The sequence below is a fragment of the Bradyrhizobium sp. USDA 4472 genome, assembly GCF_054058595.1.
On the sequence record NZ_JBSSAM010000001.1, the window covers coordinates 4,705,789 to 4,817,851 of the forward strand.

Annotated in this window: 108 protein-coding genes and 3 pseudogenes (2 of these 111 running past the window's edge); 58 read left to right on the plus strand and 53 right to left on the minus strand. The window is 62.7% G+C overall.

Going from position 1 to position 112,063, the window contains the following annotated elements; genetic code table 11:
• Both ACVWZ4_RS21845 and ACVWZ4_RS21850 read right to left on the minus strand, forming a co-directional pair.
• Window positions 1-614, minus strand: partial view of an NHLP family bacteriocin export ABC transporter peptidase/permease/ATPase subunit gene (locus ACVWZ4_RS21845; protein WP_456704935.1) — the start only. 1,609 nt of this gene lie to the left of the window's left edge; 614 of the gene's 2,223 nt are visible here — the first part of the coding sequence; the start codon lies at window positions 612-614; its stop codon lies beyond the left edge, outside the window.
• Window positions 607-1,875 (minus strand): NHLP bacteriocin system secretion protein, encoded by a 1,269-nt coding sequence (locus ACVWZ4_RS21850; RefSeq protein WP_456735932.1) that lies wholly within the window; start codon window positions 1,873-1,875, stop codon window positions 607-609. Before ACVWZ4_RS21850 ends, ACVWZ4_RS21845 begins: the two co-directional genes overlap by 8 nt.
• A gap of 142 nt (window positions 1,876-2,017) precedes the next feature.
• On the opposite strand from ACVWZ4_RS21850, the gene ACVWZ4_RS21855 reads away from it, so the two are divergent.
• The 3 genes from ACVWZ4_RS21855 (at window position 2,018) to ACVWZ4_RS21865 (ending at window position 4,090) form a co-directional block, all read left to right on the plus strand.
• The gene (locus tag ACVWZ4_RS21855) at window positions 2,018-2,545 is read left to right on the plus strand and encodes a hypothetical protein (protein ID WP_456704933.1); all 528 of its coding nucleotides are present in this window, start codon (window positions 2,018-2,020) and stop codon (window positions 2,543-2,545) included.
• Window positions 2,546-2,916: 371 nt separating this feature from the next.
• The gene (locus ACVWZ4_RS21860; protein WP_456705348.1) at window positions 2,917-3,396 is read left to right on the plus strand and encodes a Crp/Fnr family transcriptional regulator; all 480 of its coding nucleotides are present in this window, start codon (window positions 2,917-2,919) and stop codon (window positions 3,394-3,396) included.
• Window positions 3,397-3,928: 532 nt separating this feature from the next.
• Entirely contained in the window at window positions 3,929-4,090 is a 162-nt protein-coding gene (locus ACVWZ4_RS21865; RefSeq protein WP_456704932.1) for a hypothetical protein, read from the plus strand.
• 320 nt (window positions 4,091-4,410) lie between these two features.
• Here the strand turns inward: ACVWZ4_RS21865 and ACVWZ4_RS21870 are convergent, their stop codons facing one another.
• The 10 genes and pseudogenes from ACVWZ4_RS21870 to ACVWZ4_RS21915 form a co-directional block, all read right to left on the minus strand.
• A complete protein-coding gene (locus tag ACVWZ4_RS21870; RefSeq protein WP_456741159.1) occupies window positions 4,411-4,608 on the minus strand; it encodes a hypothetical protein in 198 nt (65 codons plus the stop codon).
• A gap of 323 nt (window positions 4,609-4,931) precedes the next feature.
• Window positions 4,932-5,540, minus strand: coding sequence for a sll1863 family stress response protein (locus ACVWZ4_RS21875; protein WP_456741160.1), 609 nt, complete (start codon window positions 5,538-5,540; stop codon window positions 4,932-4,934).
• Between the two features lie 100 nt (window positions 5,541-5,640).
• Entirely contained in the window at window positions 5,641-5,892 is a 252-nt protein-coding gene (locus ACVWZ4_RS21880) for a hypothetical protein (protein WP_456741161.1), read from the minus strand.
• A gap of 28 nt (window positions 5,893-5,920) precedes the next feature.
• Window positions 5,921-6,118 (minus strand): annotated as a pseudogene (locus ACVWZ4_RS21885) (SDR family oxidoreductase); the annotation flags it as partial.
• A 130-nt stretch (window positions 6,119-6,248) separates the two neighbouring features.
• Window positions 6,249-7,040, minus strand: coding sequence for an acetoacetate decarboxylase (locus ACVWZ4_RS21890; RefSeq protein WP_456741162.1), 792 nt, complete (start codon window positions 7,038-7,040; stop codon window positions 6,249-6,251).
• A gap of 28 nt (window positions 7,041-7,068) precedes the next feature.
• Window positions 7,069-8,235 (minus strand): DUF3734 domain-containing protein, encoded by a 1,167-nt coding sequence (locus ACVWZ4_RS21895; RefSeq protein WP_456741163.1) that lies wholly within the window; start codon window positions 8,233-8,235, stop codon window positions 7,069-7,071.
• Window positions 8,236-8,277: 42 nt separating this feature from the next.
• Entirely contained in the window at window positions 8,278-8,877 is a 600-nt protein-coding gene (locus ACVWZ4_RS21900; protein ID WP_456741164.1) for a PepSY domain-containing protein, read from the minus strand.
• Between the two features lie 14 nt (window positions 8,878-8,891).
• Window positions 8,892-9,188 carry a hypothetical protein gene (locus tag ACVWZ4_RS21905; RefSeq protein WP_456741165.1) on the minus strand — a complete coding sequence of 99 codons (297 nt, stop codon included), beginning with the start codon at window positions 9,186-9,188 and terminating at the stop codon, window positions 8,892-8,894.
• A 40-nt stretch (window positions 9,189-9,228) separates the two neighbouring features.
• A complete protein-coding gene (locus tag ACVWZ4_RS21910; RefSeq protein ID WP_456741166.1) occupies window positions 9,229-9,534 on the minus strand; it encodes a hypothetical protein in 306 nt (101 codons plus the stop codon).
• On the minus strand, window positions 9,531-9,731 hold the full coding sequence (locus ACVWZ4_RS21915) for a hypothetical protein (protein ID WP_456741167.1): 201 nt from the start codon (window positions 9,729-9,731) through the stop codon (window positions 9,531-9,533). The genes ACVWZ4_RS21910 and ACVWZ4_RS21915 overlap by 4 nt, the downstream gene beginning before the upstream one ends.
• Before the next feature lie 148 nt (window positions 9,732-9,879).
• On the opposite strand from ACVWZ4_RS21915, the gene ACVWZ4_RS21920 reads away from it, so the two are divergent.
• From ACVWZ4_RS21920 to ACVWZ4_RS21930, 3 genes are all read left to right on the plus strand, one after another.
• On the plus strand, window positions 9,880-10,134 hold the full coding sequence (locus ACVWZ4_RS21920) for a hypothetical protein (protein ID WP_456741168.1): 255 nt from the start codon (window positions 9,880-9,882) through the stop codon (window positions 10,132-10,134).
• Between the two features lie 76 nt (window positions 10,135-10,210).
• Window positions 10,211-10,648, plus strand: coding sequence for a hypothetical protein (locus ACVWZ4_RS21925; RefSeq protein ID WP_456704921.1), 438 nt, complete (start codon window positions 10,211-10,213; stop codon window positions 10,646-10,648).
• A gap of 4 nt (window positions 10,649-10,652) precedes the next feature.
• Entirely contained in the window at window positions 10,653-10,865 is a 213-nt protein-coding gene (locus ACVWZ4_RS21930) for a TetR/AcrR family transcriptional regulator (RefSeq protein ID WP_456741169.1), read from the plus strand.
• A 47-nt stretch (window positions 10,866-10,912) separates the two neighbouring features.
• Here ACVWZ4_RS21930 and ACVWZ4_RS21935 read toward each other — a convergent pair whose 3' ends face one another.
• Window positions 10,913-11,563, minus strand: coding sequence for a TetR/AcrR family transcriptional regulator (locus tag ACVWZ4_RS21935; RefSeq protein ID WP_456704919.1), 651 nt, complete (start codon window positions 11,561-11,563; stop codon window positions 10,913-10,915).
• A 103-nt stretch (window positions 11,564-11,666) separates the two neighbouring features.
• Between ACVWZ4_RS21935 and ACVWZ4_RS21940 the strand changes: the two genes are divergently transcribed.
• The 4 genes and pseudogenes from ACVWZ4_RS21940 to ACVWZ4_RS21955 all read left to right on the plus strand — a co-directional run bounded on the left by ACVWZ4_RS21940 (window position 11,667) and on the right by ACVWZ4_RS21955 (window position 17,895).
• The gene (locus tag ACVWZ4_RS21940) at window positions 11,667-12,554 is read left to right on the plus strand and encodes a histidine kinase dimerization/phosphoacceptor domain -containing protein (RefSeq protein WP_456741170.1); all 888 of its coding nucleotides are present in this window, start codon (window positions 11,667-11,669) and stop codon (window positions 12,552-12,554) included.
• Window positions 12,551-13,675, plus strand: a complete 1,125-nt coding sequence (locus tag ACVWZ4_RS21945) for an efflux RND transporter periplasmic adaptor subunit (RefSeq protein ID WP_456741171.1) — start codon at window positions 12,551-12,553, stop codon at window positions 13,673-13,675. Before ACVWZ4_RS21940 ends, ACVWZ4_RS21945 begins: the two co-directional genes overlap by 4 nt.
• Entirely contained in the window at window positions 13,672-14,748 is a 1,077-nt protein-coding gene (locus ACVWZ4_RS21950) for an efflux RND transporter periplasmic adaptor subunit (protein WP_456741172.1), read from the plus strand. The genes ACVWZ4_RS21945 and ACVWZ4_RS21950 overlap by 4 nt, the downstream gene beginning before the upstream one ends.
• Window positions 14,745-17,895, plus strand: a pseudogene (locus ACVWZ4_RS21955) (efflux RND transporter permease subunit). Before ACVWZ4_RS21950 ends, ACVWZ4_RS21955 begins: the two are co-directional and overlap by 4 nt.
• A gap of 192 nt (window positions 17,896-18,087) precedes the next feature.
• Here the strand turns inward: ACVWZ4_RS21955 and hemN are convergent.
• Window positions 18,088-19,440 (minus strand): oxygen-independent coproporphyrinogen III oxidase, encoded by a 1,353-nt coding sequence (hemN, locus tag ACVWZ4_RS21960; RefSeq protein WP_456741174.1) that lies wholly within the window; start codon window positions 19,438-19,440, stop codon window positions 18,088-18,090.
• Between the two features lie 310 nt (window positions 19,441-19,750).
• Between hemN and ACVWZ4_RS21965 the strand changes: the two genes are divergently transcribed.
• Window positions 19,751-20,023, plus strand: coding sequence for a helix-turn-helix domain-containing protein (locus tag ACVWZ4_RS21965; protein ID WP_456704912.1), 273 nt, complete (start codon window positions 19,751-19,753; stop codon window positions 20,021-20,023).
• 128 nt (window positions 20,024-20,151) lie between these two features.
• Here the strand turns inward: ACVWZ4_RS21965 and ACVWZ4_RS21970 are convergent, their stop codons facing one another.
• The 5 genes from ACVWZ4_RS21970 to fixL all read right to left on the minus strand — a co-directional run bounded on the left by ACVWZ4_RS21970 (window position 20,152) and on the right by fixL (window position 24,919).
• Window positions 20,152-21,357 (minus strand): cyclic nucleotide-gated ion channel, encoded by a 1,206-nt coding sequence (locus tag ACVWZ4_RS21970; protein ID WP_456741175.1) that lies wholly within the window; start codon window positions 21,355-21,357, stop codon window positions 20,152-20,154.
• Between the two features lie 141 nt (window positions 21,358-21,498).
• Complete coding sequence (locus tag ACVWZ4_RS21975) at window positions 21,499-22,197, minus strand: helix-turn-helix domain-containing protein (RefSeq protein ID WP_456790330.1); 699 nt, start codon at window positions 22,195-22,197, stop codon at window positions 21,499-21,501.
• A gap of 102 nt (window positions 22,198-22,299) precedes the next feature.
• Window positions 22,300-22,722, minus strand: coding sequence for a response regulator (locus ACVWZ4_RS21980; protein ID WP_456735920.1), 423 nt, complete (start codon window positions 22,720-22,722; stop codon window positions 22,300-22,302).
• A gap of 58 nt (window positions 22,723-22,780) precedes the next feature.
• Window positions 22,781-23,398, minus strand: a complete 618-nt coding sequence (gene fixJ / locus ACVWZ4_RS21985) for a response regulator FixJ (RefSeq protein WP_456704909.1) — start codon at window positions 23,396-23,398, stop codon at window positions 22,781-22,783.
• Between the two features lie 3 nt (window positions 23,399-23,401).
• A complete protein-coding gene (gene fixL, locus ACVWZ4_RS21990) occupies window positions 23,402-24,919 on the minus strand; it encodes a sensor protein FixL (protein ID WP_456704908.1) in 1,518 nt (505 codons plus the stop codon).
• 207 nt (window positions 24,920-25,126) lie between these two features.
• Here fixL and ACVWZ4_RS21995 point away from each other — a divergent pair, with 207 nt between their 5' ends.
• The 15 genes from ACVWZ4_RS21995 to ACVWZ4_RS22065 all read left to right on the plus strand — a co-directional run bounded on the left by ACVWZ4_RS21995 (window position 25,127) and on the right by ACVWZ4_RS22065 (window position 39,199).
• A complete protein-coding gene (locus tag ACVWZ4_RS21995) occupies window positions 25,127-25,957 on the plus strand; it encodes a universal stress protein (protein ID WP_456704907.1) in 831 nt (276 codons plus the stop codon).
• 36 nt (window positions 25,958-25,993) lie between these two features.
• Window positions 25,994-26,419: a CBS domain-containing protein gene (locus ACVWZ4_RS22000; RefSeq protein WP_456704906.1), complete on the plus strand. Its 426-nt coding sequence runs from the start codon at window positions 25,994-25,996 to the stop codon at window positions 26,417-26,419.
• A gap of 210 nt (window positions 26,420-26,629) precedes the next feature.
• On the plus strand, window positions 26,630-28,279 hold the full coding sequence (gene ccoN / locus ACVWZ4_RS22005) for a cytochrome-c oxidase, cbb3-type subunit I (protein ID WP_456735916.1): 1,650 nt from the start codon (window positions 26,630-26,632) through the stop codon (window positions 28,277-28,279).
• A 10-nt stretch (window positions 28,280-28,289) separates the two neighbouring features.
• The gene (gene ccoO / locus ACVWZ4_RS22010) at window positions 28,290-29,024 is read left to right on the plus strand and encodes a cytochrome-c oxidase, cbb3-type subunit II (protein ID WP_456704904.1); all 735 of its coding nucleotides are present in this window, start codon (window positions 28,290-28,292) and stop codon (window positions 29,022-29,024) included.
• A gap of 13 nt (window positions 29,025-29,037) precedes the next feature.
• A complete protein-coding gene (locus ACVWZ4_RS22015; RefSeq protein ID WP_014497064.1) occupies window positions 29,038-29,202 on the plus strand; it encodes a CcoQ/FixQ family Cbb3-type cytochrome c oxidase assembly chaperone in 165 nt (54 codons plus the stop codon).
• A 2-nt stretch (window positions 29,203-29,204) separates the two neighbouring features.
• Entirely contained in the window at window positions 29,205-30,080 is an 876-nt protein-coding gene (gene ccoP / locus ACVWZ4_RS22020; protein WP_456741177.1) for a cytochrome-c oxidase, cbb3-type subunit III, read from the plus strand.
• Between the two features lie 111 nt (window positions 30,081-30,191).
• Complete coding sequence (ccoG, locus tag ACVWZ4_RS22025) at window positions 30,192-31,658, plus strand: cytochrome c oxidase accessory protein CcoG (protein ID WP_456741178.1); 1,467 nt, start codon at window positions 30,192-30,194, stop codon at window positions 31,656-31,658.
• Window positions 31,659-31,673: 15 nt separating this feature from the next.
• On the plus strand, window positions 31,674-32,159 hold the full coding sequence (locus tag ACVWZ4_RS22030; protein WP_456704901.1) for a FixH family protein: 486 nt from the start codon (window positions 31,674-31,676) through the stop codon (window positions 32,157-32,159).
• Window positions 32,160-32,168: 9 nt separating this feature from the next.
• Complete coding sequence (locus tag ACVWZ4_RS22035) at window positions 32,169-34,358, plus strand: cation-translocating P-type ATPase (protein ID WP_456741179.1); 2,190 nt, start codon at window positions 32,169-32,171, stop codon at window positions 34,356-34,358.
• Entirely contained in the window at window positions 34,358-34,570 is a 213-nt protein-coding gene (ccoS, locus tag ACVWZ4_RS22040) for a cbb3-type cytochrome oxidase assembly protein CcoS (protein ID WP_456704899.1), read from the plus strand. Before ACVWZ4_RS22035 ends, ccoS begins: the two co-directional genes overlap by 1 nt.
• Before the next feature lie 25 nt (window positions 34,571-34,595).
• On the plus strand, window positions 34,596-35,384 hold the full coding sequence (locus tag ACVWZ4_RS22045; RefSeq protein WP_456741180.1) for a DUF2189 domain-containing protein: 789 nt from the start codon (window positions 34,596-34,598) through the stop codon (window positions 35,382-35,384).
• A gap of 112 nt (window positions 35,385-35,496) precedes the next feature.
• Window positions 35,497-35,949, plus strand: coding sequence for a DUF6455 family protein (locus ACVWZ4_RS22050; RefSeq protein ID WP_456741181.1), 453 nt, complete (start codon window positions 35,497-35,499; stop codon window positions 35,947-35,949).
• A gap of 240 nt (window positions 35,950-36,189) precedes the next feature.
• A complete protein-coding gene (locus ACVWZ4_RS22055) occupies window positions 36,190-37,158 on the plus strand; it encodes a GAF domain-containing protein (RefSeq protein ID WP_456704896.1) in 969 nt (322 codons plus the stop codon).
• Window positions 37,159-37,334: 176 nt separating this feature from the next.
• Window positions 37,335-38,852, plus strand: coding sequence for an aldehyde dehydrogenase (gene adh / locus ACVWZ4_RS22060; RefSeq protein WP_456741182.1), 1,518 nt, complete (start codon window positions 37,335-37,337; stop codon window positions 38,850-38,852).
• A gap of 128 nt (window positions 38,853-38,980) precedes the next feature.
• Window positions 38,981-39,199, plus strand: a complete 219-nt coding sequence (locus ACVWZ4_RS22065; protein WP_456741183.1) for a hypothetical protein — start codon at window positions 38,981-38,983, stop codon at window positions 39,197-39,199.
• A 199-nt stretch (window positions 39,200-39,398) separates the two neighbouring features.
• Here ACVWZ4_RS22065 and ACVWZ4_RS22070 read toward each other — a convergent pair whose 3' ends face one another.
• From ACVWZ4_RS22070 to ACVWZ4_RS22125, 12 genes are all read right to left on the minus strand, one after another.
• The gene (locus ACVWZ4_RS22070; RefSeq protein ID WP_456705346.1) at window positions 39,399-40,259 is read right to left on the minus strand and encodes a carbohydrate ABC transporter permease; all 861 of its coding nucleotides are present in this window, start codon (window positions 40,257-40,259) and stop codon (window positions 39,399-39,401) included.
• A gap of 73 nt (window positions 40,260-40,332) precedes the next feature.
• Window positions 40,333-41,451: a carbohydrate ABC transporter permease gene (locus ACVWZ4_RS22075; RefSeq protein WP_456741184.1), complete on the minus strand. Its 1,119-nt coding sequence runs from the start codon at window positions 41,449-41,451 to the stop codon at window positions 40,333-40,335.
• A gap of 240 nt (window positions 41,452-41,691) precedes the next feature.
• Window positions 41,692-43,350: a sugar ABC transporter substrate-binding protein gene (locus ACVWZ4_RS22080; protein ID WP_456705345.1), complete on the minus strand. Its 1,659-nt coding sequence runs from the start codon at window positions 43,348-43,350 to the stop codon at window positions 41,692-41,694.
• A gap of 516 nt (window positions 43,351-43,866) precedes the next feature.
• On the minus strand, window positions 43,867-44,577 hold the full coding sequence (locus tag ACVWZ4_RS22085) for an SDR family NAD(P)-dependent oxidoreductase (protein WP_456742252.1): 711 nt from the start codon (window positions 44,575-44,577) through the stop codon (window positions 43,867-43,869).
• A gap of 55 nt (window positions 44,578-44,632) precedes the next feature.
• Window positions 44,633-45,415 (minus strand): 3-hydroxybutyrate dehydrogenase, encoded by a 783-nt coding sequence (locus ACVWZ4_RS22090; protein WP_456735909.1) that lies wholly within the window; start codon window positions 45,413-45,415, stop codon window positions 44,633-44,635.
• 25 nt (window positions 45,416-45,440) lie between these two features.
• Complete coding sequence (locus ACVWZ4_RS22095) at window positions 45,441-47,048, minus strand: MDR family MFS transporter (protein WP_456741185.1); 1,608 nt, start codon at window positions 47,046-47,048, stop codon at window positions 45,441-45,443.
• Between the two features lie 35 nt (window positions 47,049-47,083).
• On the minus strand, window positions 47,084-48,232 hold the full coding sequence (locus ACVWZ4_RS22100) for an HlyD family secretion protein (protein WP_456741186.1): 1,149 nt from the start codon (window positions 48,230-48,232) through the stop codon (window positions 47,084-47,086).
• Window positions 48,233-48,266: 34 nt separating this feature from the next.
• On the minus strand, window positions 48,267-49,442 hold the full coding sequence (locus tag ACVWZ4_RS22105; protein ID WP_456763325.1) for a patatin-like phospholipase family protein: 1,176 nt from the start codon (window positions 49,440-49,442) through the stop codon (window positions 48,267-48,269).
• Between the two features lie 32 nt (window positions 49,443-49,474).
• The gene (locus ACVWZ4_RS22110; RefSeq protein WP_456741188.1) at window positions 49,475-50,269 is read right to left on the minus strand and encodes an acetoacetate decarboxylase; all 795 of its coding nucleotides are present in this window, start codon (window positions 50,267-50,269) and stop codon (window positions 49,475-49,477) included.
• A gap of 70 nt (window positions 50,270-50,339) precedes the next feature.
• Window positions 50,340-51,545, minus strand: coding sequence for an NAD(P)/FAD-dependent oxidoreductase (locus tag ACVWZ4_RS22115; protein WP_456704888.1), 1,206 nt, complete (start codon window positions 51,543-51,545; stop codon window positions 50,340-50,342).
• A gap of 529 nt (window positions 51,546-52,074) precedes the next feature.
• A complete protein-coding gene (locus tag ACVWZ4_RS22120; RefSeq protein WP_456741189.1) occupies window positions 52,075-53,025 on the minus strand; it encodes a helix-turn-helix domain-containing protein in 951 nt (316 codons plus the stop codon).
• A 50-nt stretch (window positions 53,026-53,075) separates the two neighbouring features.
• The gene (locus ACVWZ4_RS22125) at window positions 53,076-54,029 is read right to left on the minus strand and encodes a helix-turn-helix transcriptional regulator (RefSeq protein WP_456741190.1); all 954 of its coding nucleotides are present in this window, start codon (window positions 54,027-54,029) and stop codon (window positions 53,076-53,078) included.
• Between the two features lie 452 nt (window positions 54,030-54,481).
• Between ACVWZ4_RS22125 and ACVWZ4_RS22130 the strand changes: the two genes are divergently transcribed.
• Window positions 54,482-55,411 (plus strand): helix-turn-helix domain-containing protein, encoded by a 930-nt coding sequence (locus ACVWZ4_RS22130; RefSeq protein ID WP_456741191.1) that lies wholly within the window; start codon window positions 54,482-54,484, stop codon window positions 55,409-55,411.
• A gap of 8 nt (window positions 55,412-55,419) precedes the next feature.
• Here the strand turns inward: ACVWZ4_RS22130 and ACVWZ4_RS22135 are convergent, their stop codons facing one another.
• A complete protein-coding gene (locus ACVWZ4_RS22135) occupies window positions 55,420-56,334 on the minus strand; it encodes a catalase (protein WP_456741192.1) in 915 nt (304 codons plus the stop codon).
• Here ACVWZ4_RS22135 and ACVWZ4_RS22140 point away from each other — a divergent pair.
• Complete coding sequence (locus ACVWZ4_RS22140; protein WP_456742324.1) at window positions 56,279-56,551, plus strand: hypothetical protein; 273 nt, start codon at window positions 56,279-56,281, stop codon at window positions 56,549-56,551. The genes ACVWZ4_RS22135 and ACVWZ4_RS22140 overlap by 56 nt on opposite strands.
• A gap of 429 nt (window positions 56,552-56,980) precedes the next feature.
• Here the strand turns inward: ACVWZ4_RS22140 and ACVWZ4_RS22145 are convergent, their stop codons facing one another.
• From ACVWZ4_RS22145 to ACVWZ4_RS22155, 3 genes are all read right to left on the minus strand, one after another.
• A complete protein-coding gene (locus ACVWZ4_RS22145; protein ID WP_456738778.1) occupies window positions 56,981-57,334 on the minus strand; it encodes a hypothetical protein in 354 nt (117 codons plus the stop codon).
• Window positions 57,335-57,547: 213 nt separating this feature from the next.
• The gene (locus tag ACVWZ4_RS22150; protein ID WP_456741193.1) at window positions 57,548-58,486 is read right to left on the minus strand and encodes a response regulator; all 939 of its coding nucleotides are present in this window, start codon (window positions 58,484-58,486) and stop codon (window positions 57,548-57,550) included.
• The gene (locus ACVWZ4_RS22155; RefSeq protein WP_456735901.1) at window positions 58,476-61,844 is read right to left on the minus strand and encodes a hybrid sensor histidine kinase/response regulator; all 3,369 of its coding nucleotides are present in this window, start codon (window positions 61,842-61,844) and stop codon (window positions 58,476-58,478) included. Before ACVWZ4_RS22155 ends, ACVWZ4_RS22150 begins: the two co-directional genes overlap by 11 nt.
• 174 nt (window positions 61,845-62,018) lie before the next feature.
• On the opposite strand from ACVWZ4_RS22155, the gene urtA reads away from it, so the two are divergent.
• The 8 genes from urtA to ACVWZ4_RS22195 all read left to right on the plus strand — a co-directional run bounded on the left by urtA (window position 62,019) and on the right by ACVWZ4_RS22195 (window position 69,723).
• Entirely contained in the window at window positions 62,019-63,278 is a 1,260-nt protein-coding gene (gene urtA / locus ACVWZ4_RS22160; protein ID WP_456704881.1) for an urea ABC transporter substrate-binding protein, read from the plus strand.
• A gap of 120 nt (window positions 63,279-63,398) precedes the next feature.
• Window positions 63,399-64,325 carry an urea ABC transporter permease subunit UrtB gene (urtB, locus tag ACVWZ4_RS22165; protein ID WP_092239710.1) on the plus strand — a complete coding sequence of 309 codons (927 nt, stop codon included), beginning with the start codon at window positions 63,399-63,401 and terminating at the stop codon, window positions 64,323-64,325.
• A gap of 23 nt (window positions 64,326-64,348) precedes the next feature.
• Entirely contained in the window at window positions 64,349-65,488 is a 1,140-nt protein-coding gene (urtC, locus tag ACVWZ4_RS22170; RefSeq protein ID WP_456704880.1) for an urea ABC transporter permease subunit UrtC, read from the plus strand.
• 10 nt (window positions 65,489-65,498) lie between these two features.
• A complete protein-coding gene (gene urtD / locus ACVWZ4_RS22175; protein WP_209961954.1) occupies window positions 65,499-66,254 on the plus strand; it encodes an urea ABC transporter ATP-binding protein UrtD in 756 nt (251 codons plus the stop codon).
• Window positions 66,255-66,266: 12 nt separating this feature from the next.
• Window positions 66,267-66,956 (plus strand): urea ABC transporter ATP-binding subunit UrtE, encoded by a 690-nt coding sequence (gene urtE, locus ACVWZ4_RS22180; protein WP_456741194.1) that lies wholly within the window; start codon window positions 66,267-66,269, stop codon window positions 66,954-66,956.
• Between the two features lie 26 nt (window positions 66,957-66,982).
• Window positions 66,983-68,212 (plus strand): formamidase, encoded by a 1,230-nt coding sequence (gene fmdA / locus ACVWZ4_RS22185; protein WP_456735898.1) that lies wholly within the window; start codon window positions 66,983-66,985, stop codon window positions 68,210-68,212.
• 67 nt (window positions 68,213-68,279) lie between these two features.
• Window positions 68,280-68,630 (plus strand): FmdB family zinc ribbon protein, encoded by a 351-nt coding sequence (locus ACVWZ4_RS22190; protein ID WP_456741195.1) that lies wholly within the window; start codon window positions 68,280-68,282, stop codon window positions 68,628-68,630.
• Between the two features lie 52 nt (window positions 68,631-68,682).
• Window positions 68,683-69,723, plus strand: a complete 1,041-nt coding sequence (locus ACVWZ4_RS22195) for an aliphatic amidase (protein ID WP_456704876.1) — start codon at window positions 68,683-68,685, stop codon at window positions 69,721-69,723.
• Window positions 69,724-69,814: 91 nt separating this feature from the next.
• Here the strand turns inward: ACVWZ4_RS22195 and ACVWZ4_RS22200 are convergent, their stop codons facing one another.
• Window positions 69,815-70,795, minus strand: a complete 981-nt coding sequence (locus tag ACVWZ4_RS22200) for a LysR family transcriptional regulator (protein WP_456741196.1) — start codon at window positions 70,793-70,795, stop codon at window positions 69,815-69,817.
• 102 nt (window positions 70,796-70,897) lie between these two features.
• On the opposite strand from ACVWZ4_RS22200, the gene ACVWZ4_RS22205 reads away from it, so the two are divergent.
• The 13 genes from ACVWZ4_RS22205 (at window position 70,898) to ACVWZ4_RS22265 (ending at window position 82,301) form a co-directional block, all read left to right on the plus strand.
• Window positions 70,898-71,842, plus strand: coding sequence for a ketopantoate reductase family protein (locus tag ACVWZ4_RS22205; RefSeq protein WP_456741197.1), 945 nt, complete (start codon window positions 70,898-70,900; stop codon window positions 71,840-71,842).
• 4 nt (window positions 71,843-71,846) lie between these two features.
• The gene (locus ACVWZ4_RS22210) at window positions 71,847-72,233 is read left to right on the plus strand and encodes a VOC family protein (RefSeq protein ID WP_456741198.1); all 387 of its coding nucleotides are present in this window, start codon (window positions 71,847-71,849) and stop codon (window positions 72,231-72,233) included.
• Between the two features lie 12 nt (window positions 72,234-72,245).
• On the plus strand, window positions 72,246-72,716 hold the full coding sequence (locus tag ACVWZ4_RS22215; protein WP_456704872.1) for a MaoC family dehydratase: 471 nt from the start codon (window positions 72,246-72,248) through the stop codon (window positions 72,714-72,716).
• Entirely contained in the window at window positions 72,713-73,939 is a 1,227-nt protein-coding gene (locus tag ACVWZ4_RS22220) for a CaiB/BaiF CoA transferase family protein (protein WP_456704871.1), read from the plus strand. Before ACVWZ4_RS22215 ends, ACVWZ4_RS22220 begins: the two co-directional genes overlap by 4 nt.
• A 3-nt stretch (window positions 73,940-73,942) precedes the next feature.
• On the plus strand, window positions 73,943-74,770 hold the full coding sequence (gene aroE, locus ACVWZ4_RS22225) for a shikimate dehydrogenase (protein WP_456735895.1): 828 nt from the start codon (window positions 73,943-73,945) through the stop codon (window positions 74,768-74,770).
• Window positions 74,771-74,785: 15 nt separating this feature from the next.
• On the plus strand, window positions 74,786-75,640 hold the full coding sequence (locus ACVWZ4_RS22230; protein WP_456741199.1) for a shikimate dehydrogenase: 855 nt from the start codon (window positions 74,786-74,788) through the stop codon (window positions 75,638-75,640).
• A 51-nt stretch (window positions 75,641-75,691) separates the two neighbouring features.
• Window positions 75,692-76,360, plus strand: coding sequence for an amino acid ABC transporter permease (locus tag ACVWZ4_RS22235; RefSeq protein WP_456704868.1), 669 nt, complete (start codon window positions 75,692-75,694; stop codon window positions 76,358-76,360).
• 10 nt (window positions 76,361-76,370) lie between these two features.
• Window positions 76,371-77,027 carry an amino acid ABC transporter permease gene (locus ACVWZ4_RS22240; RefSeq protein WP_456704867.1) on the plus strand — a complete coding sequence of 219 codons (657 nt, stop codon included), beginning with the start codon at window positions 76,371-76,373 and terminating at the stop codon, window positions 77,025-77,027.
• Between the two features lie 52 nt (window positions 77,028-77,079).
• On the plus strand, window positions 77,080-77,907 hold the full coding sequence (locus tag ACVWZ4_RS22245) for a transporter substrate-binding domain-containing protein (protein ID WP_456704866.1): 828 nt from the start codon (window positions 77,080-77,082) through the stop codon (window positions 77,905-77,907).
• 62 nt (window positions 77,908-77,969) lie between these two features.
• Entirely contained in the window at window positions 77,970-78,716 is a 747-nt protein-coding gene (locus ACVWZ4_RS22250; protein WP_456741200.1) for an amino acid ABC transporter ATP-binding protein, read from the plus strand.
• 13 nt (window positions 78,717-78,729) lie between these two features.
• The gene (aroQ, locus tag ACVWZ4_RS22255) at window positions 78,730-79,179 is read left to right on the plus strand and encodes a type II 3-dehydroquinate dehydratase (RefSeq protein ID WP_092239695.1); all 450 of its coding nucleotides are present in this window, start codon (window positions 78,730-78,732) and stop codon (window positions 79,177-79,179) included.
• An 869-nt stretch (window positions 79,180-80,048) separates the two neighbouring features.
• On the plus strand, window positions 80,049-81,554 hold the full coding sequence (locus ACVWZ4_RS22260) for a porin (protein WP_456790331.1): 1,506 nt from the start codon (window positions 80,049-80,051) through the stop codon (window positions 81,552-81,554).
• A 201-nt stretch (window positions 81,555-81,755) separates the two neighbouring features.
• The gene (locus ACVWZ4_RS22265) at window positions 81,756-82,301 is read left to right on the plus strand and encodes a recombinase family protein (RefSeq protein ID WP_456741565.1); all 546 of its coding nucleotides are present in this window, start codon (window positions 81,756-81,758) and stop codon (window positions 82,299-82,301) included.
• A 532-nt stretch (window positions 82,302-82,833) separates the two neighbouring features.
• On the opposite strand, the gene ACVWZ4_RS22270 is transcribed toward ACVWZ4_RS22265, so the two are convergent.
• Together ACVWZ4_RS22270 and ACVWZ4_RS22275 are read right to left on the minus strand one after the other, a co-directional pair.
• The gene (locus ACVWZ4_RS22270) at window positions 82,834-84,243 is read right to left on the minus strand and encodes a hypothetical protein (RefSeq protein WP_456790332.1); all 1,410 of its coding nucleotides are present in this window, start codon (window positions 84,241-84,243) and stop codon (window positions 82,834-82,836) included.
• 271 nt (window positions 84,244-84,514) lie between these two features.
• On the minus strand, window positions 84,515-86,125 hold the full coding sequence (locus tag ACVWZ4_RS22275; protein ID WP_456790333.1) for a tyrosine-type recombinase/integrase: 1,611 nt from the start codon (window positions 86,123-86,125) through the stop codon (window positions 84,515-84,517).
• Window positions 86,126-86,351: 226 nt separating this feature from the next.
• Between ACVWZ4_RS22275 and ACVWZ4_RS22280 the strand changes: the two genes are divergently transcribed.
• The 3 genes from ACVWZ4_RS22280 (at window position 86,352) to ACVWZ4_RS22290 (ending at window position 90,427) form a co-directional block, all read left to right on the plus strand.
• Window positions 86,352-87,905, plus strand: a complete 1,554-nt coding sequence (locus ACVWZ4_RS22280) for a porin (protein ID WP_456741207.1) — start codon at window positions 86,352-86,354, stop codon at window positions 87,903-87,905.
• 276 nt (window positions 87,906-88,181) lie between these two features.
• Window positions 88,182-89,237, plus strand: a complete 1,056-nt coding sequence (locus ACVWZ4_RS22285) for a sugar phosphate isomerase/epimerase family protein (RefSeq protein ID WP_456741208.1) — start codon at window positions 88,182-88,184, stop codon at window positions 89,235-89,237.
• 14 nt (window positions 89,238-89,251) lie between these two features.
• The gene (locus tag ACVWZ4_RS22290) at window positions 89,252-90,427 is read left to right on the plus strand and encodes a Gfo/Idh/MocA family protein (protein ID WP_456741209.1); all 1,176 of its coding nucleotides are present in this window, start codon (window positions 89,252-89,254) and stop codon (window positions 90,425-90,427) included.
• A 59-nt stretch (window positions 90,428-90,486) separates the two neighbouring features.
• On the opposite strand, the gene ACVWZ4_RS22295 is transcribed toward ACVWZ4_RS22290, so the two are convergent.
• From ACVWZ4_RS22295 to ACVWZ4_RS22320, 6 genes are all read right to left on the minus strand, one after another.
• Complete coding sequence (locus ACVWZ4_RS22295; RefSeq protein ID WP_456763728.1) at window positions 90,487-91,851, minus strand: FGGY-family carbohydrate kinase; 1,365 nt, start codon at window positions 91,849-91,851, stop codon at window positions 90,487-90,489.
• Window positions 91,852-91,970: 119 nt separating this feature from the next.
• Window positions 91,971-93,086: an autoinducer 2 ABC transporter substrate-binding protein gene (locus ACVWZ4_RS22300; protein WP_456735888.1), complete on the minus strand. Its 1,116-nt coding sequence runs from the start codon at window positions 93,084-93,086 to the stop codon at window positions 91,971-91,973.
• 50 nt (window positions 93,087-93,136) lie between these two features.
• Window positions 93,137-94,129, minus strand: coding sequence for an ABC transporter permease (locus tag ACVWZ4_RS22305; protein ID WP_456704860.1), 993 nt, complete (start codon window positions 94,127-94,129; stop codon window positions 93,137-93,139).
• The gene (locus ACVWZ4_RS22310) at window positions 94,126-95,112 is read right to left on the minus strand and encodes an ABC transporter permease (protein ID WP_456741210.1); all 987 of its coding nucleotides are present in this window, start codon (window positions 95,110-95,112) and stop codon (window positions 94,126-94,128) included. The genes ACVWZ4_RS22305 and ACVWZ4_RS22310 overlap by 4 nt, the downstream gene beginning before the upstream one ends.
• A complete protein-coding gene (locus ACVWZ4_RS22315; protein ID WP_456704858.1) occupies window positions 95,109-96,650 on the minus strand; it encodes a sugar ABC transporter ATP-binding protein in 1,542 nt (513 codons plus the stop codon). Before ACVWZ4_RS22315 ends, ACVWZ4_RS22310 begins: the two co-directional genes overlap by 4 nt.
• Before the next feature lie 2 nt (window positions 96,651-96,652).
• Window positions 96,653-97,465, minus strand: a complete 813-nt coding sequence (locus tag ACVWZ4_RS22320; RefSeq protein WP_456704857.1) for a DeoR/GlpR family DNA-binding transcription regulator — start codon at window positions 97,463-97,465, stop codon at window positions 96,653-96,655.
• A gap of 182 nt (window positions 97,466-97,647) precedes the next feature.
• Between ACVWZ4_RS22320 and ACVWZ4_RS22325 the strand changes: the two genes are divergently transcribed.
• Together ACVWZ4_RS22325 and rhaI are read left to right on the plus strand one after the other, a co-directional pair.
• A complete protein-coding gene (locus tag ACVWZ4_RS22325) occupies window positions 97,648-99,744 on the plus strand; it encodes a bifunctional rhamnulose-1-phosphate aldolase/short-chain dehydrogenase (protein WP_456790334.1) in 2,097 nt (698 codons plus the stop codon).
• Window positions 99,741-101,040: pseudogene (gene rhaI, locus ACVWZ4_RS22330) on the plus strand (L-rhamnose catabolism isomerase). Before ACVWZ4_RS22325 ends, rhaI begins: the two are co-directional and overlap by 4 nt.
• Window positions 101,041-101,060: 20 nt before the next feature.
• Here rhaI and ACVWZ4_RS22335 read toward each other — a convergent pair.
• Entirely contained in the window at window positions 101,061-101,621 is a 561-nt protein-coding gene (locus tag ACVWZ4_RS22335) for an MFS transporter (RefSeq protein ID WP_456741212.1), read from the minus strand.
• A 10-nt stretch (window positions 101,622-101,631) separates the two neighbouring features.
• On the minus strand, window positions 101,632-101,814 hold the full coding sequence (locus tag ACVWZ4_RS22340) for a hypothetical protein (protein WP_456741213.1): 183 nt from the start codon (window positions 101,812-101,814) through the stop codon (window positions 101,632-101,634).
• Between the two features lie 166 nt (window positions 101,815-101,980).
• On the opposite strand from ACVWZ4_RS22340, the gene ACVWZ4_RS22345 reads away from it, so the two are divergent.
• Together ACVWZ4_RS22345 and ACVWZ4_RS22350 are read left to right on the plus strand one after the other, a co-directional pair.
• Window positions 101,981-102,289, plus strand: coding sequence for a hypothetical protein (locus ACVWZ4_RS22345; protein WP_456704852.1), 309 nt, complete (start codon window positions 101,981-101,983; stop codon window positions 102,287-102,289).
• A gap of 20 nt (window positions 102,290-102,309) precedes the next feature.
• Window positions 102,310-103,200 carry an RNA polymerase sigma factor gene (locus ACVWZ4_RS22350; protein WP_456741214.1) on the plus strand — a complete coding sequence of 297 codons (891 nt, stop codon included), beginning with the start codon at window positions 102,310-102,312 and terminating at the stop codon, window positions 103,198-103,200.
• A 49-nt stretch (window positions 103,201-103,249) separates the two neighbouring features.
• On the opposite strand, the gene ACVWZ4_RS22355 is transcribed toward ACVWZ4_RS22350, so the two are convergent.
• A complete protein-coding gene (locus ACVWZ4_RS22355; protein ID WP_456741215.1) occupies window positions 103,250-104,032 on the minus strand; it encodes an inositol monophosphatase family protein in 783 nt (260 codons plus the stop codon).
• A gap of 2 nt (window positions 104,033-104,034) precedes the next feature.
• On the minus strand, window positions 104,035-105,027 hold the full coding sequence (gene iolG / locus ACVWZ4_RS22360; protein WP_456704849.1) for an inositol 2-dehydrogenase: 993 nt from the start codon (window positions 105,025-105,027) through the stop codon (window positions 104,035-104,037).
• Between the two features lie 212 nt (window positions 105,028-105,239).
• Here iolG and iolD point away from each other — a divergent pair, with 212 nt between their 5' ends.
• A complete protein-coding gene (iolD, locus tag ACVWZ4_RS22365) occupies window positions 105,240-107,081 on the plus strand; it encodes a 3D-(3,5/4)-trihydroxycyclohexane-1,2-dione acylhydrolase (decyclizing) (RefSeq protein WP_456704848.1) in 1,842 nt (613 codons plus the stop codon).
• A gap of 15 nt (window positions 107,082-107,096) precedes the next feature.
• The gene (gene iolE, locus ACVWZ4_RS22370) at window positions 107,097-107,996 is read left to right on the plus strand and encodes a myo-inosose-2 dehydratase (RefSeq protein ID WP_456704847.1); all 900 of its coding nucleotides are present in this window, start codon (window positions 107,097-107,099) and stop codon (window positions 107,994-107,996) included.
• 9 nt (window positions 107,997-108,005) lie between these two features.
• Here the strand turns inward: iolE and ACVWZ4_RS22375 are convergent, their stop codons facing one another.
• From ACVWZ4_RS22375 to hutC, 5 genes are all read right to left on the minus strand, one after another.
• The gene (locus ACVWZ4_RS22375) at window positions 108,006-109,250 is read right to left on the minus strand and encodes a hydantoinase/carbamoylase family amidase (RefSeq protein ID WP_456763725.1); all 1,245 of its coding nucleotides are present in this window, start codon (window positions 109,248-109,250) and stop codon (window positions 108,006-108,008) included.
• Window positions 109,243-110,028, minus strand: coding sequence for an ABC transporter ATP-binding protein (locus ACVWZ4_RS22380; RefSeq protein WP_456704845.1), 786 nt, complete (start codon window positions 110,026-110,028; stop codon window positions 109,243-109,245). The genes ACVWZ4_RS22375 and ACVWZ4_RS22380 overlap by 8 nt, the downstream gene beginning before the upstream one ends.
• The gene (locus tag ACVWZ4_RS22385) at window positions 110,025-110,798 is read right to left on the minus strand and encodes an ABC transporter permease (RefSeq protein ID WP_092238048.1); all 774 of its coding nucleotides are present in this window, start codon (window positions 110,796-110,798) and stop codon (window positions 110,025-110,027) included. Before ACVWZ4_RS22385 ends, ACVWZ4_RS22380 begins: the two co-directional genes overlap by 4 nt.
• 71 nt (window positions 110,799-110,869) lie before the next feature.
• The gene (locus ACVWZ4_RS22390) at window positions 110,870-111,814 is read right to left on the minus strand and encodes an ABC transporter substrate-binding protein (protein ID WP_456735882.1); all 945 of its coding nucleotides are present in this window, start codon (window positions 111,812-111,814) and stop codon (window positions 110,870-110,872) included.
• Window positions 111,815-111,918: 104 nt separating this feature from the next.
• Window positions 111,919-112,063, minus strand: the end of a protein-coding gene (gene hutC / locus ACVWZ4_RS22395; RefSeq protein ID WP_456741217.1) for a histidine utilization repressor. Its footprint extends 584 nt past the window's final position; only the last 145 of its 729 coding nucleotides appear in the window; its start codon lies off the right edge, out of view; the stop codon is at window positions 111,919-111,921.

Sequence of the window (112,063 nt, forward strand, 5' to 3'; positions counted from 1 at the left end):
ACAATATTGGGCAGGACCGCGGCGATGCTTACCACAACCAGCAGGGCCACCGCCTGCTTCGAGTGGCGCAGCTCCCGTATGAGCAGGCTTATTCCCTTCGGTTTGCTGCCGACTTTCTCGAACCTTTCGTCCCGTTCAAACACCAGAACGACGCCGGTGAAGGCGAGGTCAAGCTCGACCAGATCGATCCGCCGACGTCCGCTCGCGGGGTCGTTTATATAGGCGTGCTTCTTGTCAATTCCTTCCAGGACCACGAAATGGTTGAAATTCCAGTGAATGATGCACGGGGTTGGAATCGCGGCGAGCGCCGGAGGTTCGACGCTGTAGCCCTTCGCCGCCAGCCCGTATCGCCGCGCCGCCCTGATGATGTTGCTCGCCTTGCTGCCGTCGCGCGATACGCCGCATGCGATACGAAGCTGCTCCAACGGGATCCACGCACCGTAATAGCCGAGGATAATGCCAAGCGCTGCCGCTCCGCATTCGACGGCTTCCATCTGCAGTAGGATGGGTGTCCGCCGGATGCGTTGCTGCGGCAACCAGCTCGCCATACGGCTGACGTAGGATTTTGGCCGGCCACGCTCGCTGGTTGGCTGGTTTGGAGAGGACTTATCCATCGATTCCCGTGAGGTGCTTGAGCAGGGGTATCACCAGATCGATCGGGCGCCGCCGGCGTGTTGTGATCTCGGCCCGCGCCAACGTTCCGCTGGTGAGATGGATGTTCGGCCCCTCGCCAACGGCCCATCTATATCCGGTTGCAGTGGAGGTATCTTCATCGAGTGCAACCATCGCGGCGTAAGGCGCACCGTCGCGCGAGAAGCGTGAAACCAGGCTTTCGTTATGCAGCAGCGCACCCATGCCTTGCGGCGTCATCGGGAAATCAGAGATGCTGACCACCTGGCCTAGCATCATGCCAAATTCCTCGCGCTTCACCGTGCTCGGCTCCAGTTGCACCTGCATGCCGGGCTTGATCTGTTTGCCCCGTTCGGCAGAAACATAGACGACGGCTTGGAGCCTGGTGCCTTCGCTTTCGATCGCAATAACCGGTGTACCGACGGCTAGCACCGAACCGGACGAAATCTTCACTTCCAAAACCCGCCCGTCCATCGGGCTGATCACTTGGGTGTTCTGGCTCAGCTGTTCGGCGGCGGCATTCATTTGCCGCCGGGCCTCGTTGAGTGAAAACTCGGACTGCTGAATTTCGCGCCCGCGCTCCGTTTCCAGATCCGTCTTCTGCGACCGCAGCTTTAAGATCTCGTTCTGGGCATCAGTACGGCGCTGTTGCGCATCGGTCAGCTCCTGACGTCGCTCTTCCAGATTGCGGCGCGTCGTGTATCCCTTAGCCAGCAGATCCTCCAGGTTTTTGACGTCGACGGTGAGATACTCGATACGTTGGCTCGTTGCCTTGATCACCTGTTGCAGGGCGATTTCAAGCTTTGCAAAGTTCTGGCTCTTGGCGGCGAGCTCGCTTGCAGCTTTCGATACCCGGTCGGCGTGCTCCCGCTCGCGTTCATGAAAGACCTCGGTAGCTGCGTTGTGCTTTTGCTGGATCTCGGTCTGAACGATCTGAGCGATGGGTTGGTCCTTCTTGACGTGATCGCCGACCGTAACTGCGACCGACTGCAGCCGTCCGGCTGCGGCGGATACGGCGTCGACGACCTTACCGCCACTGCCAATCAGGATACCCTCGCCTGAGACGCGAGTGGGCACGCGCCCGAAGATGCCCCACAGCACGGCCGCCACGAGCGCAATGCAGAGCACGAGGGTCAGAATCCAGTCAGCGGGCCTGGTGATGACAACGAGATGATCGAGCTGCTCGGGAGACGCAGCCCGGTCAAGGGCCGCGGCGCGAAACGCCCGTTGCGGCCGGTCGGTCATGCTCTTATGCTCCGGCTTTGGGAGCGGTTCAGACGCCGACATGTCTGCACGCAAAGCAAGTGTGAACTGAAGTCGACGATCGCTGATCTTTGCACAAGATCGACCGTCCAACAATAAGGGGCGAGCATGGAGAGCAGCTGAAATGCACGGGCTGATGGGCACCATGTTGTTTTCGTTCCCAGCGCGAGCGCACCGAAAGATGCTGGCCGCCGCCTTGGGGCTTGCCTTGGTCTTACCCGGTGTGTGCGGTGCGGGCGTCCTGTCCGAGAGCGATTTCCGGCAGGCGGAGAGCCTTAAGCCACTCTTTGCCAACCTCATGAACGACCTTGTTGCAACCGCAAAGCGCCCCGACGTTTCCAGCGGCGACGCCGAGTGTGTCAACTCGACTGTCCGGGAACTTCTGCAAATCTCCGACGAACTCGCAAGCTACGAGTATCTGATCACCATGGAGAAAGATCTGACCGACTTCGGCGACAAGAATCCGATGCGGGACATTGTCAAGTTTGCCGTCGACAAGAGCAGCACGATCCTGACCGGCGAAAGAAAACGATTAGTTCAGATCTCCGAGCGGTGTACCAAATATCCGTTGGGGCAAGGCAAGATTGAGCAGGCCGTAACCGTCATCGACACGACGACAGGCATATTGGCTTCCATTCGAGCGCGCCTTTGACCGGGCGAAAGGAAGCGCCCGCGCGGTCGGCGATCTCGACGTGCGGAGATGAGAGCGAAGGACAACTTGCAGATCCCAACGGAGAAAAGCGCGCCCAGGTCGACCAGTGAGTAGCCGAGCACCATCGAGAACACCTTGGTGCCACTTTTTGTAAGCTGGGCGGCAAGCTTCCGGCGATGGAGGCCCTGACTGTCTTTCGATCAGCCCGAAGTTGCTGGGCGAGGGGGGGGACCCGACAGACCTTCGCGATGCAAATCCCGGATCATGACAAGTTCCCGAAGCAGGATCACCGCGCTCGTCCTGCGGCCTGCTCCAGCAGCGTCGACGTCTCGGCGGCTTGCCACCGCTGGTCGCGGGAGTATATTTTGTCAATGGCTGTCAGCTCGCCCGATCTGAAAGCATTTTTGCTTGCCACACCGTTCTTCGGTGGTCTCTCAGACGCGAGTTGCGATCTGTTGGTCTCAATGCTGGTCGAGCGCTGCTTCGGCGTTGGTGACACTGTCGTCGCGGAAGGAGAACCAGGCCGCTCGATGTTTGTTGTTCACTCCGGCGAGCTCGTGGTGAGCAAGCTTGCGGGATCGGGGCGCGCAATTCGAATGGCGAGTCTGGGGCCGGGAGACTTTTTCGGCGAAATGACGCTCATCGAAATGCAGAACCGGTCAGCGACCATCGTCGCGCAGAGCCAAACTCTGCTGTACGAGCTCACGGCTCGACAACTTTACGCGTACTACAAGGCCGATATCCACGCGTATGTGATGGTGATGCAGAATGTCAACCGCGAGCTTTGTCGGCGGCTTCGTCGCGCCGACAATCGCTTTGCGGAGTTGCAGATGCTTCACGCGTGTCGGTGACGAAGTGACCGATGCCCGGTTTCAGTGCCCAGACCGTGATTGACCGGGCACAAGAGGTTTACCTAGCACGCTCGAGGTACTGGTAATCGGCTGCTTTGCAGCGTCATTTGCGGGGCACCGCCGTGAGGGCGGGGCCGTAGGCTTTGGTGTATTCGGGTTTGATCACATCGATGCGCCCGATCCAATGCCCGTTCGGCATGTTGCCCGCCTCATCTTTGCATTCTCAAATCAAAAGGGGCCACTGGCGGTTGAATTGCTCTGCGTGCCGATGTTCCGTTGGGTTGACGACACCGTTGGGCTTGAGCGTAGTGGCGCGGCGGGGCCAGGCTGATCGAGCGTCGAGGTCCGTTCAGGGGCAGTCGCGTCATTTTGGCTGAGTCTTTGGCATTTCCGGTCGGGCCTTAAGTGCCGACGTGCCAGAACTCCGAAAGGACCGAAAAGGTGACGGCGATCACAGACCGTGACGCTTCTTTGCCCGACTTATGCGCGACCGGCAACGTATGGCCGTCATCAGCAACAGGAGATAATGACCATGCCTAAAGATAAAGAGTTGGAAACGCGTCCCTTGGGCGACAAAGAGTTGGAGACGGTGAGCGGCGGCTTCACGAGGACGGGAGACTTCTACGGTGAGCCCGTCGTCTACACCGTTAAGGATTACGGTACCGCGTGGAATACGGTTTCTCAGCTAAGGTGAAGTGACGGCCTGCGCGGGAGGGCACTGCGAGGCGCAGTGCCCTCCCAGCCTTGTATGTACTGGAATAACCGGTTCGGGCCAATTGCGATTAAGGCGGCTGGCGCGGCAGGGAGTTGGCGCATCGACTCGGCCCATTGCTTTGGCTTCGGTGTTTTCATGGTGCGGCGCTCAGGCGGCGGCCAGTTAACCAGTGAGCCAAGCAGTCGGCACTGGGGAAATTTACGGGTGGTCCGGCATGCGATGGGCACGCCGTCAGCGGCTCACGACACATCGCCCCGGCGAATGGAAGAGGCCGCCTACCTTGGCGGCCTCTTGGTTTCTCACGGCAGGTTGTTGTTGTTGTCTATTGTGTCCCCAAAGGAACTGTTTCCAGTAAAGACGCTGCCAGGCGCAAAGTTTTTAGCCTTGATCCCCGCAATGATCTGCGCTTCATTCGTGGGTACGGACATTCCGCCGCTGATCTGGTCGAGCTCGGCGATCGACAGTTCGAGAGTTTCGGCTCGCGCAATCTGGGTCATGTTCATTCTCCCTGCTTCATGAGGGGATTGCTCCCCGTTCAATCTCATGTCGCAGGTTTAGACTGAATAATTAATCTGCGCCGTGACGAAGGTCACACACCAGCGATGAACAGCGCACCATTGCCGTGCTGGGAGCCGGGCAAAGACCGCGCAAGCCCCGCGAGCAAGACCGACCGAACGTCGTAAAACGACGCCAGAAGTGACTGAACGATCAGCCCCCCGCTTGATCGCAAGCGCCTCCTCTTCGTCGACAACCTCCAAGAGCTCAGGGGCGAATGCTGGCATATCTCCCCTGAACCGGCGGCTATTGAACACAGCAACCTTCAGCTCTTCGGTCCAGCGTGCCTCAGCGCATTCCAAGCAGCTTGGTTGGCCTGATCGAACGCTTTGCGGGATTCCGCGAGCGCTGCGCTCAGCACTGACCAGGAATCGCCGCCGGCCTGTTTCAGCTTCTGCAGACGAGCTTCTGCCTCGGAGGCGTCGGCCTTCATCTGCTTTAGAGCGGCGTCGACGTCGCCCGTATGCGATGCGGCGACCTTGCCGGCTGCCTCACGGAATTTGTCGGCGGCCTCGCGCCAGGCCTTTACCTGTGCGGCCGCGATGTCCTTGAAGGTCGCTTGCTGCTGCTCGACTTGCTTGCCGGCGCTTTCAACGTAGATCTTCATCTGCGCCTCGAAGCCGTTCCACTGCTTCTCGAGCTCCGCCTTGCTACGTGCCCAGGCCGCTTCGCCGACATCGGCTTGGGTCTTGAGCTGCACCTGGAATTCGTCACGACGCTTCTTCAGATCGGCGATGATCTGCTCGGCCCTGACCTTCGAATCGGCCTTGACATCGCCAGCCTTGATCTCGAACGAGGCCAGAGCGGCATCCATTTCGTCGATGCGCTCCTTGGCCCAATTCAGGTAGAAATGCATGCTGCTGTGCTCTGACATGATCGTCTCCGTTGACCGTTCTGGCTGGATGATCTTCTCCGAGTTCGGCTTTGCGCGTGTTGACTTGGGTCAACCGCACTCTGCGTGGCCGCCTCGCTCCTCAGGCCGCGAGACATGGAAAAAGCCTTGACCTTTCGGCCGTGGCCGTTGTCCGAGTGCGCCGCGGCCCGGAGGCAAGTGCTGCATAGAAGTCGGCTGGAGCCATCAACTCGGCATCGCACGGCAGCACATCCTCACTGAAGGCCGCCTCGGCCAGGCCCAGGGCGCCGGCAAGACCGCCATCGGCCGCAAGATCGAGCTGGAGGCAGTGCTTGCTCTCAATGACGAGGTCGGCAGCTTGGAAAGAAGACATGATCGAATGCTCCCTGCATTGAAAGGCGCTATGCGGCCGTCCAGCCCCCGTGCATCGCGAGGTTGGCGCCGGTGATCTGCGCGGCGTCGTCGCTGCACAGGAAGAGCGCGAGCGAGGCGACCTGCTCGACTGTGACGAACTCCTTGGTCGGCTTGGCGGCGAGCAGGACCTCGTTGATGACCTCATCCCTCCGCATGCGACGGGCCTCCATCGTGTTCGGAATTTGCGAGGCCGATGCCGCTGGTGGAGCCGGTGACGACCGCCGTCTTACCGTTCAGAATTGCCATTTCTTACACTTCCTCGTAACATCAAAACCGGATCGGCGCCGCACCCCGGATCGGGACGCGCAGTTGAAGTCAAAAGACAAGAGCCTTCTCACTGGTGCGAATCGAGCCGCGCGCCGGTTGCTGCAGAAAATCGTGCACCACCGTTCCGAGCCCGAGCGTGAGGTCGGCGCGGATGTGAACGGCGGAGATGATCTCCAAGACCGGCAGTTCGGCCACGGGTGCCAGCGCATGTGGCGTCAACGCGAGGGCCGCAGGCCCGGTCCACGCACCCTTCAGCACGATGTCCTCAAGCCCGAATTGAACGACCTCGCAGATCCGCGGGCTGCCGTCGACGTGCGGGATGATTTTGAGCAGGAAGTTCGGCTCGCCAAGGGCAGCCTTGACCTTCGCCAGATCGGCCTCGCGGTGCTTGTAGCCCATCGTCCCCGTCGCGACCCGCAGCGGCCCGTAGTCCAGCGTGCCGATCAGCGTGTCGATCTCGGTCCTCAGGGTCGGCTGTGCCAGCTTTTTCGGAAAGCCCCACAGCTCGCGTCCGCCCGCAATGGGGCCTTCGTCATTGAGGAACATGCAATGGGTATAGCCGCCCTTGCGGCCGCGGAAGGAGACGGGGATCACTTGCCCGCTTTCCGTATAGTCGCCAAAGCCATTGGAATCGGGCATGCGGATGAACTCGTATTTGACGAGAGCCTCTCCTTCGTCCACCTCCAGCGGCTCCGGCACCACGGCCCGCAGCTTGGCCGGATCGGTACGGTAGGTGATGATCAGGTATTCGCGATCGATGAACCGGTAGGGTCCGGGAGGGTAGGCCGGATTTGTCAGCGGCATCGCGAAGGCTCGCCGTCTCACGTCAGTCTCACGCATAGGAAATCTCCGTCTCATCAGGGCACCGCTACTCGCGGCCGTCATGTTCGAGATCAAAGGTGAAGACCCCGTCGGGGCCAGAAGGGCGGGCGAGCACCTCCGGATGGCGCAGGGTGCGCAATGCGTCGTGGTAGCCGGCCTGCCAGTGCTCCTGCATCGAAAGACGCGAGAACTCGTAGTCCTTGGAGTGCCCCTCGTGATTGCGCGCGCGGTAGATCAGGTGGACGATGTTGTAGACGTTCCGTGAGACCGCTGTGCTGAGCAGTCTCACGTCCTCATCCTGGCTGAGATCGTCGGGCAGCCGGCCAAGCAGATCGGTGAGTGCGCGCCGCAGACGCTGCACGCGCTTGAACTGATCGGTGCTGGCGCGCGTGCGGCTCGAATACTGGATTTCCTTGTGCCGCGTGATCACCTCGGCCATGTTGCGGGGAATTTGGCCGCGCGCGCTCCAGAGATCGACCTGGAACGCCAGCATGTCCTGCGGGGCATCTGATTCGATCACCCATTGCAGCGGCGTGTTGGAGACGAGGCCACCATCCCAATAATGTTCGCCCTCGATCTCAACGGCCGGAAAGCCGGGTGGCAGCGCGCCGCTCGCCATCACGTGCTCCGGCCGGATCGTATGGGTGGTATTGTCGAAATAGACGAAATTTCCGGTTCTGACGTTGACCGCGCCGGCACTGAAGCGCGTCAGCCCGGCGTTGAGACGATCGAAGTCGACCAAGCGCTCCAGCGTGGTCCTGAGCGCGCGCGTGTCATAGATGCTGGTCGCATCGCTGGCTCCGCCGGGCTGCAGCCAGGGCAGGACGGGACGGGCGGAGAAAAAACCGGTTGCGCCACACGTGGCCGCCAGACCGGCGCTCATCTGATTGATGAGGTTGCGCGTGCTGTCGGTCTTCGACCAATCGCTGAAAGCGGACCACTCCCACGCCGCCGTCGACGTGACCTGGGTCCAGAAATCGCGCAAACGGTCCACGCGGCACTCCGGCGGATTGCCGGCGATGATGGCGGCATTGATCGCGCCGATCGAAATGCCGGCGACCCAATCGGGGTGAATGCCGGCTTCGGCCAGGGCTTCATAGACACCGGCTTGATAGGCACCGAGCGCACCCCCGCCCTGTAACAGCAGGGCGATGCAATCGAAGGGCAGGCGCCGTGAGGCGGACGAGATCTGTGATCGAGGCTGGAAGTTCATCGTGAGTGATTTCCTTCATTCTTGCGGGCGTAGTTCGCCGGCCTAGCGATGGATCGGGCCTTGCTTTGCGACCTTGGGCGGCTCGAGCATGACCTCCTTCAAATCATCGCCGGCGGCGACGACCACGACGAAGTTGAGCCTGCCGTCCTGTCTGACCAGCCCACCGGCAAGCGCGCTGCCGGCCGCGGCTCGCTCTGCGACCTGCACGGCGTCAGACAATTCCTGCTTGATCCATTTGAGTGCGATCATGTTGGCGAGGTCTTCGTGGCCGAGCTCCCGCAGCGAAGACGTCACTTCCTTTCCCGCGATGCCGCCGGAGTTTGCGTTGACGGTGTTCTCCCATACCTGTTCATTCCGGATCGTGCGGACGCGGTAGAGGGGGGCGCCGGCAGACTCGAAGCTGATGTCGGCTGTCTTCGAGCCCTCATGCAGACGCTCGGCGATCGCCATGGCGCGGCCGAGCGGGACGCGGACCGTGCGGAACTCCGTGAGTACGCGGCGGATTGTGCCGTCCTCGGCGTCGCCTGGCGCGGTCGTGCTTCTGGGATCGGTATCCGCAGGACTCTGGACGTCCGCGACGGCGCCGCTCGCTGTCAGCATGGCGGTCCAGACGATCAGGGCTAACAGATGTTGCTTCGGCATCGGATCAATCTCGGTCAGGTCGTTCGATGGCGCTCGCGGCTGCGTGGGCGACGACGATCTCCTTCGGGCAGTGACTGGTTGGTGTCGATCACCACGAGCTCCGGTCCCTTCATGGCAGAATGGATGAGGATCGGAGGTGCCGCGGGTCTTGGCTCGGTAAAGCGGCCAGGCGATGGCGCCGGCAGCATGGAGCCCGCCGCCCAAAGCAAGCAGAGCAGCGCGCCGCCGACCGACAGAAAGTAGCCGCGCAAGGGCAGGGCGATTTCAGTCCCTTGGCCCGCGCGCATGGCGATGATGGATTGTCGGCTCACGACACGCGGCTCCCGATGGTCATATCGCTGTGTCGCATCATCAGATTCGCCACGGCCGCGGATGCTTGCGCGCAAGCTCGGCGTCGAGATAGCCGCGCTCGTCGAGCCAATCGGTCGGACAATAGGTCGCGATGTTCGGGTCAATGGTGAATCCGTCACGCCTCAGCGCCGTCCGCGTACCAGTGAGGCCCATCCACACGGCTTTGCCGCTATCGGGGTCCACTTCCATCACGTCGAAGACTTCGATGAAGTTCAGCATTTCCGCTCCAGGCGTCCCTTGCGCCGTGTGCGTGAGTCGGTCAATTTCGTCAGGCGCAACGCCTCTGTGTGCGAGCGCCTGCGTCATGCGACCATCCTCCGCTCCAGCCGGATAGGGCTCGGCCGGCGTTCGCCGAGCGAATGACCCCAGGCGATCATCGCGATCGTGATGCCCAACAGCAGGCTCAACACCACGAGTAACAGGGCGACGACGATATTCAGCGATGCGACGGCAAGCGCGGGGATCGGGTTTGCGCGCATCAACGCGAACAGCAGGCTTGACATTCTGCGCTACCTTAATAAACTATACCGTATAGTTCATATAAATCAGGCGCCGCGCCCGAAGTCAAGACGATGGCTTCACAAGGGCGTGTGCAGACCGGGGTTCACGGCCCGCCAGCAAACCAGAGTCTTACGCAAGAAAGGAACTGACATGACGAGATTGATGCCGGCGCTGTTCGCAGCGGCCGTGGTCGCGCTTGGCAGCGCAGCTGCATCCGGGCAGGAAAACCAGGGCACGGCAGAGCAGAGGGCGGCGTGTACACCCGACGCGTTTCGCCTGTGCAGCAGCTACATTCCAGATCCGTCGGGGGTCGAAGCCTGTTTGCGTCAGCGTAAATCGGACCTGAGCCAGGCGTGCAAGGCGGTGTTTGAGCAGGCAAGCATTGGATCGGTGCGGAGCCGATAAGACGCAACGTCGCGGCGGGCGCCCCTTGAGCACTCCGCAGAGGCGTCTGCACCGCGACCGGCGAGAGGAAAGACCGATGACCACGATGTATATTCCGGCGCTCGCCGCCTTCGGTGGCTCCGCCTTCGGAGCGGTCTCGACCATCATGAGTGGATGGTTCAACCGGCGCCGAAGGCTTCGAGAGCGACATCACGCTCGCTCGTTCGAAAAGCGCGAACGGTTGTACAAGAACTTCATCGAGGAGGCTTCCCGCCTGTATGCCGACGCGCTCGTCAGCGACAGGGCGGAAATTCCGCAGCTCGTCGGTCTCTACACGCTTATCGGTCGCATGCGAATCCTGTCCACCGACGAGGTCGTTCACGCAGCCGAGCGCACCGGTCGCCTGATCATCGAAACCTATTTGTCGCCAAACCGGTCAATCGTCGACCTGCCCGACTTCATCGAGGAAATCGATCCTTTGCGCGCTTTCGGCGAAGCCTGCCGCATCGAGTTGCTGAACCTTCCGTCGCGGTGAGAACATGAAGCGAGAACATGCTCATCATCTCGGCAAGCACCCGGATGCTCGGAACAGAGTCGTCCAGGCGGCGACCGACCTCTCTTGCGAGATCGGTCACAACAAGACGGCTCTCGCGGAGATTGCGCGGCGACTGTCGATGTCTCCGGCCAACATCTATCGCTTCTTCGCATCAAAGCGCGCGATCATCGCAGCTGCATTTGAAGGCCGCTGCTGACGCTGATGCCTCCGGGGTCAGTCCAAAGCGGGCAGATGGCCATGCTCCTATGACCAGTCCGTCTCGCACGCCGCCAGGAAAAAGCCGACACGTTCGCGCACGAAGCCGGGAAGCTCCTTTTTCAAGTCCCTCGGCGTCTCGCCGACGAGCGAGCGGAACAGCATCGGCAGCAGGATCAGGTCGAGGAAAATCTGTGCGGTGGCGCGGCTTCGTTTGGCGCTGAAAGGCCCCCTTGCGGTGCGGGCGAGCTTTTGCGTGGCTTCGTCCAGCAGCTGCGACACCGCATTCAGGGAGCGATCGCGCGCAGCGTCGTGGACGTTCCGGCTCAGTTCGGGAAACCGCTGCGATTCCGCGATGGTGGCGCGCACCATGCCCAGTGACTCCTCGACAACGCGGTCAACGATGGCTGTCCCGAGGCTCATCAACTTGTCCTCGATGGTGCGGCCTTCGGGCGAGAACCCCTCGAAATCCGTCAAGCCGTCGATGGTGCGCGCCACCACTGCCGCGAACAGCGCCTCCTTGCCGGGGAAATGGGCATAGATCGTCGGCTTGCTTGCGGGGGCGAGCTCCGAAATGTCGTCAATGCTGGCGCTGCGGTAGCCCTTTTCCAAAAACAGCTGCTGGGCCGCATCGAGAATGCGTGCCGGCGCGTCTCCGGCCAGATCCTTGGGCGGTCTGCCTCGCTTCGTTTTCTTCATTCTTAAACCTCCGAAATCACGAGTCTGTGCGTTTCGCTTTCCCGCTTGACACGGTCCATGAAGAAAGGCAAGAAAAAGAAAATATACGGTATAGTTTATTATCGTGCCGATCTCGACGCTCTTGCGGGCCAGCCGGGTGGTCCCGAACGATCGGGTCGCAAAGCTGGGGGCGTTCGAGCCCCGATGGTCCGAGCCGAATGAGGAGAATGTCGTGACTGTTTCGTACCCAGACCCGCCCGGCGTGCGCCCAGGCGTGCTGCTGCGCGAGCTGCATCACAGGGTCACCAATGGTGTCGCCTTCGCCATCGAGCTGGTCTCTGCCGCAGCCATCCGGGTCGAGGGGACGGAAGCCAAGGGCGCGCTCAGCAATGTCGTCGAACTGCTGCATGGTTACGCCGACGTGCATCGCGCATTGTCCATGCCGGCGGGAGACACGCTCATCCACGCCGCCACTTCCATTCGCAAGCTGGGGTGTGGCATGCGGCGGGCGGTCCTGGACCGGATGGACATTCAATTGGCCTTCGCGACCCAGTCGCTTGCGCTTCAGCCGGAGCGCTGCTGGCACCTGGGGCTGGTCGTCCATGAACTCGTGATGCACGCGGCAAGGCACGCTTGTTTCGACGGGCGGGCCGGGCAGATCAAGGTCAAGTTGACACGCAACGGCGCGCTGGCGAACTGCGTGATCCTGGACAACGGCACGCGTCCCGCGCGGGACGTCTCCGATCGCGAATTGCGAATTGCCAAGGATATCGCGCGGGGGCTCAGCGGCCGGATCGAACAGGGTTTTGGCGCCGAATTCACCTCGATCGTCTTGTCATTTCCGCTGACCCAGCGCGAGCGGGACGCAAACTGGACCATCGCAACGCGCCAGATCAGGGTCCCGCGCCGCAGGAGAGTCGCGTCTTCAAATGAGGCCGCGCTCGGCGCGCGTCGACCCGCCGATGCGCTTGGCGGGCTGTTGACGCTCTCCCATTCGGCGGACGCGCCATGACAAACCAGTTCTCCAATCCAATCCAAGCGATTCGAACGCCGCGAGCGGCGAAGACTCTCGTCGCAGCGGCCGTGCTTGTCAGCATTGCGCTGACCGGTTGCAACGATCACGCGGCGCAGACGCCCAACCGCGCCGCATTGGTCCGGACCGCGATCGTACAGCCGCGCGAGCGGCAGGCCACCATCACATTGACGGGCGAGGTTCAGGCTCGCTTCCGTGCCGATCTATCGTTCCGCGTTAGCGGACGTGTGGTTGCCCGCGCCGTGGACGTCGGTGCTCACGTCAACAAGGGCGAGGTCCTCGCCCGGCTCGATCCCGCCGAGCAGGCGGCCGACGTGGATGCTGCGACCGCGGCAGTGGCCTCTGCCGAAGCCCAGCTGCGCGTGGCGAAGGCAACGTTCGAGCGACAGAGAGCGCTGATCGCAAGCGGCTTCACCACCCGCACCCTCTATGATCAGGCCCAGGAGGGCTTGCGAACGGCGGAGGGCGTGCTGGAAGCAACCCGGGCGCAGCTCGGCACTTCGCAGGATGCGCTTGGCTATACCGTCCTTCGCGCCGAAGCCGACGGCGTCGTGACCGCGCGAAATCTCGAGGTCGGTCAGGTCGTGCCGGCCGCGCAACCCGTCTTCTCCCTCGCGCAGGATGGAGCGCGCGATGCCGTCTTCGAGGTCTATGAATCCGTTTTCCTCGGCCAGACCGACAGCCGCCGCGTCACGCTGGCGCTCATCTCGGATCCCGACGTGACTGCAACGGGTGAGGTGAGAGAGATTTCACCTGCGATCGACTCGAAGAGCTCCACGATACGCGTCAAGGTGTCCATCGAGAATCCGCCGGCCGCGATGACGCTGGGCAGCGCCGTCGCCGGAACGGTCGACGTGAAGCCCCAGAACGAGATCGTCCTGCCCTGGACCGCGCTGATGGCCGCGGGCAGGAAGCCCGCGGTCTGGACCGTCGATCCGAAAACGCAGACGGCGTCGCTGAAGCCGGTCACGGTCGGCGCTTACGAGGCCGGTCAGGTGCTGATCAAGGCGGGCCTCGAGCCCGGCGAGCGCGTCGTCGTCGATGGCGGAAAGCTCTTGAGCGTTGGCCAGTCGGTCGCTGAAGAAGGAGGCCGGTCATGAAGCGACAGGTCATGATGATCGCTGGCACGCTCGCGGCGGCCTCGTTGCTCACAGGATGTCAGCAGGAGACGAACGCGCCGGAGCCCGTGCGGCCCGTGCTCTCGATGCTGGCCGAGCCGAACAGCGGCAACAGCGCGGCTGCCGTTGGCGTCGTCGAGCCGCGCTACAAAACCAACATCGGCTTTCGCGTACTCGGACGTCTGACATCGCGTCCGATTGACGTCGGCGACATGGTCCGCGAAGGACAAATCATCGGCACGATCGATCCCACCGCACTCGATCTCGCCGTTCGCGCGGCTAAAGCCCAGCTTGCGAAGGCCGAGGCTCAGCTTGCGACGGCCAGGGCCACGGAAGAGCGGCAACGCACGCTCATCAGCAGTGATGCGATCCCCAGGCAGACGCTTGATAATGCCGAGCAGGCCCGCGCCGGCGCTGAAGCAAGCATTGCGCAGGAGCAGGCGAGCCTGACGAAGGCGCTCGAGCAGCTCGGCTATGCCCGGATCAAGGCCGACTTCGGTGGCGTCGTCACCGCTGTCGGCGCGGAAGTCGGGCAGGTGGTCTCTCCCGGCCAAACTGTGGTGACGGTTGCGCGGCCGGACGTCAGGGAGGCCGTCGTCGATATTGGGGAAGACCTCCCCGTGCCGCTCGAGGTAGGTCTGCCGTTCACCGTCAGCCTGCAGCTTCTTCCGACCGTTCAGGTCGAGGGCAGGATCCGCGAAATCGCGCCGCAAGCCGATGCGGTGACACGGCTGCGACGGGTCCGGATTGCGCTCGACAATCCCCCCGAAAGCTTTCGTCTCGGCGCGACCGTCACAGCACAGCTGGCCAAGGATCAAGGCAAAGTCATGCGCCTGCCCCCATCAGCGGTGCTCGCCAAGGATGGCGCCGCTTTCGTCTGGGTGGTCGATCAAGCCACCAGCACGGTCGCGCTGCAGAAGATCGATGGCATCACCGAACCGGCAGGCATTCGCGTCACGGGCGGGCTTGCCGCCGGCACCCGCGTCGTCGCCACCGGAATTCACAGCCTCAAGCCCGGGCAGCACGTCCGCATCGAACAGGATCGAGAGCCATGAAGTCGTTCAACCTTTCCGACTGGGCGCTCGGACATCGTTCGCTCGTCTGGTATTTCATGATCGCCTTCATGGCTGCCGGCCTGTTTGCCTATCTGGAGCTGGGTCGCCAGGAGGACCCTGACTTCACCATCAAGACGATGGTGATCCAGGCGCAGTGGCCCGGCGCCTCGCCCGAGGAGATGACGCGGCAGGTCACGGACCGGATCGAGAAGAAGCTGGAGGAGCTGGAATCGCTCGACTACACCAAGAGCGTCACAGTGGCAGGTCAGACCACCGTCTTCGTCTACTTGCGCGATGCGACCAAGGCGGTCGACGTCAAGCCGACCTGGGTGCGCGTCCGCAACATGATCGCGGACATCAGGGGCGATTTCCCGCAAGGCGTGATCGGACCCGGCTTCAACGACCGCTTCGGTGACGTCTTCGGGAACGTCTATGCCTTCACCAGTGACGGCCTCAGCCAGCGACAGCTCCGCGATCAGGTCGAGGATATAAGGGCCAAGGTGCTGACGGTGCCCGATGTCGGCAAGGTCGACATTCTCGGCGCGCAGGACGAGGTCATCTATCTCGAATTTTCTACCCGCAAGATCGCGGCCCTCGGCCTCGATGTCCACGGCATCATGAATTCGCTTCAGGGCCAGAACGCGGTAGCGCCCTCCGGCGTGTTCCAGGAAGGGCCGGAGCGGATCAGCGTCCGCGTCAACGGTCAGTTCACCTCGGAGGCGAGCCTCAAGGCGGTTAATCTGCGCATCAACGACCGCTTCTTCCCGCTGACCGATGTCGCGACCATCACGCGGGGTTATGCCGATCCGCCGTCAACGCTGTTCCGATACAACGGCCAGCCCGCCATCGCGCTCGCGATCGGCATGAAATCCGGTGCCAATTTGCTCCAGTTCGGCGAGGCGCTGAAAAAGGAGATGACTGCAATCATCGCCGACCTTCCGATCGGCGTCGGCGTGCACCTCGTTGCCGACCAACCCGTCGTGGTCGAGCATGCTGTTTCGGGCTTCACCGAAGCGCTGTTCGAGGCCGTGATCATCGTGCTCGGCATCAGCTTCCTGAGCCTGGGCATGCGGGCAGGGCTCGTCGTGGCCATCGCCATTCCGCTGGTGCTTGCGATCACCTTCGTCGTGATGGCCTATTGCGGCATCTCGCTGCAACGCATTTCGCTGGGCGCCCTGATCATCGCGCTCGGCCTGTTGGTCGACGACGCCATGATCGCGGTCGAAATGATGGTGGCGCGGCTCGAGATCGGCGATCCCCTCGAAAAGGCGGCGACCCATGTCTATACCTCGACCGCGTTCCCGATGCTGACGGGAACGCTGGTCACCGTGGCCGGCTTCATCCCGATCGGACTCAACAGCAGCAGCGCGGGCGAGTTCACTTTCACCCTGTTCGTGGTGATCGCGGTGTCGTTGATCGTCTCGTGGATCGTGGCCGTCTTGTTCACCCCGCTGCTCGGCGTCGGCATTTTGCCGGCCAAAATGAAAGGGCATCACGAACAAAAGGGCCGCGTCGCGCAGATGTTCGCGCGCCTGCTCCTGTTCTGCATGCATCACCGCTGGAGCACCGTCGCCGTGACGGCCGGCGCCTTCCTGCTCGCCCTGTTCGGCTTGCAGTTCGTGCAGCAGCAGTTCTTTCCCTCGTCCGACCGTGCCGAGCTCGTAATCGACTGGAACCTGCCGCAGAACGCTTCGATCACCGAGACCAACACCCAGATGGCAGGCTTCGAGCGCGACCAGTTGCAGGGCAATAATTCTGTCGAACATTGGTCGACCTATGTCGGGACCGGCGCGCCCCGCTTCGTGCTGTCGTTCGACCTGCAGACCGCCAACACCTGGTTCGGCCAGCAGGTGATCGTGACAAAAGGCGGCATCGCTGCGCGCGACAAGCTCAAGTCGCAGTTCGAGGACTATTTGAGGAAGACGTTCCCGGGCACCGACACCTACGTCAAGCTGCTCGAGGTCGGTCCTCCCGTGGGACGTCCGGTACAGTACCGCCTGAGCGGCCCCGATATCGCTGAGGTCCGTAACCTCTCGCAGAAGCTCGCCGGCGCCATTCGCAGCAATCCTGATCTCGGCAATGTGGTGTTCGACTGGATGGAGCCGGCGCGTGTCGTCAAGGTCGATGTGCTCCAGGACAAGGCGCGCCTGCTCGGCGTGACCTCGGAAGACATCGCCACCACCTTGAACTCGGTGCTCCAGGGCACGCCGGTCACGCAGGTGCGCGACAGCATCTATCTCGTCAACGTCACGGGACGGGCGACCGCGCCGGAACGAGCCTCAATCGACACGCTGCGCGACCTGCAGATGACCGGGCTCGGCGGCCAATCGGTGCCGCTCGGGGCCGTCGCCAATCTGCGATACGAGCTGGAGCAGCCCACGATCTGGCGCCGCGCCAGGATTCCAACGATTACTCTGAAAGCCGCCGTCGTCAGCAATGTTCAAGCCGAAGACGATCGTCGACCAGCTTGCACCGAAGGTGGCGGAGTTTGAGAAGCAGCTGCCCGCGGGTTACTCGATCAGGATTGGCGGCTCAGTGGAGGAGAGTGCCAAGAGCCAGGGCCCGATTATCGCAGTGGTGCCGCTGATGCTGTTCGTCATGGCCACGGTTCTGATGGTGCAGCTACAGAGCTTCTCCCGTCTGTTCCTGGTGTTCGCGGTCGCGCCGCTCGCGCTGATCGGCGTCGTCATGGCCATGCTGCCGAGCGGTGCGCCGCTTGGCTTCGTCGCCATTCTCGGCGTGCTTGCCCTGATCGGCATCCTGGTCCGCAACTCCGTCATCCTGATCGTCCAGATCGAGGATCTGAAGAAAGAGGGCAGGCCGGCCTGGGATGCCGTGGTGGAAGCAACCGAGCACCGCATGCGCCCGATCCTGCTGACGGCCGCCGCCGCAAGTCTCGCGCTGATTCCGATCGCCCGCGAGATTTTCTGGGGCCCGATGGCCTATGCCATGATGGGCGGCATCATCGTCGGGACGCTTCTGACGCTGCTATTTCTGCCGGCGCTGTATGTCGCCTGGTTCAGAATTCATCCCGACCATGCGGGTCAATCACCTTCAGATGAGCCCGAATCCGTTTCGAACGAGGCGCCGGCCGAAGACAGGTCGACTCACCACGCTCCAGAGCCTGAGCTCGAGCCCCAGATCTAGAATGGAAATGACGATGCTCTCCAAGACGCTATCAACCGTTGCTTTCGCTGTGACGGTCGCAGCGAGTTCGCTCACCCCGACTACTACAGTTTCCGCCATCGCCACCGCTCGCCGGCGCACCCCCGGTGGCTCCAGCAGGTCCCCGAGCCCTCGCGGGTCCTCCGCAGACAGGCTCTCGCAGTCCGATAGGCTTCAGACCGCCCGGCTGTGAGTGGCCTGCGAGCGTGCAAGGTACGCGTCGAAAGCAGACGCGACACTCCGAACCAGGAACTCTGCGCCCTCGCTGACGGATATCCTGTCGCCGATCATCGTCACCACCCCATCGGCGAGGAGACTGTCGATCCTGGATCGATCAACGATGGCCGACCGTGGATCCCGACCGTGACGATGGGACACCTTGGGCAGATCCACGGACATGTCGCACATGACGCGCTCGATGATGTCGGCGCGGAAGCGGTCATCCTCCGTGAAGGCGTAGCCCTTCGTGGTTGCGAAACGGTGTTCGGCAATATGCGCGAGATAGTCTCTGATGGCGACGACGTTCTGCACGAACCCCTGCGGCATGCGGCCGATCGAACTTGCCCCCAGGCCGATGAGGGTTTCGGCGGCGTCGTCCGTGTAGCCCTGGAAGTTCCTGCGCAGCCTGCCCTCCCGCTTCGCCACGGCGAGCTTGTCGTCAGGCAAAGCGAAGTGATCGAAGCCAATGCGAACGTAGCCGGCATCGACGAGCGCCTCGGCGATCGTCATCGACTGCAGATGGCGCTCGATGCTGTCGGGAAGAGCGCTTTCGTCGATCTTGCGCTGATGCTTCTTGAAGGACGGGACATGGGCATAGCCGAACACGGAGAAGCGGTCCGGACGCAGTTCGATGCACTTAGCCACGGTGTCCAGGCAGGAGTCGACTGTTTGCAGGGGCAGGCCGTATAGCAAGTCGAAATTGAGCTTGCCGACCCCAGATCGCCGGAGTCGCTCGACGCACTGGGCAGTCTGCTCGAAGCTCTGTAGGCGATTGATGCCTCGCTGGACCTGAGGATCGAAGCTCTGCACGCCCAGGCTCGCGCGGTTGACGCCGCTGAAGCCCAAGGCGTCCGTCATCGGCTCGGTCAGGGTGCGCGGATCGATCTCTACGGCAATCTCGGCGTCCGGCAGCACGAAGTACGAATAGCGCAGGCTGTCGAGGAGATCGGCGAAGGTGTCCGGCGTCATGATCGTGGGCGTGCCTCCGCCGAAGTGGATGTGCGAGATCGGGAGTCGATGGCCGATCGTCTCGGCCACCATGTGCGCTTCGGTGCGCAGGCCAGAGGTGTAGACCGCGATCGGATCGTCTTTCTTGGTGGGGGAGGTGTGGCAGCCGCAGTACCAGCACATGGACCGACAGAAGGGGACATGCATGTAGATCGACGCGGACTGTCGGGCGGGCAGCGACTTGAGCCATTTTCGATAGTCGGCTTCACCGATCGCCGCGGAAAAGTGCGGGGCGGTCGGGTAGCTGGTGTATCGGGGTAGCCTGTCCTGTCCGTACGATTGCGCCAAGTCCGATCTCATCTCAAGTCTCTCCTTCGTCTTGCGCCTCGTATACTGGCGCCGCGAAGGGACGACATTGCTCTGGCGCAATCCAGTCGAAAACAGTCGCCAAGGCTGGCGCGACGAGCGCGCCGGCCATCATCGCCGTCTTCACTGCATGGAGTTCATCCGCTGGGACCGCGGGTCTTGGTCGCTTGGCATCGACGTGAAGAAGCTTGACCTCATCTCAGCCCGATCCTGATCGAATGAAAAGCGGCCTCTTTGATCCGCGTCAATGAAGAGACCTGAAAACTAGCCATGATCTTGGTTCGGAGAAGACAAGGACAGATCGATGCTGGAAGAAGTTTTCGAGTTCGCAGGTGCGGCCTTGCCTGGGGGGAATGCCTTGCCGCCATACTCCGAGGCCCAATTCCTGGTCGAGCTCGGTGAGCGCGTGCGCAGCTCGCGAATGCGTTGCTGCATGTCGCGCCGGGAGCTTGCCCGCAGGTCCGGCATTTCGGAGCGCTACATTGCCCAGATCGAGGGCGGCAAGGGCAACGTCTCGATCATCCTCTTGCTCAGACTTGCGTCGGCGATTCACCGCAGCCAGCGAGAGGCGGCCTGACCTCTGCTTCGTGTCCGGAAACCGGTGCCGAGAGGCTGCAAATCTCCGGGCAACGAAGGCGAACCTCTTTTGCCGAGCGAGCGCGGTTCGAAACCTCTGTACCTACTAAGGAGGCCTACGCTGGATATTTAGCGACCCGCTGGCAGGCCACTTGCAACCTCCTCGCGTACGAGGTCGCCGGCGGGCGCTTCCAGTTCGCGCCCGAGCTTCTCGCGAGCAGCCTCTTCGATCCGGGCGGCGAACCCGGGCTCTCGGTCCATAAGACCGTGCAAATCAGCCGCGTCCAGGACGAGTAGGCGGGTGGTTTGGGTAGTAATGACCGTTGCTGAACGGTGAGCACGGCGCAGTACGGCGATTTCGCCGAAGAAGTGGCCGGCACCCAGGCGCACCGGGTTGTGCCGCAGCTTGATCTCAACCTCGCCGTCGGCGATCAAGTACATGGAATGCGCCGGCTCACCCCGCCGCGTTACGACGGACCCTGCATCTAGCTTCTGAGCTCTGAGCATCTTCATAATTTCCCCGATCTGCACTGCGCTCAATTCACTGAACAACGGAATTTTGGCAACCAGACTCCAGGTGATGATGAAATCGCGTCGATGCACCTCGTTGGCAAAGGCCGTGGCAACGATGCCTACAGGCAATGCGACCATGAGCAAGCCAGCGAAGATCGTGCAGCCCGCAATGAGCCGTCCGATCGCCGTGATAGGAACAACGTCGCCATACCCAACCGTGCCAAGCGTCACGATTGCCCACCAGAGTGCGTCCGGTATCGTTCCGAATTTGTCGGGCTGAACCGTGCTCTCGGCAAGATGCATCAGCCCCGCTGCGATCAGCGCGGCGCCAAGAAGGATCACAAAGCATCCCGTGAGTGCGCGCCTTTCAACATAGAGCGCCTCCAACAGCGAATTAATGGCAGGTGAATAGCGCGTCAATTTCAGGAAGCGCACCAAGCGCAACACGAGCAACGTCTTGAGTTCGGGAGCGGCAAAATGAGTCAGCAAAAGCGGCAATATGGCAGCAAGGTCGATAATCCCGGCCAGGCTTCCCATGAAGCGAAGCCGCGACCCGAGGGCTCCAAAGCGCCGCCAAGGTGCGTGCTCCGCCGCGGTCCAGACACGCGCCAGATACTCCGCACAAAAGATCACGGCCACTGAAACTTCGATGGATTGAAAGCCGGACGCATGTCGATGTGCGAGCTCGGGAACGGACTCGCTTATCGTAGCCAGAAGGCTGACGACGATCGCGCATATCAGGCCGGTATTCACGGCCAAGCTCGCAGAGCCACGAACGGAGCCCTGCTCCAAAATGAGGTAGATCTTGCGACGTAGCGTCATAAAACGATCCACGAACGCTACTTGTTATTGCGCGGAGAACGCTCGGACTGAATGCGACGGTTCTTCCCGACACGGATCGCCATGAGACTTTCCGCAAGTCCTTCCCAAGGGGTCTGAGACGATCACCTGCAAGTCATATCATCAGATGTCCAAATCGCGCAGGTGCTGACGCTTGCGGAGCACGATCTGGCGCGCGCTGGCAAAGTCGAGTACGCCCTCATCGTTCAATTGCGAGAGGGCTCGTGAAACCGTTTCCAGCGTGAGGCCGAGATAGTCGCCGATATCGCGACGACACATAGGAAGCGCCATCATGCCGGTGACCGCAAGTCGCCGATCCATCTCGAGGAGGAACGTTGCGACGCGCTCCATAGCGTTCTTGCGCCCGAGAAGCAGCATGTGCTCTTCTGCGTGCCTGAGATCGGCTGCGGTCATGGACCAGAGCTTGTGAGCGACGTGAACGTCGGCGGCTGCGACTTGGTCGAGGCTGCGACGCTTTACCAGGCGCACGGTGGTGTCGATGATGGCTTCGGCTGCCAGGCGGTGGGTGGCGCCGGATTCGAGGCCGAATACGTCGCCGGGGAGGTGGAAGGTGCCGATCTGGCGGCGGCCGTCGGTGAGAAGCTTGTAGGTGCGGACCGCGCCCGAGACGACCTGGTAGACATATTCGGCCGGCTCGTCCTCACCATAGATCTCCTCGTCCTTGCGGTAGGAGAACTCGGTGGCCGCCAGGCCGACATGGCCCGTGATGGCGCCGAACTGGTCCGAGACGGGATGGGCCGGGGCAATGGTGCCGCGAACTTGCGTGTCAATCGCCTGGGTGTTGAGCGTCTGGGCCAGCATCTGCGTCATCTCCGTTGTGATGACGCTTCCTACGCTGTGTCGGGTGCTTCGAAAATTTCGCGAGATATCTTAAGGGGTGGCCCTTACGTAGAATCCCGTAGGTCAATTGCCGTGCCGGTTCTGGATGGCCTGGCGGATGCGTTTGACCAGGTTTTCGTCGAGAAGCGGCTTCAAAATCACGTCTTTCACGCCAGCCGCGGCAGCACGGGCGGAGATATTTCCATCCGGATAGCCGGTGATCAGGATCACCGGAGTGTCCGCGTCGGACTGGCGCAGCCGTCCGGCAAGCTCAATGCCGTTGATTTCGGGCATCTTGTAGTCGATGACGTAGCAGTCCGCGCCGGGCATGCTTGCCGCATGAAGCAGCGCCGTGGCATTCCGGAAGGTCCGCACCGCAAAGCCGTCGGTTTCCAGCAGGAAGCGCAGCGATACCAGCACGGCGTCATCGTCATCAACCACGTAGACGACGGGACGTGCGAGTGATGCCATGGGCAGCCGCTGATGGTGCGAGCCGATTTCGATCATTCTGGTCGAGTAGCACAGCCGACGGAGCCCGTCTTGACCTACCGCAAGCCGGTTTGCCTCAATCCTTCAGCATGCCGGCGCGCATCGCCAGCCGCACCAGCTCCGACAGGCTGCCCGCCTGCATCTTGGTCATGACGTTGGCGCGGTAGACCTCGATGGTGCGCGGGCTGATGTCATAGTCGCGGGCAATCAACTTGTTGGAAAGGCCTGCGACCAGCCCTTCCATGACCTGGCGCTCCCTGGGACTCAAGGAGGCTACGCGGGCGGCGATGTCCTGTAATACAGCCTCGTTCCTGGCGGCAGGCTCGGCCTGACGGATCGCACTCTCGATCATGGCGGTGAGGCGGTCGTCCTCGAACGGCTTTTCCAGGAAGTCGACGGCGCCGAATTTCATGGCCTCGACCGCGAGAGGCACGTCGCCATGGCCGGTCATGATCAGGATCGGAAAGGGCGAGCTCTGCGCCTTCATTCGCTTCAACAGCTCGATCCCGTCGAGGCCAGGCATCCTGATATCGGAGACGACGCAGCCGAAGCCGAGGGCGGGCAGGGAGTCGAGGAAGCTTTGCGCGTTGTCGAACAGGGTGACGCCGAAGCCTGCGGACTCCAGCAGGAAGTTGAGCGAGTCCCGCATCGCCTCGTCGTCGTCGATGACGTAAACATGTCCCTTGGTCGTCATTGCTCAGGCCTCATCGGCTGCCGGCAGGGTGAAGCGGAATGTCGCGCCGCCCGATGCGTTGTTCTCGGCGGCCATGCGGCCGCCGTGAGCCTCGATGATCGAGCGGCTGATCGACAGTCCCACGCCCATGCCGGTCTCTTTGGTAGTGAAGAAGGTCTGAAACAGATTTGGCATGACATCATCCTGGAAGCCGGAGCCGGTGTCGGATACTTCCACCTCGATCATGTCTTCACGGACGCGGGCGTTGGTGACGACGAGCTCGCGCTGCGGCGACTGCGCCATCGCCTCCAGCGCATTTCGGAACAGATTGACCAGAACCTGCTGGATCTGCACGCGGTCGGCGAGCACAAGGTCGGCGCCTGGATCGAGAGTAAAGCGGAGCTGCACGTTCTGCTCGCGCGCGCCGGCGAGCCCCAGCGCGCCGGCTTCCTCGATCAACTTCGACAGGCTCTCGACCCGTTTCTCGGATTCGCCACGGGAAACGAAATCGCGCAGCCGACGGATGATCTGGCCGGCGCGCAGTGCCTGCTCCGACGCACGATCCAGCGCGCCCTCGATCTTCGCAACGTTGGGATCGGAGCTGCCCGCGAGCAACCGCCGCGATCCCTTCATGTAGTTGCTGATCGCCGCCAGGGGCTGGTTGATCTCGTGGGCGAGCGCGGACGCCATCTCGCCCATCGCCGTCAGACGCGAGACATGGACGAGTTCGGACTGCAATTCGTGCAGCCTTGCCTGGGTCTGCTGATGCTCGGTGAGGTCGCGGACGAAGCCGGTGAAATAGGGCTCGCCGCCGGACTGCATCTCGCCGATCGACAGATGCATCGGGAACGTCGTGCCGTCGCGGCGCTTGCCGGTGACGATGCGGCCGATGCCGATAATGTGCGGATCATTGGTCGAGCGATAGCGCGCGATGTAGCCGTCGTGTCGGGTGCGGTCCGGCTCCGGCATCAGGATGCTGACGTTCTGGCCGATTGCCTCCTGCTCGGACCAGCCGAACAGGCGCTCGGCGGCCGTCGAGAACAGCTGCATGATGCCGCGACCGTCGATGACGATCATGGCGTCGGGAATGGTATGCAGGATGGAGCGGAGGTGGTTCTCGCGCGTGCGCAGCGCTTCCTCGACCTGTTTCTCCGGGTCGATGTCGAGGAGGATTCCGCTGAGATGCCGCGCGATGCCGGCGTCATCCCTGATGAGGCCGGCGCGAGCCCTGATCCACTGGCCCCGGTCGGAGTTGGCGGAAATCCTGAACGAGACGTCGAAGCCGCCGCCGCGCTCAATGACCTGGCTGATCGCAGCCTCGACGCGCGCGCGATCCTCGGCTTCGAGGCGCGACATCAGAAGGTCATAGCTCGCCGGCTGACCCCGCTCGACGCCCAGCAGCATCCGCGCGGTCTCCGACCATTCCAGCTCGCGCGTCGTGAGGTCGAGATCCCAGGTACCGACGCCGAATCCCTCGATCCGGACCCGGAAATGCTCGCCGCGATGATCGTCCGGCGGATGCGTCACACGGGTCGGCGACAAGTCGTGGCTCCCATTCTGCAAGCCGCGGGCGAGGTGCTGCTAGCGTGCCGACAATCTCGCCCATGGCCGCGCCGGAGGCAAGTTCCGATGTCTGACCGCATCGGTGGATTTCCCGGCACCGCGCGGGGCAATTTGATCTATCTCATCCTGCCCGGCTGCAGCGGGCTTACAATGTTTGGTCAAAGCTCACCCCACGGGAGGCTCCCGATGACATACGCGACCGTGATGGTCAGCCTGGCGCTGGATCAGCTCAACACTGCGCGCCTTCAGGTCGCGGGCGAGCTGGCGGAACGGTTCGAGGCTGACATCGTCGGGATCGCCGCAGCGCGATTCGCCCCGCCGCTCTATTTCGCCGATGGTGCCGAGGCCCAGCGGCTGGTCGATCAGGAGGAGGGCTCCGTCAAGCGGCGCCTTGCCGATCTGGAGGCGCAATTCCGCGCCGCGACCAGGACGCGCGGCGGGCGCGCGGAATGGCGCAGCGCCGCGGATTTTCCCGCACGATACGTGCTGGCGCAGGCGCGCTGCGCCGACATCATCGTCAGCGGCGGGCAGGGCCCCACCTTCTCCGATGCCTTTTCGACGGCAAGCCCCAGGGATCTGGTGATGCAGATCGGCCGGCCACTATTGGTCGTGCCTGATCAAATCAACTGGCTCGATCTGCGCTGCGTGCTGGTGGCCTGGAAGGACACGCCGGAGGCGCGGCGCGCGGTGGCCGATGCGCTGCCGATGCTGCGCAAGTCCAAGGACGTCATCGTCGTCGAGGTTCCGGAAACGAACGACGACCGCTCGGTGGTGATGGCACATGTCAGCGACGTCGCCGCCTGGTTCGCCCGCCACGGCGTCACTGCGACGGCGCGCGTCCCAGCGGCGACGAACGAAACCGCTGCCGTGCAGTTGGACAGCATTGCCGACGATGTCGGTGCCGGCCTGATCGTCGCCGGCGCCTACGGCCATTCCCGCTTCCGCGAACTGATTCTCGGCGGCGTCACGGAATATCTGGTCACGCAAACCGCCCGCTGCGTGCTGCTGTCGCACTGACGGCGAGGCGGCACAGACAATCGATGAGGACGCGCTGTGTACAAATTCCTTGAGCAGACGGTCGAAAACTACATGACGCGCAACGTCAGCACGGTGCGGCGTGACCACGATCTGCTCGCCCTCAGTGAGATGTTCGAACAGGATGATTTCAACTCCTATCCGGTCGAGGATGACGGTCAGGTCGTCGGCATCGTCACCAAGTTCGACATCCTGAAGTGCTTTGCGTTCACGCCGAGCCAGATGTTGCCGCGCTATCACGACCTGATGAACCGCAAGGTCGGCGAGGTCATGACGCCGGAGTTCATCTATGTCGGCCCGGAAACGCGGCTGACGCGCGTGCTCCAGCTCATGGTCGAGCACCGCATCCGCAGCATCATCGTGCTCGACGGCGCTCAGAAGCTGGTCGGAATCATCGCGCGCGAGGACGTGATCGCGGCGCTCAAGGCGACGGCGAGCGACTGACGATCGACAGAAACACGGCGTTTTTCGGCCCCGTGAATTTCCGCAGAGGGCGGTCCGCCATGAGCTCGGCGCAATGCACAAGCGCTTGATATCGCTCGAAGACCAGCAACGGCCTCGTCTTAGCAGAAATCCATCTATCTTGATTTCAATCAATTCCCCGCGAGCGTGAATGTGGTTTCTGGCGGCGTGTTCTTTCAGAGAGAATCCGCGATGCCCCAGCCCTCCATCTCGAAAACCATGACGTTTGGCGAAGGCGGCCTGGCGTTCACCTTCGCGGTTACCGCCTTCCTGTGCCTGATTGCCTCGGCCAAGGCGGTCGACGCGCCCTTCGCCTTTCACGCCGGCCTGAGCGCGGCGGCGAGCCTGGCCGCGATGTTCTTCATCGTCAACCGCTACTACGACCGCCCGGCGGCGCTGCCCCCTGCCGAGATCAATGGTCGCCCCAACTACAATATGGGCCCGATCAAGTTCACCGCCGTCATGGCGATGGTTTGGGGCATTGCGGGCTTCCTGGTCGGGCTGATCATCGCCTCGCAGCTGGCCTGGCCCGCGCTGAATTTCGATCTACAATGGATTCAATTCGGCCGGTTGCGGCCGCTGCACACTTCCGCGGTGATCTTCGCTTTCGGCGGCAACGTGCTGATCGCGACATCCTTCTACGTGGTGCAGAAGTCCTGCCGCGCGCGGCTTGCCGGCGATCTCGCGCCTTGGTTCGTCGTGCTCGGGTACAACTACTTCATCCTGATCGCAGGCACCGGCTATCTGCTCGGCGTTACGCAGTCCAAGGAATATGCCGAGCCGGAATGGTACGCCGACCTCTGGCTGACCATCGTCTGGGTGACTTATCTCCTCGTCTTCCTCGGCACGATCCTCAAGCGCAGGGAACCGCACATCTTCGTCGCGAACTGGTTCTATCTCGCCTTCATCGTGACGATTGCGGTTCTGCATCTGGGCAACAATCCCGCTTTGCCGGTGTCGTTCTTCGGCTCCAAGTCCTACATCGCCTGGGGCGGCATCCAGGATGCCATGTTCCAGTGGTGGTACGGCCACAACGCCGTCGGCTTTTTCCTGACCGCCGGTTTCCTCGCCATCATGTACTATTTCATTCCGAAGCGCGCGGAGCGGCCGATCTATTCCTACCGGCTCTCGATCATTCACTTCTGGGCGCTGATCTTCCTCTACATCTGGGCCGGCCCGCACCATCTGCACTACACCGCGCTCCCCGATTGGACGCAGACGCTCGGCATGACCTTCTCCATCATGCTGTGGATGCCCTCATGGGGCGGCATGATCAACGGCCTGATGACGCTGTCGGGCGCCTGGGACAAGCTACGCACCGATCCCGTGCTGCGCATGCTCGTGGTCTCCGTCGCCTTCTACGGCATGTCGACCTTCGAGGGACCGATGATGTCGATCAAGGTCGTCAACTCGCTCAGCCACTACACTGACTGGACCATCGGCCACGTGCATTCCGGTGCGCTCGGCTGGGTCGGATTCGTCTCCTTCGGCGCGCTGTACTGCATGGTGCCTTGGGTGTGGAATCGCAAGGGGCTTTACAGTCTCAAGCTGGTCAACTGGCATTTCTGGATCGCGACGCTCGGCATCGTTCTCTACATCTCCGCGATGTGGGTGTCGGGCATCCTGCAGGGCCTGATGTGGCGCGCTTACACCTCGCTCGGCTTCCTCGAATATTCCTTCATCGAGACCGTCGAGGCGATGCATCCCTTCTACGTCATCCGCGCCGCCGGCGGCGCGCTGTTCCTGATCGGCGCGCTGATCATGGCCTACAATCTCTGGATGACCGTTCGCGTCGGCGAGCAGGAAGTCCAGATGCCCGCCGCTCTTCAGCCGGCGGAATGAGGAGCTTCCCATGTCGTTCTGGACGCGCCACCAAATCTTCGAAAAGAACTCGATCATCCTGGTCGTCGGCATCTTGCTGGTGATCGCGATCGGCGGCCTCGTCGAGATCACGCCGCTGTTCTACCTCAAGAGCACGATCGAGGTGGTCGACGGCGTCAGGCCCTACACGCCGCTGGAGCTCGCCGGCCGCAACATCTACGTCCGCGAAGGCTGCTATCTCTGCCATTCGCAGATGATCCGTCCGTTGCGCGACGAAGTCGAACGCTACGGCCACTTCTCGCTCGCCGCCGAGAGCATGTTCGATCATCCGTTCCAGTGGGGTTCGAAGCGCACAGGTCCTGACCTTGCCCGCGTCGGCGCCAAATATTCCGACGACTGGCACGTCACGCATCTGACCAATCCGCGCGCGATCGTGCCGCAGTCGGTGATGCCGGGTTATCCGTTCCTCAGCTCAACCGAGGTCGATCCGGCGACGATCGCCGACCATATGCGTACGCTGCGGGCCGTCGGCGTTCCCTACACCGACGACCAGATCGCCAACGCCGCCGCCGACATGAAGGCCCAGGCCGATCCTGACAATGCCGGCAGCGACGCCTTCACGAAGCGCTATGCCAAAGCCGTCGTGCGCAATTTCGATGGCAAGACCGGCACGCCGACCGAGATGGACGCCCTGATCGCGTACTTGCAGATGCTCGGCACGCTGGTCGACTTCAAGCTCTACAACGAGAAAGCCAATCTTCGCTGAGAAGGCATCACCGATGAAAGCCATCCTGACACTCGACAATCTCGCTTCCGGTCTCGTGACCACGATCTGGACGCCGGTCTTCGTCGCGATCTTTCTCGCGATCATCGCCTACGCGCTCTGGCCCCGCAACAAGGCCGCGTTCGACGAAGCGGCCCGCCTGCCGCTGCGGGAGGAGTGATCATGAGCGAGCATCATAGCGAGATCGATTCCGTCAGCGGCAGGGCCACGACCGGTCATGAATGGGACGGCATCAAGGAGCTCAACACCCCGCTGCCGCGCTGGTGGGTGATCTGCTTCTACCTCACCATCGCCTGGTCGATCGGCTACTGGATCGTCTATCCGGCCTGGCCGCTGATTTCGAGCAATACGACCGGTCTGTTGGGGTACTCGACACGCGCCAACGTCGCGGTCGAGCTTGCCAAGCTCGAGAAGATCAGGGGCGACAAGATGGCGGCGCTCGGTGCAGCCTCGCTCGCCGACATCGAGAGGGATCCGGCCCTGCTGGCGCTCGCCCGCGCCAAGGGCAAGACCGTGTTCGGCGACAATTGCGCGCCGTGCCACGGTTCGGGCGCTGCCGGCGCCAAGGGCTTCCCGAACCTGAATGATGACGATTGGCTGTGGGGCGGCACGCTCGACCAGATCGTGCAGACCATTCAGTTCGGCGTACGCTCGGGTCACGCCAAGTCCCATGAAGGCCAGATGCTGGCTTTCGGCAGGGATGGCGTGCTGAAGGGCGACGAGATCGTCACGGTCGCCAATTATGTGCGATCGCTGTCGGGCCTCTCGACCCGCAAGGGCTATGACCCCGCCAAGGGCGAGAAGATTTTTGCGGACAATTGCGTCGCCTGTCACGGCGACGGCGGCAAGGGCAACCAGGAGCTCGGCGCGCCGAATCTGACCGACAAGATCTGGCTCTACGGCTCCGACGAGGCCGCCCTGATCGAGACCATCACGAATGGCCGTGCCGGGGTCATGCCAGCCTGGGAAGGGCGGCTCGATCCCGCCACCATCAAGGCGATGGCGGTCTACGTCCACTCGCTGGGTGGTGGAAAATAGCTGAGCATTATCAAGCGGCGGCGAACAAAATCGCCCCCGCTTGAGCTGGATCAATCGACGCGGCGGCGGGGGATCTAGGTTTAATCGCACCTTCTCGAGACAACCCGCGCGATGAACAAGACCGTGAACCCGAACGATCTCACATCGGATGAAGACTACGGGCCGCTCTACGCAGCCCGCAAGAAGGTCTATCCGCAGAGCGTCCAGGGCACCTTCCGCCGGATCAAATGGGGCCTGATGGCGTTCTGCCTCGGCGTCTACTACTTGCTGCCTTTCGTGCGCTGGAACCGCGGCCTTGGCGCCCCCAGCCAGGCTGTGCTGATCGATCTTCCCAACAGCCGCTTCTATTTCTTCTTCATCGAGCTGTGGCCGCAGGAAGTCTATTATTTCACCGGCCTTTTGATCCTCGCCGCGGTGACGCTATTCCTGATGAACTCGGTCGGCGGCCGCATCTGGTGCGGCTATCTCTGCCCGCAGACGGTGTGGACCGATCTGTTCTACGCCGTCGAGCGCTTCGTCGAAGGTGACCGCCGCGAGCGGATGATGAAGGACAAATCCGCCGGCGCTTTGACGGTCAAGCGCGTCTCCGAGATCGCGCTGAAGAATTTCATCTGGCTGATGATCGCATGGTGGACCGGCGGCGCCTGGGTGCTCTATTTCAACGACGCCCCGACGCTGGTGAAGCAGCTCCTGACATTCCAGGCGCCTGTCATCGCCTATATCTGGATCGGCATCCTCACGGCAACGACCTACGTGCTCGCCGGCTTTATGCGCGAGCAGGTCTGCACCTACATGTGCCCGTGGCCGCGGATCCAGGCTGCGCTCACCGACGAATGGGCGCTCAACGTCACCTATCGCTACGACCGGGGCGAGAAGCGTACCTCGGTCAAGAAGGCGGCCGAGCTGCGCGCGGTCGGCCAGCATGTCGGCGATTGCATCGATTGCTATCAATGCGTCGCGGTCTGCCCGACCGGCATCGACATCCGCAACGGGCCGCAGCTCGAATGCATCCAGTGCGGGCTCTGCATCGACGCCTGCGACAACGTCATGACCAAGATCGGCCGGCCGAAGCGGCTGATCGGCTATGACAACGACATCAACATCCAGCGCCGCCAGGACGGCAAGGCGCCGATCTACCGCATCGTTCGCGCCCGCACCGTCGCCTACAGCGCGATCATCGCGGCCGTCGGCGGTATCATGCTTTACGTGCTGGCGACGCGCAGCCTGCTCGATGTCAACGTACTGCATGATCGCAACCCGGTCGCGGTCAAGCTCAGCGACGGCTCGATCCGCAACGCCTACACGGTGCGGCTGCTCAACAAGAGCGGCTATGACCGCGTCATCGCGATCGACGCGGACGGGCCGGTCAATCTGACCACGCATGTCGTCGGCGTCGATTCCGTGACGCCTGACAGGCCGATGATCGTGGTCCCGCGCGACTCCACCAGCGAGCTGCGCCTGCTCGTCACGGCACCCGCCGACAGCAATCCCGAGAAATCGGTTCCAGTGCGCTTCCACGTCACCGATATCGGGCTCGGCGAGGTCGCCACCACCACCGACAATTTCGTCGCGCCGTAAGTTCAGGAGACTGAAATGGCCACCAAGCCGCTGACCGGAACGAAGGTGCTCCTGATGCTGGTCGCCTTCTTCGGGCTGGTGATCGGCGTCAACGTCACGATGATGAAGCTCGCGATCGCGACGTTGCCGGGCACCGACGTCGACAGCCCCTATGCCGCGGGCCTCGCCTATGACCACGAGATCTCGGCGGCGCAGGACCAGGCCGCACGCAAATGGAAGGTGAGTGCGCATATCGACCGGCGCGCCGACGGCAATGCCGTGCTTCAGGTCGAGGCACGCGATGCGGCGGACGAGCCGCTGACCGGGTTGCGGTTCGCAGGCCGCCTGGAGCGGCCGACCGACAAACGCGCCGATCTGGCCGTCGAGCTCGCGGAGGCCGGCATCGGCATCTATCGCGGCAGCGCATCTGCCGTTGCGCCGGGCCAATGGGATCTGGTGATCGAGGGCGACGCCAGGGGCGAGCGCGTGTTCCTGTCACGCAACCGCGTGGTCCTGAACTGAGGTCTCGCCATGCAGGTGACACGCGATTTCTCTCATTACGTCCGGGCCGCGGGCGCTGGTTTCCAGCATATCGATCTCGCGGTGGATGGCGTCCACTGCGCGGGCTGCATGGCCAAGATCGAGCGCGGCCTGTTGGCCATTCCTGACGTCACGCTGGCGCGGGTGAACCTCACCGACCGGCGTGTCGCGCTGGAATGGAAAGAGGGCACGCTGGATCCGGCGCGATTTATCGATCGGCTCGAGGAACTCGGCTACAGGGCCTATCCTTACGAAACCGAGAGCGCTGAGGCGACCGAGGTCGCGGAAGCGCGCTTCCTGCTGCGATGTCTCGGCGTTGCCGCGTTTGCGACCATGAACGTGATGATGCTGTCGATCCCGGTATGGTCGGGCAACGTCTCGGACATGCTGCCGGAACAGCGCGACTTCTTCCACTGGCTGTCTGCGCTGATCGCGCTGCCGGCGGCAGCCTATGCCGGCCAACCGTTCTTCCGCTCGGCCTGGCGCGCGCTGTCCAACAAGACCACCAACATGGACGTGCCGATCTCGATCGGCGTGTGTCTTGCGCTCGGCATGTCCGTGGTCGAGACCATCAACCACGCCGGGCACGCATATTTCGATGCGGCGATCATGCTGCTCACGTTCCTGCTGGTCGGCCGTTTCCTCGACCAGAATATGCGGCGGCGGACCCGCGCGGTCGCCGGCAATCTGGCGGCGTTGAAGGCGGAGACCGCAGCGAAGTTCGTCGGACCTGACGAAATCTCGCAGGTGCCGGTCGCAGCGATCCATCCCGGCGACATCGTGCTGCTGCGGCCCGGCGAGCGCTGTGCGGTCGACGGCACGGTGATCGAGGGGCGCTCCGAGATCGACCAGAGCCTGATCACTGGCGAGACGCTCTATGTCACGGCCGAGCAGGGTACGCCCGTCTATGCGGGCTCGATGAACGTCTCGGGCACGTTGCGGGTGCGGGTCTCTGCTGCATCGGAGGCGACGCTGCTTGCCGAGATCGCCCGGCTGCTCGACAATGCGCTCCAGGCGCGCTCGCGCTACATGCGGCTGGCCGACCGTGCCTCGCGGCTTTATGCGCCGGTGGTGCATGCGACCGCGCTGATCACGATTCTGGGCTGGGTGATCGCGGGCGCGAGCTGGCATGATGCTGTCGTCACCGGGGTTGCGGTTCTGATCATCACCTGCCCCTGTGCGCTCGGGCTTGCGATCCCGACCGTGCAGACGGTGGCCTCGGGCACGATGTTCAGGGCTGGCGTGCTGCTCAATTCCGGCGATGCGATCGAGCGCCTCGCCGAAGCCGACCACGTCATCTTCGACAAGACCGGCACGCTGACGCTGCCGGATCTCGACGTGAGCAACGCCGCAGACGTTCCCGGCGAGATTTTCGAGCTGGCCGGACGCCTCGCATTGTCGAGCCATCATCCCGTCGCCGCCGCGGTTGCGCAGGCTGCCGGCGCGAGATCGCCGATCGTCGGTGCCGTCGAAGAGGCCGGGCGCGGCGTCCGCGCAGCGGTGGACGGTGTTGAGATCCGCCTTGGCCGTGCTTCCTTCTGCGGAGCGGAGGCGTTGGTGACCGGCGCCGATCTCGACCCCGAAGCTTCGGTCGTCGCCTTCAGCAAGGGCGACGCGAAATTCGCCCTCTCGGTGCGCCAGGGTCTGCGTCCGGATGCGCAGGCCGTGATCGCGGCGCTGAAGGATCGCAACATCGGTATCGAGATTCTCTCCGGCGACCGCGAGCCCGCCGTGATCGCGGCGGCTCATGCGCTCGGCATCGCCGAATGGCGCGCCGGCGTCACGCCGGCCGACAAGATTGCGCGGATCGAAGAGCTGAAGCGGCGCGGTGCAAAGGTGCTGATGGTCGGCGACGGCATGAACGATGCGCCGTCGCTCGCGGCAGCGCACGTCTCGATGTCGCCCATCTCGGCCGCGCATCTGAGCCAGGCCACCGCCGATCTCGTCTTCCTCGGCCGACCGCTGGCGCCGGTTGTCGCGGCCATCGATTCCGCGCGCAAGGCGCTGCATCTGATGCGGCAAAATCTCTGGCTTGCGATCGGCTACAATGTGCTGGCCGTGCCGGTCGCGATCAGCGGCGTCGTGACGCCGCTGATCGCGGCGGCCGCCATGAGCGGATCCTCGATCCTGGTGATGCTGAATTCGCTGCGCGCCCGCAGCACCTCGCGGGAGATCGTGTGATGGAGATCCTGGTCATCCTGGTGCCGCTGGCGCTGATGCTCGGCCTCGCCGGTCTTGCCGCCTTCCTGTGGTCGCTTCGCAGCGGCCAGTATGACGATCTCGACGGCGCCGCCTGGCGGGCGATTGCCGACGACGATGATGAGACGCGATCGCTCCAGCCGGGACGCGGCTCTCCACTCGGTGAAAGCAGCGGCAAGTCGGGGCCTGCATAAATATGCCTGGCGAGTGGAAAGGTCGATGAAGTCGGTATCCGGCAAGACTGATCCCGTGGTGCGGCGTATCGCGGTTGCCGATATTGTCGAAGCCTTGAGTGAGGGCTTGCGCGATTTTCAGGCGGTGCCGCTCTACGGGGTGGTCTTCGGCGCGCTCTATGCTGCGGGGGGCATCGCCATCATGCTCTGCCTGCTGAGGCTCGGCCTCGTCTACCTTGCCTATCCGCTCGCCGCCGGGTTTGCGATGATTGGTCCGTTCGTCGCCACCGGGCTCTATGACGTGAGCCGTCGACGCGAGAACGGGCTGACGGTTTCGGTTGCGGCGATATGGTCCAGTGTGAAGTCGCGGGGCGAGATCGGTTGGATGGCTTTCGTCACGCTTTTCATCTTTGTTGTGTGGATGTACCAGGTGCGGCTGCTGATGGCGCTGCTGATTGGGCTCAATGCCTCGTTTTCCAGCTTGCATGAGTTCATGACGATTGTGCTCACGACCAACGAAGGGCTCTTGTTCCTGGCCGTCGGCAACGCCGTTGGTGCAGCCCTATCGCTGATGCTTTTTTCGCTTACGGTCGTATCGTTCCCGTTGCTGCTCGACCGCGATGTCGATTTCGTTACTGCAATGATCACCAGCGTACGTGCGGTTGCGGCCAGTCCTGGACCGATGTTGGGATGGGCCGCGGTTATTGTCGTGCTGTTAGCAGTCTCGGCGATTCCGTATTTTCTCGGCCTGATGGTGACACTCCCGGTGCTCGGCCACACCACTTGGCATCTTTACCGTCGCATTGTCGTGCCGGTGGACACTGGCGCGGCTTGACGCCGGCGAGCAGCCGGCCGTGGCGAATTGCTGCCGAGTTTGACCTGGCGCAATGCAAGGCGCCGCTCTTCAGCAGAATATTGCATCTGTTCAAAATCTTCGGGAGGTCGCCATGACAACAGCCATCGGGTCGGCATCGATCGCCAGCAGGTTGATCGGGAGAGTCGCGGACTGGCTCGGCCAGTTGCTCCGTTCTGCCGACATCCGTGCACTCGGTACGTCGGAAGTCGAGTCGATTGCGCGTGATCTTCGCATCCCGCGCGCCGAGCTCGAAACTCTCATTGCTCATAGCAGGCAGGGTGCCAAAGAATTGCCGCAGCTGCTCGAGGCGCTCGGAATTGACGAGGGATCGATTGCCGACAAGGAGCCGGGTGTGCTGCGCGACCTTACGTTGGTATGCTCACTTTGCTCGACGAAGTTCCGGTGCAACCGTGAGATGCAGGCCGGGACGGCGGCTCTGCACTATCCGGAATATTGCGCGAACAGTTACACAATCGATGCGCTCAGAAAGAAGCCTTCAAGGCCAGAAACAATTGACCTGCTTCGGGGGCCCGGCTGCTGCTGATTGTCTTGGCCGAGAAGGCGCTCGGCGGGCTTATCCGCCTCCTGCGAGGCGATGGCCTACGGAGTCCGGGCGATGCCGGGACGGCAAGCGCGAGCTCTGTCCGCAACTCGCTCGCTGTTGTGAGCGGTCATTTCAAGGACTGCCGAAGGCTGGGCGACGATGCCCGAAACCCATGCCGTTTTGCGTGCCAAGAATCTCCGACGAAGAAATGGTAGGCCGCGGACGGAGACGGAGGATCACATGGGAGCGATTAGCGAGCACCATCACGCCGATCGGGTCGAAGCTGCGATCGGCTCGGGCCAAGCAGCGAGATCCGCCGTGGTCGCGTCCTGGTGCCGTTCTTCCCGATTGCACTGTCTCGATCCGTCCGGTGTCCGACCGCCGCTACGGCTGACGGAACCCGAGGTGCGGCAAGCGATCGAACGAAATGAGTTATTGATCGGTGCCGCGCGGTTCGCAATGAACCGACTGTATCACGCCGTGGGCGCTATCGGATGCTGTGTGCTGTTGGCCAGCCGCGAGGGCGTCCCCGTCGATCGACGTGGAGCTCCAGCCGACGACCCCACGTTCGAGCGTTGGGGCCTGTGGACCGGCTCGCTCTGGAGCGAGGAGTACGAAGGAACCAACGGCATCGGCACCTGTCTGGCCGAGCAGCGCGCGTTGACGATCCACCGCGATCAGCATTTCTTCTCGCGCAACACGCTGCTCAGTTGTACGGCTGTTCCGATCTACGACGGCCACGCAAGGCTGGCAGGCGTTCTCGATGTTTCCTCCTGCCGCGCCGATCACACCGACACGATCGCGAATCTGATCACGCTCGCGCTCGGTGAAGCGGCGCGGCGGATCGAGACCGAGCTGTTCCGGTACGCTTTTGCAGATGCTCGGATCGTGCTGACGCCGCCGATTGATATCCGCGGCAGCGGGTTGCTGGCGATCGACCGGGACGACCTCGTGGTCGGGGCCACGCGCGACGCTCGCTTGGTGTTTGGCATCCCGCCCGATCGTCAGTTGCGGCCGGTCCCGGCCGCGGATCTGCTCTGCTGCGAGGAAGGGATCCATGAGCGGCTCGGCGACGCGCAACGCGCGACCTTGCAACGGGCGCTGACGCGCGCGGGAGGCAATGTCTCGGCAGCGGCGAGGGCGCTTGGGGTTAGCCGCGCCACCTTGCATCGCAAGCTCAAGCGCTTCGACCTTAAGCCGCTCGCTTGAATTCCTTACAGGCATTCGAGCACCCGCGCAGCGTCGGATGTCGCACCTTTGAGACAGGTTGCAGGTGCGATCCGAGACCGGCCGGCTGACATTTTCGCTTTCACCCGACATGTTCGATCTCGGCATCGCGCTGACGCGAGGCCGGTAATCAAGCAATGCAACAGCGGGAGTGAATCATGAACAAGCCGGAATTCCTCACGGCATCGCAAAATCCGTTTACCGAACGTTATGACAATTTCATCGGCGGCAAATGGGTCGCGCCCAGGTCGGGCAAGTATTTCGACAACGCCTCGCCGGTGACGGGGCAGGTGGTCTGCAAGATCGCGCGCTCGGAAGCGCCGGACGTCGAAGCTGCGCTCGACGCAGCCCATGCCGCCAAGGAGGCCTGGGGCCGCACCAGCGTGGTCGAACGCGCTCTCATTCTCAACCGCATCGCGGACCGGATGGAAGAAAATCTCGAGCTGTTGGCGATCGCCGAGACCTGGGACAACGGCAAGCCCATCCGCGAGACCCGCGCCGCCGACCTGCCGCTGGCGATCGACCATTTCCGCTATTTCGCCGGCGTCGTGCGCGGCCAGGAGGGTAGCCTTGCCGAAATCGACAACGACACCGTCGCTTATCATTTCCATGAGCCGTTGGGCGTCGTCGGTCAGATCATTCCCTGGAACTTCCCGTTGCTGATGGCGTGCTGGAAGATGGCGCCGGCGCTCGCGGCAGGCAACTGCGTCGTACTGAAGCCTGCGGAGCAGACTCCGGCCTCGATCATGGTCTGGATCGAGCTGATCGGCGACCTGCTGCCGCCCGGTGTGCTCAACATTGTCAACGGCTTCGGGCTCGAGGCCGGCAAGCCGCTCGCGTCGAGTCCGCGCATCTCCAAGATCGCCTTCACCGGCGAAACCTCCACCGGCCGGCTGATCATGCAGTATGCCAGCCAGAACCTGATCCCGGTTACGCTCGAGCTCGGCGGGAAGTCGCCGAACATCTTCTTCAAGGACGTGGCGGCTGAGAACGATGACTTCCTCGACAAGGCGATCGAGGGCTTCGTCATGTTCGCGCTGAACCAGGGCGAGGTCTGCACCTGTCCGAGCCGGGCGCTGGTGCAGGAGTCGATCTATGAGCGTTTCATGGAGAAGGCCTTGAAGCGTGTCCGGGCCATCACCCAGGGCGACCCGCGCAACGCCGGGACCATGATCGGTGCTCAGGCCTCCGGCGAGCAGTTGGAGAAGATCCTGTCCTATATCGACATTGGCAAGAAGGAGGGCGCGCAACTCCTGACCGGCGGCGCGCGGGCCGATCTCGGCGGCGATCTCTCTGGCGGCTTCTACGTCCAGCCGACCGTGTTCCACGGCAACAACAAGATGCGGATCTTCCAGGAGGAGATTTTCGGCCCCGTGGTCTCCGTCACCACCTTCAGGACCGACGAGGAGGCGCTCGCGATCGCCAACGACACGCTATACGGCCTCGGCGCCGGCGTCTGGAGCCGCGACGCCAATCGCTGCTATCGCTTCGGCCGAGCGATCCAGGCCGGCCGGGTCTGGACCAACTGCTATCATGCCTATCCCGCCCATGCCGCCTTCGGCGGCTACAAGCAGTCGGGTATCGGTCGCGAGACCCACAAGATGATGCTCGACCACTATCAGCAGACCAAGAATCTGCTGGTCAGCTACAGCCCGAAGAAGCTCGGTTTCTTCTAGAGGCCGTATCGCGCGCGGACCCAACTGTCCGCGCGCACGCTGACGGGCGGCTGTTTCAAACGCTGCTTTGTGTCTATTTCCGCTGGAAATGAATGGTGAGGAGCGGGACGAGTCTTCAAGGCCCTCGATTGCCGGTGCCGTCGGCGCGCCTCACTGAACGCTACCAACAAGTGCAGACGTACACCGATCTGCACGCGATCACCTGGAAGAAGATCGAACACTTCATCCTTCACTACGGGGATCACGAACCCGGCAAGTGGGCGCGACTTGCGGGGGGAGACGCGGACGATGCCCCCAAATTGCTTGAGACGGCGATTTCGCGCGCCGCGATCCAAAACTCGCGCTGAGGGAAGACTATTGGGACCTCCTGGCGCCGGAAAGGGAACGCAGGCGTCGAACTTTCGCAGATCCTCGCGATTCCGCAGCTTTCGACTGCCGATACGCTGCGCGCGGCCCTCCCTGCGGGAACAGCAGTCAGACGAGAAGTTAAAGAGATCATGTAGCGCGGCAGGCGCGCCTGTGCCGGTGCAAGCAGTCGCTACTCGCCTATTTGCCCGCGCCGGTCGTCAGCCCGCTGACGATGTAGCGCTCCAGGAAGATGCCGATCAGGACGAGGGGCGCGATTGCGGCCGTCGATAGTGCCGCCATCGACCACCAGTTGATGCCTTGCGAGCCGGTTTGGCTCGCAACCATCACGGGCAGGGTCTTGGCATCCGTGCTGGTCAGCAGCGCGGCGAAGAAATACTCGTTCCAGCACAGCACCAGCGAGAGAATAAAAGCCGCCGCCATACCAGGAAAAGCCAAGGGCAGGATGATGCGCAGAAACGCGCCCCAGGTCGACAGACCATCGACGAAAGCCGCCTCGTCGAGCTCGACCGGTATGGCATTGAACTGGTCCCGCATGATCCAGATGACGATCGGCAGCACTGTCAGCGTATAGAGCAGGATCAGGCCGAAGGTGGTGTCGAGTAGCGCGAGCGCCTTGTAGAGCACGAGGAAGGGCAGGGCGAGCACCACCGGCGGAAGGATGAGCTGCGACATGAAGAAGAACAGGATATCGTCGTTGCGCATCCAGGCGAATTTGTAGCGGAAGCGGCTCAAGCCATACGCCGCCAGCGATCCGAGGATCAGTGCCAGGACCGACGCGCCGACGGAGGTGATGATGCTGTTGATGAAGCGGTTGACGAACTCGGAGCGGGCGGTGGAGGTTTCGAACAGCGTATCCGGCGACAGCCCGAGCGAGCGCCAGCCCTTCCAGTCCGGATTGAAGTCCACCCACGGGATCAGGTGCGCCTGCGTCACGTCGACCGCCGACTTGAAGGAGGTCGTGACAGTCCAATAGATCGGAAACAGGCAAATGAATGTCCAGAACAGCAGCGCGGCGTAGATCAGCGCGCGGCTCGCCATTCGCTTGGCGCGCGGTGCGACGGGGTGCCTGCGGGCGGATATCGCGGTCGTGACAGCCACGTGAGCAACTCCCTCAAGTAACCCGCTGCGTCCAGCGTTTGGACAAGCGCAGCACCAGCGTCAGCAGCACGATGATCAGAAGCAGATAGACCATCGCGAGAGCGGTGCCGTATCCGACGTTCGAGCGGTCGCGGTAGACGCGGTAGATGAAGCTCGACACGGTGTCGGTCGCGCCGCCAGGACCGCCGGCGGTGACGTTGATGACGATGTCGGCAAGTTTCAGCTTGAAAATGATGCGGATGATGAGCACGGTGATGCTGACCGGCAGCATGATCGGAAACGTCACGTGCCAGAACGACTGCCAGCCGTTCGCGCCGTCGACCTTGGCGGCCTCCTGCACCTCCTTGGGCATGGCCTGGAGGCCCGCGAGCAGGATGATCATGATGAAGGGAATGGATACCCAGGCGTCCATTGCCTGGATCGTGAAACGTGCCATCCAGGGGGAGGCCAAGAAGGCCGGGTTGTCCCATCCGAGATAGCGCGCCAGCGTCGCCGCCGGACCGAAGCGATATTCCAGGAGCGACTTGCCGATCATCCAGCTCACGGCGACCGGGCTCAGCATCATCGGCAGCAGGAATACAACACGAAAGAATTTCCGCGCGCGGATCTCGGCGCTGAGCAGCAGCGCGAGCGCGAACGCGATCGCATACTCGCCGAGCACTGCGACGGAGTAGAACACCATATTGCCGAGCGCATTCCAGTAGTAGGTGTCACTCAGCATGGCCCTTACGTTGTCGAGCCCACTAAAGTGCGGGCCCTCGATCGAGGACAGGTTCCAGTCGAGCGAGGCGATGTAGAGCCCGAAGATGGTCGGAAAGATCACCACGGCGACGGTGAAGAACACGGCCGGCAGCAGGAACAGCGCGCGCTGGCCGCGCTCGCCGCGAATGAGCACCTGCGCGGTCCCGAACGCGATCGCCCAGAGCAGGTAGACGATCAGGATCGGGCGCCAGGTCGAGAAGCCGGCGTCGATCGCGCCGGCTGCATGCAGGACCTGAACGACCAGCACGACCAGGAACACGAGCGAGGCGAGACCGATCAAGATGCGGCCGACCGTGGCGCGCCCGCGCACTGCGCGCTTGATCGCTGCTTTCGGGGCGACGGCGTCGGCTATGTCAACGGAACTTTGCATCGAATTCGATCTCGCCGGGCCGCGCTTCAGCTTTCCCGCGTGCGGGAGAGCATAGGCCGCCTTCGGCGACCGTCCTCTCGCGAAATGCCGAAAGCAAAGCCACGGCTCTGCCTAAGGCGCGGGTGAGGGCACTCTCCACTCCGGGACTCCCAATGCGGACGCATCCTCTCCCTGCCCCTCCCCCGCACGTGGGGGAGGGGGGCGCGTCTGGCTTCGAGGTCTGCAGCGAGATCATCCACCCTATACGCCGAAAGAGGCCTTGTAGAGTCCGATCTGCCGCTCGCGGCCGAGTTGGTCGGTCAGCTTCTCCCAGGCGGCGGCGATGTTGTTGGCGCCGGTCTGCGCGTCGAGCTTGCCGGAGAAGATCTTCGTCAGCTCGTCCTCGGCGACGCTGTAGTACTGGAAGATGCCGGGGATGCGCGGCTCGACCGCCCGATTGGGATGGTTGTACGAGTTGAACTGCGAGTTCAGATAGGACGTGATGTACTTCCTGTCGTAACCTGCCGCCACCCATTCATCGATGTGAGAGTGGCTGGTCCGGTGGACCTGGAAGCCCGATGGATACATCACCGTCCAGAGCGATAGATCCTTGCCGCCGAGATGCGCGGCCGCGCTCCAGGCCGCCTTGTGCTTCTTCTCGTCGCCATTGACCCGCGCCATCACATAGATGCCCCAGCCGAGATAGGCGCAGTTCGGTGCATTGTTCGGCCCGCTCGGAAGCTTGTCCCATTGGCCGGTCTTGGAATTGTAGACGTCGTCCGACCCCGGCAAGATGTCGAAACCGACGGTATCGCCAATGACGGACGTGTCGCTCGCCTTCGCCACCTGGCCGATGTCACCCCACCAGGGGATCATCGAGCCGATGCCGGCCAAAAATTGCTGGAAGCCGGTGGTGTTCGGATCGGCATTGAGCTGGTCGGCCGGCTCGGAGGGCAACGCATCGATCACGTCCTGGATGGCGCGCACCCAGGCCGGATTGTTGATGCGCGGCTTCATCGTGTCGATGTCGAACAGCCATGCCTTGTCGTCGGGATGTTTGGCGTAGGCAGTCGCGCGGCTGCCGAGAAAATAGAAGCCGAACCCACCCCAGGGCTTTGGCGCGTCCAGATAGCCATAGACGCTCTGGCCCTTGAACTTCTGGCCCTTGAGGAACTTCGTGACCGCCTGCACCTGCTGCCAGGTTTTCGGCACTCCCCATTCGCTTGCGTTGCCGGCATCCTTCCAGGCCTTGGCGAGCGCGGCGTCCGAGAATACGTCGGTGCGATAGTTGAAGTTATGGCAATCGCCATCGATCGTGACGCGATAGGTCTTGCCGTTCCAGGTGCCGACCGGCGGCTTCAGGTAAGCGACGTAGTCATCGATATCGATTTGCTTCTTGACCCAGTCCGGCATTTCTGAGGCGAGACCCTTGCCGCAGACGTCGCCCTCGAAGGGCGCACCCATCTCGAGGATGTCGAAATCGACGGTACCAGTTGCGATCGCCTGTTGCAGGCGTGGGTTGTAGTCGGCCTGCGCCAAATCGATCCAGGAGATTTTCGCGCCCGTATAGGCCTCCCATGGCTTCAGGAAGCCGCGGAACAGCAGATTGTGCAAGTTCTGATTATTCAGTCCCATGAAGGAGAGTTCGACGCCCTTGAACTCACCCTCCTTGATGCTTGCCTTGGTCGGGCCGAGGCAGAGCTCGCCGACCTTTTGCCAGTCGGCGTCGGTGGGCGCACCCTTGCCGACGCCAGGAATCTTGGTGATCTCCGCGCGCAGATTGGCCTGGGCGAATGCAAGCTCGGAGAACGTGCCGAGCGCGCCGGTTGTGCCAAGTGCGGCGGCTCCGGCCGCGCTCTTGAGCACCGTTCGCCGGGTCGGGTGCGTTGCGGGATGTTGATCATGCTCTTGCTGCTTCACCACGAAATCCTCCCTTTTTTGACGCTGCTTATGTTAAAGTGCTGGTCAGGTCAGATTGGGCCGCCTACGCACCACCGACAAGTGAGGCTCGCCGAAGTTCATGTCGCGGCGATGGTGCTGGAAGCCGCGTCAAGTATGCAACGGCACCGATCAATGTCAACGAATCCGCGCAAAGCGGACGCGGTCGACGACACGCAATGCGAACGATGCAGTCGTTCCTGCGTTGCAGTAGGGAAATTCGTATGGCGCGAGGTCCGCGATGGCAACGTGTTGCCCATTGCGCAAGCGTTTCCAAGACGCCGCTGGGCCCAACCGGTTCGTCGAAGGATCTCTCCATGCGGTGACCTGCCACCGCAGGCCCGTCGTCGCGATGGGCGCCCGGGCGACCTGACGACGCCCGGGTGCGATGGTGGCCGCCAGCGCGATGATGTCAAGCGCGTGCCATTGCCCGATCGGCTAAGATGCTTCGGAAGGTCAGCCACGCCAACCCATGATTTGGGGGCGCGATATCCGCTCCTAAATTCCAGCGCTCTGTCCGCCGTCGACGTGTAGGATCTCGCCGGTGGTGAAGCATGCTCCTTCCAGGTACATCACCGCGTCGACAATTTCGTTCACTTCGCCCATCCGTCCGATCGGATGCAGCCCAGCCAGGAATTCATACATTTCCGGCGCATGCATGGGCGTTTTGGTGGCGCCCGGCGCCACCGCGTTGACGCGGATTCCTCGGCTTGCATATTCGACTGCGAGCGATTTCGTTGCCGCGTTCAAGCCGCCCTTCGTCAAGGCTGCTAGCACGGACGGTACGCGGCTGTCAGCGTTCTCGTCCAGACTGCTCGTGATCTGCACGATATGCCCGGATTTCCGCTTGAGCATTTCCGCGACAGCGCGTTGAGTGATATGGAAAAAGCCATTGAGATTGATCGCCACCATGCTGGCATAATCTTTGGACGTATATTCGGTGAATGGCTTGCCGATGAAGATGCCGGCATTGTTGATGAGGGTATCCACGCGGCCGAAGCGCTCGATCGCCTGCGACATGATGCGGTCCGCAGTGGCTGAATCGGTGATGTCGCCGGCAACCGTCGAGATATTAGGATCAGTCGAGGGCCTGATCGAGCGCGAATTTGCGATGACGCAAAAATTGCGATCGCGATAAGCCCTGACGAGGGCCTCACCGATACCCTGCGACGCGCCGGTGATGATTGCGACTTTCTGACTTGCACCCATGATGGCCTCCATGTTCTGGATTGAATCGGCGGGGGCGCCCGCCGTGTTTGTTTCGCTACTGCGCGGTCCAACCGCCGTCCACCGAGATTGCCGTGCCCGTGATCTGGTCTGCCGCAGGCGAACAGAGGAAGGCGACGGTGCCGCCAAGCTGCGAGGGCGAGACAAAGTCGAGGGATGGCTGCTTTTCAGCCAAGATCTCGTCGGCTGCCTCCTTCTGGCTTATGTGCTTTTGAGCGGCGATGTCGCTGATCTGCTTTTCGACCAAGGGCGTTCGTACCCACCCTGGACAGACTGTATTGCAAGTGACGCCGCTGCCCGCCGTCTCCAGACCGACCACCTTGGTCAGACCGACCAACCCGTGCTTGGCTGCGACATAGGCCGCCTTGTGCGTCGACGCGACCAGGCCGTGCGTCGACGCGATGTTGACGATCCGTCCCCATCGCTGCTTTTTCATCTGGGGCACCGCCGCGGCAATCCCGTGAAATGCGGCGGACAGGTTGATGTCGAGAATTGCATTCCACTTGGCGGCGGGAAACTCCTCGATGGGCGCGGTGAACTGTATACCGGCGTTGTTGACGAGGATGTCGAGGCGCCCGAATGTCTCGATCGTTCTGGCGATCATTCCGCGCACGGCGTGCTCCTTCGACATATCGGCGCCGTCGTAAACGACGCGCACGCCGTGCTCGCGTTCGATCCCGCTGCGGATGGATTCGATCTCGCCCGGCTCGCCGAAGCCGTTCAATACGAGGTTTGCCCGGAGTCTGGCCAATTCCCTGGCGATACCCAGCCCAATGCCGCTGGTTGATCCGGTCACGACAGCTACCTTATTCTTCAACATGTGAGTCCCTTTCGGTTGAGGAAGACTAGTGGGCACCGCCGGCATCGAGGCGATCGGGCTTCTTGAGCATCACCGCCGCCAGAAGCGCGACGATTTGGGAGACGCCGAGTAGATAGAAGGTGTCGCTGAAGCCGAGGATGAAGGCCTGCTTCTGGATGATCTTGCCAATCGCGACATAGGCGTGATGAGCTGCATCGACGCGGTCGATCACGCCGTGACTCATGAAATATTGCGTGAGTTGATCAAGTCGGGTGCGGGTCGCCTGCTCGAACATCGATACCGATTGCATCAGGATGTTGGAGTGGTACTGCTCGCGCTTGGTCAGCAGCGTCTGAAGAGCGGCGATGCCGATCGCACCTCCAAGGTTGCGCATCATGTTGAACAAGGCGGACGCAGACCCGGCATTCTCGGGCTCGATTCCGGCGGTGGCGACCGCCGACAGCGGCGCAAAGACGAGGGCTTGACCAAATGCCCGGATGACGTTTGGCCAGAACAGCTGGTCGGCCGCATAGTCACTGGTCATGTAGATGTTGAAGAAGTTGGACCCCCCAAAGAGCACAAAGCCGATGCCGATCACGAGGCGCGGATCGAGTCGCTGCATGAGGCGGGGTACGAGCGGGATCAGCAGGAGTTGCGGCAGACCGGTCCATGCCAACACCATGCCGATCTGCTCGGAATTGTAGCCCTGGATGCGCGATAGGTAGACCGGCAGGACATAGACCGAGCCATACAGTGATACGCCGAGCAAGAAATTCGCGAGCACGCCGAAGCCGAAATTGCGACGGAACAGAATGCGCAGATTGAGCAGCGGCTTCTTTCCGGTGAGTTCGACGGCGAGGAAGAGGGTCAGCGCGACTCCGGCAATGATGGCCAAGCGAATGATGAAGGGCGATCCGAACCAGTCGTCCTTGTTGCCCTCCTCCAGCACGGTCTGAAGCGCGGCCAGCCCGAGCGCCATCGTGGCGATGCCGGCCCAATCGCCGTCGCGCAAGAGGCGCAGCCGCATGGGCGTCGCTTCCAGCGATGTGTAGAGCATGGCGATCATGACCGCGCCCGGGACGATGTTGACGTAGAAAACGTACTCCCAACCGAAATTCTCGGTGAGGTAGCCCCCGATGGTCGGACCGATCGCGGGCGCAAATGTCGCTGAAATCGCGAACATCGCCAGCCCGATCGGCCGCTTCGACTTTGGCAGCAGCGTGATGATGAGGGTGAACGCCATGGGAATCAGCACGCCGCCGGTAAAGCCCTGGACGGCGCGGAGCACGATCATCTGCGGCAGGTTCTGGGCGAGCGCACACGCCGCTGAAAACACCAGGAACAGGAAGGCATTGCTGAGCAGATAGAGGCGAACCGAGAACACCTGGGCAAGCCAGCCGCTCAAGGGGATCACCACGATCTCGGCGATCAGATAGGAGGTCGAGATCCATCCGCCGTCATCGATGCCCGCACCGATCCCACCCTGAATATTGGCAAGGGAGGCATTGACGATCTGGATATTGAGGACCGCCATGAACGCGCCCAGCGTGGCTCCGGTCACCGCGAGCCAGGTTTTTGCGGAGACGGCGGGAGCGGTAGCTGGTGACTGACCCTCAGTGGACGCGGCATCGATCGTGGTTCGCAGTGTCGTCATCGCAGTCTGCTCACGTGTGAAGGAGGTTGGTTTCGTCAGCCGCGGGGTTTGCCGCCGCGCCAGGCGAACCGCTTCTCTGCGTCGCGTTCCGCGACGACAGCCGACTTGGTATTGACGGTCGGCTCCGCCGACATGCCCGGACGCAAGAGGCCGTTCAGGCTCTGGTCATCGAGGACGATCTTCACCGGAACACGCTGCACGATCTTCGTGAAATTGCCGGTGGCGTTGTCGGGCGGCAGCAGGGCAAACTCCAGGCCGCTCGCTGGCGACAGGCTGTCCACATGACCTTTCAGCCTGGTCGAATGGAAGCCGTCGACACGCAGTTCGACCGGCTGACCGTTGCGCACGTGAGTAAGCTGGGTCTCCTTGAAGTTCGCGACCACATAAACCGCGTCGAGCGGGACCACGGCCATAAGCTGCGTTCCGGCCTGTACATACTGGCCGATCCGCAGCGTCCGCGCGCCGACCGTGCCGTCCACGGGCGCCGTGATTTGCGTGTAGGAGAGATTCAGAGCGCTCTGGTGTTCCACCGCGCGCGCGCGGTCGAGTTGCGCGACAGCCTGCGCGCGCTGGGTCGCGAGTATCCCGATCTTCTTGTTGGCTGCGAGCAATCCCGCTTTGCCTTGCTGCAGCTGGGCGGTCTGCGAGCGCAGCGCCGCGTCGGTCTGCTGAGCACGTTGTATCGTTCCGGAGCCCGATTTCATCAGCTCGTCATAACGGGCGCGCTCCTGCTGCGCGAATTTCAGACTGGCTTCGGTGGCATCCACCTCGGCCGCCTGCTGTTGAATCAGCGGTTCCTGCAATTCGATCTGCGCGTCGATGTTCTTCACCGTAGCTTCAGAGGCTGCAACGTCGGCCTTGGCCTGGTTCAGCGCCGTCCTGAGGTCGCGGTCGTCAATGCGAGCCAGCAACTGGCCGGCTTTCACGGGTTCATTGTCGGTCACCAGGACTTCGGCGACGTAGCCGGAAATTTTCGGCGCGATGATCGTGGAATCGGCTTTGACATAAGCGTCGTCCGTCGTTTCAAGGTAGCGTCCGGCCGCGAGGTAGTAGTGGCCGTAGGCCGTAGCTCCGGCGACACCCAGCGCCGCGGCGAACGCGAGCGCCGCGCGCCGGATCGCCTGACGCGACGGAGCAAGGCGGATTTTGACCTTGTCTTCGGGAGCGTAAGGAAGGGTCGTCATGGCGTTCTCCCAAACTACGGGGGCGGTTAAATCTTCAATCGTGGCGATGGACGTCATGCGTGATGATGCCGAGCTCGGGAGGCGGCAGATCCAGGCGACGCGGTTCGGCCAGCGTGCGGCGGATGTCCTCCAGGCCGCTTTGCCAATGCGCTCGCATCGCGTTCAGCCCGAACTCGTAATCCTTCGAGTGGCCCTCGTAGGTCTTGGACTGGTAGATCAGGTGAATGATGTTGTGGGAGCTGTGGCGAGCCAAATCGGCGATGCCCCGCATTTCCGGGTCCCGCTGCGCGCTCTCCGGCAGTTTCTTGATCGCTTGTTGCAATGCCCGGCGCATCTCCTGCATCCGCAGGGCCTGATTTGTAATGGCGCGCGTTCGGCTCGAATATTGAATGTCCTTCTGGCGGCTCGACACCTCCATCATGTCGTGCGGCACACGACCCTGTGCGGACCAGAGATCAACCTGGAACGTCAGCGTCTCGGCCGGTTCGCTAGAGAGCACGCGAGAAAGGGGCGTGTTCCACGCCACGCCGCCATCCCAGTAGTGCTCGCCTTCGATCTCGACTGCGGGAAATGCCGGCGGCAAGGCACCGGATGCCATGAAATGCTTCGGTCCCAGGCGGCGCTCGGCGGTGTCAAAATAGGTGAGATTACCGCTCCGTACGTTGACCGCGCCGACGCTGACCCGAACCTCGCCCGCGTTCAAGCGATCAAAATCGACGAGCCGTTCCAGCGTCCGGCTCAACGGAGCTGTGTCGTAGAAGCTCGTCGCTGCTTCACCCGAGAAGGGCGACCAGAACGGCGAGGGAAAGCGCGGCTTGAAGAAGCCGGGCTGTCCGTGAAATAGCGCCCGCATCGCGGCAAAGGCGTTATTCAGCGAGCGCATGTCGAATGCGAACGGCAACGCATCGCCCAACCCTTCGCCGGCCGGCCATCCCGTCGGACAGGCACAGATGGTCTCCCAGAACTCGCGCAGGCGCTCCACCCGCTCAGCTTCTGGCGAGCCCGCGATAATGGCAGCATTGAGTGCTCCGATCGAAATGCCGGCGATCCAGTTCGGCCGGATGCCGGCCTCGTGCAGGCCCTCATAGACTCCAGCCTGATACGCTCCCAGCGCTCCGCCGCCTTGCAAGACCAATGCGACGACATCGTAGGGCAAAGGCCTCGAGGGCTCTGCCGCGGCACTCGTCTGCTCACGCATCACATTCAACATGTTGCAAACTCCCGATATCGCGGCTGATCCGGTCAGCCCGCGTTTGCTTCGATCAAGATTTCGGATTCGCGCCGCCGTGCGCCCCGGCCTGGTGACAGGTAGTCGTGGACCACGGTACCCATCCCGAGCGTGACATCGGCGACGAGGTGCTTGGCTGACAACACTTGAAGAACCGGCAACTCGGCGACGGGAGCAAGTGCATGCGAATACAAGTCCAGTGCGGCTGGTCCCGTCCAAGCACCTTTCACCGCGATGTCTTCGAGGTGATATCGCACCAGCTCGCAGATGCGCGGCGTGCCGTCGACATGTGGGATGATCTTGAGCAGGAAGTTGGGTGCGGCGAGCTTGTTGGCTTCAGCAACAGTGTCGAGGGCACGGTGCTTGTAGCCCATCGTGCCGGTCGCGATGCGGACCGAGCCATAGTGCAGAGTGCCGACGAGCGTATCGATCTCAACCGCGAGTTTCGGTTGGGCGAGCTTCTTGGGAAAGCCCCACAGCTCGCGACCTCCCGCGATCGGCGGATGGTCATTGAGGAACATCTGATGGGTAAAGCTACCGGCCTGGCCTCGATACGACACCGGGATGACCTGTCCGCTTTCGGTGTAGTCGCCGAAACCGGTCGAGTCCGGCATGCGGATGAATTCGTAGTTCACCACAGAGTCGGTTACCTCCAGCGGCTCCGGCACGATCCGGCGGAGCGCTTCGGGATCGGTACGGTACTGAATGATGAAGTATTCGCGATTGACGAAGCGGTAGGGACCCGGAGGGAAGGCCGGATTGGTGAGCGGCATCGCGAATGCCGTTGTACGCACGGTGTCCTGTTTCATCGGATCAGATCCTGGTTGAACGCTTTTGATCGGGCCGCGCCCTTCGAGAGAAGCGCGGCCCGATGGTTTCCTACAGCTCGCCGACGTGCTCCGGATCGGCTGATGCCAGCGCCGCGGCGCGCTCGGCGCGTGGCGGGTAGATCCACACCGTGTTGATCTGCTGCTTGGTCTTCTTCGCCTCGTCTCCGACCAGTTTCAGTTTCCGCTCCCAGCCGAGCGTGAAGATCGCGCCCGCCTCTCCGAGATCGAGGCAGGTGGCGTATTCGACTTGGTGATAGGGTTTGGTCGGCAGGCCCAGAAGCTCGGCGGCGGCGTTGTTGCCGGCAAAAGCACCCATGCGCAGCGCGTGCTGGCAGGACATCAGCGCGTAGTTGCCGGCATCATCGCACGCGGCGCGAGCGGCATCGCCGGTAGCAAATACCCCCGCGACGCCTGGCACGCGCAAGTCGCGGTCCACCAGCAGCCGGCCCAGCTTGTCGCGCTCGGCCGGGATCTGTGCGGTCAACGGAGCGGCGCGCATGCCGGCGGCCCATATCACCGTCTCGGTCTCGATGCGTTCGCCGGTGGAGAGCAAGACGCCGGATCCGTCGAGCGATTCGACGCCGGCACCGATCCGGGTCTCGATGCCGAGCTTCTTCAGTGCGTTCTCGATGACGGGGCGGGAATCTGAGCCCATGTCGGGAGCGATCGCCTTGCTGCGATCGACTATCACGACGCGTGGCTTTGCATCCTTGCCGAGGATCGCACGAAGCCGCGCCGGCATTTCGGTCGCCGCCTCGATGCCGGTGAAGCCGCCGCCGGCGACGACGACCGTGTCGCGTCCATTCACGGCGGGCCGGTCGGCGAGGCTATGCAGATGCTTGTCGAGCTCGATCGCATCGTCGAGCTGGTCGACGCTGAAGCCGTGTTCGGAAAGGCCGGGAACATTCGGGCGGAACAGCCGGCTGCCAGTCGCGACGACCAGCCGATCGTAGCAGAGCTGCTTCTTAGCGCCCTCCGCAGTGACGATACCTACCGCGCGCGACTTGGTGTCAATCGTCTCGGCGCTGCCTTGTACGTAGATGACGTCGATGGCGTTGAGAACCGCCGCAAGAGGTGCGGTCAGGGTTTCGGGTTTGGCTTCATAGAGCCGCGGACGGACCACCAGGGTCGGCTCGGGCGCAACCAGCGCGATCTCGAGCTCCTTGGGCGTGGTGCCCCTGATGTCGCGTAGGCGGGCTGCGGAGAGCGCGGCATACATGCCGGCGAAGCCGGCGCCAATGATGACAAGTCGCATTTGATCTACTCCTCTGGTTTGGTCTCGGACACGCGCGTCACCACCGCCGCTCCCGGATAAGGGAGAGCTTGCCGCGATCAGCGATGGCGCGTAGATGTAAAGCGAAGATTTGCCGGGTGCTTACGGAGCGCCGCAGTCCGGTGTTGGGGTCGTCGAGCGCTCGCAGGCTGCGTGACAGTCTCGCGACGCCATGGGCCGGCCGAGCTGAAGCGCGATCGGCTCATTGGTACGCAGCGGCCAGCCGTCGTGGAAGGTGAGGGCTTCGTCTCTGCTCACGACCGACGCCGTAGCACCTGGCGAAATGTCCACTTCCTCGCCCGTTGCCGATGTGAAGCGGACGCTGAGTGACAGTCCGTAGACCATCGCTGTCGCGATGACCCTCCGTGGCGGGACGCTCGCAAGGAGGGCGACACAGTGCTTCCAAGCCATTGTTCGTCTCCATCCGTTATCGGTGTTCGATGCCGTACGTCTACCGGATTGCTGCTTTTGCTGCGCCAGAGCGATTGATGCGGTTGCAGAGAGATTGCTGTCAGCGCATGCGCCTGCGCCAATCGCTCGGAGTATCGCCCGTCAGCTTCCTGAATGCCGCGGTGAACGCGGTTTGGGACGCGTAACCGAGCTCCTTTGCCACCGAGTCGATAGGCGCATCTGACTCCTTGAGCAGGTTCATGGCACGCTCGAGCCGCTGCTGGCGTAGCCAGGCATGAGGCGAAAGACCGGTGCTTTCCTTGAAGGCGCGACAAAAATGGAAACGTGACAGATTGGCATCCGAAGCCAGTGCCGCCAGAGAGACGTCAGCGTCGCTGTCCGAACGCAATCGTTCGATCGCGCGTCGCAGAGCATGGGGTGCCAGTCCGCCCGAGATCGGTGCGAAGACGGTTGGTACGCCCGAGTGCTCAGCCAGGATGCGCGTCGCAAGGAGATCAGTCAGTCGCTGCCTGAACAGGGCGTCCAGCACGGCATTGCCCTCCAAGGCATCGGCCGCACTCATCAGCAAACCGGATGTGACGAGGTCGGGATGCCCGGTGCGCTCTAGAAGATCTCCGGGAGCTGGCGCCTCGGCTTCGCGGGCAATGCGTTCAAGCGTCGTATGCGGAAGATACAGTTGGACGACATCGACGGGTCCGGGAATATCCCATCTCGCGCTTGAGCCCGCGGGAATGATGGTCATAACTCCGGAGCGCGCCGTTCCAACCGCGACCGATTTCCCGGTGCGTCGCTCCAGGCGCTGAACGCCTGTGGGGTAAGCCATGATGACATGGTCGGTCATGGGCTCGACAACGTCGTGCAGAGCCCCGTGCTTCCAATGTGCGATGCCGCCATTGGATGGGTCCGAGGCAATCTGGAGCGGGGTGGTCTTGAGGATGCGGGCCATCTCCGCATCCGCAGGCCGTCTGTCGACGGCCGGCGAGGTGCCTGGGCGCGCGATTGGTTCCGCAAGCAGAGCTCCCAAAGGATCGTGCGTGACCGGTTTGTTCATGGAGCTGTCCTCGCAGCCGGAAGGCACTTCGCTGTCCAAAGCGATTGTTGCTAGCGCATCTTCCGCCGCCAATCGCTGGGCGATTCGCCGCTCAATCGCCTGAACGCTGCGGCGAAAGCCGTTTGCGAAGCATAGCCAAGCTCTGCTGCCACCATGGCGATCGATACGTCGGTGTCGCGAAGCATGTTCATGGCCTGCTGGAGCCGGTGTTGGCGCAGCCAACCGTGAGGTGAAAGCCCAGTGCTCTCCTTGAACGCGCGACAAAAATGGGAGCGCGACAGGCCGGCATCGGAGGCGAGGGCGTCGAGCGAGACGTCCGTGTCGCTGTCCGAGCGCAAGCGTTCGATGGCGCGGCCCAGGACCTTCGGCGCAAGCCCGCCGACGATCGGCTGGAATGTCGTTGGCGAGCCGGTGTGCGCAGCCAGGAGGCGCATGGCCAAGAGGTCTATGAGCTGATGTCTGAACAGATTATCCAGGGCGCCATTGTTCTCCAGGGCGGTCACCGTGCTCAGGAGCAATCGGGAAGTAATGGGATCCGGGTGCGCCGTCCGCTCCAGGAGATCGGTCAGTGTGCCGGTTACCGCTTCGTCGGCAACGCGCTTCAGCGTTGCGTGCGGCAGATAGAGTTGAACGACGTCGACGGGCTTCGGAATATCCCATCGGGAGCTTGATCCCTCGGGAATGAGGATCACGACCCCGCGACGAAACGTGCCCGTCGCAACCGACCTTCCTGACCGCCGCTCCATGTGCTGCGTCGTGCCATTATAAGCCATGATAACGTGGTGGCTCATGGGCTCTACGATGTCGTGCAGTGGCTCATGTTTCCAGTGGGCGATCCCCGCGCCGGAGGCGTCCAACGCCATGCGAAACGGTGTGGTGTGGAGCACGCGCGCCATCTCTGCATCGGCGGTACGCCGCCCCGCAGTCGCCGGTTGGTCCCGGCTCCGCTCGGAAACGGTCACTGGATTTTCAAGCGCAGAATCGTGGGAGATCGGTTCGCTCATTGGAGGTGCTCGCTTCAGGGGCGTCACACTTGCGCCGCCAGGCGTGATCGCGGAACGGCGTGAAGCCATCGCTTCTTGTGGGCCGTACTGATGCGCCAGACGCCGTGGCCGGTGGGCGCGTGTTCTAAGCTCGGACAACGACGGGGTCTTTCCCAAATCGGCGCTGGCTTTCCCGATTCTGCTCAATGCGCCCATGTTCGAGATTTCGTGATCAGCTGCGGCAGACGTGTTGCCAGATCGACGAACGGCCAAGAGCCGCGACCAAGCGCGAATATCAATGAAATCGCTTCCGAAAATCGCCTTGTGACAGTTGAGACAGCCGGTCCTTGCAGTCGCGATGCAGGCCGCCGTCGACCTAGACGACCGCACTCGAATACCGGATACTGCGTGTCAAATTCCGGCGGCGAAACAAGGACAAGCTGCCGGTCGAAACTCCACGAACGGGTCGATCAATGGCGTACGCAAGCACCTTCGGACAGAGGGTCAGGCAGCAGATGCATCTGAGGGATGCGCCGCCTTCCTTGATCACGCGTTCACGGCGGGGGATCGAACTCGCGGTCACCGAAACCCGGAATGATAACCCCGTGCCAGGCCGTTCCGGCTCGGTGGCCGATGAGGCCTATTTCGTCAGCTTGAAGCTTCACAACTACCCGGATTGCGAGCTCTGGGACCGCGGCAAGTGTTTCGCGAAGGTCGATGTCAAAGCCGGTACGACATATCTGTACGACCTCAGGAGCGATCCGGGATTTATCATCGACAAGCCGTTCCACTCCCTGCATTTCTATCTTCCGCGTTCGGCACTTGATGGGTTCGCCCGCGAATCCCGGGCGCCCCGCATCGGCGATCTCGCCTGTCAGTTCGGCGTCGGCCACGAGGACGAGATCATGCGCCATATCGGCGCCTCGATGATGGAAGCGCTGCGCCGGCCAGCCGAGGCCAATCAGCTCTTTATCGATCATATGATGCTCGCGTTCACTGCGCATATTGCCCAGACCTATGGCGGATGGCAGCGCACCACCGAATTGGCCCGCGGCGGCCTTGCCCCATGGCAGGTGAAGCGATCCTGCGAGAGGCTCGACTCCGATCTCGGCGGACAGTTTTCACTGCAACAGGTCGCGGCCGAACTTGGTCTGTCGGTCAGCCATTTCTCGCGGGCATTTCGTATCTCCACCGGGCTACCGCCGCACCAATGGCTGCTGCGCCAGCGCGTGAAGGCGGCCAAGCAATTGATGAGCGTGCGCGACCTGCCACTCTCCGAGATTGCGATATCGGCCGGGTTCGCCAACCAGAGCCATTTTACAAAGGTGTTCTCGGCGCAGGTCGGCGTGAGCCCGGCGGCATGGCGCCGGGAAGCGCTTGGGATGCGGGACGGCGAGGCGTGATCGGCTGATCAACGGCGCCGAGCCAGGGGGATTGCGTAGGCCGCGCGGCGAGCTGCAAAGATCTCGTCCGGCGGATGGCCGATGCCCTCGGCCAGGTTTGCCGGGTCGAATACAGTCGCGTCGCACGTCTCGTTCGCTTCAAGTGCAGTGACAACGATCGTTCCGAGCCGCACGGCTTCGCGGCTGTCCTCATCGGGCCATCGGATCGTGACGTCGAGCGCAGGGTCATCGGGCCGCCCGAGCAGTGCCATCAGGCTGAACCGGATATCGCTCGTCGCGATCCGTTTTTGGAGATCGGCCTCGAGGGCGTCCGTCGACATCGGGTTGCCCTCACGTTCAGGCCGCGCAGTGCCGCCGCCGACAGGAGCAACCTTGAATTTGATCAACTGCCTCTCGCCGCGCACATTGATCGCCGGGAAAGCGTGGACCGCCCAGTAGGTCGTGTCGGCGAAGCTCGGGGGCAGCGGATGGGCGGCGATGTAGTCCGCCTGGTGCCGCGTTTCGGGATTGGCAGCGGAGAATGCCTTGATTTTCGCCGGATCCGGCCTCCCGCTCGCTCGCGGCGTCCGCACTTCGAGGAACGCCAGCATCTGGTCGAGCGTCCTCGCATAATGAACCGGGGCGCTTTGCGTAAGAATTTGCGAGCAATGATCAGCGTCTCCGAGTCTGAAGCTGAAGCCGCGCAGGACGAGATTGCCGCCCTCCGATCGGTTGAGCTTGCCGTCAACAGAGAAGCGCGCAAGCACGCGTGATGGCCTTGTGAAGCTCCGGGATCTGGTGACCTCGTCGGCTCGATCCGAGGGGATGTAGGTTCCCCGGACGCAGAGTCCCGCGGCAAAGCACGCGCGTGCCGAGGAGGTCCCGGTGATGGCTCTCATCGCGCCGACGATCGACGCATGCTTGACGGCTTGGGACCGGATCATGGCGATTTATCCGATCGACTTGCTACAGTGGCCATGCGCGGCAATTTTTCTGGTGCAGAAAGACGGTCGGCTGGGAGCGCTTCCGCCGCAAGTTCCTGCAAAAGAGCGGAACGCTGTCCCCGGTCGTGATCGAGGCCGTGGGATTGTGCGCATTGACCGGCGGCGCCGTGATCTTCTGTCCTGCCTCGATTGTCGAAGCAAAGCGAACCGCCGCTGAAAGGGCGCACATGAAGGTTGTTCTGAGGACTCTAGGCCGCGACGCGAGTGTCGCAGATTGGCTGACCAGAATGTTCCAAACCATCACTTGTCTCCCCGCTCGTTGATTGGCGTCGACACATGGATGGTAGTCAGCGGGCGCGGCGCTGCCCCAGAGGGATTGATCCCATTGCAGAGTGATTGCGGTCAGATGAGAGGGACGGAGAGTTTGCGCTTGATCGCCAGATGGTAGGTGCTGCCCCCGGCATCCGCTCGACTTGCCAGATCGATATCTTTCGCGATTCTTGCCGATGCCTAGGCTTTCACGGAGGCAAATCTTCTCACCGAACAAGACGTCGCTGATAGGGCGTCGAGCAAACGGGGTGAGCTGGCCGGCCCTTAAGCTTTCATACCCGTCGTGTCACCGAGAGGGTCAAGGCGCGCGGTGAATTCACACCGCATCTGCCGGCACAAAACAGCTGATGATGATGTTGCCGCGGTGATGCACGTACCACACCACGGCCTGACCGATCGGATTGCCGCGATCGCGGATCACGGCCCGCTCGGGTACTGCCATCCACTGCCCTTCGATTGGAACCCAATAAGCGCCGGCACGAAAATCATAATCGGTGCGATGTCCGTCGGCGATGTCGCAGCAGGGCACGCCATTCGGCGCCGTCACGGCCTTGAACCACGCGCGGATGTCAGGCGCAACGTTGTCGTATTGCCCGTTGTCGAAAGCGAGCGCCGTGCCGGTCAACGTGGAGACGATCGCCAGTAGAGCTACCTCCGCGAGCCGCCGCATCCGATCCTCCGCCAGATGTCTTCGTTTTCTCACCCACCATTCGTGAGCACGATTCGACGTTGGCCCGATTAAGCCCGAGGTTTGCCGGGGTTGCACGCTCAAAAATTGAGCGTTCCGTGACACTGCCAATGATGCGGCGCAAAATCGGCGATTCGTTTCGCCCTGGATCGGCGGCTTTCGGACTACCGCAGTCTTGCCGATGGGGAATGCGCTTTACTGACTGCGCCGGTTTGCACGGGTTGCGATCGCGGCCGCCGCGGTGCGGTTTTCGACGCCGAGCTTGGAATAGATCTGCTCGAGATGCTTGTCGACGGTGCGGGGGCTCAATCCCAAAATCTGCGCGATGTCGCGGTTGGTTTTGCCCTTGGAGAGCCAGGACAGCACCTCGCCCTCCCGCGTGGTGAGGCCGAGCTCGCTGGCGAATTCGGCGGGCATGTCGCCGCTGGTGTCCTTGGCCAGCCGCAGCAGGAATTCGTTGGGACCGAGCTTGCCCATGAATTGCAGCCGCAGTTGCTCATTGCCGGGGAACGCAGCCATGGTCGCGGTTTTCGCCGCCGCTTTGCCCTTCTGCACCTGATCGAGCCATTGCGGCATCGGTTCGGGCAGGGTGAAGCCTCCGGTGTCGGCGAGCGTGTCTGACAACAGCTTCTGCGCCTGCGGTGTCGCCCACAGCAGCTTGCCCGTGCTGTTTACCGCGAGCAGATAGCGCCCGGAAACGTCCAGGGCGGCGCGCGCGCTCTGCGTCATCCGCGCGTTGGCAAGGTGGACGCGGATCCGCGCCAGCATTTCCTCGATCACGATCGGTTTCGTCACGTAGTCGACGCCGCCGGCTTCAAGTCCGCGCACGATATGCTCGGTCTCGGCCAGCCCCGTCATGAAGATGATCGGCACGCCGTCCAGGCCGGCATCGCGCTTCAACCGCTGGCAGGTCTCGAAACCGTCCATGCCGGGCATCACCGCATCGAGCAGCACGATGTCGGGCGTGATCTGGTCGACGATCCGCATCGCAGAAGAGCCGTCGAGCGCAACCATGACTGTCATGCCGGCGCTGTCGAGCGCATCGGTCAGGAGCCGCAAGGTCTCGGGCGAATCGTCGACGACCAGGGCGACGTCGCGCTTCTTGGGATCTGCGATCTTGGGATCAGTGATCATAGCCGTGCAAGGTTTTCAGCGTCGCCATGTACTGGTCGAGATCGAAGCGATCGACCAACGCGCGCATATGGGTGACGAAATCGGCGTGTTCCGGCAGCTCCGTGCCGATCTCGTCGAGCTTGAGCTGGATCGCCCTGACAAAGCCGAGCCGACCAAGTCCGATCAGTTCCTCGACATATTTCTCCGGCGGCCGCGAGCCGCTCTCCGGCTTCCACAGCGGCACCGGTGCCCGGTCGGCCTCGTACTGCCATTCGAGCTTGAGCAATTGGCCGATGGTCTCCAGCAGCCGCGGGATGTCGATCGGCTTCATCAGATAGCCGTCATGGAACGGCTGCGCCAGCGGCGCACCGTGCGCTTCCAGCGCGCTCGCCGACACCATCAGGATGCGCGCGCTGTGATGACCCTTGGCGCGCAGGGTTTCCGCCACGGTCCAGCCGTCCATGCCGGCCATGGAGATGTCGAGCAGGAACAGATCGGGCCGGCAGTGTTGCGCCAACGCGAGGCAGCCGGCCCCATCGGGCGCGCTGAGCAGGATGAAGCCGAGCGGCGCCAGCACCTCGCGCAGGAGATCGCGATGGGTCGGATCGTCGTCGGTGATCAGGATGGTCTTGCGCGGGCCGAGATAGCCGTGGATCGGGGCCTCCACCGGGGCGTCGCGCCGGGGGTTCGTCACTTCGGAAAGCAGGAGTTTGACGCGGAAGGTCGCGCCGGCGCCGACCGTGCTCGTCACCTTGATGTCGCCGCCCATCACACCTGCGAGCAGGCGGCTGATGGTCAATCCGAGGCCGGTGCCGGTTTGCGGCTGCGCCACGCCGAGCGCGCCGCGTTCGAAAGGTGCGAAAATGCGTTCGAGATCGTCCGGCTGGATGCCGGGTCCGGTATCGACGACCTCGAACTCCGCAACCGGGCTGCGATAATGCACGACGAACTTCACGCTGCCTGTTTGCGTGAATTTGATCGCGTTGGACAGCAGGTTAATCAGGATCTGCCGCAGCCTCTTTTCATCCGCATAGACCACAACCGGCAGCACCGCCGGCCGCTTGAACACGAAGTCGATGCCTTTGGCGGCGGCCTGAAGGCGGAACATGCCGACGAGCTGATCGAGGAAGTCGTTGAGGCGCACCTCGTCGCGCGAGAGATAGAGCCGTCCCGCTTCGATCTTGGAGATGTCCAGGATTCCGTCGATCAGGCCCGAGAGATGATCGGCGCTGCGACGGACCACGCGGACCTGGTCGCGAGGCCGCGCCTGCAAGCTGTTGTCCTGCTCGAGGAGTTGCGCGTAGCCGGAGATCGCATTCAGCGGCGAGCGTAGCTCGTGGCTGAGGCCGACCACATAGCGGCTCTTGGCGAGGTTGGCGGATTCTGCGACCTCCTTGGCACGCTGCAATTCGGCATCGGTACGCTTGTGCGCGTCGATCTCCTGGATCAGCAACGCGGTCTGCCGCCGTGTCTCTTCCTCAGCGGCGCGCCTGCTCTGCTGCGCCAGCACGAACAGCCAGACGACCACGCCGATGATGATAATCAGTGCGAAGAACACCTTCCACAGCACATCAGCCAGCAATGCGTCGGCGTGTAGGGTGGCCGAGGTCTGCAGGTAAATCAGCCCCAGCGTCAGCCCGACCAGGCCGGCCGAGACGGCGAACACGCCGATGTATTGGCCGAACTGCGAGTTGATCCGCGCATATATCGTTTCGGGCAGCAACTTGCCGAGCGCCCCCGATATCTGCGCACCGGCCCGTGCGTGCGGCTTGCAGAGATCATGGCAGCGGGCGTCGAGCGAGCAGCACAGCGAGCAGATCGGTCCGGCGTAGGCGGGGCAGGACGCCATGTCCTCCGGCTCGAACGAATGCTCGCAGATGCAGCACCGGATCGCCTCGACGTTCTGCCAGCTCCGCTTCGGCTTGCGAGCGATGTAGTATTTGCCGTCGGTTGCCCATGCGATCAGGGGCGCTGAAACGAAGGCGGCGACGAGCGCCACGAAGGCCGACAGAGCCTTCGCGCTCGGACCAAACAATCCGTAGAACGCCGAGATCGAGACGATGGTCGCGATCGTCATGGCGCCTACGCCGACCGGATTGATGTCGTAGAGATGCGCGCGCTTGAACTCGATCTGCGCCGGGCGCAAACCGAGTGGCTTGTTGATGACGAGATCGGCGACCAGCGCACCGACCCAGGCGATCGCGACGTTGGAATACAGTGCGAGCGTCTGCTCAAGCGCCTTGTAAACACCGATCTCCATCAGCAGCAGCGCCACGATGACGTTGAAGACCAGCCAGACGACGCGGCCGGGATGGCTATGGGTCAGGCGCGAGAAGAAGTTCGACCAGGCGATCGAGCCGGCATAGGCGTTGGTGACGTTGATCTTGACTTGCGACAGGATCACGAACGTGCCGGTCAGCGCCAGTGCGAGTTCGGGTTGCGACAGCACATAGCGAAACGCTTCGAGATACATGTTGGCCGGCTCGGCCGCCTGTTCGAGGCCGACGCCATGGCTCAGAGCGAAGTAGGCGAGGAACGAGCCGAGCAGGAGTTTCAGCGCTCCGAACATGATCCAGCCTGGACCGGCGCAGAGTAGCGCAATCCACCATGACGTCTTCGACGTGCGGCGGTCGCGCGGCAGGAAGCGCAGGAAGTCGACCTGTTCGCCGATCTGCGCGACCAGCGAGAACACCACCGAGGCGGCAGTGCCGAACAGCAGCAGATCAACATGGCCGTTGGGATCGCCGTGGTCGCCCGCAAATCCCCGCCACTCCGCGAAGGAATGCGGATTGGCCCAGGCGATCGCCGCGAACGGGAGCAGATGCAGGATCACCCACAGCGGTTGCGTCCACAGCTGGAATCGGCTGATCAGCGTGATGCCGTAGATCACCAGCGGGATGATGACGATGGCGCCGATGAGATAGCCGAGCGGGCGGGGAATGCCGAAGCACATCTCGAGCGCGGCGGCCAGGATCACGGCCTCGAAGGCGAAGAAGATGAAGGTGAAGGAGGCGTAGATCAGCGAGGTGATTGTCGAGCCGATATAGCCGAAGCCGGCGCCACGGGTCAGCAGATCGATGTCGATGCCGCATTTTGCGGCATAATAGGCAATCGGCAGGCCGCACAGGAAGATGATGACGCTGACGACCAGAATTGCTGCTGTCGCGTTGCTGGCGCCGTAGTTCAGCGTGATGGTGCCGCCGATCGCTTCCAGCGCCAGGAACGAGATTGCGCCGAGGGCGGTGTTGGCGACGCGGGCGGCGGACCAGCGCCGTGCGCTTTTGGCGGTAAAGCGCAGCGCATAGTCTTCCAGCGTCTGGTTGGCGACCCATTGATTGTATTGTCGCCTGACGCGGTCAATCCGCTGCCGCCCTGCCACTTGCGCAAAACTCCTGACCCGGTTGCCGGCGTTGATCGTCAGCAAAGTCCGTACCAAAAACCTACGTCGCTATTTTGCGGTGCAGTATACGCAATCCCACGTATCTGTGCGTTGCACAATTTTGAGCAATCCTCGCCTCACCAATAAGCGCGTTGTCAAACCAATGGGGTGCTCATGTCAGACGAAACAAACAAGGGCCTGCAGTCGGCATTCCGCCGCAAGCTGCTGATGGGAATGGCGGCGGTTCCCGCGATAACCATGCTTCCGCGATCGTCCTATGCGCAGGCGCCTGCAACTTCCGCGGTCAACACCACGGGCCTCGCAGTCACCGATAGCGAGGTGACGGTCGGCATCTTGCACTCGGCCACCGGCACGATGGCGATATCGGAGACCGGCTCGATCGAAGCCGAGAAGCTCGCGATCGAGCAGATCAACGCTGCCGGTGGCGTGCTCGGCCGCAAGATCAAGTTCATCCAGGAAGATGGCGCCAGCGACTGGCCCACGTTTGCGGAGAAAGCCAAGAAGCTGCTGGTCAACGACAAGGTCGCAGCGATCATGGGCTGCTGGACCTCGGCCTCGCGCAAGGCGGTGCTGCCGGTCATGGAGCAGTATAACGGCATGCTCTATTACCCGACCTTCTATGAGGGTCTCGAGCAGTCGAAGAACGTGATCTACACCGGGCAGGAAGCCACCCAGCAGATTCTCGCCGGCCTGAACTGGATCGCCAAGGAGAAGGGCGCCAAATCGTTCTTCTTCATCGGCTCGGACTATATCTGGCCGCGCACCTCGAACAAGATTGCGCGCAAGCACGTCGAGAACGTGCTGAAGGGCAAGGTCGTCGGCGAGGAATATTACCCGCTCGGCAACACCCAGTTCAATTCGGTGATCAACAAGATCAAGCTGACCAAACCCGACGTCATCTTCACGGACGTGGTCGGCGGCTCCAACGTCGCCTTCTACAAGCAACTCAAGGCGGCCGGCATCGATTTGTCCAAGCAGGCGCTGCTCACGATCTCGGTGACGGAGGACGAGATCGACGGCATCGGCGGCGAGAACATCGCAGGCGCCTACGCGTGCATGAAGTATTTCCAGTCGCTCGACAATCCCAACAACAAGGCGTTCGTCCCGGCGTTCAAGAAGATGTGGGGCGAGAAGACGGTGATCGGAGACGTCACCCAGGCTGCCTATCTCGGCCCGTGGTTATGGAAGTTGACGGTCGAGAAGGCCGGCTCGTTCGACATCGACAAAATCGCGGCGGCATCGCCCGGCGTCGAGTTCAAGGGCGCGCCGGAAGGCTACGTACGCATCCATGAGAATCATCATCTCTGGTCCAAGACCCGCGTGGGCCGCGCCAAGCTCGATGGTCAGTTCGAGCTGATCTACGAGACCGCCGATCTGGTCGAGCCCGATCCGTTCCCGAAGGGCTACCAATAAGCCCGGCGATTTTTCCCCCGAGCAACAGCTCCCTGACGCGGACCGTCAATCCGCGTCTCACGACCCCGCGTCGCGAATTTGCTCGCGACGCGGGACCTTGTCCCTCGATGGAGAAATCAGATGTTCGGCGACTACTCGATTGGCGACCTCGGCTCGATCTTCGTCATGCAGGGCTTTGCCGGCCTGATCCTGTTTTCCGTCTACGTGCTGATGGCGCTGGGGCTTGCGATCATCTTTGGCCAGATGGGCGTCATCAACATGGCCCATGGCGAGTTCATGATCCTCGGCGCCTACGTCACCTGGATGACGTCGAATCTCTTCCAGACCTATTTGCCCGGCCTGTTCAGCGGCTACTTCTTTCTCGCCATGATATTGGCCTTCTTCGCCTCCGGCGCGCTCGGGATGCTGGTCGAATGGGTGCTGATCAGGCATCTCTACAAGCGTCCGCTCGACACGTTGCTCGCGACCTGGGGCCTCAGTCTGATGTTGCAGCAGGCCTATCGCTCGATCTTCGGCGCGCGCGAGGTCGGTGTCGAGCTGCCGCAGTGGATGCTGGGCTCGCTGCGAGTCACGGACTCCATCGAGGTGCCGATCAACGGCGTTTTCGTGATGGGCCTGACGGTGCTTATTACGATCGGCGTCGCCTATGTCATGTTCATGTCGCGCTGGGGGCGCCAGGTGCGTGCCGTCGTGCAGAACCGCATTATGGCCGGGGCCGTCGGTATCAACACCGCCAAGGTCGACCGCTACACCTTCGCACTCGGTTGCGGCATCGCCGGCGTTGCCGGCAGCGCCTTCACCATGATCGGCTCGACCGGCCCGACGTCAGGCCAGCTCTACATCGTCGACACCTTCCTCGTCGTCGTGTTCGGCGGCGCCGCCAGCCTGCTTGGCACCATCGCCTCGGCCTTCTCGATCTCGCAGACCCAGTCGACGCTCGAGTTTTTCATGTCGGGTTCGATGGCGAAGGTGCTGACGCTGCTCGCAGTGGTCGGAATTCTGATGCTGAGGCCGCAGGGTCTGTTCGCCCTCAAGGTCCGCAAATAACGAAAGTGCAGGGGGCTGAACCCATGAACGACAGTCGCTTTACCTCGCGTTCGGAGCTGATCGGCATCCTGGTGCTCGGCGTCTTTCTTGTCGTGATCCTGCCGCTCTGCCTCGACGTCTTCCGTCTCAACTTGGTCGCCAAATACCTGACCTATGCCTTCGTCGCGCTCGGGCTCGTGATCTGCTGGGGCTATGGCGGCATTCTCAGTCTGGGCCAGGGCGTATTCTTCGGTCTCGGTGGCTACTGCATGGCGATGTTTCTCAAGCTCGAGGCGTCGAGTGTCGAGAACACCAAGATCCAGTCGACGCCGGGCATTCCCGATTTCATGGACTGGAACCAGATCACCGCGCTGCCGTTCTTCTGGAAGCCCTTCCACAGTCTGACCTTCACCATCGCCGCCGTGATCCTGGTGCCGGGCATCTTCGCCCTCGTCATCGGTGCTGCGATGTTCAAGCGCCGCGTCGGCGGCACCTATTTCGCGATCATCACGCAGGCGGTCGCGGCGATCCTGACCATCCTGATCGTAGGGCAGCAGGGCTACACCGGCGGCATCAACGGCATGACCGATCTGCGCACGCTGAAAGGCTGGGACATCCGTCCCGACCACGCCAAGATCGTACTCTATTTCTTCGAAGTTGGCCTGCTGTTCGCCTGCATCTTCATCGCGCAGTTCGTCCGCCACTCCAAGCTCGGCCGCATCCTGGTGGCGATGCGCGATCAGGAAGACCGTGTCAGGTTCTCGGGCTACAGCGTCGCCAACTTCAAGATTTTCGCCTTCTGCATCGCCGCGATCTTCGCCGCGATCGGAGGCGCGATGTTCGCGCTCAATGTCGGGTTCATGTCGCCGTCCTTTGTCGGCATCGTGCCCTCGATCGAGATGGTGATCTACACCGCGGTCGGCGGCCGCCTCTCGATCCTGGGCGCGGTCTACGGAACGATCTTGGTGAACTTCGCCAAGACCAGCCTTTCCGAGTCGTTCCCCGAGCTCTGGCTGTTCGGCCTCGGTGGCCTGTTCATCGCAGTGGTGCTCGCATTCCCGAACGGTCTCGCGGGCATCTGGGGAGATTACGTCCAGCCGCGGATCAGCAGACTGGTCGGTGTGCGCAAGCCGAAGGCCGGCTGGACCGAGAATTCGGTCGCCGACGGCGCACCCGCAGAGTGAGGAGGATCTTATGCTCGTCGGTCATCAGCCCAAGGAATTCCTGCTCGCGGTCTCCGGCCTGACCGTCTCCTTCGACGGCTTCAAGGCGGTCAACGATCTCTCCTTCTATGTCGAGGAAAACGAGATCCGGGTCATCATCGGTCCAAACGGCGCCGGCAAGACCACCGTGCTCGACCTGATCTGCGGCAAGACCAAAGCAACGTCGGGCTCGATCGAGTTTCGCGGCAAGGACCTGACCAAGCTGAAGGAGAACCAGATCGTCAAGGCCGGCGTGGGCCGCAAGTTCCAGACGCCGTCGATCTATGACGATCTCACGGTGTTCGAGAATCTGGAGATCTCCTATCCGCGCGGCCGCACCGTCTTCGGCGCGCTGACCTTCACCCGCGATGCCGCCGTCCGCGATCGCGTCCATGAAGTCGCGGAGATGATCTTCCTGAAGGACCGGCTCAACATGAGCGCGGCGCTGCTCAGCCACGGCCAGAAGCAGTGGCTCGAGATCGGCATGCTGCTGATCCAGGATCCGGACCTGCTGATGCTCGACGAGCCTGTCGCCGGCATGAGCGTCTCCGAGCGGGCCAAGACCGCCGAGCTGCTCAACCGCATCATCAAGGATCGCTCGGTGCTCGTCATCGAGCACGACATGAAATTCGTCGAGGACATCGCTCACAAGGTTACGGTGCTGCACCAGGGTCAGATTCTCTCCGAGGGCACCATGGAGAAGGTGAAGAACGATCCGAAAGTGATCGAAGTTTACCTCGGCCATTAAGGAGCGACATCAATGCTGGCAATCAATGATCTTCGCGTCGCCTACGGCCAGAGCGAGGTGCTGCACGGCCTCAACGTCTCGGTCGCGCCTAACGAGATCGTCGCGATCATGGGCCGCAACGGCATGGGCAAGACCACTCTGATGAAGTCGCTGATGGGGATCGTGCCGACCAAGAGCGGCTCGGTGACCATGGACGGCGCCGAGCTCGGATCGCTGCCGAGCTACGACCGGGTCGCCAAGGGTCTCGCCTATGTGCCGCAGGGCCGCATGATCTTCTCCACCATGACGGTGAAGGAAAACATCGAGACCGGCCTCGTCGTCTCCGGCGGCTCGGAAGTGCCGGAGGATATCTACGAGCTGTTTCCCGTGCTCCTGGAGATGAAGGGCCGCCGCGGCGGCAATCTCTCCGGCGGCCAACAACAGCAACTGGCGATCGCCCGCGCGCTCGCCACCAAGCCGAAAGTGTTGCTGCTGGACGAGCCGACCGAAGGCATCCAGCCGTCGATCATCAAGGAGATGGCGCGCACGTTGAAGCGCATCCGCGATGAGCGGGGCCTGTCGATCGTCGTCTCCGAGCAGGTCCTGAGCTTCGCATTGGACATCGCCGACCGCGTGCTCGTGATCGAGAACGGCGAGATTGTGCGTGACGATCCGCGCGACGGCGTCGATGCCGCGCAGATCTCGAAATTCCTGTCTGTCTGACCAGTAGAACCAAGGGGAACATCTCGATGCCAGAGACACTGATCAAGGTCGATCTCACCAAATCGGCCTATGAAAACGACAAGATCCACAACCGCTGGCATCCGGAGGTTCCGATCGTCGAGTGGGTCAGCCCGGGCGACGATTTCATCATCGAAACCGTCGACTGGACCGGCGGCTTCATCAAGAACAACGACTCGGCCGACGACGTTCGCGATATCGACCTGTCGATCGTGCACTTCCTGTCCGGTCCGATCGGCGTCAAGGGGGCTGAGCCCGGCGACCTTCTCGTCGTCGATCTGCTCGACGTTGGTCCGCTGAAGGAGAGCCTGTGGGGCTTCAACGGCTTCTTCTCCAAACAGAATGGTGGGGGCTTCCTGACCGATCACTTCCCGTTGGCGCAGAAGTCGATCTGGGACATCAAGGGTCTCTACACCTCGTCACGTCATGTGCCCGGCGTGAATTTCGCCGGTCTGATCCATCCTGGCCTGATTGGCTGTCTGCCCGACGCCAAGATGCTCGCGGCCTGGAACGCGCGAGAAGCCGAACTGATCGCGACCAACCCGACCCGTGTGCCGGGCCTTGCCAACCCGCCGTTCGCGCCGACCGCGCATGCCGGCCAGGCCAAGGGTGACGTCAAGGCCAAGATCGGTCTCGAGGGCGCCCGTACCGTGCCGCCGCGTGAGCATGGCGGCAATTGCGACATCAAGGATTTGTCGCGCGGCTCGAAGATCTACTTCCCGGTCTACGTTCCCGGCGGCGGCCTCTCGATGGGCGATCTGCATTTCAGCCAGGGCGACGGCGAGATCACCTTCTGCGGCGCGATCGAGATGGCCGGATGGCTGCACATCAAGGTCGACATCATCAAGGACGGCGTCGCGAAATACGGCATCAGGAATCCCGTGTTCAAGCCGTCGCCGATCACGCCGAACTACAAGGACTATCTGATCTTCGAAGGCATCTCGGTCGACGAGGCTGGCAAGCAGCATTACCTCGACGTTCACATCGCTTATCGCCAGGCTTGCCTGAACGCGATCGAGTATCTGAAGAAATTCGGCTACTCCGGCGCGCAGGCCTATTCAATCCTCGGCACGGCGCCGTGCCAGGGTCACATCTCGGGCGTGGTCGACGTGCCCAACGCCTGCGCCACGCTATGGCTGCCGACCGAGATATTCGACTTCGACGTGATGCCGTCCTCCGCCGGGCCGGTGAAGCACATCACGGGCGATGTGCAGATGCCGATCTCACCTGACAAGTAGCTCCCATGCGAAACGGATGCGGGGCGATGCGTCCCGCGTCCGACGTGCTACAGCGAAGAGAGCGACGATGCCCGTCTATGAATATCTCTGCAATGATTGCGGCCCGTTCACCGATATGCGTCCGATGGCCGAATGCGACGCGCCGCAGGATTGTCCGCGCTGCGAGATGAAATCGCCGCGCGTGATCCTCACCGCGCCGGCGTTCTTCTGCATGCCCGGTGACAAGCGCAAGGCGCACGCCACCAATGAGCGCAGCAAGCACGCGCCGAAGACGCTCGACCAGTACAAGGCCACCCATGGTCCGGGCTGCGGCTGCTGCGGGACCGGCAGCAAGAAGAAACCGGGACGGCTCGTGACCAAGAGCAAGAGCGGCGCTGTCGGCTTCCCGACCGCGCGGCCCTGGATGATCAGCCACTGACGCGGACCGCAACGGATCAGAAGCTCGAACCAGAACCGAAGGGCGTTTTCAAATGCTTCATGGTGACATTTCTTCCAGCAATGACGTGGTCGGCGTTGCCGTCGTCAACTACAAAATGCCGCGGCTGCATACCAAGGCCGAGGTGCTCGACAACGCCCGCAAGATTGCCGACATGGTCGTGGGCATGAAGCTCGGTCTGCCCGGCATGGATCTCGTGATCTTTCCGGAATACTCGACCCACGGCATCATGTACGACGCCAAGGAGATGTACGAGACCGCCTCGCAGGTGCCGGGCGAAGAGACTGCGATCTTTGCCGAAGCTTGCCGCAAGGCGAAGGTATGGGGCGTGTTCTCCTTGACCGGCGAGCGCCATGAGGAGCATCCGCACAAGGCGCCCTACAACACGCTGATCCTGATGAACGACAACGGCGAGATCGTGCAGAAGTATCGCAAGATCATGCCGTGGGTGCCGATCGAGGGCTGGTATCCGGGCAAATGCACTTATGTCTCGGAAGGCCCGAAGGGGCTGAAGATCAGTCTGATCATCTGCGACGACGGCAATTATCCGGAGATCTGGCGCGACTGCGCGATGAAGGGCGCAGAGCTGATCGTGCGTTGCCAAGGCTATATGTATCCGGCCAAGGAGCAGCAGGTGATGATCTCGAAGGCGATGGCCTGGGCCAACAATGTTTATGTCGCGGTGGCCAACGCCGCGGGCTTCGATGGCGTCTACTCCTATTTCGGTCACTCAGCGATCGTCGGCTTCGATGGCCGGACGCTTGGTGAGACCGGCGAGGAGGAGTATGGCATCCAGTACGCCGGCCTGTCGAAGAGCCTTATCCGCGATGCCCGCCGCAACAACCAGTCGCAGAACCATCTCTTCAAGCTGCTGCATCGTGGCTACACCGGAACGATCAATTCGGGCGAAAGCGCGAAGGGCCTCGCAGCCTGTCCTTATGACTTCTATTCGAAGTGGATCGCCGACCCCGAAGGCACCCGGGATATGGTCGAGGCAATGACCCGCCCGACCGTAGGAACCGCTGAATGCCCGATCGAAGGCATTCCCAACGAGAAGAACGCCACGAACTACTAGTTCATTGCGCGGCAAGTTGCCGGTTGATCTGATGCGACGGCGGTAGCAGCAGCATTTGGCTGCTTAGCTTCCGCCCTCATCAAGCGCTCCACTACGGCTGCAAATCGCGTGGCTTTCGTTTCTTCGGCCGACCTGAACGATGCAGACCCCGCACGTCCTGCTGCTGGAAAAGCTCCCCGCACACGCCACGCAGCCATTGGCTTGCCGGGTCGTGATGGAAGCGGGCGTGCCAATATTGCTTCACCGTAAACCCGGCGATCGGCAGCGGGCAGTCGAGCACGCGCAGTCCGTAATAATGAGCCAACGTTTCACCGATGTGCCTTGGAAGGGTGGCGATCAGATCAGTCGTCCCGACGATTGTGGGAAGCCCCAAAAAACCGGGGAGCTCGAGCACAACGTCAAGGACCATCCGCTGCTCCTTTAGTGCGTCCGCCAGCAACTGATGTCCAGTGCCGGAGTGTATGAGGACGTGCGCCTCGCGCCTGAAGTCCTTTGCGGTGATGCGGTCCCGGATCCGGGCATGTCTCGCATTCGCCAGACAGACCCAATCCTGCGGAAAGAGTGCCTGCTGGAAGTGTCCCGCGTCGAGATCCGAGATGTAGCCGAGCGCCAGATCGGCTTCGCCGGATTGTAGCATCCGTGGGGTGTCCGCGCCGATCTGTGCCGCCTCGATGCGGATGCCCGGCGCGACGCTGCGAACGTGAGCGAGGATGGCCGGAAGCAGCGTGACGTGGCTTCCATCCGTCATGCAGATGGTAAAACGGCGCTTTGCGATCGTCGGATCAAAGTCGATGCGAAGCTCCGCCAGGCGACGTAGCATTTCCAGCGCCTGTCTGGCCGTGCCGATGAGAGCCTCGGCGCGCGGCGTCGGCAGCATCCCCTCCGCCGACCGGATGAAGAGCGGATCGTCCAATTCCTTTCGCAAGCGCGCCAGCCAGATCGAAATGGTCGGCTGACTTTGACCGAGCTTCTCGGCTGCCTTGGTGACGCTGCTCGTGGTGAACAATGCGTCGAACAGCCTGAGCAGGCGCGGGTCCAGCAGGTTGGTCTCGGCGTGATCCTGAAGCTTCATTGCAAATCACAATAACGATTATAAGGATCATAGTATATCCAAATATAGGTCAGCCTGCTACCTCGCTTCCAACGCCAGGCAAGGCGCGGGAGAAGCGTTCAGATGAGGATCTGCTTTATCGGAGCGGGGGCCTTGGGCTCCACCATCGGCGGCACGCTGGCACGTGGCGGGGCCGAGGTCTGGCTCATCGATCCGTTCCAGGCGCATATCGACGCGATCAATGCCGGTGGCCTCAGGTTGCTCGAAGGTGGCATCGAGACCGTCGTGAAGGTTACTGCGTGCACCTCCGCGACCCAGGTGGGGGTCGAGGCGGACCTCGTCATCGTACTGGTCAAATCCTACCACACGCGAGATGCCATTCGCGCAGCTGCGCCGATCATTGGGCCGCAGACTGTCGTGATGTCGCTTCAAAACGGGCTTGGTCACGAGGACATTCTGTCGGAGGAAGTCGGTCCCGACCGTGTCATGGCAGGCAAGACCTATGTTGGCGGCGTGTTGCTCGGCCCTGGTCATGTTCGCTCGGGCGTGATCGGCAAGGAAACCATCATCGGCGAGCTCGATGGTCGTTTGACGGAACGCGCACGACGAATCTCCGAAACGTTCAATCGTGCCGGCATTCTCACGCTGCTCAGCGACAACATCTTGGGCACGATGTGGGACAAGTTGTTCATCAACGTCGCCGGAGGAGGAATCACCGCCGTTACCGGGCTGACCTATGGCGGCCTCTATTCGTTGCCGATCCTGGAAGATTGCGCGCTGGCCGCAATCGCGGAGGGGATCGCGGTGGCGCAGGCGGCCGGCGTGAATATCTCGATTGCGGATCCGCGGCAGGCCTGGACGATGGCGTCTGCCGGACTTCCGCCCGAGTTCAAGACGTCGATGTTGCAGAGCTTGCAGTCCGGCAACCTGACCGAGATCGATTACATTCACGGCTCGGTCGTGCGTTGGGGTGCCAAGCTGAACGTACCGACCCCCGTCAATTCTACCCTCGTCGCATTGGTCAAAGGGCTCGAATACGCCCGCAGCGACTATCCGGGAAAGGCCTGAGACGATGTCGTTGCCCCGCGCCTACGTCGAACACGTCGCGATCCGGGTGCCTGACGTTGATCGTCACGTCGGCTTCTTTCGTGAGGTGCTTGGTCTCGCTATTCGCGATGAGCAACCGGCTGATGGTGCGCGCCCGCGTCAGGTCTGGGTGCTCGGAAGCGTGCAACTGATCGAGGATCCGCACTTCGTCGGACCGGAGGGGCGTCTCGCCCATCTCGGCATCATGGTCGACGATTACGAAGGTGTGCTCGCCCGCGCCGCCGCGTGGGGTGCCAAAGCACTGCCCGCCGGACCGAACTGGCTCGAACTGCCGGGCGGGCTGAACGTCGAAATCTTGCAAGCCAGTGCGGGCGCGGTGGAAGCGGCGCTGGCGATCAATCCACGGGCATAAGGAAGAAGCGATATGACCGACGAACGCTACTGGGACGATGCCAAGGTCGGTGACGAATGCGTCACCCCCGCAGTGACGGTGACCGAAGCGATGGTGAATGCGTATGCCGAACTGACGGGTGATTTCACGCCTGTTCATGTCGACGAGGAGTACGCCAAGACCACGCCATTCGGCACGCGCGTCGCGCACGGGCTGTTTGGTCTGTCGCTCGCCGATGGTTTGAAGACCCGCGCCGACTATCGCTTCCTCCCGGGAATGTCATTGGGTTGGACCTGGGATTTCAAGCTGCCGATCAAGCTCGGCGACACCGTGCACGTGAAGTTCCGCGTCGGCTCGATGCGCGCAACAAAGCGGGAAGGGTGGGGCATCGTGGTGCTGCCATCGGAGCTGATCAATCAGCGCGGCGAAGTGGTGCAACTTGGCGAACACAGGTTGATGATTCCGATGCGCCCGAAGACCGAAGCCGCAGGAGCACAGGCATGACCGCGCAAGATCTGCCGCTCAAAGGCATTCGCGTCATCGACTACAGCCATTTCCTGGCAGGTCCGTTCATGGGCCGTTGCCTCGCTGCGATGGGCGCTGAGGTCATCAAGGTGGAGCGTCCGAAGGAAGGCGATGCGGGCCGCGCTCACGGGTATTTCAAGGACGGACAATCCGGCTACTTCCTGCAGCAGAACATGGGGAAGCAGGGATTGTGCATCGATCTGCGCGATTCGCGCGGTCTCGACATGATGATGAAGCTCGTCGACACGGCCGACGTCTTCATCGAGAACTACCGCCCCGGCGCACTCGAGCGCCTCGGGCTCGGTTACAAGGCGTTGTCGGCGCGCAATCCCAGACTGATCTACTGCTCGGTCTCGGCTTATGGCCACACCGGTCCCTATGCCGATCGTCCGGGCTTCGGCCTGATCGCAGAGGCGATGTCGGGTGCCTTGGCACAACTCGGCACCCCCGGCGAAGCGCCGCCGCTGCTTCGCATGCCGTTGGCGGACATGTACACCGGCATTCACGGTGTGGCCGCCGTCAATGCCGCGCTGGTCGGCCGCGCGTCGTCCGGGCGCGGCCAGCACATCGATCTCGCGCTATACGACTGCATGGTCTCGATGCACGATTATGCGGTGCAGCGTTACTTCTTCTCTGGCGGGACGGACCTGCCGAAGCAGACCGGAAGCGGACAGCCGGACTCGACCGTCTATGGCGTCTTTCCGGCAAAGGACGGCAATCTCGTCGTCGCCGCGCAAGTCGATGATGCGTGGAGACGATTGGCGAGCCTGATCGGGGGAGACAATCTGGCCTCCGACCAACGCTTCACCACCCCTGCCGCGCGCAACGCCCACTACGCTGAAGCGATGGAGATTGTGCGCAACTGGACGCTGTCGCAGCCCTCCCGGGACGCCTGTCTTGCGGCACTTGAGGAAGCAGGTGTGCCGTCGGCTCCCGTGCAGACCATCGAAGAGGTGGTGAAGGATCCGCAGATCCACGCGCGTGGCATGCTGGTCGAGCAGGAGCATCCTGTGCTCGGCAAGGTGACGCTGCCGAACCTGCCCTTCCGCTTCTCCGATTGCGACACCACCGTGCGGACCCCAGCGCCGCTGCTCGGCCAGGACAATCGCCGCATTGCCGCCTCGCTGGGAGTGGCGGCCGAAACCATCGAGGCGATGGTGCGCGACGGCGTCCTCTTCAACGAAGTCGCAGTGCAGGAGTGAGCGATGAGCGACCGTTATGCGGTGATCGGCAATCCGATCGGCTTCAGCAAATCACCTCTCATCCATGGCACTTTCGCCAGAATGACGGGACAGGACCTTGTCTATGAGGCGATCGAGGGGCCCCTCAACGGCTTCAGCGAGCGGGTTGATCAATTCCGGGCAGAGGGGGCCAAGGGGCTGAACATCACCGCTCCGTTCAAGCTCGATGCCTTCGCCTACGCAAACGAGCTATCCGAGAGCGCCGACCGAGCTGGCGCCGTAAACTGCCTGAAGTTCGTCGGCGATCGGATCATTGGCGAGAATTTCGACGGTGTCGGCCTGGTGCGTGACATCACGGTCAATCTCGGCGTAAGAATGGCCGGACGCCGCGTCCTGATTCTCGGTGCCGGCGGCGCGGCGCGTGGCGCGCTGCTGCCGTTCCTGCGCCAGGAGCCGTCCGAGTTGGTGCTCGTCAATCGTACCTTATCAAAGGCTGTGGCTTTGGCCGAAGAGTTTGCCGGTTATGGTCCCCTGATCGTCAGCGGTTATGCTGAACTGGCCGATCTTACCAAGGGGTATGACGTCGTGGTCAACGCGACGTCGGCCAGCCTGCGCGGTGAGATGCCGCCACTGCCGGGCAATGTCTTCCGCGGTGCGGAGCTGGCCTACGAGCTTGCCTATGGCAAGGGATTGACTTCCTTTCTGCAAGCGGCCCATGTCGAAGGCGTAGCCAAGCTGGCCGATGGCGTCGGAATGTTGGTGGAGCAGGCGGCGGAAGCTTTTGCCTGGTGGCGGGGGGTTCGACCCGGCACGGCTCAGGTCATCGCCGAGTTGACTGTCCCTTTGAGCTGACGAGCGATCCCGAACATGCCTCCCAAATCCAGCTTTCTCGTTGGTCTGATCGGCAGCGGCATTGCTGCGTCCCGCACGCCGCCCATGCACGAAGCCGCCGCTGACGCCGCCGGCATCCGCTATCTCTACAAGAAGATCGATCTGTCCGAGTTGAAGCTCGGCGTGAAGACCTTGCCGGAATTGCTCAGGGCCGCAAAGCGGATGGGCTTTGACGGGTTGAACGTGACCCATCCGTGCAAGCAGGCGATCCTTCCACTCCTGGACGAGCTCTCGCCCGACGCAAAGGCGCTTGGTGCCGTGAACACCGTGGTCATCAGGAACGGTCGAATGACTGGCCACAACACCGACTGGTTCGGCTTCGCCGAGAACTTTCGTCGCAACATGCAAGGTGCGTCGCTTCGTCGCGTCGTTCAGTTCGGTGCGGGGGGCGCAGGCTCGGCGGTCGCTTTCGCGCTCATGAAGCTCGGCGTGCAGGAACTGACCATCATAGACATCGACCCGGTCAAGGCGCAGAGCGTGGTCGACGGATTGTCCCCCCGATTTGAAGAAGGGCGCTTAAAGGTTGGCCAGGATGTCGAGGCGGCTGTGGCTGCTGCAGACGGAATCGTCAACGCGACGCCGATCGGCATGGACAAATATCCAGGGACGCCGCTGCCGACGGCCCTGCTGCGTCCCGATCTGTGGGTCGCTGAGATCGTCTACTTCCCGCTGGAAACCGCGCTGCTGCGCGCGGCCCGCACCCTCGGCTGCCGCACGCTCGATGGCGCCGGCATGGCGATCTACCAGGGCACCGAAGCATTCCGCCTGTTCACGGACATCGCACCTGATCCAGACGTCTTCTTCGCGACGTTCGCATCACTGGGAGGATGACGTCAGGCCGATGGGCGAGCGGCACGAACAACGCCCGAGAGGAAACGCAAGATGGGCTACACGCTCGATTTCTCGGTGGTTTGGCATGCGATGCCCGCGCTGCTGTGGGGCTGTGCGGGTACGTTGGGCCTGGCACTTGCCGGCATGACGCTCGCGATGATGATCGGTGTCGCGGGCGTCGCGGCGCGCGATTCGAAAGCGGCCTGGTTGCGTGCTCTCGTGATCGGCTTCGTCGAGATGGTGCGCAATACGCCTTTCCTGGTGCAGATATTCTTTCTGTTCTTCGCCTTGCCGCTCATCGGGTTGAAGCTCAATCCAACCGCTACTGCCATTATCGCACTCGGCGTCAATGGCGGCGCGTACGCCATCGAGATCATCCGCGGCGGGGTGCAATCCATTCACAAGGGGCAAATAGAGGCCGGCTACGCGCTCGGACTGCACAAGGGGCAAGTGTTCCGTTTCATCGTGCTCAAGCCCGCGCTTCGTGCGATCTACCCCTCGCTCACAGGGCAATTCATCATGCTGACGCTGACCTCATCGATCTGTTCGGCGGTATCGGCCTACGAATTGACGTCGGTTGCGCAGCGCATCGAAAGCGACACGTTCCGCAGCTTCGAGGTCTATTTTTCCGTCACCTTCCTCTATCTCGCGATCTCGTGGCTACTGATGCTGGGCTTTGCGGCCATCTCCCACCGCTTCTTCTCCTATCCGACACGCTGACGGGGAGATCATGGCACCGCATTTTGGTCTTCCCGAGTTTGGCTTCCTGCTGCGTGGGCTGCAATGGACAGTGCTGCTGACGCTCGTCGCTTTCGCAGGTGGCTGCACCGCCGGCCTTGCCGTCGCGCTTTTGCGCACTTGTGGTCATAAGTGGGTCGAATGGACCGTCCGCGTCTACATCGGGATATTCCAGGGCACGCCGCTGCTGCTGCAGCTCTTCGTCGTGTACTACGGATTGGCGTTGACCGGGCTGAAGCTCGACGCGTTCGTCGCGGTGGCGATCGGGTTCACCGTGAACGCCTCCGCCTTCCTTGGCGAGATCTGGCGCGGAGCGATCCAGGCGGTGCCGCGCGGGCAGACCGAGGCGGCGATGGCGCTTGGGCTGCACTATTCGTCCCGCATGCGCGACATCGTGCTGCCGCAGGCGATCCGCATCTCGCTGCCGGCAACCATCGGCTATCTCGTGCAATTGATCAAGGGTACCTCGCTCGCCGCCATCGTCGGCTTCATCGAGCTCGCCCGCGCCGGTCAAATCGTTTCGAACCAGACTTTCCAGCCGTTGCTCGTCTTCGGCGTGGTCGGCGCAATGTATTTCGTCCTCTGCTGGCCACTCTCGTGGTGGGGCAGCCGGATGGAGGCCAGGCTCGCCTTGGCCAGTCAAAGGTAGGAACGGCGCACCTGCCCAATCATATAAAGCCATCACCAGGAGGAGAAAATTCATGTTGCTTTCACTCAATCGTCGCCGGCTCGGCATCGCGCTGCTGATGCTGATGGCCATCGGGGCCGCAGGCAAATCGCAGGCCGGCACGTTGGAAGACGTGAAGAAGAAGGGCGTCGTCGTTATCGGCATTCAGGGCGACAATCCTCCGTGGGGCTATGTCGATAGTTCGGGAAAGCAGGATGGCATCGATGCCGACATGGGCCGCGCCTTCGCTGAATATCTCGGCGTGAAGGCCGAGTTCGTCCCCCTGGCGGTAGCCAATCGCATTCCGTCGCTCACCACAGGCCGCGTAGACATTCTGTTCGCGACCATGGCCATGCTGCCCGAACGCGCAAAGGCGGTGCAGTATTCCAAGCCGTATGTTGCCAATGAGATCACGCTTGTCGCGGCCCAGGCGACCCCGATCAACAGCAATGCCGACATGGCCAAGTTCGTGATCGGCGTTCCGAGGTCCTCCACGCAGGACACCCAGGTCACCAACAATGCGCCAGCGGGCACCGAAATCCGCAGGTTCGATGATGACGCGGCCACGATCCAGGCGCTGCTGTCCGGTCAGGTCCAGGCCGTCGGCGCAAACAGCTTCTACCCGCAGCGTCTGAACGCCGCAAAGCCCGAACTTGGGTTCGAGCCGAAGCTTCACTTCACGGCTCTGTACAACGGCGCCTGTACCCGCCTGGGTGACAAGGAGTGGAACGAGACGGTCAACAAGTTCATCGACCAGATCAAGACCAACGGCAAGTTGGCCAGCTTCTACGCCAAATGGATGAAGGCGCCCGTTCCGATCTTCCCGGACTCAGTCCCCGGCGTTCCGTTCACGGTTCAATAGTCAATGCGAGCGGCCGGCGCGCTGTGCGCGTCGGCCGTCGTTCGATGGTGGAGGCGGAATCCATGCAGGATCAGATCCTGATCGAAATGAAAGGCGTGCAGAAGTGGTATGGCGAGTACCAGGCGCTTCGCGATGTCGATCTCACGGTGCGGAAGGGCGAAAAGATCGTGCTCTGCGGTCCGTCCGGCTCGGGCAAATCGACTCTCATCCGCTGCATCAACCGCCTCGAGCCGATCCAGCAGGGCCGTATCGTGGTGAACGGGCATCGGTTGGACGACAGCATCAAGGCTATTGATGTGGTTCGCCAGGACGTCGGCATGGTCTTTCAGAGCTTCAATCTTTTTCCGCATATGACGGTCTTGCAGAACTGCATGCTCGCGCCTATCCGCGCGCGCCGCATCGGCAAGTCCGAGGCGGAGGCGACCGCGCGAAGATACCTGGAGCGCGTCCGCATCGGTGATCAGGCCGAGAAGTATCCGGCTCAACTTTCGGGCGGGCAGCAACAGCGCGTTGCGATCGCGCGTGCGCTCTGCATGCAGCCGAAGGTGATGCTGTTTGATGAACCGACCTCGGCTCTCGACCCTGAGATGGTCAAGGAGGTGCTCGATACGATGATCGGCCTCGCCAACGACGGAATGACCATGATTTGCGTCACCCACGAGATGGGCTTTGCCCGCCAGGTTGCGGACCGGGTCATCTTCATGGCTGAAGGACAGATCATCGAAGAAGGCGCACCCGACGCCTTCTTCCGCAATCCGCAGCACGCCCGCACCAGGCAGTTCCTTGGCGAAATCCTCGCCCATCACTGAACGGAGTACTTCCATGAGCCGTCTTGTCTACGTCCTGAACGGGCCGAATCTCAACTTGCTCGGAAAGCGTCAGCCCCACATCTACGGTCACGAGACGCTTGCGGACGTGGAGCGGGATTGCCGGGCGCTAGCCAAGGAGCTCGGCCTTGAGATTCGCTTCCATCAATCCAACAGGGAATACGAGCTGATCGACTGGATTCATGAGGCGCGCGAGACGGCTGCCGGCATCGTGATGAACCCGGCAGCTTTCACCCATACGTCGGTCGCCATCCTGGATGCTCTCAACACGTTCGAGGGGGTCGTGATCGAGGTGCACATTTCCAACGTGCACAAACGCGAGGAATTCCGCCACCACTCGTTCATCTCCAAACGGGCTGACGGGGTTATCGCCGGCTTCGGCAATCAGGGTTATCTGCTCGGCTTGCGGCGCGTGGCCAAGCTGCTTGATGAGAAGAAGGAATAGCATCGTATGAGTGTACCGCCCGCCTGGCCGCGGCCGGCTCGGGCAGATTGTGGCGGTGCATGGCATGGCCGATCCAAGCGCCTGCGCGGAAAAGTTGAAGAGATCAGACGATCGTCCTGCACTTCGCCTTGGACGCGCGGGGAACCGGCAATGTTTCCGATGCCATCCAGTCGCTTGGATCTCGGAATTCACCGCGGGTGAGAACCCGGCCGGCCGGCGGTGAGTGGACGCGAGGGGCTGAAAACCTTCGGAGTGATCGACGCCGGACACGACCCCGCCGTCGCATTTAGGGGTCCCGATTGTTGCCCTTCCGCCACTGGCTGCGAGATCTTGCCCGGCGCGGAACCTGAACGACTGGCGATTCTGCAGCGATTGTCGCCCCGAAATCCTGTTTCTTCGTTCGATATTTGGATCGCCCGTTGCGATGCATCGCAGTGGTTCTTCAGGTCTGCTCGATTCGCTTTTCCACGCCGTGGAGGGGCCCCGCGCAACCCATCCAGGCCGCATGCACATCGGAGCGGTCGGTTTGCGCCTTGGGCTGTAACGAGGCTGTGAATGAATTTTTCCATCAGTGAATCAATAGGTTGCGATATTTTTCGCGCCTCGGTCGGTGCGTGATTTTTGTGCAACACATGATCAGATTCGGGATATTCGAGGCTGTTCGCGCCCGTTCGGTTGTTGCGTGTGCAATGGCCATCGATCATGGTGATCAGGCGACGGAGGGGGGCATCCCAAGGTCGTCCCGTTTAGGTCTTTCGCTTAAGTAGACCTGAACTAGGCGGATGCGTTGATTTTCAACGAGTTTTCGCGGGCAGTTCAAACGGCTTTGTACGAGGGATTGTACGAAGCTTCAATCTGGAGGTTTAACAATGAACTTGAAGGGCCTTTTGCTTGGCTCAGTGGCGGGTCTGCTCGCTGTTGGCGGAGCGCAGGCGGCCGATCTTCCCTTGAAGGCGAAGGCCGTCGAATACGTGAGGATCTGCTCCCTGTACGGTGCGGGTTTCTACTACATCCCCGGCACCGACACTTGCATCAAGCTGGGTGGCTATGTGCGCGCTGACTACATTCTTGGCGGCGCCAACAGCTACGGTTTCCAGTGGAGCACTGGCAACTTCAACGGCGGTTCGAACAACCGTCTGACGAACTACTACTACATGCGCGCTCGTATGGACCTCACGGTCGATACTCGCACGGCGACCGAGTACGGCGTGGTCCGCACCTTCGCTGACCTGGTCTTCACCCAAGACTCCAACACCATCGGTGGCAGCAACCCGTCCATTCCGACGAGCAGTGCCGCTGGTCTCGGCCTCTACCACGCCTTCATCCAGTTCGCTGGCTTCACCTTCGGTCGCACCGTCTCGATCTTCGATGCGCCGTGGACGGGCTATCCGGCTGGCGGTCCCGATACCATTCCGGGCGGCTCGAACTTCGTCACCGGTGTGAACCAGGCCACCTACACGGCTGACTTCGGCCAGGGCATCACCGCCGCAGTGTCGATCCAGGATCAGACGACGGGCAATGGCTCCGGTCAGTCGAACCTGTGGAATGCGACCGGCTTTGCGACTACGGCTGCTGCGGGCGCTGCCCTGATCCAGGGTACATACGGCGTCTACGATTGGGGCGCTCAGCGTTCTCCCGACATCGTCGGTCAGGTTCGTGTTGACCAGGCTTGGGGTCTGGCCCAGATCGCGGTTGTCGCGCATGACATTCACAGTGCGTACTACGGCGCGTTTGAGACCAGCGATCACCCCGCCGACAAGTGGGGCTGGGCTGTGCAGGGCGCCTTGTCGATCAAGAACATCCCGACTGGTGCGGGTGACTCGATCAACATGCAGGCCGTCTACGCCGATGGTGCGGCTCACTACGTCTTCGGCAACATCGCGTGGCCGATGAACTGGTCGATGTACAGCGGCAGCGGCATTGCTTACCAGAGCGTTGGTTTCGCTGGTATTTCCGACGGCGTCTTCGGCACCGGCACCGGCATCCAGACGACCAAGGCTTGGGGCTTCCGCGGTGGTTACACCCACAACTGGAGCCCGAACTGGGCCAGCGCCGTTTACGGTGGCTATGCTCAGTTGAAGTACGGTGACGCGAGCAAGGCGCTGATCTGCGGCAACTTCGTCGCAGCAGGTTTTGGCGCCACTGCGACCTGTAACCCGGACTTCAACATCGGCGTCGTCGGTGTCAACACCGTCTGGACTCCGGTCAAGAACCTGGCGTTCACGGCCGACCTGAGCTGGACCCATCTGGACCAGAAGTACTCGGGCACCATCGCGGCCCCGGCCGTTGCGGGCTTCGCGAAGCCGGCTGCTACGTACGAGCTGAAGGATCAGAACTCGCTGACCATGATGCTCCGCGCTCAGCGCAACTTCTGATCTAGTCTCACAGATCAAACTAAGGGCCCTCGGCAGGAAACTGCCGGGGGTCTTTGCTTTTGGGCATCCAGGTGTTCGATAAGGGTATACGCGTGTGAGACAGCGCGGTGAGACAGGAAAAACGTCTCAATAAGATTGACTTCATATTTTCGAGACATCATGATCTCAGGGTCTAGACCTCATTGAGACATGGAGCCTTGAATGACAACTATCGGCTACGCTCGCGTTAGCACCACCGACCAGAACCTTGCTGTACAGGAAGCCGCCTTGCGTGCCGCTGGTTGCGACCTGATCCGCTCTGAGAAGCGGACGGGTACCACCACCACCGGCCGCGAGGCCCTGCTTACCGTGTTGGACTTTCTCCGCTCCGGTGACGTGCTGATGGTAACGCGCATCGACCGGTTGGCGCGCAGCATCGGTGACCTTCAGGACATCGTGCGGAGCGTGAAGGCTCGCGGTGCATCCCTGCGTGCCACAGAGCAACCCATCGATACGAGCACAGCAGCGGGAAAATGCTTCCTCGACATGCTGGGCGTGTTCGCTGAGTTCGAGACCAACTTACGCCGTGAACGTCAACTGGAAGGCATTGCGGGCGCTAAGGCCCGTGGGGTCTACAAAGGACGCAAGCCCTCGGTGGATGTCGCCAAAGTGAAGGCACTGCACGCGGAAGGGAGAGGCGCATCAGCCATTGCTAAAGCTCTCGGGATTGGCCGTGCGTCGGTCTATCGGGCTCTAGAGGAGAGCTGAGGACCCGGCTAAAGCGCCGCCTGCTTTAGCTGCGACATAGCTTAGCTAAGGGACTCCGGGGCAGCCGGGGGCCCCTCCCGGAAACTTTGGGCCCCTATGGCTTCAAAATTGTCGGGCTAAAGGCTTTGGCCTTTGCTCAGTTCAACAGGGCGGTGTGCTTCCTGGGAGTACCGTAGGGGCCCACACCTACCGGGCCCACGCGGAGCGGGAGTCCTGTATGACTCTAGGGAGTCCACTGGTGGCCGGTCTGGCTACCCGCTGGGGAGGACCGGGCCTAGCGTCAAACGCCCCACGGGCTTTCTAGAGTCCTACAGGGGCATTGTGGTTGAAGCCCTGTTCGACCCCAAAGTCAGACCACCAGCCGTTGGTACAGATACGGCCGCCGATTTCAGCCCCAACCTGCTGTTCGGCCCTTGTGGACGGATGATCGTCAAATTCGTTCTCCGTTATAGGCGATGTGCGCTGGGGGGTTGGCTGTTGCTATTAGCTATATCCCCAATCCCTAATAGGTCTAAGGGGGGTAAGGGGGCCATTATGGCACAAACAGGTGTTCTCCCTGCCTGCTGTTGACTTTGAGGCTCGGCCTGACGGGGATATGGCCCACGCGGAAATGGCCCCCGAAAGCCCCCATCAACGCCATTGCGCCTCGGCGCTCATGCTGTTCAGGCACAATCAGGCTGTCATGCACCGCTAAGCTCGGGATGCCATCCCGCATCAACCCTTGCATCGCTGCGACGACAACGCGGCTCTCATCAAACATAAGATCAGCCCAAGTGCGCACCCGGCCATCCTTGAGCGGTTGGCCCCACTGGCCGAGAAGCGGGTGGTGCTTGGTTATCAGCTCACCTAGCTCGACCGCAGGGTACCGATTGGTGTCCAGAGGATGGTGGTGCTCTTCCTCGTAATCCTTCAGGATGACCGCAGGCCAATTGCGCAGCGGGCCAGTGCTCCCGAACGTCGCGGCCACCCAAAGCTTCACGACGGCGCGCGCCTCGTCGCCTAGTCCGGGGATAACGTAAGGGTCCTGTCGCCTGTCGAGTTGCAAGCCATGCCAAGCGTAGAAGATGGTCAGGTAGCTCGCTCGCAGATCAATTTCGACTACGGGCGAGCCATTGATTGTCATCTCAAGGCGCTTCTTGCCGCTCTGCTGTTGGTAGTTCTTGTCTGCCGGTTGGCTGTACAGACGCCCGCCCTGATCCCAATTAAAGTCTGCGGCGTCGCCATTCTGGAAGATGCGGACATAGCCACGGTGTATGCAGCCACCGCCGAAGGTCTGCTTTGCAAGAAATTCATTCAGCTCCCGCACGTCCGCTTCCAGCTTCAGAGACAGGTCCGTGTGCTCGAACTTCAGTCGGCGTCCTTGCACCTTGCGGCCACCATCCCATGTGCTGGCGGCGCGTTTCTGAAGCGGCTGCTTCGGCAAGCCGTAGTCAAAATGGTCTAGCGCATTGTCAAAGCCTATTCCGTGCTCGCCCGCCAGCGCTAAGAGCGCATCGGCAGGACGATAACGCGCGGCCCTACGCCGCGAGGCCAATGGCGGCCCGTGTTCGTCAAAACGGACCCAGCGTTCAGTAACTCCTGGACGGTGCTCCACAAGGCCAAGCTCTCGCATTGCATCTTGGAGCGAAATAAACACGCGGGCACCGACTGGAGCTCCCGTGAAGCCGTCTGTCTTGAGTGACCGATAAACCCAATTGCCCTCAGCGCTCAGCAGATCAGCTAAGAAAGCCGCGATAGCTGGCTTGAGCTTGTTGCGGTTCGCCTTGGACTTTCCGAAAAACTCTCTGTGGGCTAACAGACGCAGCACCTGCTCGTTAACAGCCTCGGTGAGAGCCTGCGCCGCTTCGGTGCTCGCGTGTCCCTCAAGGGAAGCGAAGGTGGCATCTCGCAGCTCAGTTCCATTGGATGCCTCCGTCTCCGGGACAGCGGAGTGTTTCAACAATGTGGTCTTCCTCTCGTTGCCCCATGAGCATCGTGTTCCGACAAGTTGTCTCAGCACTGCGTATAGGGCTGATGTGACCGCACGCAGGTGTACCTCAGCCCATGTGCGGTTATTGCTCTATGGTATTATACCCGAGCCAACTGCAGCCCCGTTCTCATTCAGCTTCGCTAGTTGTGCGGCCTTCTCGGCGGCGATTTCCTCCCGAGTTACGCCTGCGGCGAGCAGCACACGAGAAGATCAGCAACGATATTGAGTTGGCCGGGAGGCGACATCAGTCCACCTTGTACATCGGAAATTTCTTCACAGCTTCGGCGAGGTCCTGCGGAAGAGGCTTCGTGTATGCTCGTCCGATTGTCGCGGGCGAATGCCCTGTGATTGCGTCGCTATAACGTTCGTCGATGCCTACCCGGGCTGCCATAGCCTTAAACGTGTGGCGCCATGCGTGATTGGGGCTTAACTCTGGATCGGTGATACCGAGTGAGCGGACCCAAGTGCCAACCTGGGACCTCATGCGCTCAGCGGGGCTCTGCCGAGGTCCATCTTCGACCTTTGTGACCCGCCGCCGCTTTGTAGAGTAAAACAGTGGCCCGCCTTGGGCTCGTTCGACGAAATTGAGAAACCCCTGTGCAATAAGGTGCTGATGAAGCGGTACTGTCCGGGCCTTGCGTGTTTTTATCTTACCAGCGGATGGTGTCAGCTTAGCGAAGTGAGCCCCATTGCGCTCCTGAATGTCGGTCGCGCGAAGTTGAGTAATCTCGCCAGCGCGAGCGCCGGTGTAGGCACAAATCCAAGGCACCCATCTAAACGCTCGTTCTCGATGTGACTTCGTGTCATCACATCGCAGTGCTGCTGCCAAGATGATCTTGATCTCAGCATCATCAAAGGCTTTGGTTTCACGTTCGATGTTCTTTCGAGGCACGCTGATCCGCACCTGTGGAAACGGATTGTTGTCGATAATCTTTTCTGCAACGCCCCAGCCAAAGACCGTCTTTAGGGCTGTGCGCCATGCGACTGCAACAGTTCCGGCTGACCGCCTTTCATTGACCAGCCCGTTCATCCACGTCTTGGCCTTTTCAAAGCTGATGTTTCGGACATCGGGAAAATGTCGATCAGCTTCCTTGAACACGGTGACCCATCGGTAGACCGTTCCTTCCGCCGGCTGCACAGCTTTCTTCCAAGCCTCGAACAATTCCATCGCTCTGACAGGAGTACTCCCCTCGGCCTCTGCAAATCGGGAGAAGCCCTGCTGATGGACATCCGGCGAGTAGTCGCCACGTGAAAGTGCTTCCAATCGCTGGAATGCCGGCAGTAGGTTGTCGCTAACGGCGTCCAAGAAAAGATTGGTGGCATCTGGAGACAAGCTGAGGCCCTGTTCCAAAAGGAAGGCAGCAGTCTGGGCTTCAGCGGCGATGGCGGGGCGGATTGCTTCTCTGACCTGCGGATCGAATTGCCAATCCCAATGTGGATCGTCCCTCGGGCGCTCTTCGTAGTCATCCGGTGCATGTGGACGTATCACGTTCCAGACCAAGGTGTCAGCCAAGTCTCGCCAATGGGCCGGCGTACGAAGGTCCCGTTCGTGTCGCGTGAGGAACCAATCATACCACCTGCCTGCCAGCGCGTAGGCATTTTGACGGGTCAGGGGTTGAGGGCCGTTTCTTTTGGCGGCTCTAAGGCTGCCGATGCGCGTCTCGATGTCGGCCAACCACTCCCCGAAACGCGCTCGCGCTTCATGATCTGAGGCGCCTTTTTCGAGGCGGAACTTCTCTTCCCAAGCGTTGCCAAACCTCGCCGCGTACTCAACTCGAATGTCTTTGGGGATCACCTTGCGGGCCACGTACGCGCCCGTAGAAGTTCGTGTCAGTCCAGCCATCAGCAGTGCCATTTGTACGGTACCTTGTACTTACAGGCATCCCGATAGTCATGGCAATCCAGTAACTTACTGAATTTTCTGAACTCAGCTCTCCGAGTTTTCGGATCGCTTAAGTCCCTCGCGTTCATGCGGGTGTGTCCGAAGACGCGAAGGTGGCCAGGGCGGTGATTTAGAGGGGGTTGGGGAATTGGCCGTCCGGGTCAGTGACCTTCCCTGAAGAGCAACTTGGAGGTTTAACATGAACTTTAAGAGCCTTTTGCTCGGCTCAGTGGCGGGTCTGCTCGCCGTTGGCGGAGCCCAGGCAGCCGACCTTCCGTTGAAGGCAAAGGCCGTCGAATACGTGAAGATCTGCTCGCTGTACGGTGCGGGTTTCTACTACATCCCCGGCACCGACACCTGCATCAAGCTGGGTGGTTACGTCCGCGCGGACATGATCCTCGGCGGCGCTAACGACTACGGCTTCCGGTTTAGCCAGGGCACCTTCAACGGCGGCTCGAACAACCGTCTGACGAACTACTATTACAGCCGCGCTCGTATGGACCTCACGGTCGATACCCGCACCGCAACCGAGTACGGCGTGGTCCGCACCTTCGCCGACATGGTGTTCAGCGTTGACTCCGGAACGGTCTCCGCCAGCAACCCGTCAGCCGCTGCAGGTGGTGCCGCTGGTCTCGGCCTCTACCACGCCTTCATCCAGTTCGCTGGCTTCACCTTCGGTCGCACCGTCTCGATCTTCGATGCGCCGTGGACGGGCTATCCGGCTGGCGGTCCCGATACCATTCCGGGCGGCTCGAACTTCGTCACCGGTGTGAACCAGGCCACCTACACGGCTGACTTCGGCCAGGGCATCACCGCCGCAGTGTCGATCCAGGATCAGACGACGGGCAATGGCGGCGGTCAATCGAACCTGTGGAATGCGACCGGCTTTGCGGCCAGCAGTGCTGTGAACGGCGCAGGCGCCATTGTTACGACTTCGGCTGCTGCGAATGCTGCCGCTGCCCTCATCCAGGGCAACTACGGCACGTACGATTGGGGTGCGAACCGTTCTCCCGACATCGTCGGTCAGGTTCGTGTTGACCAGGCTTGGGGTCTGTTCCAGATCGCGGCTGTCGCGCATGATATCCACAGTGCGTACTACGGTGCGACCGAGGCCACCGACCACCCAGCCGACAAGTGGGGCTGGGCTGTGCAGGGCGCCTTGTCGATCAAGAACATCCCGACCGGTGCGGGTGACTCGATCAACATGCAGGCCGTCTACGCCGACGGTGCGGCTCACTACGTCTTCGGCAACATCTCGTGGCCGCAGAACTTCTCGATGTACAGCGGCACTGGCCTAGCTGGTGCTTACCAGAGCGTTGGTTTCGCTGGTATCACTGACGGCGTCTTCGGCGCCGGCACCGGCATCGAGACGACCAAGGCTTGGGGCTTCCGCGGTGGTTACACCCACAACTGGACCCCGAACTGGGCCAGCGCCATCTACGGTGGCTATGCTCATATGGGCTACGGCAACACGAGCAAGAGCCTGATCTGCGCGAACTTCGCCACGATCGCCGTCGCTGGTTCGACCTGCAACCCGGACTTCAACATCGGCGTGATCGGTGTCAACACCGTCTGGACCCCGGTCAAGAACCTGGCGTTCACGGCTGACCTGAGCTACACGATGCTCGACCAGAAGTACTCGGGCGCCATCAATGCCCCTGCTGTTGCCGCGTTCGCGAAGCCGGCTGCGACCTACGAGCTGAAGGATCAGAACTCGCTGACCATGATGCTCCGCGCTCAGCGCAACTTCTAAGATCAATCATCCGATTGATTGGAGAGCCCCGGCAGGAAACTGCCGGGGTTTTTCTTTGTTGGTGGTCTGTCATGGCCTCAGCGAAGATGCCACCTGTGGTGCATCCGGACTTCCATTCGATATCAAAGCAGGAGGGGGCGCCGGGAGGCGCGGCCTTGTCTGATGTCGCTTATCCGAAGGGAATTGTGAGGCGGGACGAGGCCTTCCTATGTGATGATGATGTCCGATGACCTCTCCCGGAAGCCAGTAAGGGGCGGGGCATGAAGGGAGCATTCGATGAAGATGATCAAGGGACCGGCGATATTCCTCGCTCAGTTTGCCGGCGACGTGGCGCCGTTCAACTCCTTCGACGCGATCTGCGGATGGGCGGCCTCGCTCGGCTACGAGGGGGTTCAGATTCCGACTTGGGATCGACGGCTCTTCGACCTCACGCGGGCATCGGAGTCGCAGGACTACGCTGATGAGGTGAAGGGGATCGCGGCGCGCCATGGGCTGGCGATCACCGAGCTCTCGACCCATCTCCAGGGGCAGCTCGTCGCCGTTCACCCGGCCTATGACGCGGCATTCGACGGCTTTGCCGTGCCGGAAGTGCGTGGCGACGCCAAGGCCCGCACGGAGTGGGCCATCGATCAGGTCAAGCGCGCGATCCTGGCCTCCAGGCGGCTCGGACTCACCGCGCAGGCGACGTTCTCCGGTGCGCTTGCCTGGCCCTACGTCTATCCGTGGCCGCAGCGACCGGCCGGCCTCGTCGAAGCCGCCTTCGACGAGCTTGCCAGGCGTTGGCGGCCGATCCTGGACTATGCCGACGAGCACGGCGTCGATCTCGCCTATGAGATCCACCCCGGCGAGGACCTTCACGACGGCGTCTCCTACGAGATGTTCCTGGAGCGGGTCGAGAATCATGGGCGCGCGAATCTGCTCTACGACCCGTCACACTTCGTTCTGCAGCAGCTCGACTACCTCGACTACATCGACATCTACCACCAGCGCATCAGGGCCTTCCACGTCAAGGACGCCGAGTTCAACCCAACCGGTCGCCAGGGTGTCTATGGCGGGTTTCAGAGCTGGGTCGACCGTGCCGGCCGCTTCCGTTCTCTGGGCGATGGCCAAGTCGATTTCGGCGCCATCTTCTCGAAGCTCACGCAGAACGACTATGGCAGCTGGGCGGTGCTCGAGTGGGAGTGTGCGCTGAAGCATCCCGAACAGGGGGCGCGCGAGGGCGCCGACTTCATCAAGAGCCATATCATCCGCGTCACCGAGCAAGCCTTCGACGATTTCGCAGGCTCCGGCACCGACGACGCGGCGAACCGCAAGATGCTCGGCATCTCCTGAGCGAGGAGAAGAGAATGACCATCGAAGCAAGCAAGGAAGCCGGCGATCGCGGTCGTATCCGGCTTGGCATGGTCGGCGGCGGTCAGGGCGCCTTCATCGGTGCCGTCCACCGTATTGCCGCTCGCATCGACGACCGGTTCGAGCTGGTTGCCGGCGCGCTCGCGTCCGATCCGGTTCGAGCCAAGGCCTCAGCGAAGGAGCTCGGCATCGCTGATGATCGTGCCTATGGCTCATTCGAGGAGATGGCGAAGGCTGAAGCTGCGCGGGCGGACGGCATCGAGGCGGTCTCGATCGTAACCCCCAACCACATGCACAGTCCGGTCGCGAAGGCGTTCCTTGAAGCCGGAATCCACGTCATCTGCGACAAGCCACTGACGACGACGGTCGCCGAGGCCGAGGAGCTGGTGGCGTTGGTCAGGAAGACGGGCAGGGTCTTCGTGGTGACGCACAATTACACGGGCTATCCCATGGTTCGCCAGGCGCGCGCCATGATCGCGAATGGCGACCTCGGTGAAGTCAGGCTGGTCCGGGCCGAATATCTCCAGGATTGGCTGACCGAGCGACTGGAAGCAAGCAGCCACAAGCAGGCGGCGTGGCGGACGGACCCGGCCCGGTCCGGCGCCGGCGGCTGCATCGGAGACATCGGCACCCACGCCTATAATCTCGCCTGCTTCGTCACGGGGCTCGAGCTCGACGAACTGCTCGCGGAGCTGTCGACCTTTGTCGAGGGGCGGCGTCTCGATGACGATGTCCAGATCCTCCTGAAGTGGAAGGGCGGGGCGAAGGGGATGCTGTGGGCTAGTCAGGTCGCGGTCGGCAATGAGAACGGCCTCACGCTGCGCGTCTACGGCAGCAAAGCCGGGCTCGAATGGGCGCAGGAGCATCCGAACCAACTCTGGTTCACGCCGTACGGCCAGCCCAAGCAGCTTCTGACCCGCGGCGGCGCCGGCGCCATGGGTGAGGCGGCTCGTGTCACCCGCGTCCCTTCGGGCCACCCCGAGGGCTACCTCGAAGGTTTCGCAACAATCTACGCCGAGGCCGCGCGCGCCATCCACGCGGCAAGAGCGAACGTGAAGCCGGATCCTGAGGTGATTTTCCCGACCGTCGAGGATGGCCTGGCAGGTGTGAAGTTCATCGATGCTGCGGTGAAGTCCTCGGCAGGCAACGGCACCTGGATTCGGATGACCTAACTGGCGCGAAGTCCGTCGCGAGGCATTGGTGCGCAAGGTGGAGCAGAGCGCTTGGGCTGTCATAGCGTTCGTGAGGGGAGCGCTGCCGTCCAGCCCTCACGATAGGCATCGAGGCCTGCGATCGAGATCGTTTCGACGGGGGTCGGAGCCGTGATGGAATAGGACGGCGGCCAATGCGCAAGCATCGCGGCACCGCGCGCCGTGCCTGCGGCGTCGCGCGCAGCGAAGATGCGCTGCCGCGTCCGCAGCGCGCCCAGTGTCTGACAGAAGGGAAGATTGCCGGCGAAGGTTCCTTCGACGATGAGATCGCCGCTGCTGGCGCCCATGCGCGTCAGCATCAGGTCGGCGACCAGCGCGCAATAGAGCGTTGCGAGTGCCGCCCGATCGCGCGTTGCGACGTCGCCGCGAATGACGCCATTCGTCCTCGCATAGGGGCCGCCCTGCCCGGAGAAGCAGGGGAGGGCCATGGCGCCCGAGGCGATGATGCGCTCGATCGCGCCAAGGTCCGGATTGCCGGCGCTGCCCGCGATGGTGGCGTATTCGCGTCCGCCCATGAAGCGCCCGCAGGCGATCGGGCGGCCCAGCGCGTCGACGTTGGCGAGCGTGTCGTCGCGGGGATCGAGCTGATCGAGCGAAAGACCCACGCACATCAGGATCACCCAGGTGCCGGTCGACAACACGGTGAACGGCGCTTGACGCGAGACGAGGTAGGGCAGAAGTGAAGCGTTGGAATCGTGGATCCCGCAAAAGACCTGCGTTTCAGGCGCAAGCCCGGTCAGCGCGGCGATTTCAGGCCGAATCGGACCGAGCGGATCGAACGCGCGGCGCAGCGGCGGCAGCAAGTGATCGACGCCGAGAGCTTTGACGAGGCTGGAGACTTGTCCCCGTCGCGGAGCCCAGAGGTCGGTATGGGCGCCGAGCGAGGTGACTTCCGAGACCGCCACGCCGCTCAGGCGCCAGGTCCAGTATTGCGGATAGCCAACGAAATACCTCGCCTCGGCAAAGAGGTCCGGACAGCGCCACTTCTGATAGGCGAGTTGCCGGCCGAGATTGAGGCCGGCGGGTACCTTCGGCGACAGGCTTTCCGAGAAAGAGGGCCGCAGCCCGGCATAGTCCGGTTCGATGGCCTCCACGCCCGCGAATTCGTAGTCCATGACCGGCGCGGCGAGTTCGCTCTCGCCGATCAAGGCGCCGGCTGCGCCATGTGCGGTTGGAACGATCGCACCGATCTGATGCGTGCGTGCGGCCTCACGAAGGGCATCGAGGAAGAAGGTCCATGCGCTCTCGACATCTTCATGCGGATAGGGCGGTCCCGCCAGGACGCGGTTGGGCGCCGACTTTTCCCAGAGAAGCCGGCCATCGCTGAACACGGCAAGCTTTACGTTTGTCTTGCCGATGTCGAGCACTGCAACCGTCTGGCTCATCGTCAGCTACATCTCAACAAGCAGCGTCATGCGCGTCATGGCCGGCTTGCCATGGCGATGACAGTGAAGGGCCAAATTGTGCGCCCGGCCGCATTCTGCGGCCGGGCGACGAGTCCGGGTCAGAAATCGAAATCCTTGATGTTCTGCTTCGTGAAGATGAAGGGCGAGCCGAGCAGGACTTCACTGCCATTGACCACGTTCAGCTTGCCGAGCTTGCCGGCCTCCACCGACGTCGCGCCGGACTTGAGCTTGCCGTCGACGACGGCACGCATCACATAGGTCGCGGCATAGCCGAGATCGACCGGATTCCACAGCACGACCGACTTGACGCAGTCCGCGTTGACATACGGCTTCATCGCATTCGGCGTGGCGAGGCCGACCACGGCCACCTTGCCGCAGAGCTTGGCCTTGGTCACGGCTTCCGCCGAGGCGGGGGTCGCGACCGAAGTCATGCCGAACAGGCCGGCGAGCTTGTCGCCATACTTGTTGATCAGCGTCGTTGCCTGGTTGAAGGACAGGTTATTGTCCTCCTGCGCCTCGACCGTCTCGAGCCAGTTCAGCTTGGGATGGCATTTCTGCGCATAGGCCCACATTTCGGCGATCCAGCGCGCCTGGTTCGGCGTCGTGAAGGTCGATGTGACGATCGCAAAGCTCTTGTCCTCGCCGGCCTCCTTGGCCATCGAGTCGATCATCGACTTGGCGATGCCGTTGAACTCGGCCTGGTTGACGAACCATTCGCGTGCATCGGGCGTCGAGTTGGCGTCGTAGCCGACGACATGGATGCCCTTTGACAGAGCCTTCTTCAGGACCGGCGCGATCGCCACCGGATCGTTGGCGGCGAAGAGGATGCCGTCGACGCCGCTGGTGATGTAATTGTCGATGAACTTGATCTGCTCGTCGATCTTGGCCTCGGTCGGGCCGTCGGTCTTGACCGTGACGTTGCCGAGTTCCTTGGCGGCCTCCTGCATGCCTTTCGACGTCGCGTTGAAATAACCGATGCCGATCAGCTTCGGCACGTCGACCAGCGTGATCGGTTTGCCGGCCTTGTCGGGGGGGTTGGTTGCCTGACCGCCGTCGTAAGGCTTGGCTGCGGGCGCGGTATTGGCCTCACCGGCCGAACAGGCAAGCGGATTGACCGGCAGGTCGTCCGCGCCGTCCCATCTCTTGTCCGCCGCAGAGGCCGTTCCGGCCAGCAGCGTCGCGCCGAGAAACACAAAGGCTAATCCGAGCTTCATCTTGTTGTCCTCCCATGTTTAAGCCGCTTTTTTCGCCGTCAGACACTCCATCAAACGCCGTCGCGGCGCCGCTGGAGCGAACTCGCCACAAGAGTTGAAAGGATGAGCACCGCCCCGATCACCACGATCGTCGCGTCGCCCTTGACGCCGGTCAGGGCCAGCCCGTTTTTCAAGAGCTGGATCATCGCCAGGCCGACCAGCGTGCCCCATATCGTGCCGACGCCTCCGAAGATGCTGGTGCCGCCGAGCACCACGGCCGCAATCACGTCGAGCTCATAGCCAATCCCCATGTCCGAGCGGGTCGTGGTCACGCGCGAGACGAGAACGCAGGCCGAGAGGCCGGCCATGAGGCCCGACAGCGTGTAGATGATCAGCTTTGCGCGATCGACCGGCAAACCGGAAAAGCGCGCGGCGGTCTCGTTGTTGCCCATCGCATAGAGCGTCCGGCCGAAGGTCGTGCGGTCGAGAACGATTGCCGACACCACGATCGCGATCAGCAAGAGCCAGAGTTGCGCCGGCACGCCGAAGAGGTTTTCCTGCCCGACGAAGTAGAACCATTCCGGATAGCCGCGCACCGAACGCGCCTGGCTGATTCCCTCGGCGAGGCCGCGATAAAGTGCGAGCGTCGCGATTGTCATGATCAGCGGCGGGACTTTCACCCTGGTGATGACGATGCCGTTGAGAAAGCCCGCCGCGGCACCGACCAGCAGCGAGAAGCAGATCGCCAGCGGCAGCGGAAAGCCGAAACTCTTCCAGGAATAGCCCAGCAGGATCGCGCAGAGTCCGACAATCGAGCCGACCGAGAGATCGATGCCGCCGGTAATGATGATGAAGGTCATCGGCAGCGCGATCAGCCCGACCTCCGTCGTCAGCCTGCCTTGATTGAGCAGATTGTCGATCGTGAGGAAGCGGCTGTTCAAGCTCCCGAGCACGATCAACGCAACGAGCAGGATCACCGCGAGCATGGTCTCGTGACGCAGCAGCCACCAGGGCATGATGCGCTTTGCGGTCTGGGGAAGAGGAATTTCGCTCATCGCGCTCATGCTCCGGCCATGCGCCGGCGCCGCAGAATGTCGGCGATCACGGTCACGAGGATGAGCACGCCCTGGACCGCGCGGATCCAGTAGGGCGAGACGTCGATGAAGACCAGCGCGCTGGCGATCTCGGCGATGAGTACGGCGGCAAGGGTCGAGCCGACCACCGTGCCGACGCCGCCGAGGATGCTGACGCCTCCGACCACAGAGGCGGTAATGATCGTCAGCTCGAGATTGGGCGGCACGGTCGACTGGATGACGCGCAGCTGCGTCGCGTAGAGCAGGGCGGCCGCCCCTGCGAACAGGCCGTGCAGCGCGAAGACCATGACGATCGTGCGCGGCTGCGAAATGCCGCAGAGCCGCGCCGCTTCGGCGTTGCCGCCGACCGCGTGGATCGCGCGTCCCGAGGCCGAATAACGCATCCACAACGCTGCCAGGATCGTCGCCAGGATCATGAGAAAAACCGGAAACGGCAGCATACCCAGGATCTCGACGTCGGCGAGATGGAAGTCGTCGGGCAGGTCGGTGATCCATTTGCCGCCGGTCACGCTGATCAGGCCGCCTTTGAGGATCGACAGCATGCCCAGCGTGACCACGATCGCCGGAATGCGCAGATAGGCGATGATGACGCCCTGCAAGGCCATCACGAGAACGCCCGCGACAAGCGCTGCCGACCAGGCGACCGCGATGGGTGCGCCGTTGACGGCCAGGGTGCCGCTGATCGTCGCCAGGACGCCGATCAGCGCGCCGACGGAAATATCGATGTTGCCGGAAATGATCACCATCGACATGCCGACCGCGGCGACGGCGATATAGGCGTTGCCGAGCAGCACGTCGGACAGATTGCGCGCCGCCAGGAAGCGCGGATTGTAAAGTCCGACCGCGATGGCGAGCCCGATCACCGCGATCGCGAGCAAAGCCTCCTGCGAGGCAAACGCCTTCAGCCATCGTCGCGGATCCGCTTCGGTACCGGTCAACGTCACCGTCGTCATGCCGCTTTCTCCGCGTTGTCATGACTGCCCATCATCGCCGCGCCGATCGACTCCTGGGTTGCTTCTTCGCGCGAGAATTCCGCAACGATACGACCCTCGCGCATCACGAGAACGCGGTCACTCATGCCGAGCACCTCCGGCAGCTCGCTCGATATCATCAGGATGGCGAGCCCCTGCGCCGCAAGCTCGCCCATCAGCCGATGGATCTCCGCCTTGGCGCCCACGTCGATGCCGCGCGTCGGCTCGTCGAGGATCAACAGCTTCGGCCCATTGGCGAGCCATTTGCCGAGCACGATCTTCTGTTGATTGCCGCCGGAGAGCTTGCCCGCGATCTGCTCGAGCGAGCTGGCCTTGACCGCAAAGCGCCGGACGCCGTCGCCGGCCAGCTTGCGCTCGGCGCCGCGATCGATGAAGCCGCCGAATGCGACTTTGCCAAGCGCGGCGAGGCTGAAGTTCTCGCGGACCGTCATCGGCCGCACCAGGCCCTGCGTGCCGCGATCCTCGGGAACGTAGGCGACGCCCAGGGACCGCGCCTGGGCCGGCGAGCGAATGTCGACTTGTCGCCCGGCGATCCGGATTTCGCCACTCTCGGCCGGTGTGACGCCGAAGATGGTTTGCGCCAGCTCGCTGCGGCCGGAGCCGACGAGGCCGGAAAGGCCGACGATCTCGCCCGCGCGCACCGTGAGCGAGATGGTCTTCGTCAGCGGCCGTCGTTCGAGGTCCTTCACCTCCAGCACCGGCTTGCCGATCGGCGCCGTGATCTTCGGAAACAGGCTTTCGATCCTGCGGCCAACCATCAATTGCACGAGCTCGGTCGCGTCCGTCTCGGTGACGTGCTTGGTGGCGACATGGGCGCCGTCGCGCAGCACCGTGACACGATCGGCGATCGCGAAAATCTCGTCGAGCCGATGACTGATATAGATCACGGCGACCCCGCGGGCCTTCAGCTTGCGCACGATGTCGAATAGCCGTGTCACGTCGTACTCGGTCAGGGCTGCGGTCGGCTCGTCCATGATCAGGATGCGGGCATCCTGCGACAGCGCGCGCAGGATTTCGACGCGCTGGCGATTGCCGATGCTGAGCGAGCCGACGATGCGCTCCGCCTCCAGGTCATGAATCTCGAGCGACGCGAGCAACGCTTTTGTCCGTTCCCGCATGGCACGCCAGTCGAGCCGGCCGAGGCCGGCGCGTGGCGCATGGCCCATGAATATGTTCTCGGCAACCGTGAGCTCCGGAAACAGCAGCAGCTCCTGATAGATCGTGGCGATGCCGGCGCGCCTTGCATCGTCCGGCCGCGCGAGATCGACCGGCCTGCCGTCGACGACAACCTCGCCGCGATCGGGCGGGAATACGCCGGAGACGATCTTGATCAGCGTCGACTTGCCGGCGCCGTTCTCGCCGAGCAAGGCGTGGACTTCGCCTCTGGCGGCGTCGAAGGAGACGCCGGACAGCGCCCGAACGCCCGGAAAGGACTTTTCGATCGCGCGCACCGTCAGAAGCGGGGCGCCGGGAGTTGCACTGCGCGGGTCCGTTGTCATGGTCACGCCGCCGCATTGGTTTGAGTGCCTGCGTCGACGACCAGGACCCGGACACCTTGCGCGCGCAGCATGTCGAGTGCGTCGTCAGGTGCATCGGTATCCGTGATCATCGTATCGATACGCGAGAGCGGGCAGACGACGAGGCTGCCACGCGAAACGAATTTCGAGGAATCGGCGAGCACGATCAGCTTGTCGGCGCGCTTCAGCAGCTTCGTTTCGGCACGGGCGAGCAGGGGGTCGCCTTCGATGACACCGAGCGGCCCGATCGAGATCGCACTCATGAACATCCGCGTCGCCGAATAGTGCTGGATCGCGTCCTCTTCAAAAGGAGAAACGATCATGCCCTGCTCACGATAGACCTCGCCGCCCGGCAAGGCGACGCGGCATTTCGACGTGTGGATCAGCGCGTCGGCGAGCAGATAGGAATTGGTCAACACCTTCAGGCGCCGCTCGCGCAAATATTCGCCCATCTGGTACGTGGTCGTGCCGCCATTGATGATGATCGTCTCGCCGTCGGCGCAGAGGGCGACGGCCGCTTTGGCAATGGCGCGCTTGGCGCCGATATTGAGGGTCTGGCTGACGTCGAAGGAGCGGGTGGCAAGCGAGACGACATCGCCCGGCATGCTGGCGGTTTCCGGCAGGGCTTCGAGTCCGCCATGCACCCTGATCGCGACGCCTTGCTCGGCGAGCCTGGCGAAATCGCGCCGTATCGAGGCCTCGGAGACGCCGGTTGCGCGACAAGCGTCCGCGATGCGTACCAATGGCCGCTCCCGCAAGAGTGCCTTGATGACCTGCCAGCGTTCCCGCTCGTGCACGTCGCCCTCCCTTTTGCCCGTAAATAGGTCACGCTCTTTGCCAGCGGTCAACTGCAAACCGTCAAATTCGCTCAATATCGCGCTGCGTCAATCATATCGCGTCGCAGCGTTGACTGTCTTTGATTGACCTTGATTGAATCCGTGGCCTAATCTGGCCAGAGATCAACACAGGGAGGATGCTCATGAGCGAGGTCGCGGCCAAGCCCCTGCCAAACCTATGGGACGACGCGCTCGCCGCCGGGCTCGATGAGGCAGGTCAATTGCTTTACCGCTCGAACCTGCTCGGGGCCGATCTGCGCATCACCAATTTCGGCGGCGGCAACACCTCGGCCAAGATCGAGATGAAAGATCCGCTGACGCGCGAGAACGTGCGCGTGCTCTGGGTCAAGGGCTCGGGCGGCGACATCGGCTCGATGAAGCGCGACGGCTTTTCGACGCTGTATCTCGACAAGCTCGAGAGCCTGAAAGGCCTCTATCGCGGCCTCGCTCATGAGGACGAGATGGTCGCCATGTTCAATCACTGCACCTTCGATCTCAATCCGCGCGCGACGTCGATCGATACGCCCTTGCACGCCTTCGTGCCGCACCGGCATGTCGATCACGTTCATGCCGACGCGGTCATTGCCATTGCCGCCTCTGAAGACGCCGAGCGTCTGACCCGCGAGGTATTCGGCGGCAAGCTCGGGTTCCTGCCGTGGCAGCGGCCCGGCTTTGATCTCGGCCTGAAGCTCGGCGCGATGGCCGCGCGCCATCCCGACTATGTCGGCGTCGTGCTTGGCGGGCACGGTCTCTTCACCTGGGCCGAGACGTCGAAATCCTGCTACGAGATGACCTTGCGCGTGATTCAGCAGGCCGCCGATTGGCTTGCCGCGCATGAAAGGAAGCCGGCGTTCGGCGGCGCCAAGGTCGAAGCGGCCTCGCCGGAGAAACGCCGCGCGGTCGCGGCCAGGCTGATGCCGCTGATCCGCGGCAAGATCTCCGCAGACGAGCGCAAGATCGGCCATTTCACCGACGCCCCTGAGGTCCTGGAGTTCGTCAACTCCAGCGCGTTGGCGAAGCTGGCGCCGCTGGGCACCTCCTGTCCCGATCACTTTCTTCGCACCAAGATCCGTCCGCTGCTGCTGCCTTACGATCCCGCCCGCGACAATCTCGACCAGGTGATCGCCGGCCTCGACGACGTTCTCGCCGCATACCGCCGCGATTACGCCGCCTATTACGAGCGCTGCAAGCATCCTGACTTTCCGGCCATGCGCGATCCCAACGCGGTCGTGTATCTCGTTCCGGGAATCGGCATGTTCACCTTTGCCAAGGACAAGGCGACCGCCCGCGTTGCGGCCGAGTTCTACGTCAACGCCATCAACGTCATGCGCGGCGCCTCGGGCGTAAGCGCCTATGTGGGTCTCGCCGAGCAGGAGGCCTTCAATATCGAATACTGGCTGTTGGAAGAGGCCAAGCTCCAGCGCATGCCCAAGCCGAAATCGCTCGCCGGGCGGATCGCCTATGTGACCGGAGGCGCCGGCGGCATCGGTGGGGCGACGGCGCAGCGGTTGCTCGGCGAGGGCGCTTGCCTCGTCATTGCCGATATCGACGAGCAGGCATTGAGTGAGCGCGTCGCGGCGATCACGAAGCGCCATGGCCGGGACGCGGCGATTGGCGTGAAGCTCGATGTGACCGACGAGGCGGCGGTGATCGCCTCGTTCGAAGAGACTGCGCGCGCCTTTGGCGGCGTCGACATCGTCGTTTCGAATGCCGGGATTGCCTCGGCATCGCCGGTCGAGGACACGAGTCTTGGGCTCTGGCAGAAGAACATGGACATCCTCGCCACAGGCTATTTCCTCGTCTCGCGCGAGGCGTTCCGGCTGATGCAGCGTCAGGATATCGGCGGTGCCATCATCTTCGTCGCCTCGAAAAACGGCCTGGCGGCTTCGGCCGGCGCTTCGGCCTATTGCGCCGCCAAGGCGTCGGAGATCCATCTCGCCCGCTGCCTTGCGCTGGAAGGTGCGGTGCATGGCATCCGCGTCAACACGGTCAATCCGGACGCGGTGCTGCGCGGCTCGAAGATCTGGGAAGGCGAGTGGCGCCAGCAACGTGCGGCATCCAACAAGGTTGCGGAAGACCAGCTCGAGGAGGTCTACCGCCAGCGCTCGATGCTGAAACTGTCGGTTTTCCCCGAGGACATTGCCGAGGGCATCTACTTCTTCGCGTCCGACCTTTCGGCCAAATCGACCGGCAACATTCTCAATGTCGACGCCGGCAATGCCCAGGCCTTTACGCGATGAGCACGCCATTCTCGATCAGCGCGGATTTCATCGCCGAGCACAACGCGCCGCTGCAAGACGCGACCACTGAAGATTACGACGCCCTGAAGCGCGCACTCGGGCGGCGCGGGATCGACGCCGACGCGCTGCTGCAGAAGGTCATGGCGTTCGGCGTCGCCATTCCGACCTGGGGTGTCGGCACGGGAGGGACGCGGTTCGCGCGATTTCCAGGACCGGGGGAGCCGCGCAATGTCGTCGAGAAGATCGACGACTGCGCCGTGATCCAGCAGATGGCGCGGGCAACCCCGACGATCTCGCCACATATTCCGTGGGACAAGGTCGACGACTATGCCGCCTTGCGCGAACAGGCCGCGAGTCACGGCCTTTCCTTCGACGCGGTCAACTCCAACACATTTCAGGATCAGCCGGGGCAAGAGTTCTCGTACAAGTTCGGTTCGCTTTCGCACCACCGATGCGCGTGTTCGCGCGCAGGGCATCGCCCACAATGTCGAATGCATCGAGATCGGCCGCAAGCTCGGCTCGAAGGCGTTGACGGTCTGGATCGCCGACGGCGCGAACTTTGCCGGTCAATCGAATCTGACCAGGGCGCTCGACCGCTATATCGGCGCGATGCGTGAGATCGTCGCGGCGCTGCCCGCCGACTGGCGGGTGTTCCTCGAGCACAAGCTGTACGAGCCGGCGTTCTACTCGACCGTGATCTCGGATTGGGGCACGAGTTTCGCGGTCGCGCAGGAACTCGGTCCCAAGGCGCATTGTCTCGTCGATCTCGGCCATCATGCGCCGAACGTGAATATCGAGCAGATCGTCGCCCGGCTCGTTCGCTTCGGGAAGCTCGCGGGCTTCCATTTCAACGACTCGAAATATGGCGACGACGATCTCGACAGCGGCTCGGTCGAGCCGTTCCGGCTGTTTCTGGTCTTCAACGAGCTCATCGATGCCGAGCGCCGCAAGGCGGAAGGCTTCGCGCCGGCCTATATGATCGACCAGTCGCATAACGTGACCGATCCGATCGAAAGCCTGATGCAATCGGCGATCGAGTTGCAGCGCGCCTATGCACAGGCTCTGATCGTCGATCGCGCGGCGCTCGAAGCAGCGCAGGAGGCCAACGACGCGCTGGGCGCGCATCTCGAGTTGAAGCGCGCCTTTACGACCGACGTCTCGCCGTTGCTCGCCGTTGCCCGCATGCGCGCCGGCGGCGCGATCGCGCCGATTGCGGCCTACCGCCGGTCCGGTTACAGGGCGCAAAAGGCCAAGGAGCGTCCCGTGGTTGGAGGGACTTCGGCGGGCATTGTCTAGACGACGGCCCGGACACCGTCTCATGCATCCTGCGGCGCGGCTGCTCTGGCCAGGCGTCGCCGTGCCGGCAGGAAAGGACCTGCGAGCGCGCCGGCCAGCGAGAGCATTGCGGCGAGGCTCATCGCAGCGGCGAATCCGCTCGCGAAATGCGTGGCCGAATCGATCGCACCGTTGGCCGAGAACTTCGCCACCAGCGCGGCGATACCGAACATGCCGCCCAGGAACCGGCCCATGTTGAAGAGGCCGGACGCCTTGCCCATTTCGGCAACCGCGACGGAACTCAGGATGGCGTTCTGCGCTGCCGGCATCGCCATCGATACGCCAACGCCTGATAACACCAGCGGCGCGACCAGGGCGGAGTAGGGCACCGCGGGGCTCACGATCTCCGCGATCCAGCCAAGGCCGACCGCCTGCATCAGCAATCCGGTCACCACGAGCGGCCGCTCGCCGAATCTGTTGACGACCGCGCCTGCGACCGGGGCGGTGACGAACAGCGTCGCGGTCCAGGGCAGCACGCGAAGACCGGCGCCGAAGGCGTCGAAGCCCAGCGTCGCCTGCAGGAACTGCGGCAGCAGGAACAAGACGCCACGATCAGCGCGGGCGCATTGCCCGCCAGGGCGTCCATTGCAGCGTCTCGACCGGGCTGGCGAATTCGGAGCGGATGGCCGCCAATGCCGTCGTCATGATCATGGCGTCCAGCGCCGTCATGAAGGGTGCCAGCGCGGTGACGCCAAGCACCCGGTTCTGCTCGGCGCGAATGGTCGGGGTCTGCATCGCCCTCTCTCCGTGTGTCGCGCCACCGGTCGCAGCGCGTTCTGCGGGCGAGACGAGGTCGGAGGCGCAAAGGATGCGCCCGGAAATAATTTCTAGCAGGGCGAATCCTTCGGCGGCCGGCCAACGTCCTAGGGGCTGACGCGGTCATTCAGCCAAGGAGCACGCGATGAGAAGGACCTTGATCAGATACAAGACCAAGCCTGAGCTGGCGGACAGGAACGCCGAACTGGTTGCGGCAGTGTTTGCGGAATTGAAGGCGGCCAGTCCGGACGGGACACGCTATCTGACGCTGCGGCTGGAGGACGACACCTTCATCCATTTCGTCGAGACCTCCGCCGAGGATGGCTCGAGCCCGATCCCGAAACTTAGGGCCTTTCAGGCATTCCAGGACGGCATCCGCGACCGCTGCGCCGAGCCGCCGCTGGTTCGTGATGTGAAAGTCGTCGGCAACTACCGTATGCTGGACGAGTCCTGAACAGGCGAGGCGGAGGACCAATGGCGCCAGAGCTACTGGCTGGCATCGACATCGAGGACCTGCTGGCACGGATGCGGCCGCGGCTGCATCGCTACTGCGCGCGCATGGTCGGCTCGGTCGTCGATGGCGAGGATGTGTTGCAGGACGCGCTGATCAAGGCGATGGAAGCGCTGCAATCGGTCGCGCCCGTCGTCAATCCGGAGGGGTGGCTATTCCGTATCGCACACAACACCGCACTGGATTTCCTGCGCCGCCGCAACCGGCAGGAGGCGCTGCATTCGGCTGAGGAGGTGGAGATGGTTGCCGATCAGCTCGATGACGTTGAAAGCCGCCAGATCGCCGCGACCAGCCTGCGAACCTTCATGCGGCTGCCGGTGGCGCAGCGCTCCAGCGTGATCCTGATGGACGTCCTCGGCTGCTCGCTTGCGGAGGTCTGCGACATCATGGATTTCAGTCTGCCGGCGGTGAAGGCCGCGCTGCATCGCGGGCGTACGCAGCTGCGTGAGTTGGCCGAGGAGCCGGACGACGCGCCGCAGTCGGGCCTGTCGGAAGCCGATCGCACCAGGCTCAACAGCTATGTCGGCCATTTCAATGCCCGCAACTTCGAAGCCATCCGCGCCATGATCGCAGACGACGTCAGGCTCGATCTGGTCAACCGCAAGAAGATGAACGGCAAGACCGAGGTGTCGAACTATTTCGGCAATTACGCCAGGGTCAGCGACTGGCGCCTGGTGACGGGACAGGTGGAGGGACGTCCGGCGATCCTGGTCTTCGATCCGAACGAGCCGAACGGACGGCCGAAATATTTCATGCTGCTGAACTGGTCCGCCGACAAACTCGCCACCATCAGGGATTTTCGTCACGCGGCGTATGTGATCGATGGTGCAGAATGCGCAGTGGACAGAGGGTGAGTGGATCCGGCAAAGGTCACGCAATGACTGTTGTTCGGCGGAATGGCTGCTAGGCAATCCCGGTGATGTCGCTGAGCTGCGACGCTAGCGACGGCGTGCAGCACAGGATCGCATTGCCCTTGCTGATACCGTCGCCCGCGAAGAAATCGTTCACAAAGCCGCCGGCCTCGGCAACGATCACAATGCCGGCGGCGACGTCCCAGGCATTGATGTGCGGCTCGGCATAAGCGTCGGTGCGCCCGTTCGCGACATTGCAGAGACCCAGCGTGCCCGAGCCCGAACGCTTGATCGAGCAGCCGGAGGCATTAGCGCGGCCGATCACCTCGAGATAGCGCTGCGACGGTGTACGGGCCGACCAGCCCAGCTCGATAGAAGCGCGTCGGATGTCATCGGCACCGGAGACGGCAATCTTCTGTCCGTTCAGCGTCGCGCCCTGGCCGCGCTGTGCGACATAGAGCTCGTCGAGCGCCGGCGCGGCGACAATTCCGATCGTCGGCTTGTAGTCAAGCAGGAAGCCTACTGAGATGCACCAGTTGCGATCGCCACGGGCGAAGTTCGCGGTGCCGTCGATCGGATCGATGATCCAGACCGCATCGCTGGCATCGCCGCCGCCTTCCTCGCCGATCACCGTATCGCCGGGAAAAAGTGCAGCCAGCCGCGCACGCAGGAAGTCCTCCACCGCGCCGTCGGCCACGGTGAGCCAATCCTGCGCCCCCTTCATCGTGACGCCGAGACTTTCCTTGCGGCTGAAATAGTCGAGTGCAATGCGCCCCGCCTCGGCGACGAGGCCCTGGACCGCGTAGCGGCGCAGCAGCAGTTCGGCCGGAATCATCGTCAGGCGGCCTTGATGGCGACGGGGCGGCCGGTGCGCGCCGACTCGGTCGCCGCGTCGGCGAGCATCTGGGCGCGCAGCCCATCGCGACCAGTCGGAGAGGGCGCGGCCTTGCCAGCGCAGGCATCGATGAAGGCCGCGAGCTCGGCGCGATAAGCGGCGGCATAGCGTTCGAGGAAGAAGTTCTGCACCGGATCGGCGCGAAAGCCCTGGCCGGTTGCGATTTCGACGGTCGTCTCGTGGATGTTGCCGGCTCTCAGCATTCCCTTCGAGCCATGCACCTCGATGCGCTGGTCGTAGCCGTAAGTGGCGCGGCGCGAATTCGAGATCTGCGCGATCCGTCCGCTCGCCGTCTTCATCAGCACGGCGGCGGTATCGACGTCGCCGGCTTCGCCGATGGCCTTGTCCACCAGCGCCGAGCCGAGCGCGAAGACCTCGACCGGCTCCTCGGCGAGCAGGAAGCGCGCCATGTCGAAATCATGGATCATCATGTCGCGGAACAGACCGCCCGAGCGCTTCACATAGTCGACCGGCGGCGGTCCGGGATCGCGCGAGATGACGCTGACGATCTCGATTTCGCCAGCCTCGCCGCTGCGCAGCCGTTTCTCCAGCGCAGCGAAGTTCGGATCGAAGCGGCGGTTGAAGCCGATCATCAGAGGCTTGCCTGATGTCTCGACCGTCGCCAGGCAACGGCGAATGCGGTCCGAATCGAGATCGACCGGCTTTTCGCAGAACACCGCCTTGCCGCCCGAGACGGCAGCTTCGATCAGGTCGGCATGCGTGTCGGTCGGCGTACAGATCAGGATGGCGTCGATGCCGGAATCGTTCAGGATCGCATCCGCATCGGCCGCTTTCGCACCTGTAGCCTGCGCCAGCGAGGACGCAGCCTCGCGCGAGGCGTCGGCCACCGCGACGAGCCGTGCATCGGCGCGCGCCGCGACATTGAGGCCGTGAATACGCCCGATTCTGCCGGCGCCGAGAAGTCCAAACCGCATTGGCATATTTTCTTCGTCTTGCTTGACTATTCGGATAAGCATTCCATTCTCTGCGCCGCCTAGTCAAGGTCGGACGCGTGCCCTTCTCGATGCCATCAGCCGCATCACGGCATCGAGCCAGATCGGACGACGACAAGGCGCAGTCGGCCGATGATGGAACATTTCGGCCGGCGGATGCGGGCCGAAACGGCGCGGTTGAGTGGGAGCGAGTGATGGCGACGATCAGGCTGACCATGGCGCAGGCGCTCGTTGCCGCGATGGCGGCGCAGAGGACGGTGATCGACGGGCGGGATCAACCACTTTTCGCCGGTGTTTGGGCGATCTTCGGGCATGGCAATGTCGCGGGTCTCGGCGAAGCGCTGTATGCCGTTCGCGATCGTCTGCCAACCTTGCGCGCGCATAATGAGCAGGCGATGGCGCATGCCGCGATCGCTTTCGCCAAGGCCTCGCGGCGCCGGCGCATGATGGCGGTGACGAGCTCGATCGGCCCCGGCGCGACCAATATGGTGACGGCGGCAGCCGTTGCTCACGTCAATCGCCTGCCGGTGTTGCTGCTGCCGGGCGATGTCTTCGCCGGACGCCGCCCCGATCCGGTGCTGCAGCAGATCGAGGATTTCGGCGACGGCACCGTCTCGGCCAATGATTGCTTCCGGCCTGTCTCGCGCTATTTCGACCGCATCACCAGGCCCGAGCAGATCATGCCCGCCTTCGAGCGCGCGATGCAGGTTCTTGACGATCCGGCCGAATGCGGACCCGTGACGCTCGCGCTCTGCCAGGACGTGCAGACGGAAGCCTTCGACTATCCCGACTGGTTCTTCGCCGAGCGCGTCTGGCAGCCGCGCCGGGCGCGGGCCGACGAGAAGCAGCTGGCGCAGGCCGCAGCCCTGCTCAAGGCAGCGAAGCGCCCGCTCATCATTGCCGGCGGCGGGGTCCTTTATAGCGAGGCGGAAGGTGACCTTGCCGCCTTCTGCACGGCGCACGGCATCCCGGTTGCGGAAACGCAAGCCGGCAAGAGTGCGCTGCCTCACGACCACAAGCTCAATCTCGGCGCGGTCGGCGTCACCGGCACCGGCGCGGCCAACGATGCGGCGCGGCGAGCCGATCTCGTGCTCGCGATCGGCACGCGCTTGCAGGATTTCACCACCGGCTCACGCTCGCTCTTTGCCGATCCCGCGTGCCGGATCGTCGGCCTCAATACGCAGGCCTTTGATGCCGGCAAGCATCGTGCGCAGCCACTCGTCGGCGATGCCAAGGTCGGCTTGGCCGAACTCGGCGCCGCGCTTCAGGGCTGGGCGGCCCCTGCCAGCTGGACCGAGCAGGCAAGGACCGGCCGCACGGCGTGGCTGGAAACGGCTGCGCGCTACACCGCTGCCGGCAACGAAACCTTGCCGAGCGATGCTCAGGTCATCGGCGCGGTTCAGCGCCGCAGCCAGCCAAGCGATGTCGTGCTTTGCGCAGCCGGTGGCTTGCCCGGCGAGTTGCACAAGCTCTGGCAGCCGGGTGCGCCCGGCGGCTACCACATGGAATACGGCTATTCCTGCATGGGCTACGAGATCGCCGGCGGGCTGGGCGTCAAGCTCGCCGATCCTACGCGCGAAGTCGTCGTGATGGTCGGCGACGGCTCCTATCTGATGATGAATTCCGAGATCGCCACGTCGGTGATGTCAGGTGCGAAACTCATCATCGTCGTGCTCGATAACCGCGGCTTCGGCTGCATCAACCGGCTCCAGAAGGCGACCGGCGGCGCACCTTTCAACAACCTGCTCCGCGACGCTCGCCACGAGACCCTGCCTGAGATCGACTTCGCAGCCCACGCCGCCGCGATGGGGGCGATCGCGCGCAAGGTCGCTGGCATCGCCGAGCTGGAAGCGGCGTTCGACGAGGCTCGGCGCCACGATCGAACCAGCGTCATCGTGATCGACACCGACCCGCTGCCCTCGACCGATGCCGGCGGCCATTGGTGGGATGTGGCGGTGCCGGAGGTCTCGGAGCGCACCGAGGTCGAGGCCGCGAGGCGCGGCTATGTCGAGGCGCTCGTGCGCCGCAAATATTAATCAAGCGAGGACGACATGCCTATCCGTATCGGCGCCAATCCTATCGGCTGGTCGAACGACGATCTCCAGGAGATCGGCGGTGCGACACCGCTCGAGACCTGCCTGGCGGAGGCGCGCGAGGCGGGCTTCGAGGGCATGGAGCTCGGCCACAAATTTCCGCGCGAGCCGCAGGCGCTGAAGGCCGCGCTCGCGCCCTTCGGCATGGCCTGCATCTCCGGCTGGTATTCGGCGGAGCTTCTGAAGCGCGATGCCGATGAGGAGATGCGGCATCTGCGCCCGCATCTCGATCTCCTGAAGGCAATGGGATCATCAGTGCTTGTGTTCGCTGAGACCTCGAATGCGATCCATGGCGATCGCAGCAAGCCGCTATCGCAGCGGCCAATCATGAAGGCCGGCGACTGGGCTGAGTTCGGCCGCCGTATCACTGGGGTCGCCGAGCGTACGCTCGCCGAGGGCGTCAGGCTGGTCTATCATCATCACATCGGCACCATCGTGGAGAGCGCTGACGACATCGACGCCTTCATGGCGGCGACCGGCGAGGCCGCTCATCTCCTGCTCGACACCGGCCACGCCACGTGGGGCGGCGCCGATCCAGCCGCGCTGGCCCGACAATATCGCGCCCGCATCAGCCATGTTCACGCCAAGGACGTGCGTCAGGCCGTCATGGAGCAGGCGCGGCGCGAGGACTGGAGCTTCCTCGATGCGGTGCTGGGGCAAGGCAGCGAGCTGGGTGTCTACACCGTCCCCGGCGATGGAATGGTCGATTATCCGGCGGTCTTCCGCGAACTGCCGGGCTATTCCGGTTGGGTCGTGGTCGAGGCGGAGCAGGACCCCGAGAAGGCGCACCCGCTGACCTACGCCAGGAAGGGCGTCGCCCATCTCAAGCAGAGCCTGAAGGAGGCTGGGCTCGCCTGAGTCCGGACGTTAGGCACGAAGCTGGCTGGTCAGAATCCGCCGGCAGGCATCGACAAACACCTGCGCGCCGGTGACGATATCGGCATCCGCGGTGTTCTCGGTCCAGTGATGGCTGATGCCGCCGATCGAGGGCACGAACAGCATGCCTGCGGGCATGATGGTCGCGAGCATCTGGGCATCATGGCCGGCGCCGCTCGGCATGCGCAGCGATCGTCCGCCGGCAAGCGCCTTGCTCGCAGCTTCGATGGCGTCCTGAATGCCCGCGTTCATCATGGCAGGCGCGCCGGTGCGGATTTTCACCACGGCGACGGAGCAGGGGCCTTTCGCGGTGACCTCAGCCGCCATCGTTTGCAGCAACTGCTCCAGCCGCGCGATCACGGCCGGATTGTCGTCGCGGATCTGGAACAGCATCTCGGCAGTGCCGGGAATGATGCTCGGTGCGCCCGGATCGAGCGTGATGCGGCCCGTGGTCCAGACCGTGCGCGTCCCACACGCAGCCGGGAAACGCTCGTCGATCGCGACGCAGAACTTGGCCAGGGCCAGGCCGGCATCCTTGCGCACCGCCATGCGCGTGGTTCCGGCATGGTTCTGCTCGCCGGTGAAGCTGATGCGGTACTGCCAGATGCCGACGATGGAGGTCACGACACCGATCGCGAGGTTGCCGCTTTCGAGCGTGTCGCCCTGCTCGATATGCGCCTCGAGATAGCCGACGTGCCGTCCCGGCTCGGCGCTGACACGCGGACGTCCGGCGAGCCCCATGTCGAGAAGCGCGTCGCGCATGGTGCGTCCATTGGTGCGATCGCGCGCGGCGTCGATCTCGGCCTCGCTTACCTGCCCGACATAGGAGCGTGAGCCGAGGAAGCTGCCGAAATGCCCCTCCTCGTCGCACCACGCGGCGACTTCGACCGCGCCCTGCACGGAAGGATCGGCATTGAGCACCCGTGCGGCCTCCAGCGCATACACGACGCCGAGCGGGCCATCCAGCCAGCCGGCGTAGTTCTGGCTTTCGAGGTGCGATCCGGCGAGCAGCTTTCGCCCGGGCTTCGCGCTGGTGCCCACGAGGTTGCCGATGCCGTCGATCGCACCCGTGAGGCCGGCCTCCGGCAGCTTGCGCACCAGCCAATCGAGCGACTGCCTGTGCGGCTCCGAAAAGGTCGGCTTGTGCACGCCGGTCTTGTAGGTGCCGAAGGCGCGGAGCGCATTGAGATCGGCGAGGACACGCTGACCGTCGGCGTGCGGATTGGTGTCAGGCATGTTCGGCAACCTTCAGCGCCTCGGTGCGGATCTCCTCGACCAGGCGTTCCTTGAGCTGGACGAACTCGGGGGTGGTCTTGATCTTGTAGGAGCGTGGATGCGGCAGGTCGACGGCGATCTCGGCCTTGATCCGGCCGGGGCGCGCGCTCATCACGATGACGCGGCTGCCGAGGAAGATCGCTTCTTCGATGTCGTGGGTCACGAACAGCACGGTCTTCTGATCGCGCTCCCAGATGCCCAGCAGCATTTCCTGCATCAGGGCGCGGGTCTGGTTATCAAGCGCGCCGAAGGGCTCGTCCAGCAAGAGGATCTTCGGATCATTGGCGAGTGCACGCGCAATCGCCGTGCGCTGCTGCATGCCGCCGGAAAGCTGCTTGGGCCAATGGTTCTCGAAGCCTGATAGTCCCACCTGGCGGATGAACGCGTCGGCGACTTTGTTGCGCTCCGCTTCCGGCAAGCCGCGCTCACGCAGGCCGAAGGCGATGTTCTCGCGCACGGTCAGCCAGGGAAACAGCGTGTAGGACTGGAACACCATGCCGCGATCGGCGCCGGGGCCGGTGACTTCGCGGCCATCGAGCGTGACGCGGCCGCTGCTCGGACGGTCGAGGCCGGCGACGATGCGCAGCAGCGTGGACTTGCCGCAGCCGGACGGACCGAGGATGGTGACGAAGTCGTTGTTGCCGATGACCAGATCGGTCGGCTCCAGCGCCTTGGTCGGCGCATTGCCGTGACGGGCCGGGAAGGTGCGCGAGACCTGCTCGATCTTGAGCGTGGTCATGCGAGCCTCCACGGAAACAGCCAGGCATTGAACGCCTTGAACATGAAATCCGAGAGCAGGCCGATCAATCCGATCACGATGATGCCGAAGATGATCTGCCCGGTGTTGAGCAACGCCTGGCTGTCGGTGATCATATGGCCGATGCCGGAGGACGAGCCGATCAGCTCGGCGACAATGACATAGGTCCAGGCCCAGCCCAGCACCAGCCGCAGGATTTCCGCGATCTCAGGCGCGGAGGAGGGCAGCAGCACCCTGCGGATGATGCCGCGGTCGCTGGCCCCCAAAGTATAGGCGGCTTCCACCAGATCGCGTCGCGTCGCGCCGACGGTCACGGCGACCATCAGAATGACCTGGAACACCGAGCCGATGAAGATGACCAGCAGCTTCTGCAACTCGCCGATGCCGGCCCACAGGATCAACAGGGGAATGAAAGCCGATGCCGGCAAATAGCGCGCAAAGGACACGAACGGCTCGAGGAACGCTTCGATCGGCTTGTAGGCGCCCATGAGCACGCCGAGCGGCACCGCGATGACCGCGGCCAGCGCAAAGCCGCCGACGACGCGCCAGACCGTCATGCCGATGTCGAGCAGGAAGCCCTGCTTGGCCAGGAGGTCATAGCCCTCCTGCACCATGGTCAGCGGATTGGCGAGGAATGTCTTCGACACATGACCGCCGAAGGTCGCCCAGGACCAGAGGGCGACGAACAGCACGAAGAACGCGAGGCCGTAGGCCACGCGCTGCCTCGATGTCACGGAATCCAGAGGACGCATCGTTGGTCTATCCGAGTGGTCGAACATAGGCTGGTCCCGCCGCACGGCGGGACCAAGCGGCTTGTCGGGGCCTACTTGATGAAGCTGGCGTCGAAGAGGTCTTCGACCTTCGGCGCCGATTTGATGATGCCCATTTCGAGCAGCAGCTCGGTCGCATCCTTGTTGAAGGCGAGGAAATCGCCTGCAAAGAACTTCTGGTTCGCGGCCTTGTCCTGCCAGCGCAGGTACTTTGCCGAGTTGCCGAACTGCTCGCCGGTCTGCTTCACGTCGGCGCCCATGATCTCGTAGGACTTGGCCTGGTCCTTGGCGATCATGTCGAGCGCTTCGAAATAGCTGTTGGCCAGTGCCTGCGCCGCCTTCGGGTTCTCGCTGAGGAATTTCGGCGTGCAGCCGAACGTGTCCATCACGATCGGATAGTCGAGCGTGGTCGCGATGATCTTGCCCTTGTCAGGGGCGGCGCGCACGGTCGACAGATACGGTTCGTAAGTCATCGCGGCGTCGTTCTGACCGGAGACGAAGGCCTGCGCAGCCGCAGCCGGTTCGAGGTTCACGACGGTGACGTCCTTCACCGTGAGGCCATTCTTCTTCAGCATCCAGGCCAGCGCGAAATAGGGCGAGGTGCCGGGCGCGGAGGCCGCGACCGTCTTGCCTTTCAGCTCCTTGATCGACGTGATGTCGTTGCGCACGGCCATGCCATCGGCACCAAAACTCTTGTCGAGCTGGAAGATCTGCTTGGTCGCGACGCCGTTGGCGTTCCAGGAGATCCAGGTCTCGACCGTGGTCGCGGCGCACTGGACGTCGCCCGAAGCGATGGCGAGGTGGCGGTCCTTCTGCGGGATCTTCTTGATGGTGACGTCGAGGCCGTTCTTCTTGAAGATGCCGGCTTCCTTCGCCAGCGTCAGCGGCGCGAAGCCGGTCCAGCCGGAGATGCCGATTCCGACCTTGACGTCGTCGGCGAGCGCGGGCGGCGTGGCCGCGAGCGCAATGATGGTCGCAAAAATTGTCGAACTACGCATGATTGTCGTCCTCTTGCCCAGATGGATTGACGTCCTGTTGATCTCTGTCGGTCCCCATGGACCGTTGCCGGAAGCATTGCACGATTTGTGCCGACATCGTTCCCTCAGCCTCCCTTGAATCGCGCGACAAGTCGGTGAGAATCGCCGGGATAGAGCAGGCGCACCGCGGTGATGGTGCGCGCGCTGCGCCAGGTATAGCGGTCGATCACGAGGCATGGCGCGCCGATCGCGATGTCGAGCGCCTCCGCC

Coding starts and splice junctions, on each gene's coding strand:
- ACVWZ4_RS22045 (WP_456741180.1), top strand. CDS start 34,596: ATGAAGTCGGTATCCGGCAAGACTGATCCCGTGGTGCGGCGTATCGCG.
- urtC (WP_456704880.1), top strand. CDS start 64,349: ATGAACGACAGTCGCTTTACCTCGCGTTCGGAGCTGATCGGCATCCTG.
- urtD (WP_209961954.1), top strand. CDS start 65,499: ATGCTCGTCGGTCATCAGCCCAAGGAATTCCTGCTCGCGGTCTCCGGC.
- ACVWZ4_RS22085 (WP_456742252.1), bottom strand. CDS start 44,577: ATGGGTGCAAGTCAGAAAGTCGCAATCATCACCGGCGCGTCGCAGGGT.
- ACVWZ4_RS22095 (WP_456741185.1), bottom strand. CDS start 47,048: ATGACGACACTGCGAACCACGATCGATGCCGCGTCCACTGAGGGTCAG.
- ACVWZ4_RS22285 (WP_456741208.1), top strand. CDS start 88,182: ATGAAGATGATCAAGGGACCGGCGATATTCCTCGCTCAGTTTGCCGGC.
- ACVWZ4_RS22100 (WP_456741186.1), bottom strand. CDS start 48,232: ATGACGACCCTTCCTTACGCTCCCGAAGACAAGGTCAAAATCCGCCTT.
- ACVWZ4_RS22130 (WP_456741191.1), top strand. CDS start 54,482: ATGGCGTACGCAAGCACCTTCGGACAGAGGGTCAGGCAGCAGATGCAT.
- ACVWZ4_RS22350 (WP_456741214.1), top strand. CDS start 102,310: ATGGCGCCAGAGCTACTGGCTGGCATCGACATCGAGGACCTGCTGGCA.
- ACVWZ4_RS22310 (WP_456741210.1), bottom strand. CDS start 95,112: ATGACGACGGTGACGTTGACCGGTACCGAAGCGGATCCGCGACGATGG.
- ACVWZ4_RS22125 (WP_456741190.1), bottom strand. CDS start 54,029: ATGAGCGAACCGATCTCCCACGATTCTGCGCTTGAAAATCCAGTGACC.
- aroE (WP_456735895.1), top strand. CDS start 73,943: ATGAGCGACCGTTATGCGGTGATCGGCAATCCGATCGGCTTCAGCAAA.
- ccoN (WP_456735916.1), top strand. CDS start 26,630: ATGCCCCAGCCCTCCATCTCGAAAACCATGACGTTTGGCGAAGGCGGC.
- ACVWZ4_RS22110 (WP_456741188.1), bottom strand. CDS start 50,269: ATGAAACAGGACACCGTGCGTACAACGGCATTCGCGATGCCGCTCACC.
- ACVWZ4_RS21925 (WP_456704921.1), top strand. CDS start 10,211: ATGACCACGATGTATATTCCGGCGCTCGCCGCCTTCGGTGGCTCCGCC.
- ACVWZ4_RS21880 (WP_456741161.1), bottom strand. CDS start 5,892: ATGTCTTCTTTCCAAGCTGCCGACCTCGTCATTGAGAGCAAGCACTGC.
- ACVWZ4_RS22385 (WP_092238048.1), bottom strand. CDS start 110,798: ATGCGTCCTCTGGATTCCGTGACATCGAGGCAGCGCGTGGCCTACGGC.
- ACVWZ4_RS22135 (WP_456741192.1), bottom strand. CDS start 56,334: ATGATCCGGTCCCAAGCCGTCAAGCATGCGTCGATCGTCGGCGCGATG.
- ACVWZ4_RS22250 (WP_456741200.1), top strand. CDS start 77,970: ATGCAGGATCAGATCCTGATCGAAATGAAAGGCGTGCAGAAGTGGTAT.
- ACVWZ4_RS21865 (WP_456704932.1), top strand. CDS start 3,929: ATGCCTAAAGATAAAGAGTTGGAAACGCGTCCCTTGGGCGACAAAGAG.
- iolD (WP_456704848.1), top strand. CDS start 105,240: ATGGCGACGATCAGGCTGACCATGGCGCAGGCGCTCGTTGCCGCGATG.
- ACVWZ4_RS21950 (WP_456741172.1), top strand. CDS start 13,672: ATGAAGCGACAGGTCATGATGATCGCTGGCACGCTCGCGGCGGCCTCG.
- ACVWZ4_RS22200 (WP_456741196.1), bottom strand. CDS start 70,795: ATGAAGCTTCAGGATCACGCCGAGACCAACCTGCTGGACCCGCGCCTG.
- ACVWZ4_RS22070 (WP_456705346.1), bottom strand. CDS start 40,259: ATGGCGAGCCGCGCGCTGATCTACGCCGCGCTGCTGTTCTGGACATTC.
- ACVWZ4_RS22210 (WP_456741198.1), top strand. CDS start 71,847: ATGTCGTTGCCCCGCGCCTACGTCGAACACGTCGCGATCCGGGTGCCT.
- ACVWZ4_RS22030 (WP_456704901.1), top strand. CDS start 31,674: ATGGCCACCAAGCCGCTGACCGGAACGAAGGTGCTCCTGATGCTGGTC.
- ACVWZ4_RS22220 (WP_456704871.1), top strand. CDS start 72,713: ATGACCGCGCAAGATCTGCCGCTCAAAGGCATTCGCGTCATCGACTAC.
- ACVWZ4_RS21920 (WP_456741168.1), top strand. CDS start 9,880: ATGACGAGATTGATGCCGGCGCTGTTCGCAGCGGCCGTGGTCGCGCTT.
- ACVWZ4_RS21915 (WP_456741167.1), bottom strand. CDS start 9,731: ATGTCAAGCCTGCTGTTCGCGTTGATGCGCGCAAACCCGATCCCCGCG.
- ACVWZ4_RS22275 (WP_456790333.1), bottom strand. CDS start 86,125: ATGGCACTGCTGATGGCTGGACTGACACGAACTTCTACGGGCGCGTAC.
- ACVWZ4_RS21975 (WP_456790330.1), bottom strand. CDS start 22,197: ATGCTGGCCCAGACGCTCAACACCCAGGCGATTGACACGCAAGTTCGC.
- ACVWZ4_RS22140 (WP_456742324.1), top strand. CDS start 56,279: ATGGCTCTCATCGCGCCGACGATCGACGCATGCTTGACGGCTTGGGAC.
- ACVWZ4_RS21965 (WP_456704912.1), top strand. CDS start 19,751: ATGCTGGAAGAAGTTTTCGAGTTCGCAGGTGCGGCCTTGCCTGGGGGG.
- ACVWZ4_RS22340 (WP_456741213.1), bottom strand. CDS start 101,814: ATGCAGACCCCGACCATTCGCGCCGAGCAGAACCGGGTGCTTGGCGTC.
- fmdA (WP_456735898.1), top strand. CDS start 66,983: ATGCCAGAGACACTGATCAAGGTCGATCTCACCAAATCGGCCTATGAA.
- ACVWZ4_RS22240 (WP_456704867.1), top strand. CDS start 76,371: ATGGCACCGCATTTTGGTCTTCCCGAGTTTGGCTTCCTGCTGCGTGGG.
- ccoO (WP_456704904.1), top strand. CDS start 28,290: ATGTCGTTCTGGACGCGCCACCAAATCTTCGAAAAGAACTCGATCATC.
- ACVWZ4_RS22205 (WP_456741197.1), top strand. CDS start 70,898: ATGAGGATCTGCTTTATCGGAGCGGGGGCCTTGGGCTCCACCATCGGC.
- ACVWZ4_RS22145 (WP_456738778.1), bottom strand. CDS start 57,334: ATGCGGCGGCTCGCGGAGGTAGCTCTACTGGCGATCGTCTCCACGTTG.
- ACVWZ4_RS22055 (WP_456704896.1), top strand. CDS start 36,190: ATGGGAGCGATTAGCGAGCACCATCACGCCGATCGGGTCGAAGCTGCG.
- ACVWZ4_RS21970 (WP_456741175.1), bottom strand. CDS start 21,357: ATGACGCTACGTCGCAAGATCTACCTCATTTTGGAGCAGGGCTCCGTT.
- ACVWZ4_RS22315 (WP_456704858.1), bottom strand. CDS start 96,650: ATGACAACGGACCCGCGCAGTGCAACTCCCGGCGCCCCGCTTCTGACG.
- ACVWZ4_RS21910 (WP_456741166.1), bottom strand. CDS start 9,534: ATGACGCAGGCGCTCGCACACAGAGGCGTTGCGCCTGACGAAATTGAC.
- aroQ (WP_092239695.1), top strand. CDS start 78,730: ATGAGCCGTCTTGTCTACGTCCTGAACGGGCCGAATCTCAACTTGCTC.
- iolG (WP_456704849.1), bottom strand. CDS start 105,027: ATGCGGTTTGGACTTCTCGGCGCCGGCAGAATCGGGCGTATTCACGGC.
- ACVWZ4_RS22295 (WP_456763728.1), bottom strand. CDS start 91,851: ATGAGCCAGACGGTTGCAGTGCTCGACATCGGCAAGACAAACGTAAAG.
- ACVWZ4_RS22260 (WP_456790331.1), top strand. CDS start 80,049: ATGAACTTGAAGGGCCTTTTGCTTGGCTCAGTGGCGGGTCTGCTCGCT.
- ACVWZ4_RS22120 (WP_456741189.1), bottom strand. CDS start 53,025: ATGAACAAACCGGTCACGCACGATCCTTTGGGAGCTCTGCTTGCGGAA.
- ACVWZ4_RS22115 (WP_456704888.1), bottom strand. CDS start 51,545: ATGCGACTTGTCATCATTGGCGCCGGCTTCGCCGGCATGTATGCCGCG.
- ACVWZ4_RS22035 (WP_456741179.1), top strand. CDS start 32,169: ATGCAGGTGACACGCGATTTCTCTCATTACGTCCGGGCCGCGGGCGCT.
- ACVWZ4_RS21995 (WP_456704907.1), top strand. CDS start 25,127: ATGACATACGCGACCGTGATGGTCAGCCTGGCGCTGGATCAGCTCAAC.
- ACVWZ4_RS21935 (WP_456704919.1), bottom strand. CDS start 11,563: ATGAAGAAAACGAAGCGAGGCAGACCGCCCAAGGATCTGGCCGGAGAC.
- ACVWZ4_RS21855 (WP_456704933.1), top strand. CDS start 2,018: ATGCACGGGCTGATGGGCACCATGTTGTTTTCGTTCCCAGCGCGAGCG.
- ACVWZ4_RS22050 (WP_456741181.1), top strand. CDS start 35,497: ATGACAACAGCCATCGGGTCGGCATCGATCGCCAGCAGGTTGATCGGG.
- fixJ (WP_456704909.1), bottom strand. CDS start 23,398: ATGACGACCAAGGGACATGTTTACGTCATCGACGACGACGAGGCGATG.
- urtA (WP_456704881.1), top strand. CDS start 62,019: ATGTCAGACGAAACAAACAAGGGCCTGCAGTCGGCATTCCGCCGCAAG.
- ACVWZ4_RS22105 (WP_456763325.1), bottom strand. CDS start 49,442: ATGTTGAATGTGATGCGTGAGCAGACGAGTGCCGCGGCAGAGCCCTCG.
- ACVWZ4_RS22245 (WP_456704866.1), top strand. CDS start 77,080: ATGTTGCTTTCACTCAATCGTCGCCGGCTCGGCATCGCGCTGCTGATG.
- ACVWZ4_RS22300 (WP_456735888.1), bottom strand. CDS start 93,086: ATGAAGCTCGGATTAGCCTTTGTGTTTCTCGGCGCGACGCTGCTGGCC.
- ACVWZ4_RS22265 (WP_456741565.1), top strand. CDS start 81,756: ATGACAACTATCGGCTACGCTCGCGTTAGCACCACCGACCAGAACCTT.
- ACVWZ4_RS21930 (WP_456741169.1), top strand. CDS start 10,653: ATGAAGCGAGAACATGCTCATCATCTCGGCAAGCACCCGGATGCTCGG.
- ACVWZ4_RS22390 (WP_456735882.1), bottom strand. CDS start 111,814: ATGCGTAGTTCGACAATTTTTGCGACCATCATTGCGCTCGCGGCCACG.
- ACVWZ4_RS21980 (WP_456735920.1), bottom strand. CDS start 22,722: ATGATCGAAATCGGCTCGCACCATCAGCGGCTGCCCATGGCATCACTC.
- ACVWZ4_RS21900 (WP_456741164.1), bottom strand. CDS start 8,877: ATGCCGAAGCAACATCTGTTAGCCCTGATCGTCTGGACCGCCATGCTG.
- ACVWZ4_RS21895 (WP_456741163.1), bottom strand. CDS start 8,235: ATGAACTTCCAGCCTCGATCACAGATCTCGTCCGCCTCACGGCGCCTG.
- ACVWZ4_RS22195 (WP_456704876.1), top strand. CDS start 68,683: ATGCTTCATGGTGACATTTCTTCCAGCAATGACGTGGTCGGCGTTGCC.
- iolE (WP_456704847.1), top strand. CDS start 107,097: ATGCCTATCCGTATCGGCGCCAATCCTATCGGCTGGTCGAACGACGAT.
- ACVWZ4_RS21860 (WP_456705348.1), top strand. CDS start 2,917: ATGGCTGTCAGCTCGCCCGATCTGAAAGCATTTTTGCTTGCCACACCG.
- ACVWZ4_RS22345 (WP_456704852.1), top strand. CDS start 101,981: ATGAGAAGGACCTTGATCAGATACAAGACCAAGCCTGAGCTGGCGGAC.
- ACVWZ4_RS22015 (WP_014497064.1), top strand. CDS start 29,038: ATGAAAGCCATCCTGACACTCGACAATCTCGCTTCCGGTCTCGTGACC.
- ACVWZ4_RS22280 (WP_456741207.1), top strand. CDS start 86,352: ATGAACTTTAAGAGCCTTTTGCTCGGCTCAGTGGCGGGTCTGCTCGCC.
- ACVWZ4_RS21870 (WP_456741159.1), bottom strand. CDS start 4,608: ATGACCCAGATTGCGCGAGCCGAAACTCTCGAACTGTCGATCGCCGAG.
- ACVWZ4_RS21850 (WP_456735932.1), bottom strand. CDS start 1,875: ATGACCGACCGGCCGCAACGGGCGTTTCGCGCCGCGGCCCTTGACCGG.
- ACVWZ4_RS21945 (WP_456741171.1), top strand. CDS start 12,551: ATGACAAACCAGTTCTCCAATCCAATCCAAGCGATTCGAACGCCGCGA.
- ACVWZ4_RS22190 (WP_456741195.1), top strand. CDS start 68,280: ATGCCCGTCTATGAATATCTCTGCAATGATTGCGGCCCGTTCACCGAT.
- ccoP (WP_456741177.1), top strand. CDS start 29,205: ATGAGCGAGCATCATAGCGAGATCGATTCCGTCAGCGGCAGGGCCACG.
- urtE (WP_456741194.1), top strand. CDS start 66,267: ATGCTGGCAATCAATGATCTTCGCGTCGCCTACGGCCAGAGCGAGGTG.
- ACVWZ4_RS21890 (WP_456741162.1), bottom strand. CDS start 7,040: ATGCGTGAGACTGACGTGAGACGGCGAGCCTTCGCGATGCCGCTGACA.
- urtB (WP_092239710.1), top strand. CDS start 63,399: ATGTTCGGCGACTACTCGATTGGCGACCTCGGCTCGATCTTCGTCATG.
- adh (WP_456741182.1), top strand. CDS start 37,335: ATGAACAAGCCGGAATTCCTCACGGCATCGCAAAATCCGTTTACCGAA.
- ACVWZ4_RS22325 (WP_456790334.1), top strand. CDS start 97,648: ATGAGCGAGGTCGCGGCCAAGCCCCTGCCAAACCTATGGGACGACGCG.
- ccoS (WP_456704899.1), top strand. CDS start 34,358: ATGGAGATCCTGGTCATCCTGGTGCCGCTGGCGCTGATGCTCGGCCTC.
- ACVWZ4_RS22290 (WP_456741209.1), top strand. CDS start 89,252: ATGACCATCGAAGCAAGCAAGGAAGCCGGCGATCGCGGTCGTATCCGG.
- ACVWZ4_RS22090 (WP_456735909.1), bottom strand. CDS start 45,415: ATGTTGAAGAATAAGGTAGCTGTCGTGACCGGATCAACCAGCGGCATT.
- ACVWZ4_RS22075 (WP_456741184.1), bottom strand. CDS start 41,451: ATGCAAAGTTCCGTTGACATAGCCGACGCCGTCGCCCCGAAAGCAGCG.
- ACVWZ4_RS22235 (WP_456704868.1), top strand. CDS start 75,692: ATGGGCTACACGCTCGATTTCTCGGTGGTTTGGCATGCGATGCCCGCG.
- ACVWZ4_RS22215 (WP_456704872.1), top strand. CDS start 72,246: ATGACCGACGAACGCTACTGGGACGATGCCAAGGTCGGTGACGAATGC.
- ACVWZ4_RS22375 (WP_456763725.1), bottom strand. CDS start 109,250: ATGCCTGACACCAATCCGCACGCCGACGGTCAGCGTGTCCTCGCCGAT.
- ACVWZ4_RS22355 (WP_456741215.1), bottom strand. CDS start 104,032: ATGATTCCGGCCGAACTGCTGCTGCGCCGCTACGCGGTCCAGGGCCTC.
- ACVWZ4_RS22230 (WP_456741199.1), top strand. CDS start 74,786: ATGCCTCCCAAATCCAGCTTTCTCGTTGGTCTGATCGGCAGCGGCATT.
- ACVWZ4_RS21875 (WP_456741160.1), bottom strand. CDS start 5,540: ATGTCAGAGCACAGCAGCATGCATTTCTACCTGAATTGGGCCAAGGAG.
- ACVWZ4_RS22380 (WP_456704845.1), bottom strand. CDS start 110,028: ATGACCACGCTCAAGATCGAGCAGGTCTCGCGCACCTTCCCGGCCCGT.
- ACVWZ4_RS22305 (WP_456704860.1), bottom strand. CDS start 94,129: ATGAGCGCGATGAGCGAAATTCCTCTTCCCCAGACCGCAAAGCGCATC.
- ACVWZ4_RS22150 (WP_456741193.1), bottom strand. CDS start 58,486: ATGATCACTGATCCCAAGATCGCAGATCCCAAGAAGCGCGACGTCGCC.
- ccoG (WP_456741178.1), top strand. CDS start 30,192: ATGAACAAGACCGTGAACCCGAACGATCTCACATCGGATGAAGACTAC.
- hemN (WP_456741174.1), bottom strand. CDS start 19,440: ATGAGATCGGACTTGGCGCAATCGTACGGACAGGACAGGCTACCCCGA.